The sequence below is a fragment of the Jezberella sp. genome (assembly GCF_964834465.1).
In genome coordinates this window covers 55,857-169,133 of the sequence record NZ_CBAZRM010000003.1, presented here as the reverse complement: position 1 = coordinate 169,133, position 113,277 = coordinate 55,857, and the positions used below count along the sequence as shown (strand labels likewise).

Sequence of the window (113,277 nt, the reverse complement as noted above, 5' to 3'; positions counted from 1 at the left end):
TCGAAGTCAAAGACGTCGAACAAAGACTGCTGGTTGATCGATCGATGCGGATTGGTGATGAGATTGAGACCCAGCATGAGTTATTAAGAAATCTGGCGCATGAAGTCAAAAATCCTCTAGGCGGTTTGAGAGGGGCTGCTCAATTGCTCGAGGCCGAACTGCCTGATCCAGCACTGACCGAATACACCAGAGTCATTATTTCTGAAGCTGACCGGCTGCAGGCGCTTGTTGACAGGATCGCCGCCCCTCAGCGTATGCCGGTCCAACGGCAATTGATCAACATCCACGAAATTTGTGAACGAGTGTGTGCCTTGGTACGCGCCGAGTTTCGAGACGTGGCCATCCAGCGAGACTATGATGCGTCGATGCCTGAGCTTAATGCCGACCCGGCCCGATTAATGCAGGCGCTGCTGAACGTCGTGAGAAATGCAGCGCAGATTCTGGCCCAGTCACCCGCCATTGGGTCTGCGCATATTACGATCCGCACGCGTATCGCTCGGCAAGTGCTCTTGCGACATAAGCAGCATCGGATGGCAGCGGTGGTGACCGTGATTGACAACGGGCCTGGCGTACCTGACGAACTGCATGACCGTATCTTTCATCCCCTAGTGACTGGACGAATAGGTGGGACGGGACTTGGCCTGAGTCTTGCTCAAGACTTTATGCAGCAGCACGGTGGGGTGATTGAATTTGATTCGAAACCTGGACACACCGAGTTTCGATTGTTATTACCCTTGGAGTCATGATGAGACCAGTCTGGATCGTGGACGATGATCAAGCCATCCGTTGGGTGCTTGAAAAAGCGCTGGCCAAAGCAGGTGCCATTACCCGAAGTTTTTCAAATGCCAAGGATGTGTCATACGCATTAAAAGAAGAAATCCCTGCGGCGTTAGTGTCTGATATCAGAATGCCCGGGATGGATGGGTTGACACTCTTAAAGGAAATCAAAGAGAAATATCCCACATTGCCGGTCATTATCATGACGGCGTTTAGTGATTTGAATAGCACCGTTGCCGCCTTTCAAGGCGGGGCATTCGATTATCTGGCTAAGCCATTTGATATCAACGATGCGGTCAATTTGATCAAACGTGCCGTCAATGAATCTGGCGAACCCGCAGACGAGGCCTCTGAGGTCGTCGAGGCTGGCAAGGCCAGCGATAAAGGGATGTTGACGCAATCGGCGTCCGTGTCGATGCAAGAGGTATTTCGCGCGATTGGTCGGCTGGCACAGTCTAACGTGACGGTCTTGATCACCGGCGAATCCGGCACGGGCAAAGAATTGGTTGCTCGCGCACTTCACAACCATGGGGTTCGTTCTAAAGGCCCCTTTGTCGCGTTAAATACAGCGGCTATCCCTCGTGATTTGCTTGAAGCAGAGCTGTTTGGTCATGAACGGGGTGCATTTACCGGGGCGAATACGCTCAGGCGAGGGCGGTTTGAAGAGGCTGCTGGTGGCACTTTATTTCTCGACGAAATCGGTGATATGCCCTTTGAATTGCAAACGAGATTGTTGCGAGTGTTGTCTGACGGTACATTTTACCGGGTCGGGGGAGCACAACCGGTAAAAGTCGACGTCCGCATTGTTGCAGCGACGCACCAGCCGCTTGAAGAGCGAGTATTACAAGGACGGTTTAGAGAGGATTTGTTTCACCGATTAAATGTCATTCGCTTACGCTTACCCCCTTTGCGTGAACGGATTGAGGATATCGGTGAGTTAGCCAAGCATTTTCTGGGTGTCAGCGCACGCGCCCTGGGTGTGGCACCCAAGCGCTTGTCAGAGGCTGCCATGAAAGCTTTGTCGGGTTTTGATTACCCCGGTAACGTCCGTCAGTTAGAAAACTTCTGCCATTGGTTAACGGTGATGGCCCCCGGTCAAATGATCGAGGCCGACGACTTACCACCAGAAATTCGCGTGGCTGGATTATCAAGTGGCCAGGGGATCTCTACAGCGACGGTAGCAACCAGCAAGCTGACTTGGCAGGAGCTGTTAGCGATTGATGCAACCCAACGGCTCTCTGTGTCTGAGACTGAGGTTTGGTCAACACTGTCCGACCAGTTTGAGCGTACGTTGTTGCAGTCTGCCCTGGAGGTCTGTCGTGGTCGACGGGTAGAGGCAGCGTCGCGGTTGGGGATGGGGCGCAATACCATCACCCGTAAATTGAGAGAACTTGGCATGGATCCTCAAGGCGATCTGGCAGATACGACCTCGTGATCTTGATGGGTTTTAAAAATGGCTATTGAAAGGTAAAATTCAATAGCCATCTTTTTATCTCAAGGATTTACCATGACCAAGACCGTCGTTCACACCGCTTCTGCACCTGCAGCAGTTGGCCCCTACTCACAAGCCATCATGGCGCCCGCGGGCAAGACGGTATATCTATCGGGTCAGATTGGTTTGGTTCCCGCGACAGGCGAGATGATTTCCGACCGTTTTGAGGATCAGGTCAAACAGAGTTTCGCCAATATGACGGCAGTCATCGAAGCGGCAGGTGGCTCACTGGCTCATATTGTCAAACTGACCTTGTTTTTAACGGATTTGAGCCAGTTCGGCATTGCCAACGCCATCATGGCCGAATCACTGCCACAGCCGTATCCGGCGCGTTCGACCGTCGGGGTTGCCAGTTTGCCTAAAGGTGCTCAGTTTGAAATCGAAGCTGTGATTGTCATCTAAGCTGTGATTGTCATCTAAGCGCAGAGGTCTGCTGTCGTGGTCAGCCAATCAGCCCCATCATCCAAAAAGGTGGACACGGGTGGTATATCGCTGACGGCGCAGAAGTTTGAAAAACTCGGGTTGAAGTCGCCCGAAGATTTCGTCATGCATTTGCCCATTCGCTACGAGGATGAAACCAAAATTTTGTCGATCGACGAGTTACGGCCAAACATGAGCGCTCAAATCGAAGCGACAGTTATCCGTGCTGACATCATGTATAAGCCCAGGCGGCAGTTGACAGCTGTCGTCGAAGATGACACCGGCACGCTTCAATTGCGATGGCTGACCTTCTACCCCAGTCAGCAACAGCAAATGCAAAGCGGCAAACGCTGGCGCATACGTGGTGAGGTCCGAGCGGGCTTTCATGGCTTAGAGATCATTCATCCTCGCTTGACCGTTGTTGGCAGCCCGCTATCTGCCGTTCTTACGCCAGTTTATCCAGCCACCGAAGGCCTGACCCAACCCACGATACGCAAGGCGATCACACAGGCGTTGGCTAAAGTGACGGTTGGTGACACGTTACCTGAGTCGTTGGTGGCTAGCTTGCATTTGATGCCCTTTGCTCAGGCAATCAGAGTGCTACATTCGCCAAGCCCGACTGACGATGAACAGGCGTTGCTTGAGCATACACATCCCGCCTGGATGCGGGTCAAGTTTGATGAGTTATTAGCGCAACAGTTATCTTTAGCCGCGGCACGGGATGCAAGGCGCAGTAAACGTGCCCCGTCGCTGCCGCCAAGACCTGACCGTGTCGAATCGTTGACAGAGCGATTGAGACAAGCGTTGCCGTTCGAACTCACGGCCTCGCAACACCAGGTGATCGCTGAGATTTCAGCCGATCTCGGTAAACGCTATCCGATGTATCGCCTGCTTCAAGGCGATGTCGGCAGCGGTAAAACGATTGTTGCGCTCATGGCTGCGTTGCAAGCGATTGAACATGGGGTGCAAGTGGCTGTCATGGCACCCACTGAGATTTTAGCCGAGCAACACTTTCAAAAAATGAAAGTCTGGTGCGAACCCTTGGGCGTTTCGATCTGCTGGTTGACGGGTAGTTTGACGCCTAAAGCAAAACGAGAAGCAACCCGTCAAATCAAAGCGGGCGAGGCAAGTTTGATTGTCGGTACACAGGCCTTGATTCAGGATACGGTTGAATTCCAGAACTTGGGGTTGGCCATTGTTGACGAACAACATCGGTTTGGGGTGAATCAGCGTTTGATGCTGTCGCGCAAGGGTGAGGGGCAGGGTGGTGATCAACCTGATCAGGTGCCACATCAGTTAGCCATGAGCGCGACGCCGATACCTCGAACGCTCGCGATGACGTTTTTTGCCGACCTCGAAGTGTCATCCATTATCGGCCTGCCGCCAGGGCGAAGCCCGATTGTGACTAAGTTGTTATCGAGCCGTCGGCGCGACGAAGTGATCCAACATATCGCGCGCGCAGCAGTGAACGGCCAGCAGACTTACTGGGTCTGTCCGTTGATAGAAGAGAGCGAAACGCTTGAGCTTGAAACGGCAGTCGATACGCACGCGACGTTGACAGCGGCACTGACAGGCATCACCGTTGGGTTGGTGCACGGTCGCTTAACGCCCGCCGAGAAAGCAGCCACGATGCAAGCGTTTCGTGATGGTGCGATACAAGTACTGGTTGCCACCACCGTGATCGAGGTTGGGGTAGATGTACCCACAGCGTCACTGATGGTGATCGAACACGCCGAGCGTTTTGGTCTAGCACAGTTGCACCAGTTGCGTGGCCGTGTGGGCCGGGGGCAAAGCCAGTCAGTCTGTGTCTTGCTGTATCAGACTCCTCTGTCTCAGGTGGCACGCTCAAGGTTACGCGCCATGTTTGAGACGCAAGACGGTTTCGATATCGCACAACGAGATCTGGATTTGCGAGGGCCTGGCGAGTTGTTGGGGGCCCGGCAATCTGGCGTCGCCCTGTTGAGATTCGCTGATCTAGCCGAAGATGGTGAATTAGTGACAACGGCGCGTCAGGTGGCGCAAACGCTCAGAAAAACCTCGCCGCACATTGTCGAGCAACATCTGAATCGTTGGATGCGTGGTCGTGAAGATTTTTTACGTAGCTAGTTTGGTAAGTAATTTTGTGCACATAACGCGATGAGAGAGCACAGCAAATGACACTGACAGAGCTTAAATATATTGTGGCAGTAGCTCGTGAACGACATTTTGGTCGTGCCGCTGAGGCTTGCTTTGTGAGTCAACCAACCTTGTCCGTTGCCATCAAAAAGCTCGAAGACGAATTGGGCGTCACCATCTTTGAGCGAGGTGGATCCGAAATTGGCGTGACCAACATTGGACAGCAGTTAGTTGATCAAGCACAACGGGTTCTCGAGGAAAGCGTTAACTTTAAAGAGATTGCAAGACAAGGACACGACCCTTTATCTGGTGCCTTACGTGTGGGCGTGATCCACACCATTGGGCCTTATTTGTTGCCGAAACTGGTCCCCAAGCAGATTGAGCAAACGCCGCAAATGCCGCTGATTTTGCAAGAAAACTTCACGGTCCGCTTAATTGAGTTGCTGAGGCTCGGAGAGATTGATTGTGCGATTATGGCCCTGCCATTGCCCGAGACTGGTCTGGCCATTCAACCGCTTTACGACGAACCGTTCATGGTGGCTGTCCCGGCTCATCATCCATGGGCAAATCGTCGTGCAATCCCTTCGAGTGATCTGAAGCAGCAAACCATGCTGTTGCTTGGCAGCGGTCATTGCTTCAGAGACCAAGTGCTTGAGGTTTGCCCTGAACTTTCAAGATTTTCAGCCGCCAGCGAGGGCATACAGAAGACTTTCGAAGGTTCCTCACTAGAAACGATTCGTCACATGGTTGCCTCTGGCGTCGGTATTACCGTCATGCCCAGCACGTCGATATTAGGTCACGATAAAAATAGCAAATTCATGAAATACGTTAGTTTCGAGCGACCTGTGCCAGATAGGCGTGTGGTGATGGTGTGGCGAAAAAGTTTTCCACGGACGGCGGCGATTGAGTCACTGGTCAAAGCCATTTTTGAATGTGAGCTAGAGGGTGTGAAGATGCTCTCTGAGTTACCGGTTCAAGGCTAGTCCCATGGCTATGGTGATGAATCGGTTGAGGCTGTACGCAAGACTTGTCCGACTGGATAAACCCATCGGTATTCTGTTGTTGTTATGGCCAACCCTTTGGGCTTTGTTTGTGGCTGCAGAGGGTCTGCCGTCGGTGGTCATCTTGTTCATTTTTGGTGTTGGTACGACGCTCATGCGATCAGCGGGCTGTGCGATCAATGATTATTTTGACCGTGACATTGATAAGCACGTTAAACGGACCGAGACACGGGTGTTGACAAGTGGCTTGATCAAACCTCGCGAGGCGCTGTTAGTTGCTCTGGTGTTGGCGCTAGTCTCGTTGCTGTTGATTCTGCCCCTGAACTTGCTGACGCTCAAACTTTCGGTAGCAGCCGTGGGGTTAGCCGCGACCTATCCCTTATTCAAGCGGTTCTTCGCGATCCCGCAGGCCTATTTGGGCATTGCGTTCGGGTTTGGGATTCCCATGGGCTTTGCTGCAATCACCGATGGCGTGCCTACCGTGGCATGGGTCATGTTGCTCGCTAACGTGTTTTGGGCCATCGCCTATGATACCGAGTACGCGATGGTTGATCGCGATGATGATCTCAGGCTTGGTTTAAGAACATCCGCGATTACCTTTGGTCGCTACGATATTGTGATGGTCGCGCTGTCTTACCTCGCAACCCTGATCTTGCTAGGCTATTGTGGCAAGTTGCTTGCCTACGAATGGCCTTACTGGGTTGGGTTACTCGTTGCTGCTTGTATTGCTACGGTGCATCTTTATTGGATTCGCGATCGAGAACGAGCATCGTGTTTCAAAGCTTTTTTACATAACACTTGGTTTGGTTTTGCCATCTTGTCGGGCATTGCAGCACAAACCGTTCTATTACCCAAATTTCATTGAGAAGAAAAAGATGGCAATATTTCCGAAAGTTGCGATGATTGGTGGTGGCAATATGGCTAACGCTCTTGCCTCGGGTCTCCTGGCGCAAGGCTGTCCACCGAGTCAGTTACTGGTCATCGAGATTGATGAATTACTCAGACAAAAATGGCAGGCAAGAGGGGTGACTGCCCTCGCCACGGCGGATGCCGCGTTAGCAGATTTTGATGTCTGGATGTTTGCCGTCAAGCCTCAGCAGATGCGTGAGGTCGTTCAGACAACGCGAGCTTATTTGCAATCTCATACCTTGGTGATCAGCATCGCCGCGGGTATTTCCATGGCTGCGCTGTCTGCTTGGTTGGCGCACGATGGCGTGCCGCACCAACGGGTAGTTCGTTGCATGCCGAACACGCCCGCCTTGGTCTCGGCAGGTGTCACAGGCATGGCAGCACCCGACCAACTCAGCACAAATGATCGCGACATTGCGACGCATTTGCTCGCGTCTGTTGGGCAGGTCGTCTGGGTCAAGGATGACGCTGCCATTGATGCGGTTACTGCGCTTTCGGGCAGTGGTCCCGCCTATGTATTCTTGTTTATAGAGGCGTTGATGGCTGGCGGTCAAAGCTTAGGGCTCAGTCAAGAGCAATCCAAAACCTTAGCCTTAGCGACGTTGTCTGGTGCCACCAAGCTTGCGGCTGAGTCTAGCGAGACGCCAGGCACGTTGCGTGAGCGCGTCACGTCAAAAGGGGGCACAACGGCTGCAGCGCTGAATGTGTTTGCCGAACGTGATTTTGTGCAGATCGTGCAAGAAGCGATGGTTGCTGCTGAACAAAGAGCTAAGGCTTTATCCCAAGAGTCTGGCGTGATGTGATGTCAGCCTGATAGAAGTCTGCTGCTCAACAACGCCAAGTAGCCACTACCCCTGCTAAGGGTTAAGATCGACAGCAATCACAAATTACACAGGAGAGTAGTCCATGAGTCGCCCATTTCGTATTGCTGTTCTACCAGGTGATGGTATTGGTAAAGAAGTCATGCCAGAGGGTTTGCGGGTGTTGGATGTTGCCGCTGCAAAATTTGGCCTCAAGCTCGAATACAACCATTTCGAATGGGCATCCTGCGACTATTACGCTCAAACCGGCAAAATGATGCCAGATGACTGGAAGGCGCAACTCACGGCTTGCGACGCTATTTATTTCGGTGCAGTTGGCATGCCCGATATTGTCCCAGACCACATTTCGCTGTACGGCTCGTTGATCAAGTTTCGTCGTGAGTTTGATCAGTACATCAATCTACGTCCAGTGCGCTTGTTCGAAGGGGTGCCTTGCCCACTCGCCCATCGTAAACCAGGCGATATTGATTTCTTTGTCGTTCGCGAAAATACAGAAGGCGAGTATTCAGCCGTCGGTGGCAGAATGTTCGAGGGAACAGACCGAGAGATCGTCTTGCAAGAATCTATCTTCACCCGCACGGGCGTTGACCGTGTGTTGAAATTTGCCTTCGAATTGGCGACTCGCCGTGCGCGCAAACATGTGACGATTGCCACTAAATCGAATGGGATTGCCATCAGTATGCCCTATTGGGATGAGCGGGCTGCAGAGATGAGCAAGCAATACCCAGAAATTACGACAGACAAGCAGCATATCGATATCTTGTCAGCTCGATTTGTGTTGCAACCAGATCGTTTCGACGTCGTTGTCGCCTCGAATCTATTCGGCGATATCCTGTCTGATCTTGGCCCCGCCTGCACTGGCACGATTGGCCTGGCACCATCAGCGAACCTGAATCCTGATCGCAAGTTTCCGTCACTGTTTGAACCGGTTCACGGTTCAGCCCCAGATATCTATGGCAAGAAGATCGCCAATCCAGTTGCCATGATCTGGTCGGGCGCCTTAATGCTTGAATATCTTGGTTTGGGGCTACCCGAAGCTGAACAAAAGCCTTATCTCGATGCTCACAACGCTATCGTCAAGGCCATCGAGACCGTGTTGATTCAGGGGCCACACACCCCCGATTTAGGCGGCAAATCCAATACTGCGGATATGGGTCAAGCCATTAGCAAGCTGATTGCTGAGTGATCTAATGTTGAGCGCTCTGAGGCCGTCATCTCCAGCATCATGATGACGCCTCTAAACGCTTCAAATTGTCCGTCAGCATCTCTATAAAAATCCTGACCCTCGCAGTAATCATCCGTGAGGTCGTCAGTGCATGAACTGGCACGTCAGTGGCGCGCCAATCCGGCAACACTGGCACCAATCGGCCCAGCTTCAAATCTTGCTCTGCCATGCTGGGTGGCAGTAAGCCCACGCCTAAACCGAGCTTGACCAGTTGCTGCGCAACAATCGGCCCGCCTGCAATATATTGCCCATCGATCGTGATTTTTTGACTATCTGTTGAGTGACAATGATTGAGGCGCCAAGTGGAGCCGGCGGCACCGCTCTTGATACGAATGCAATCGACTTTCATCAGATCGGCGGGCAAGTCAATGGCAGGGTTGTTTGCTAGAAATGCTTGACTTGCATACAGCGCCTGGCGCAATGATCCCATAGGGCGCGCAATGAGAGATGAATCTTGCAGCTTACCAATCCGTATCGCCAGATCAAGGTGATTGCTAACCAAGTCTTCGGCTCGAGAGCTCAATGACAATTCGACCTTTACTGCGGGGCATTTTTTCGCGTATTCAACGAGAAAGGGGGCGATGTAATAGGTTGCGAAGTCTGGCGCACACGTCAAGCGAAGGACACCTTTCGCGACATGGATAGATTGTGAAATCTCTTCATGAGCCAGATTCGCCTCTGCGACCAGATCTTTGCATCGGTTGAAGTAGGCGGATCCCTCTTCGGTGACGTCGACTTTTCGCGTCGTTCGGTTTAGCAGACGAAAACCTATCGAGCGCTCAAGTGCGGCAATTCTTCTTGATAACGTCGATGCAGGCATACTGAGGATTTCTGCCGCTTTAGTAAAACTTTTCGCATTGACGACTTCGACAAAGAGGGCGATGTCGCTGAGTAAATGAGTGTTCATGGCTTTATTATGTCATAAATGGATATATGTGTTCATTTTTTACCAATTATAAAGATAAATAAATTAGTTATAATTTATTTTCCTAGTAATTACCCTAGCAAGGATTATTTAATGAATCGTCAAGAACGCCGCAGCTTTCTCGCAAACACCGCATTCAGTGCAGCCGCTGTCGGCTCATTGGTTGCGGCTGGTGCCACTTCGCCAGCGGCGGCGGCTAATAAGTCAACCTCATCTCCTTCCAACCTTTCTGTAGAGAAAACAATGCATACCACCACCGACCACAGTACCTTTAACATTGAAAACAGCGCACTCGTCCTCGTCGATCATCAAGTCGGCACCATTGGCTGGGCTGGCGAACTGGCTTCAGCCGATGAGCGTGACCAACTGAAAATGTGGGTTCGTGTTATGGCGCGTTTTGCCAAGAGTGCAGGCATGCCCATCGTATTGACCAGCAGTCTAGAGTCTGAAGCGCAGGGCCCGTTGTTGCCTGAGTTCAAAGAGATCATGCCCCAAGAATATGAGGCACGTATTCAGCGCACGGGTGTCATTAATGCTTGGGATGATCCAGCATTTGCCAAAGCAGTTCGTGCAACGGGCAAAAAGAACATCATCATGGCAGGTTTGACAACTGACGTATGTCTGGTGCCTCCTGCCTTGTCCGCCAAAGCTGAAGGCTTTCATGTGGTTGCCTTATTGGATATTTCTGCCGCGTGTACCAAGATTGCCGCCCAAAATAGCCGCGATCTCTTGCAGAAAGCTGGCATTGAAATCATGACAGTGACGCCAATGATCACGAGTATGCTTGGCAATTACAAAAACCCAGCCTCGGGCGCATTTTTTGGTGCCTTTGAGAAAGAGGGCGTATACGGCGCGTTTGCTAAAGGCAATCTGCGCTAAGTCACTAAGCGTCGATCACGAGACTTATTTCCGGAGAAAACTGAATGAATTCCACTAGACAAGTTGTTTCGACTCACCGTGGCTCTTCGCACGGGCCCATCACACGAGTGATTAACCCCTCAGGTAATGGTGAGGCGCTCAAACCGTTTGTTTTCCTGGACTTCATTCAGGCGGATATCCCGCAAGGCTTCGGCTTCGGCATGCATCCGCACTCGGGTTTAGCCACGCTGACGTGGCAGCCCGATTGTGACATTCAATATGAAGACTCTATTGGCATGAACGGTGTATTGAAAGCCGGTGGTCTCGAGTGGATGAACGCGGGTGGCGGTGCTTGGCATAAGGGCTCGTTTGCGACAGGCGGTTTTGCGACCGGTTTTCAGCTCTGGGTGCCGATGCCACCGATCGTTGAAAATGCGCAAGCTATCGGACAATACGTTGCCCCTGAAGATGTGCCGTCCCTGCAAATCGATGCTGGCCGTATTCAATTGTTATTGGGTGAGTTGACCGTCGATGGCCATTCATTAAACAGCCCGATCAATAGTCATCAAGAGATGAATTATTTTGTGTTGACGTTGAATGCAGGCCAGTCGTGGGCCTATGACGTGCCATCGACACATGATGTTGTCTTTGCGTTTGTCTTTGAGGGTGAGGCCAAGGTGGCCGGCACCCCAAGCAAACTGGAAATTGCTGAAATTGCTGGTGCTGGTGCGGTCGTGTTTGAGAGTATGGGCAGTAAAACACGAGTGCTCATTGGCTCAGCCCGTAAACACGATCATGACTTGGTGTTAGGGCCTAGCTCGATTCATACCAGCGAGGCGACGTTGACCGAAGGTCTGCAGCGTATTCGAGAAATTGGCGCCAGGTTGCAACGCGAGGGCAGGCTAGGCAGATAAGTTGTTCTATCCTTTTGGGTTGACGGCAGGTGCCAGCTTGTTGTCGGATAAAATGCCGTCACTCCCTATAAAAGGATAGTTATGAAAATTACATGGTTTGCTTGCGGCTTGGCGCTGCTTTTGAGTGGTTGTAGTAGTTTACGGGGGATTGAATCCTCCTCGGCACTACAAGAAACTTTTCAGGTAGACGCGCCTTATGATGTTGTCATGAAACGCGCTCAAGCACAGGCCGATTACTGTTTGCGCGGCATCACACAATACCCTGTGATCGTCTCATCAGACGCAACGAAACGGCAGTCGCAATTGCGTGTGATTGATACGATTGCGGGTTCATCATGGGCTAAAATCGATGCCGTGTCGACAACGGGTCAGTCAAGCGAAGTAACGATGATCATGGCAGGGGTGAGTCTTTGGGATCAATCTGCGATGCGAGCCATGCGTGCTGCGATTGAGTTCGGCCTGCCTTCGTGCAAAGACTATATGCCTGCGGCAGAACCCAAGTCTGTTAAGAAATGAAGAATCGAACCAACCTCGCCAAACCAGGCCGGGTATCTTATTTCGGGTTTGATATCCCGTATTTAGAGATGCTTGGTGTCATTCCCGTTCTCTGTGAAAATGACACCGCAATCACTCGTCTTCCCATTAAAGAGGGTTTGCATAATAGTCGGCAACAAATACACGGTGGTGCAATTTTGAGTGTGTTTGATTTCACCCTCAGTGCGGCCGCTCGTTCGATTGATCCCGTCAATTACGGGATGGCAACCATCAGCATGTCAACAAACTTTCTTGAGCCGGGTGAGGGTGATTTAACTGTTCAAGCGCGTTGCGTTCGTCGTGGAGGCTCGATTGCCTTTTGCGAAGCGGTTGCACGGGATGACAAAGGGACAATCGTTGCTACCGCGTCAGGTGCATTTAAGATCATCAGAGTCGGTGCTTCAGCCCTCAGTGCTTCAACCTAATTTGGTTTTTACTCGGGCCGATAGCGCTGACATGTCTGCTCGACCAGCCAAGCCTTGTTTCAAAATAGCCATGACTTTACCCATCGCAGCTGGCCCAGTGACCCCTTCGGCCTGCACATGGGCAAACGCCTGATCGATGGCTGTCGCGACTTCTTCGTCGGTGGCGGCTTGTGGCAAGAATTCTTGCAACACCGCCATCTCAGCCGTCTCTTGTGCCGCGGTTTCAGTTCTGCCGGCCTGGGTGAAAGCCGCGATAGATTCGCGACGCTGTTTGATCTGTTTCTCGATGATGGCGGTGATTTCTGCATCAGTCAGCTCTTTACGTTCATCGATTTCTTTCTGCTTGACGGCCGCTTGCAAGAGTCTAAGTGTACCGAGACGCTCACTCGCTTTGGCACGCATAGCGTCTTTAACGGAATCGGCGAGGCGGGTTTTAAGTGCTGACATGAGTGACCTTGTTGAGTAAGTAAGATGGCTTGCCCATCATTATAAATGGCACGACGTTTTAAGCGAGGCCCCACGCCTCAGTCACTCGTTTAGACCTATCCGGTGCTGTGTTTTCCCTTTGATGACAAGCAAACGTGTCTCTAGTGAAAGTTTCTACTCGTCGCCTGAAGCTGCCCGAGTAAAGCGGTTTGATCTTCAAGCCGCCCCGCCAATAGGTGTCTGACCCCCTGAGTGCTTTGCCACACACCGATGACACCTAGTAAGGCTGATTGCAACAATTCACGCCGTTGACGGATTGCCAGCGTGGGTTGCACGATGATATTGACGCATCCTGTTTCGTCTTCCAGCGTCACAAAGATAACCCCTTTGGCAGTACTGGGCCGCTGTCTGACGGTGACCAACCCGCATGCCCTTGCCAATCGACCAGACGGATAGTCAGCCAGTCCACAAGCGGTGGCAAATCTAAGGGTTTGCAGGGTAGGGCGCAGTAATGCAATGGGGTGACGACCCAAGGTAAAGCCTAAATGACGATAATCAGCAACGACGCGCTGCGCTTCGCTAGGTTCGTTCAGCGCCACAGTCTCGGTCTCGACTATGACGGTATCTGCCAGTAAGTCGCGCTCTGGTTTAACGGCAGCTGCCTCCCAAGCGGCTTGATGGCGATGGCCGCTTAAGCTTTTGAGGGCATCGGCTTGAGCTAAAGTTTTTAAATCTGACGCTTCAAGTGTTGCTCGTTTGGCCAGATCCGTGAGATCAGTAAAAGGGCCATGTTCGCGCGAATGGACAATACGTTCTGCAGCCTCTTGCTTTAAACCACTGATTTGATTCAAACCGAGCAAGACACGCACACGCTGTTGACTGCTTTCTTGAGACGCCTTCGATTGAGCGTGCGTCAATGCTTCTGATGATGCAATGACTTTCGTCCTGACAAGCGTGCAATCCCAAGCACTATGCTGAACATCTACCGGGTCAATTTGAACCCCGTGACGCTTCGCATCTTGAATTAACTGAGCGGGTGCATAAAACCCCATGGGTTGCGAGTTCAGCAGGGCGGCGAGAAACGCCTCAGGTTCATGACATTTCAACCAAGCGCTGACATAAGCAAGCCAGGCAAAACTTGCCGCATGGCTCTCGGGGAATCCATACTCACCAAATCCTTCAATCTGTCTGAAAATTGCTTCTGCAAAAACATGTTCATAGCCCCGCGCAAGCAAGCCGTCGATGAGCCTTGTTCGAAACTGATCTACCCCGCCTTTGCGCTTCCAGGCGGCCATGGATCGACGCAATGCATCCGCTTCGCCAGCCGTAAACCCAGCCGCTACCATGGCAATCTTCATGACTTGCTCTTGAAAAATTGGTATCCCTAGTGTTCGCTTTAAGACTGACTCAACTGCTTTGCTCGGGTAAGTGATGGGTTCTAATCCTTGTCGACGCCTTAAGTAAGGGTGAATCATCTCGCCTTGAATAGGGCCGGGGCGAACAATGGCAACTTCAATCACTAAGTCATAGAAACAAGTGGGTTTTAATCGGGGCAACATGCTCATCTGCGCACGTGATTCAATCTGAAACACCCCCACCGTATCTGCTTTGCAAATCATGCTAAAAGTAGCCTGGTCATGATCGGGGATGTTCTGCATCGAGAAATGATCAAGGCCTCTACGCCATGCCACCCAAGTCAGTGCGCGTCTGATCACCGTCAGCATGCCAAGTGCCAGTACATCGACCTTGAGTAGCCCAACCGCATCAAGGTCGTCCTTATCCCACTGAACAACACTGCGATCCGCCATCGCCGCATTCTCGATGGGAACTAAACGCGACAAGGCACCTTTTGCCAACACAAATCCACCTGGGTGTTGCGATAAATGTCGAGGAAACCCCAGTAAAGCTTGGGCGAGCTCAGACCATTGCTGAGTCACCATTGACCCTCTATCTAGACCTGCCTCGATGAGTCGCTCAACCAGTTCTGCTTTGCCATCCCACCATTTATGGGATTTTGCAACCTTATCGATGATGTCCAGATCAATATTTAACGCACGTCCCGTATCGCGCAAGGCACTTCGCGGACGATACGAGGTCACCACGGCGGTCAACGCCGCGCGATGGCGTCCATACTTCTGATAGAGATACTGAATCACTTCTTCGCGCCGCTGATGTTCGAAATCAACATCAATGTCTGGTGGCTCATGACGTTCGCGACTGATAAAGCGCTCGAACAGTGAGTTGCCATTCGCTGGGTTCACCTCAGTGATCCCAAGGCAATAACAGACGGCTGAATTCGCTGCAGAACCACGCCCTTGGCACAGTATCTTGCGTTCTCGGGCAAACAAAATCAAATCGTAAACGGTTAAAAAATAAGCCTCATAGCGCAACTCATGAATCAGTGACAGCTCTTTTTCAAGTTGTGAACTCACGAGCGTTGGGATGCCTTCTGGGTAGCGGCGTGCTGCGCCCAACCAGGTCTGTTCTTTTAAATAAGATTCAAGCGTTTGACCCGCAGGAACGATTTCTTCTGGGTATTCATAACGCAACTCATCCAGAGAAAAGTGGCACATTTCAGCGATACGTATCGTTTCCCGCATGAGCTCTGGTGGGTACAAACCTGCCAATCTGCTACGAGTCCGCAGATGCTGCTCGGCATTCATGGCAAGTTCGTATCCGCACTGAACCACCGGTTTGCGTAAGCGGATGGCCGCCAATACATCATGTAAAGGCTTGCGTGAGCGCTTGTGCATTTCGACTTGACCGACGGCAACACAGGCGAGGCCATGTTGCTGAGCCAGTTGCAATACCTGCGCTTGATAGGCCTGTTCACGAGCACGGTGCAAACGCGTGATACCGATCCAGGCATGTGTTCTGAAATGATCTGCGAGCCAACGAATAGCGCCTTCGAGATCATGTTCATTTGCGGTAAGCGCAGGGATCAGAATCAACAAACAATCCTCGATTCCAACAATATCTTCTGGATGTAAGAGGTAGTGACCCTTATCAGCCCGTCTTCTTCCTAGGGTAATCAGATCGCATAAATTGCCATAGCCGTGACGCGTTTGTGCCAGTAAAACGATTTTGCAGTATTCGATAGATGGGTCTTCATGCCGGCGTAATAGAACTTCTGTTCCCACGATCAACGGTAGATCGTGCTTTTTGGCTTCGGTATGCGCTCGAACAACACCTGCCATCGAACATTCATCCGTGATCGCCAAGGCGTGATAGCCAAGCGCTGCTGCCTGAGCAACCAGACTTTCAGAGGAAGAGGCACCTCGTAAAAAAGAAAAATAGCTAAGACAATGCAATTCTGCGTAACCGGGCAAGATGGCTTTCATGGCACTATTCGTTCGTCAGGCAAATAAGCCGTGTAGAAACCAACGCACCGGATCAGTATCTCTTTCGCGATAAATCCAATAACGCCTCGCGTGCTTGTCTTGCGCAATAAAATAATCTCGTGCGGCCAGTGGCGCATCCCACCAACCTGACTCAATTCGCTCGGGCCCTTGTACAAGCTGTAACGGTGAACCAAAAACCGGCCTGTCTTTCAGCATAGACAGAGCGAGCGGTTTGGCGAGCAACCAAAAAGGTTGATCGGTGTTTTTAATTGATGGATGGCTTTTTTGTGTTGAGAGGCTGTGCGATTCAGAGGCGTGACTTCGGTAAGCATGCCAGCGGTTCGCCACTTCAGGGCGATAGTCACTCACCACCATCGGGTGTAAAACATTACTCGGTTCAATGCGCATTGCAATTAAATCCAGCAACCGACTAAGCTCAGCAGATTGACGACGTTTGTCGGCAAAGAGTGATCCATTGCCCGCAGGCAGAGGCGATTGTTCAATACTGACTAATTCAATGGCCACCGCCGGTGATTCGAACGCGTGTTTACTCAACTGTTCTTTGAGTAGCTTTGATAAATGCGCCATCAGCCACGCGGGTTCAGCAACAGAAAGCACGAGCTCGCTCGATGAATCTGCTTGCCGATATCGTTCGTGATAAAAAATAAACTTAAGCCGCAAAATAGCCGATTGCTTGGCTGCCAGCCACACGCATAAATTGCTCAGCATGAGGTCAATGACCCCTTGAATCGCAGCCGTGTTTTCAGCGCGATCCATCAGATCAATCTTTTGTCGAAATGACTCAGGTGCAACATAGGGCTTATATTTGAAGACAGCCTCGCCATAAGCCTGATCGAGTTCATCAAGCAACTCTGTGCTCGAGCGGCGCTTGAGCCCTGCGCGTGGCAATTGACGTAATTGTCCTAGTGTGTCGCAACCAATACTGGCAAGCCAATTTAAGTAGAGCGATGTTGCTGGCATGCTGACACAAGGCATTTGATTCAATGCACGATGCAGTTTGCTGAGGGTTAAAAATCGGCGAGGTGAGGGCGCGCTAGATTGCGCTAGTAACCAAGCGCCCATGGCACTTGGTGCCATACTTGTCGTGACCCTTAATTGCGCCGCTTTACAATCTACCTTTAGTTGCTTGAGTAAACATCGCGCGCCATTAAATAAATTCAAACTGCCTGCGACCTCGAGCAAAACCGTGTGATGCCTCTGTTGCGTGACGTTGGGTGTATAGCGCAAGGCGATCTGAGCAAGCCCATCCAATAAAGCTTGTTCAGCGGCTTGATTTCTATCGATCATGACACAATCCGGTGCGATGCCGATGGCGCTTGCGCGTCGCATGCCTTGCCGAATCCCCGCGTGGTAGGCCGCTGGCGTACACGCTTGGACAATGCCTTGTTCGATGACCGCAGCCATCTCAGGCTCGATGAGCCATCGTAGCCGCCAGCTGCTGAGGCTGGGTGCGATGAGGCGAAGACCAATCCAGTGTTCTTGCATGATTAGTTTCAATTCGAGTTTCGTCTGTGTCATACCAATTCAGGCGCACAGTTTGTTTGAGTACAGGACCACGCCGTTTGAACACCGATATTTCAAGGCCGCCCAAGATGGCATGAAGACTTAAACGCAAAGGTGCAGGCGACGCTTGATCTCTCGTCGTCATCGGACGGAAGGTTAAAAACAGACTCTCTGTGCCTTGTGCCAATAAATGCAATCGACGTAAATCAGCATGACGAATGGGATCCAACCAGCACAAAAGTGCTGCGCAATGATTGCTACGCAGAATCTGCTCGGCAATCCACGCTGAGTCTTTGGGTTTACGTGCTCTGATTTGTATGAGTTGGTCCGTAGGTAATTGCCACTTAGCCCAACACAGCGCATTGGGCTCGTAGGGGGGATTAAGCAGAATGACCGGACATGCATCGGTTTGATTCGCCAACAACTGATGCAACATGGGTCTGAGCAAACGCATCTCGCCAATACCAGGTTGCGCCAGCAGCAAATCAATCAGGGTGCCCTGAGGCCAACCACCACCGGGCAAAGACGCATCAAGATCCGAATAACCCGTACTGACGCACGGCCCGATGACGCCACCTATCTGTGAGCCGCGCCAGAGCGAGGGATGAATGGTTTCGGGTTGAATCAACATTAAAAGCCACCATTGTTATACTGTATAAATATACAGTATATAGTGACTTTTTGTTACTTCAATCAGGCCAGTCTATCCCCTGTGTCGACAACGATCTCGCCATCTTCTTTTGTAAACGGCCCAATCTTGGGCACGGGCAGCAGCGCTAACACTGCCTCAGAGGGGCGACAAAGTTTTACGCCAAGCGGCGTCACGACGATCGGACGATTGATCAAAATAGGGTGCTGCATCATGAAATCCAGCAACTGATCATCTGACCACGTGGGGTCTTCAAGCGTTAACGCTGCATAGGGCGTGCCTTTCTCGCGTAGCAACGCTCGTACTGGTATTTTCATGTCAGCCAGAAGCTCGATCAACCGTTGTTTCGTTGGTGGCGTGTTGAGATATTCAATAACGTTAGGCTCAAGCCCCGCGTGCTTGAGCAGGGCAAGCGTGTTTCTTGAAGTGCCACAGGCAGGGTTGTGGTAAATCGTGATGTTGTTCATCATGTCATGTAGAACGCGATTAATTAGCTATTGATCGGGATCACCGCAGATGGTGGGCAAATTAACTGATGGCTGACGAACTTGTGGGTGGTTTCACAGGCAATTGACCTAGCGCGCGATCTAGTCCCAACGCGACGCAACCGCCAACCAATTCAGCCAAGACGAAGCCCATGGCACTGCTTGGTGCAATGCCAGCAAAACTATCACTGAACATCCGTCCAAAGACGGCAGCTGGGTTCGCAAATGACGTTGAGGCAGTAAACCAATAGGCGGCGCCAATGTAGGCTGCGACCATGGCCGCAACGCGACTGCTTGGTGCACGCAAAATCACGAGTAACAAACCGCAGGTAGCAACGGTTTCAGCAACCCACTGGCCAGTACCAGTACGAACTTTAGTGGAAAATTGCAGAATACTCATATCAAACATGGCGTGCACAAGCCAAGCACCCAGCATCGCGCCCAGCAGTTGAGCAACCATATATGGCACCAGCAAATCGCGCCGCAGTGCACCTTTGTAAACCATCACCATGGAGACCACGGGATTGAAATGTGCCCCGCCAATCGGGCTAAAGACTTCAATCAAAATGTACAAACCACCAACGGTTGCTAGCGTGTTGGCCAGTAGTGCTAAACCATCGTTGCCACCGCACAGGCGTTGCGCCATGACCCCAGAGCCGATGACGACAGCGAGTAGCAAACAAGTACCTAACGCTTCTGATAAAAGCTGGTGAGATGTTTTGATCATGTGGTTACGCAGACTTGTCTTGGGGTTGATAAACAGGGATGACCACTGCAACAGTTTTCTGTGAGAAACGCAATGAGCTCATTCATGGCGTTGAAGTTGGCCGTATAAATCACGAAACGCCCCTCTTTACGAGCCGACACAATACCGGCATGTGCAAGTTCTTTCATGTGAAACGAAACCGACGAGGGCGCAATATTCGTTAAGTCACCGATCTTGCCCGCAGACATGCCCTCGGGTCCGACTTGAATGAGCGCTCTGAAGATCGCTAATCGTGAGTCTTGAGCAAGGGCGAGTAATGCGGTAATTGCTGATTTTGTTTCCATTATTTCAATTTTATTCGAAATATTGAATTATTGGATGAATCATTCAGTTTCTCAATGATCTTCGCCAATTGGCGGATGGTCAAAGTATCGCTGAGTTAGCTATCATCCGCCATCTACCGTCTTATGTTGCTCATGCAGCTGATTAAACCCTTGAATTGAAGTTATTTACTTTGTAAACAACAGCAACCGATTCATCATGGACTGATACCGCTAATGATCAAAAAATTCGATCAAAAAATCCCAGCACTGAATCGTGTTTGGCGGGTACGCCAAGACGGGCGCTGCGAGGTCATTGTCAAAGGTACTTGGTTAAGCCATCGGCTGATGAGTGCGGTGAGTGTTCATTCTGCGCTGCGCAATTTGACGCCCAATGAACATTACGTGCTAGCTCAAAAAGACGTTGAAGTCGGCTATGTGGTCATGGATCGTACTTGTGATCAGGGATTATTGTGCCGTCTCAACCGCTTAGATGCCGATGCGCTCAGGCAACGCGGCTACAACATCTCAACGAAGGACGAAGTCCGTTGGCATCCATTGCAAATCGGTGGGTGAATTTATTTTTCGGCGTGTGTTGTACGCCATTTGACTGTGCCAGTTGCATCACCCTCCGGATCAAAAGAACGTTCATACAGCATCACGGTGCCGTCCGTGTGAAACATGGCAACGGTTGTGCAACGCGTGCCATATGCTGAGCTGGTAATAAAGGGGCTACCTAACATTCGCTCACGTTCAATCCCGATGCCCGTGCATGGCAGTTCGTCGTCAGAGGGTGTTTGACGGTCATTCATCACCTTAAATAATATTTCAGGATCAGGGTCCGCATCAGTGACATCGATAGACTCAAGATGCGCGGCAACGGCTTGTCTGGTTTTGATAAGCTTGGGCCAAGGCGTTTGCAATTCAGCATTCGACAAACCAAACACGCCCGGCGTTAATTTTTGTGGCGATAGCGTTGATCTGTTGGAGACATACCAAAGTTCGCGCGCATCACCGATCAACAAGTTGAAACCATTGTAATGATTCATGCGGTCTTCAAGCGAACGTACATAGGATTGCGCGGAGTCCTCTGCAAGCAAAAAGGCTTCCGTTAATTGACCGCGTGACGGGGCATCAGGGATATTGCGACCAGGCTCACGGTAATTGGTCAAGAGCGCAATCTTGCCGGCCGTATTGACCCCCATCCAGGTGCCACCGCCCGTTAAGTCACGGCCAGCAATAATGGTTGGGTGATCCGTCCAACGGGCGACAGGACTTGCTTGTCTCGAATGAAACTCGTCTCGATTCGTCGCAATCACCAATGGCCAACGCGCAGAGCGCTGGTAAGCAATAACAGCGAGGCACATTATTCAGGCTGTATCCCAGCACCTTTGATCAACTCGCCCCACAGCACCAACTGATCAGCGACGAACTTAGCGAATTCTGGTTGCGGGCCGCTGAACGCGTCGAAACCAAGGTCAGCCAGCCGTGCTTTGACGTTGGGTTTACTCAGTACTTGATTAAATGCAGTGTTCAATTTGGCAACAACATCAGGTGGCATGTTGGCAGGGCCGACATACCCATTCCAGGACACCAGATCAAAATTCTTGACCCCACCTTCAAGCATCGACGCAAGATCAGGTGCCAGCGCACTGCGAGCAGCCGACGAAACCGATAGCGCTTTCAATTGTCCGCTTTTGACAAACGGTGCGCCTGACGCGAAATCGGTGAACATGAAGTCGACTTGTCCGCCGATGACATCTGTCATCGCTTGTGGTGTCCCCTTATAAGGGACATGAACCACATCGATCCCTGCGCGTGCACCAAGGGTGGCACCCGCCACGATCCCCGTACTGTTACCTGACGCATAGTTCATCTTGCCCGGACTTTTCTTGGCCAGTGCCACCAGATCTTGCACCGATTGGATAGGCAACTTTGGATTCACCACCAGCATAAACGGCAGATTGCCGCCTCGAGCAATCGGCGTGAAATCCTTGATCGGATCGTAAGAAACTGACTTCATCAACCAGGGCGCTGCCGATAAAGGCGTATTTGTTGCCACGAGCAGGGTGTAGCCATCAGGCTGGGCTCTTGCAACGAACTGGGCACCGATGGTGGCGTTGCCGCCCGCTTTATTTTCAACCACCACCGACTGTCCAAGAATGCTACTCAACTCGGTCGCAACAATTCGAGTAATCGCATCTGTCCCAGATCCAGCGGGGAAAGGTACCACCAAGGTGATCGCACGAGACGGGTAAGAAGATTGAGCGCTTTGGCTAAACGCGGGGTTAGCTGTCAATGCCATGACACCTAATAGACTTGCAACCGCCATACGCAAAAGAGATCGAGGCAAAGAAGAGATAGCAACAAGCATGATTTAATCCTTGGAAAAATGACGGATAACTCTTTCAGGAGATTCTTCGTAGGGTGGCGAATAAATCACCAGCACGCGAGCGGGCTCATCGCTGGTGACCGTAAATGAATGCGGTAAATCGGGCGGTAGAAAACAACAATCCCCGGCGACCATCCTGGCACGCTCACCGTTAACTGACACCTGCGCCGTGCCACTCAGCAGATAACATACCTGTTCAATGCCAGGATGGGCGTGGGGTAGGGCGCCTTGATTCTTCTCAATCTGACCAAGCAACACTTCGACATGTTTGGCGCCGACATTGGCTTGGCTGATCAGTCGTTTGTTCAAGGTACCCGTGTGGTTTGCAGGGTGATAGCCTACAACGTCTGCTTCTCTAACCAACCAGGGTGGAACAGGATCTGATTCGATCGTCATCACGTTGTCCTTGAAATAAATGATCCGAGTTGGGGGATTTTACATATTGTTACCTCTGATCCGACCGTCTAGTCCAAAGTGACTTGAGCCTCACTGGTAAAATTCAGTCTTGATCGTTGGAAGAGCGAACGTATCCGAATGCAACACCATGTTCCCAGTGAAGACTCATCTCTTGACGAATGGCTAACCTATCTTGAGCAACTTCACCCTAACAGCATTGACATGGGGCTCGCTCGAGTCAAACAGGTCGCAGAGCGGCTCGATTTAGAAACCTCTGCCATCAAAATTGTGGTGGGTGGTACCAATGGCAAGGGTTCTACTTGCGCCATGCTTGAGGCAATCTTGCTTGCTGCGGGTTACAAAGTAGGGCTTTATACCTCTCCCCATTTAATCAAATTCAACGAACGAGCCCGTATTAACGGCAAGATTGTTAGTGATAGTGACTTCGTCACCGAGTTTGCGCGTATTGAGGCTGCTCGGCAGGGCGTATCGCTCACTTATTTTGAATTCACGACGCTCGCGGTGCTGGCGATGTTTAACAGGGCCAAACTGGATGTCATGGTGCTTGAGGTCGGGCTAGGTGGTCGACTAGATGCAGTAAATATCGTTGATGCAGATTGTTCGATCGTCACCAGTGTCGATATTGATCATGTCGAATGGCTTGGCAACACTCGTGACACGATTGGCAAAGAGAAGGCTCACATCTACAGATCAGGTAAACCCGCTATTTGCAGCGACCCATCGCCGCCTCAGTCGCTACTCGATTATGCCGCGAGCATCGGTGCAGATCTGTGGTTATTTGGTCGCGATTTCAACTACTCTGGCGATCGGCAACAGTGGGCATTTGCGGGGCGTGCGCAACGACGCAATGCCATGGCTTATCCCGCGCTCAGAGGGGCCAACCAGTTGCTTAATGCATCTGCCGCGTTGGCGGCACTCGAGTCGCTACGAGACCGGCTATCAGTACCGCAGCAAGCAGTGAGGCTGGGCTTTCTGCAAGCATCACTTCCTGGCAGATTCCAACTATTGCCCGGGCAGCCGTTGACGATTCTGGATGTCGCTCATAACCCACATGCGGCAGCCGTCTTAGAGAAGAATCTCGGTAACATGGGCTTTCACCCCTACACCTATGCTGTGTTTGGCATGCTGTCAGATAAGGATGTCGAGGGGGTCGTCAAACACCTCGCTCATCGCATTGATTTTTGGTTCTGTGCTGGATTGCCTGGCCCCAGAGGCTTGACGGGCCAACAACTGGCGCAACGAGTGCAAGAAACCCTGGCGACAATGCCAGAGGCGCCAGCAGAAAAACCGACGATTACCTCGTTCGATACCGTTGAGCTTGCTTATGCTCAAGCGAAAGTCAATTGCAAGGTGGATGATAGAATCGTAGTATTCGGATCGTTTCTAACGGTTGCTGGTGCGATAGAGAAGGTAACGGCGTAAATATATGGGATTGTTTTCCAGAAAAGAAGGTTCTGCGAGTCGCAAGCCGGCTGCGAAACCACGACCCTCGGTATCGAGTGAGGCTCAAGCTGCTGAACTGAGGGTGCGGGCTAGGCGCAGGCTTGCAGGTGCCGTTGCGCTGGTGCTTGCGGCGGTCGTGGTTTTGCCCATGTTGTTAGATGCCGAGCCACAGTCCGGCGCAGATAAGATCACGGTCAAAATCCCCCGCCAAGATTCTCCGTTCCAACCTAACTTAAGTGATCCAGCGCCCGTCGCCTCCAACGGTGCCGCGGGAAATGTGTCTAGCCCCCAAGCCTTGCCAAGTGCTGAAATGGCGGCTGCCGCAGCGACAGCAAATGCGCCTGATGCGCCCCCCAGTACTGTGCCCGATGCCGTCGTTGTTCCTCCTGCGGCAGTTAAGCCAGAGGTCAAAAAGACCGCTGAACTAAAGCCTGTTCCAGCTACTCAAAAAGAAAAAGAGGCAAAAGAGACCAAACCAACGAAAGAAACTGCCCGTACTGATGATGGCAGCCGAGCACTCGCCTTGCTTGAGGGGCGAGCCCCGAGTACTTCGGCAACTGCGAACACAGCAGAGACCAATAAGGCAAGCGCCGTGGCGCGTGGCCCGACCAAGGCTAACTTTGTGGTTCAAGCCGTATCGCTTGACGTGCAATCCGACGCTCACGCCCAGCGCGACAAACTGGTGGCCCAAGGTGTCAGTAATGCATATGTCGATGGCCCAGCCGAGGTGTCCGGTAAACAGTATTATCGGGTGAGAGCGGGGCCGTTTGCGACAAAAGAATCTGCCCAGGCAGCGCAAACCCGCCTGCGAACGCTTGGCTTTGGTAACGCGTATATCATTCCGCAGTGACTGGCTTCGACTTCGTCCTGCTTGCTGTTCTTGGCGTTTCCGCCATTCTCGGCTTGATCCGAGGGTTATTGAAAGAAATCTTGTCTCTCGTTGCCTACGCCTTGGCCTTTCTTGCGGCGATTTGGTGGGGGCCGGCAGCAACAGATTTGCTTGAAGCATGGGTCAGTCAGAGTATCGTTAGGATGGCATTGGCCTATATTGGTATTTTTGCTTGCGTCTTGTTGCTTGTTGGGTTGGTCAACATGACATTACATGCGTTAATCAGCAAGACAGGTTTGACGCCGGCTGATCACGGTTTAGGTGCGCTGTTCGGCCTTGTTCGAGGGGCACTTTTTATATTACTGTTGGTGACGATTGCTGGTTTCACCCCATTGCCCAATGAGGTCTGGTGGAAAAACGCCATGTTTTCAACCCCAGTGGTGCATGTCGTTCAAGAAATCAAGAGACGCGTGCCGGTGACGTTTCAAAGCTGGTTGCCTTACTAATTCAGTTGCTATTCATTTTTCATCACAGGATCAACATATGTGCGGAATCGTTGGGGTCATTGGACGTGGTCCAGTCAATCAGCTGCTCTACGATAGTTTGTTGTTGTTGCAACATCGCGGCCAAGATGCAGCTGGGATTGCGACCTCAAACGGCAATCATTTCAATATGTATAAGGCCCACGGGTTAGTGAGAGATGTGTTCCGCACCCGCAATATGCGCTCTTTACCCGGTACCAGTGGTATTGGCCAAGTCCGTTATCCAACGGCCGGATCGAGCGACAGCGTAGAGGAAGCGCAACCTTTTTATGTCAACGCCCCCTTCGGTATTACTTTTGCCCATAATGGCAATTTAACGAATTGGCGCGAATTACGTGAGTCTTTATTCAGAATCGATCAGCGGCATATCAACACCAACTCTGACTCAGAAGTGTTGCTCAATGTACTTGCTCATGAATTGCAGACCGCGGCCAATGGCGTTACCTTGGATGAAGGGGCGATCTTTCGTGCAGTGAAATCCGTGAATCAACGGGTGAAGGGCGCTTACGCGGTGATCTCCCAGATTTCAGGTTACGGGCTTTTAGCGTTCAGAGATCCGAACGGTATCCGGCCGTTGTGTCTGGGTCGCTTCGACGGCCCAGATGGGGTTGAGTGGATGGTGGCGTCTGAATCGGTTGCCTTAGAGGGGACGGGGTTTGTCTTCGTTCGCGATATTCTTCCGGGCGAGGCCGTGTTTATTTCGCTCGATGGCAAAGTGTCGAGTCAGATGTGTTCCGAAGGGGCGATACACGCTCCCTGTATCTTTGAATATGTGTATTTTGCTCGCCCCGACTCGGTGTTAGAAGGTGTCTCAGTTTATGGTGCTCGACTGCGCATGGGTGAATACTTGGCCGACAAATTGGCCCGTAACCTGCGGCTTGGTGACATCGATGTGGTAATGCCCATCCCTGATTCATCCAGACCCGCAGCGATGCAGTTGGCAGCGCGGTTGAATCTGAATTATCGCGAAGGTCTCATTAAGAATCGCTATATTGGCCGTACCTTCATCATGCCTGGCCAGTCAGTTAGAAAAAAATCTGTCCGACAAAAACTCAACACTATCGGTCTAGAGTTCAAGGGCAAGAATGTTTTGCTCGTTGATGACTCGATCGTACGAGGCACGACCAGTCGCGAGATTGTTGATATGGCTCGAGCGGCGGGTGCAAACAAAGTCTACATGGCGTCTGCTGCGCCCCCAGTGCGTTATCAAAACGTGTATGGCATCGATATGCCCACCCAGAACGAGCTGATTGCAACGGGCCGGGATAATGATCAGATAGCCAAACTGATTGGTGCAGATGCGCTGGTGTATCAAGATATCGATGCCATGGAGCGATCGATCACCGACTTAAATCCAGCCTTGAGGCAATTCGACACATCCTGTTTCACGGGCGAATATATCACTGGCGATATCACCCCAGCCTACCTTGAACAGCTTGGTCAATCTCGCAAACATTCTCAAGAGGACTCGGGTGGCTTACTCTTCAATATGGGGTACGCCGCCGAAGAAAACTAGCGTTTGATCATCGGCAGGTCGTGCTAACGGATCGCTCGTTTGTTAAACGACCTGACCGTGATAACGGTCGCCAACACACCAAGCAAGCCAAAAAGTATCAAACTCCAGTCAGAATAATCCAACCCTAACACACGAACGACTGCATCCGCGCAACTGGCATAAATCCCAAAAAACCACGGAAAAACCTCGTCAAGCCCTGAGCTGCTAATGAGTTTATCGGCGAAGCCGAGACGACAAGAAAAGGTTTTTGCAGCAAAATGGGTTTGATACCAAGCAGCCGCGATGCCTGCAAAAGACAGTGCAAGGATGACAAGCCCTGCCGGCAGCGTTGACCATCTTTTGTAGGGTGTGAAAGTCAGCATGGCTGCGATGAGGCCGATGACGGAATAGATCAGTCTTTGCAAGACACACCAAGCGCACGGCAGCAGACCGAAGATATGTTGAGAAACGAGCGCCGCACTGAGCCCGGCGAGACATAACATCGAGATCAACGCGAATATTTTTTTTTCAAGCAGCATTTTTTAAAGTCTCAGAAAGTGCATCAAGCAGGGATCGTTCAAATTGTCGTTGAGTTCGCGGTTGTTGCAAGCATTCTCCACTGATAACAAAAACGTCTTCTACTCGATCGCCTAGGGTCATGACTTTTGCGGTTTGTACCGAGATCCCATACGCGACAAAACTCTCAGCAATGTTGCTCAACAGCCCCCGCCGGTCGGTGGCGGTAATCTCTAATCGCCAGCTCTGGCTTCCCTCGTCTGGATACATCTGCACCAGTGGAGGAACAGGGAACGCTCTTGAGATTCTCGACGTTCGCGCATCTAAAAGGTGTTGAGGTTTGGGCAACGTGCCGTCGTTCATCTGAAGCTGTAACGCTAGTTCATGTTCGACCATTGGTGCCAAAGTGCGCAATTCTTCAGATTCAACAGCTGGCATCACCACAAAACTGTCAAGCGCATAGCCACGACGTGTGGTGTGAATCTTTGCGTCAAGAATACTCATCGCTTTAGCACCAAAAAACAAGCAAATCCGAGCAAAAAGATCTGGCATGTCTTTGGTGTAGACCATGACTTCAAGGCCTTCATCACCCGTTGTCGGACGAGCCTTGACGATGACTTGGTCGGTTTGAGATTGGTAGTTGAGATGTCTTGTATGCCATGCGATATCGCTTGCGTCATGGCGTAAAAAATAAGCAACGTCCAGTTGATCCCAGAATCGCTCACGATTCTCGTCCGGGATACCGGCCAGATTAGTGAGACGAATGGCCTCGGCTGTGCGTCGCTTCAGCACAGAGTTCGAAGCTTGTGGTTCTGCACCGAATAACGCAAGTGTCGACTGAAAGAGGCTTTCCAGTAATTTGCCTTTCCAGGCATTCCAGACCTTCGGACTGGTGCCTCTGATATCTGCGACCGTTAAGAGGTACAACGCAGTTAAGTGCCTCGCATCTTTGACTCTCGTCGCAAACGCTTGTATGACATGAGGGTCAGACAAGTCTCTTTTTTGCGCCACTTGCGACATCTGCAGGTGCTCGGACACCAGAAAAATGACCAGTTCGGTATCGGCTTTATCGAGACCGTGCGCGCTCGCAAACCGTTTTACCTCGATTGCACCCAGTTCAGAGTGATCACCACCGCGCCCTTTTGCAATATCGTGAAAGAGTGCGGCCACGTATAACAGCCAGTGACGCTCAAAACTCGCCACGAGTCGCGACGCAAGTGGATACTCTTGAGCGTGTTCTGGCATGGTGAAGCGTCGAAGGTTACGGATAACCGCGAGGGTGTGCTGATCGACTGTGTACACATGAAACAAATCATGTTGCATCTGACCAACGATACGTCTGAAAGGCGGCAAATATCTCGGCAAGATATTCAACATGGTCATTCGGCGTAGCGCGTGTACCAGCCCTTGCGGTTGTTGAAGAATCTGCAGAAACGTCTTTTTATTTTCTGGGTCGCGTCTGAACTTGGCATCAATCCGATGTCGGTTGTGCCAAATGGCTCGCAACGCGCGGCCCGTTAAACCGTCAATCTCTGGATGTTGTTGCATCACCAAAAAGACTTTCAACAAGAGAGCGGGCGTCTGTTCGAAAATACTGTCGCGCGAAATATCAATCCGATTGTGTCTATTGACGAAATAGGCATCGATAATGCGAACATCATGCTCAGGTGTGGGGAACAGCCGTTCTTCGAGATTCTCGACCAGTAAGGTGTTGAGCTGCGTGACCAGACGGGCGGCCCAGTAATAGCGTTGCATGAGAATTTCGCTAGCGCGTCTAGTCTGGCTCGCTTCGATGCCATAGGCAAGGGCGAGCCCATGTTGCAAGTCAAAGAGCAGTCGATCTTCCCGGCGCTTGGTCAACAGATGTAACTCGATACGCAGTCTTTTGAAAGCTTGCTCGGCTCGCCGTAAATCTCGACCTTCTTTGGCTGTCAATAAACTTGCTCGGGATATCTCTTGCCAGCTTTTGCCAAAACCCGCGGCTCTCGCCATCCACATAATGACCTGAAGGTCTCTGAGGCCACCGGGTGATTCTTTGCAATTCGGCTCAAGCGAGTATGGGGTGTCTTGATAGCGAGCATGTCGCTGTTGCATTTCGGCACGTTTGGCCTGAAAGAATTTGCGTGCATCAATGCGTGCGGTCATTGCGGCAGCAAACCGTTTGACAAGCGAACGACTGCCTGCAACCCAGCGGTTCTCAAGCATTGACGTCTCGACCGTGATATCCGCACTCGCCTCGGTTAAGCACTGATCGATCGTTCGCACACTGTAACCAGGTTCTAAACCGATATCCCACATTGCCGCGACAAAAGTGCGCAATAAATCCTCTTCGGCGGGGTTTGGATCGCGTGGCAACAGGATCAAAACATCTACATCTGAATAGGGATAGAGTTCACCGCGACCGTAACCTCCGACGGCGGCCAAGGCGGCGCCTCGTGGTAACGGACAGGCTTCAAGCAGACGGCTAAGAGCTTGGTCTGCAGCACGCCGTAACGACACCAGCAATCGATCTGAAGCCGATTTTGTGCGGTATTCAGCAATGGCGAGTTCTCGTGCGCGCTGAACCTCTTTCGCAATGTCCCTGATGGCCTGTTGATCGTCCATGCGCCTTAATGTTGCTGAGCAAAGGTAGGTTGAGCGGGCATCCCCTCTGAGACGGTTAATACTTCGAAACCCGTTTCAGTCACGAGAATGGTGTGTTCCCATTGTGCTGAAAGACTGTGGTCTCTGGTGACGACAGTCCAACCATCGGCCAGCTGGCGAATTTCACGTCTTCCTGCATTGATCATGGGCTCGATGGTAAAAATCAACCCGGGCTCAAGCTTGGGGCCCGTACCAGGTTTGCCGTAGTGAAGCACTTGAGGTTCTTGGTGAAACTTTTGACCGATCCCGTGGCCACAAAACTCGCGCACGACCGAGAAGCCGGCTTTTTCCGCATGCTTTTGAATGGCATGACCAATGTCGCCCAAGGTATTGCCAGGTTTTACTTGGTTAATGCCCAACCACATGCACTCGTAAGTTGTCTCGGTTAATCGCTTGGCCAAGATGGATGGCTCTCCGATGTAGTACATCCGGCTGGTGTCACCAAACCAGCCATCTTTGATGATCGTGACGTCGATGTTCAACACATCGGTGTTTTTTAACACTCGATCGCCGGGCACCCCATGACAGACTTGATGGTTAATCGAGGTGCAAATGGCACCAGGGAAGGGCGGATAACCCGGTGGTGCGTAGCCAACTGTCGCGGAAGTGACGTGTAAGACTTCCGTTAAATATTTCAGGCAAAGTTGATCAAGTTCACCGGTTGTTACCCCTGCTTTGACATATGGGGTGATGTAATCCAGTACTTTTGCGGCGTCCTGACAGGCGGCTCTCATTTTGTCGAGATCTGCTTTATTTGTAACTAAACCCATGGCGACTTGAACATTAGTGGTGAAAGATAGTAGAATTATAGGCTTACCTAGTTTTTTTATTGGTATTTGTACGATGTTTAATCTGCTTGGCGCAGATGAATCAACGTGACAAAAACCCTAATCGCGTGTTGGGCAACCAGGGTGCTTGGCTGTTACAGATGATGTACAGACAGGTGCAAGCCCAATACCAGACACAACCCTCGGAGCAATACCTATTATGTCGTTAATGCGCGAAATGCTTGAAGCCGGTGTGCACTTTGGTCATCAGACCCGCTACTGGAATCCAAAAATGGCCCCCTTCATTTTCGGCCATCGTAACAAAATTCACATCATCAACCTCGAAAAAACGGTTGCCAACTACCAAGACGCGATCAAGTTTGTCAAGCAAACGGCTGCTAAAGGCGGCACAGTCTTGTTTGTGAGCACCAAGCGTGCGGCTCGCGAAATTATTGCTGAAGAAGCAGCCCGTGCTGGGATGCCTTTTGTTGATAGTCGTTGGCTTGGCGGCATGCTGACCAACTTCAAAACCGTCAAGAGCTCAATTAAGCGCCTGAAAGACATGGAAATCATGGCTGCTGAAGGTGGTACTGAGCGTTTGACGAAAAAAGAAGGCTTGATGTTCCAGCGTGAACTCGACAAGCTGAATAAATCAATCGGTGGCATCAAGGACATGAATGGCTTGCCAGACGTGATCTTTATTATCGACGTAGGCTATCACAAGATTGCTGTTGCTGAAGCAACGACATTGGGTATCCCAGTGGTTGCCGTCGTTGATACCAACCACTCGCCCGATGGCATCGATTTCGTGATTCCCGGTAATGATGACTCTGCCAAGGCAATTGCACTCTATGCAAAAGGTGTTGCCGATGCGGTGCTCGAAGGGCGTGCGCAAAATCTGAATGGCTTAGTTGAAGAACTGGCGGTTGATGAAGAGTTTGTTGAAGTAGACGACGAACAAGCCTAGTTGGCTGTTGTCGTACTCGCCGGTCCGTGCACCGGCTAGCAGTAACCCCTCACCCCGGCGTTTGTTCGGGGTGCTTTTTGTAAAATTCCAGGAGCAAACATGGCCGAAATTACCGCTGCAATGGTTAAAGAACTGCGCGAGAAAACAGATGCACCCATGATGGAGTGCAAAAGAGCGCTCTCCGAGGCAACCGGCGATATGACCAGGGCAGAAGAGATTCTTCGCGTCAAACTGGGTAGCAAGGCGAGCAAAGCCGCCACACGCGTGACGGCCGAAGGCCTGATTGGTTTGTTTATCTCCCCAGACGCGAAACAAGGCGCCGTGATTGAAGTGAATTGCGAAACAGATTTCGTTGCCAAAAACGATGATTTCGTGGGTTTCGTCAATGATCTGGCAAAACTGATCGCAACCTCGGATCTCGCCGATGTTGCAGCGGTTGCTGCTGCGCCGATGGGAGACGGCACCGTCGATTCCATCCGTACTGCGTTGATTGGCAAAATTGGTGAGAATATTTCTATTCGCCGTTTTCAGCGTTTTGTGACGGGTAATAAGCTGTCGAGCTACGTTCACAGTGGCAAAATCGGCGTATTGGTGGATTACTCGGGTGCTGATGAAGTCGGTAAAGACCTGGCCATGCACATTGCGGCGACCAAGCCTCGTGCGGTTGATGAGACGGGTGTTTCAGAAACAGACAAAGAGGCTGAGCGTTCAGTTGCTCGTTTGAAAGCTGCTGAATCCGGGAAGCCAGCTGAAATCGTCGAAAAAATGGTCGAAGGTTCAGTCCAGAAGTTCTTGAAAGAAGTTGCGTTGACGTCACAGCCTTTCGTCAAGAACGACAAGCAGTCGGTCGCCCAGATGCTCAAAGAGAAAAACGCTGCTGTGGCGAATTTTGCTCTGTTCATCGTTGGCGAAGGGATTGAAAAAAAGACGAGCGATTTTGCTGCTGAAGTTGCTGCGGCCGCTGCCGGGACTGCTTAACCTGTCTTGGCTGACCCCACGCTACGACAGTGGGGTCGCAATCGTCTAAACTTCATTCACCCATATTTCTCGCGAGATAGCCGCCATGACCAGCAAGCAACACAAAAGAACGTTACTTAAATTGTCTGGCGAAGCGCTCATGGGGGATGATGCCTTTGGGATCAATCGAAGCACCATTGTTCGAATGACAGAAGAGGTCGCTGAAGTGGTTGCGATGGGTGTGCAGCTTGCGATCGTGATTGGTGGCGGTAATATTTTCAGAGGCGTTGCCCCTGGTGCGCAAGGGATGGATCGCGCGACGGCCGACTATATGGGCATGATGGCAACGGTGATGAATTCGCTGGCGCTACAAGATGCCCTGAAACATCGGGGTGTCGATGCAAGGGTTCAGTCGGCGTTGAATATCGAGCAGGTCGTTGAACCCTATATTCGTCCTAAGGCTCTGCGTTATCTCGAAGAAGGAAAGGTCGTTATTTTTGCTGCCGGCACCGGCAATCCGTTTTTTACAACAGACACGGCTGCTGCACTTCGGGGCGCAGAAATCGGTGCCGAGATTGTTTTAAAAGCGACAAAAGTTGACGGGATTTACACCGCTGATCCTAAAAAGGATCCGTCCGCTACTCGCTATCATAAAATCTCGTTTGATGAGGCAATCGGTAAGCGTCTTGAAGTCATGGATGCGACCGCCTTTGCGCTCTGTCGAGATCAAAAACTCCCTATTCGCGTGTTCTCAATCAATAAGCCAGGTGCGCTCAAAAGAGCGGTGAGTGGCGAGGATGAGGGCACGTTGGTACACGTATAAAGGAAACTCCATGAGTGTCTCTGATATTCAACAATCTGCCGAATCTCGCATGGGTAAGTCGATCGACACCCTGAGAGCAAATCTTGCGAAAATTCGCACGGGCCGAGCCCACGCAGGCATTTTGGATCACATACAAGTTGAATACTACGGTTCACCGGTGCCTCTCAGCCAAGTGGCGAACGTCAACTTGCTTGATGCAAGAACGCTGAGCGTGCAGGTGTGGGAAAAGCACATGGGCTCAGTGGTTGAAAAAGCCATTCGTGATTCAGATTTGGGATTGAATCCGATCGGGATGGGGGACAACATCCGAGTTCCGATGCCTGCACTCACTGAAGAGCGTCGTCGCGACTTGGCGAAGGTAGTTAAATCCGAGGGCGAAGATGCAAAAATCGCCATTCGCAATCTTCGTCGCGATGCTAATGAAGCACTCAAAAAACTGGTGAAAGACAAAGAGATTTCTGAAGATGACGAGCGTCGATCACAAGATGTCGTTCAGAAGATTACCGACAAGTGTGTCGTCGAAGTTGATAAGTTAATCGTGCAGAAAGAAGCAGAGATCATGACGGTTTAATACCGTCCATCGATATGGCGATCAGCTCAACGCGAGAAGTACCGGTGACGTCTGAAATCCCACGACATATTGCGATCATTATGGATGGCAATGGTCGTTGGGCGACACAGCGCATGTTGCCTCGAACCGTCGGACACGCGAAAGGCGTTCAAGCCGTGACTCGCACTGTCCAAGCATGCGGCAGGCTTGGTGTTCGGTATTTAACACTATTCGCCTTCAGTTCTGAAAACTGGAGACGGCCTGTCGACGAAGTATCCATTTTGATGCGCTTGTTTATTCAAGCACTCGAAAAAGAAGTTAAAAAACTAGAAGAACAGGGCATTCGTCTGCATGTGGTGGGTGATACGTCGGCGTTCGAACCCCGATTGCAAGAACTCATCGCTCAAGCAGAGGCAGCAACAGCACACAATGACACGCTTCATCTGAGCATTGCAGCAAATTATGGCGGGCGTTGGGATATCTTAAACGCCACTAAAAAAATGATTGCCGCTGAACCAGGGCTGGCCCAGCAACCTGAGTTAATTGACGAAAGTGCGCTATCGAAACATCTGGCGATGTCTTGGGCACCCGAACCCGATTTGTTTATAAGAACGGGGGGCGAACAGCGTATTTCAAATTTTATGATTTGGCAGATGGCTTACACAGAGCTCTATTTTACGAATTGCTATTGGCCCGATTTCGGCGAAGATCAGATTCTGGAAGCGTGCGAATGGTATCGCCATCGAGAGCGTCGTTTTGGTCGAACCAGCGAGCAGTTGACGTCTTCGGTTGCACGCTGACCCATGCTGAGACAACGGGTCATCACCGCAGTTGTTCTACTTGCCATTCTTGCCGGCACATTGACGACACCCAGTGTTTGGCCGTTGTTGATTTTCTTATGCATCACCTGCGCTTGCGGTTGCTGGGAGTGGCTTCGTTTGACGATGAACCAGCCGAGCTGGTTTGCTCGACTCACCGCTTGTGTCTTATTGATTACCAGTCTTTTTCAAGCCAGCGTCTGGGTTGCCGATCCGCATGCGGATGCCGTGTTGCTAGAAGCACTGGTGTTAGCTTGTGTGATGGCGTGGGGTGCTTTGGGCGTGCCAGCCGTCGTTAAAGGCGATGTCTCTGCTTGCCCGCGGTCTGTTGGATGGACGACGTTTGGCGTGATTGCTTTAGCGGCAACTTGGTCGTGTTTAGCTGTGCTCTTTCTTGAACGAGGCGCGCTTTACCTGTTCTCGCTGTTGGTGGTGATCTGGGTGGCAGATATCGCGGCCTATTTCGGCGGCAAGGCCTTTGGACGTCGCAAGCTTGCCAGCCGAATCAGTCCGGGCAAGACGATTGAGGGGGCGTTGTTTGGTGTGATTGCCGTCGTGGCATGGGTCATCATTTCGGCACAATGGCCCCATACCTTCGGTGCTGAACTCGTTCGGGTTTGGGGGGGTGTTGCTGCGACCGGGTTCGCCGTGCTACTCGCAGCCCTGTCCATCGTTGGGGATTTATTTGAGTCATTGCTCAAACGCCGTGCGAACGTCAAGGACTCGAGTCATTTGTTACCCGGACACGGTGGGGTGCTGGATAGAATCGATGCTGTGATTGCAGTGGTTCCGCTCGCTTTCGCGTTGACCGAGTTTCTATGAAAAAAATCGCATTGGTCACTGTTCTTGGGTCGACTGGATCGGTTGGTGAAAGTACGCTCGATGTGATTGCCCGGCATCCAGATCGTTTTGGGATTTATGCGCTATCTGCCCATAGTCGGATCGAGGCACTCGCCGCTCAATGCGCCAAGACAAGGGCTAAGGTCGCTGTTGTGCCAGACGATGCAGCACGCCTCAGATTTATCGATGTCTGGCCCTCTGCGATCGAGATGCCAGAGATTCGGGTTGGTGCCAAAGCGCTCGAAGAAACGGCTGCAGATGCTGAAAGCCCGATTGTGATGGCTGCCATTGTTGGTGCGGCAGGGTTGCCATCTGCCTTGGCAGCAGCCCGTGCCGGCAAGCGAATTCTTTTGGCGAACAAAGAGGCACTCGTGGCAGCGGGGCATCTGTTCATGAATACGGTTCGCCAGCATGGGGCTGAACTGTTACCCATCGACAGTGAGCATAATGCGATCTTTCAATGTCTGCCTCAAAACACTCGAGCCAATGCGCCCAGCACGTCACCCATAGGCGTGCGCCGCCTTGTATTGACTGCCTCCGGGGGGCCGTTTCGATTGACCAAGCTCGACGCGCTTGCGTCTGTGACACCTGATCAGGCATGCGCGCACCCCAATTGGTCGATGGGTAGAAAAATTTCTGTCGACTCTGCAACCATGCTAAATAAAGGTCTTGAAGTGATCGAGGCACACTGGCTGTTTGCAATGCCTGCAGAGAAAATCAGTGTCGTCATTCATCCTCAAAGTATTGTCCATTCAATGGTTGAGTATGAAGATGGGTCTGTGGTTGCTCAACTGGGTCTACCGGATATGCGCACGCCCATCGCTTATGGTCTTGGTTTTCCCGATAGGATACCTTCTGGTGTCGGCGCGTTGGATCTTGTGGGGCACGGTCGATTAGATTTCGAGGCGCCTGATTTACGAAAATTTGAATGCTTGCAATTGGCTTTTTCGGCTTTGGCCGCTGGGCAGGGCGCTTGTATTGCATTAAATGCCGCCAATGAAGTAGCGGTTGCCGCTTTTCTGGATCGCGGGCTGAAATACTTGGATATACCGAGAGTGATACACAAAACCCTAGAGGGGTATAGTGCTCGTGACACCTCTGCGCCAAATAGCTTGGACGATGTCTTGGCACTCGATCAGCGGGCGAGGTTGGACGCTGAACATTTTGTTACCGAGTCACTGTTAACATCACATTAATCGCGCAGCGCAGACCAATGACAACGCAGGTGACAGGCTTACGTAATTTATGATGACTATCCTTGCTTTCTTTGTCACGCTGGGCGTGCTCATCACTTTCCACGAGCTGGGTCACTATTCTGTCGCTCGCGCTTGTGGCGTGAGTGTGTTGAGATTTTCTATTGGGTTTGGCAAGGTTTTATTTAAGCGAACCGATAAACACGGTACAGAGTGGGCTGTTTCGATGATCCCGCTTGGTGGCTATGTCAAGATGCTCGAAGAAACTGCCGTTAACGCCCCTGCTCAAGAATTCAAACGTGCATTCAATAATCAGCCAATTGCAGCCCGGTTCGCTATTGTTGCTGCGGGGCCTGTCTTTAATTTGGTGTTGGCGGTGGCGCTCTACGCCGGTTTGAATTTGGTCGGTGTCAAAGAGCCGTTGCCAGTACTGTCGGTGATCGAGCAAAACACGGCAGCGTCGCGAGCAGGCTTACAGATGGGCGACCGAATTACTGCAGTCAATGAGGTGGGGACGCTTTCTTGGGGCCAAGTCCGCTATCAACTGGTGCAGGCAATTTCCGACGGTGGTGAGGTTGATCTGAAGATTGACCGCCAGGGGTTAGCACTCACCAAACATATTCAACTCGAGCTCTCACGTGATTCGGTGAATAGCGATCCTTTGAGCACAGCGGGCTTGCGTCTGAGTCAGGGGAGACCTGTCATCAACGCGGTTACTGCCGGCAGTGCTGGTGAACTTGCTGGTTTGCGGGCAGGCGATAAGGTTCGGTCCGTGGGTGATTTGCATGACCCAGATGTCGCTCAGTTCATAGACTTTATTCAGGCCAAGCCAGAACAGTTAGTGCGTTTGACGATCGAACGCGACGGTAACAAAATCAATGTCGATGTTCGCCCACGACGCGAATTGCTTGAAAATGGTTCGGCTGCCGGACGCATTGGCGTTCAACTATCTGGGGATGCTGGCCACGCCTTGGTTCAATATGGTTTAGTGGACAGTATTTGGCAGGCCCTTATTCGTACACGAGAGACTGCCGTTTTTTCTGTCAAAATGATGGGTAAGATGATTATCGGCCAGGTCTCTTGGCGCAACGTGAGTGGCCCCCTGACGATTGCAGATTATGCGGGTCAAACGGCAAAACTGGGTTGGTCGCCTTACATTAGTTTTCTGGCGCTCATTAGCATCAGTTTGGGTGTTCTTAATCTGATGCCGATCCCGATGTTGGATGGCGGATATCTGCTGTACTATCTGATCGAGATTATCAAAGGCAGCCCGCCGCCAGAGAAGCTGCTGCTTCTCGCTCAAAAGGCAGGGATGGGCTTGTTGGCTTGTTTAATGGTACTCGCTCTTTTTAATGATGTTGTGCGTCTTTTAAGTTAATCCAGTTCTAGCTTAAAATCCGTACTTCCGCTTAGTCGATTTCTTCTTTAGACGTACTCAAAGGTTATCCAGGATGTTCGCCAGCCGTAAGTGTTTCAGCTCAAATTGCCTCGCCCCACTTGCCCGTTGCGGTCTTCAGCTGTTGCTCGCGCTGGTATGCACAATGCCTTTGTTAGCCTCGGCTTTTACGCCCTTTGTTCCGACGGATATCCGTGTTGAAGGGGTACAAAGAACCGATCCCGGTACAATTTTTGCACAGTTGCCTTTCAAAGTCGGTCAGAAATTCGACGATGCACTAGCAACTGAATCTATCCGTCGTCTGTATGCGATGGGTTTGTTCACTGATGTTCGGATAGAGACCGCTGGGTCTGTTGCCGTGATTGTCGTCCAAGAACGTCCGATTATCGCGTCTGTTGCCTTTACGGGCATGCGCGAGTTTGAGTCTAAGACCATCATCGATACCCTGCGCCAAGTGGGTTTCGGAGAAGGGCGTGTATTTGATAAAGCAATGCTCGAACAGGCGAAGTTTGAGCTCAAGCAACAATATTTATCGAAGGGTAAATATGGCGTTGAAGTATCTGAGACGATTACGCCTCTGCCTCGCAATCGCGTTGGCATCAACTTTGATATCTTCGAAGGCAAAGTTGCAAAGATTAACGAGATCAAAATTGTTGGCAGTAAAGCCTTTGAAGAGTCTGATTTGAAGAAGCTTTTCACGTTGACCACACCTGGTTGGTTGACTTGGTATACGGATACCGACAAGTATTCGCGTGAAAAGCTAGACAAGGATCTCGAGAGTTTGAAATCCTTTTACCTTGATCGTGGCTATCTTGAGTACAAAGCTGAACCCCCTCAAGTCACGATTTCTCCTGATCGCTTGGATATTTTCGTTACCGTGACCATCAGCGAAGGCGAGCCTTACACCATTAACAATGTCAAACTTGCTGGTAACTTGCTCGGCTTGGATCAGGAAATCGAGCAGTTGGTGCAGGTAAAAGCGGACGACGTTTTTAATGGTTCTAAAACCAACGCCACGTCCAAATCCATTACTGATTATCTGGCGAGCCTCGGTTACGCGTTTGCCAATGTGAATCCAAATCCGATTCTCAACAAAGAAAAACATACCGCTGATTTAACTTTCTACGTTGATCCTAGTCGTCGGGTTTATGTCCGACGGGTGCAGATTGCCGGTAATCAACGCACCAAAGACTCAGCGGTTCGCCGTGAAATTCGACAAGCGGAAGCCGCGTGGTACGACTCAAATAGCATCAAGTTATCCAAGGATAGGCTCGAGCGTACGGCTTACTTCAAAGAAGTGAAAGTATCGACCGAACCTGTCCCTGGGTCACCAGACCAGGTGGATGTCTTGATGGATGTAGTCGAGAAGCCAACGGGTCAGCTGAACTTGGGTGTCGGTTATGGTCAGGTGCAAGGCGTCCTCTTGACTGCCGGTATCTCTGAGCAAAACGCGTTCGGTAGCGGTACAAATCTGACGTTGCAGTTATCGACCAGTGCGAATGTGTCGACCACTGGCGGTAATTCTTCAGCCGTGTTGTCACACACCGACCCTTACTTCACCAACGATGGGATCAGCAGAACTGCTTCGATCTACTACCGGAATATGGTGCCGTATTCGAATAACCCAGGTACTTACCAAGTTCAAACGATTGGCGCTGGGCTGAGCTTTGGCGTGCCAATCACCGAGTTTGATCGTATCTTCTTGGGTGCCAACGTTGAGCAAAGTAAGATATCTTTGTATGACACGTCACCTGCGACGTATTACTCGTATGTTGCCAACTATGGCCAACAGACTAACGCTGTTATTTTGAATACTGGCTGGGCAAAAGATACTCGTGACAGTGCAGTCGCACCAACCAAGGGGTCTTTTACCCGCTTAAAGCTTGATGTTGGCACGTTGAATCTTCAATATTACCTGTTCTCAGCTCAGCAACAGTACTACATGCCCATTGGTCGCGACTATACCCTCGCATTCAATGCACTATTTGATTACGGTAAGAGTTATGGCGATAATCCATACCCGATCATCAAAGACATTTATGCAGGCGGTATTGGTACGGTTCGAGGCTATTCACCCAATACGCTTGGGCCCATCGATCCTGTAACAGGCACTTATCTGGGGGGCTCGAAGCGGGTTGTGGGTAATGCCCAGTTTTACTTCCCATTCCCAGGTAGTCAGAAAGATCGAACCCTCAGATGGTATGCCTTTGCTGACGCCGGTCAAGTCTACGGTAACAACGGCTATGGCGTGGATCAGGCCATCGATTTCAGCCAGCTGAGATATTCGATGGGGGTTGGTTTGTCTTGGGAATCCCCAATGGGTCCCTTGCAGCTTTCCTATGCTCGTCCGCTTAATGCATCCTCTACTGACATTACGCAGAACTTCCAGTTCCAAATCGGTACTGGCTTCTAAGCTGGATGACTGTAACTATTGCAAGACAATTTGGTTTTATATTTAGTGGCACAATACGTACTTAAATTCCTTTGATTTATCGAGACCTTTACAAATGTTTTCTACCGCTTATAAGTCTTTATCTACCTTAGCTCCAGTTGGCCGTGTGTTGAGTTCGGGTGTCGTTGCTTGTGTGATCGCTTTGAGCTTGTCAGGCTTACAAGCTGCGAATGCTCAGGGATCAAAGATCGGTTTTGTCAATACTGAGAAGATTCTGCGTGACTCATCGCCTGCTCGTGCCGCTCAGGCAAAGATCGAGGCTGAGTTCAAAAAGCGCGATGAAGACCTGCAAAGAATTGCTAATTCGTTGAAGGCGTCTGCGCAAAAGTTCGAGAAAGATGCGCCCGTACTGTCTGAGTCTGAACGTGGCAAACGTCAGCGTGAGCTGGCTGGCCAAGATGCTGATATTCAGCGCAAACGCCGTGAGTTTCAAGAAGATTTCAATCGTCGTCGCAACGAAGAGTTTGCGACCATCGTAGAAAAAGCAAACGTTGCCATCAAACGAATTGCTGAAGCTGAGAACTATGATGCCATTATTCAAGATGCTGTCACCGTGAATCCAAGAATTGATATCACCGACAAGGTGATCCAAGCTCTCGGTAATTAATTGGCCGCCCATGCCCGTTTTGCTGGATATTAATCGGGCGCCAAGGCTAAGCAGTTTGCTTGCAGCAATGCCTGCCGCGCTTGTGGTGGGCGTTTGCGCCGAATGCCAAGAGGATACTGATCCACAGATCGCTGGGATCGGTTCTTTGGCTGGTGCTGGCAACACCGAAATTTCGTTTATCGTTCACAGCAAGTATTTAGAACAACTTTACACAACCACCGCTCGGGTGGTGATTGTTCTTCCTGAAATCAATGACGCGTTGCTAGCAGCCGATGGCGGCAACCTTGAACACGGTTTATTGAATCAGCGCTTTATTCGCGTCGTTTCGCCCCATCCTTATTTGCTGTACGCAAGAATCGCTCAGTGGTTTGATGCGGCGAGGCAATCGTTGGTCGTACCCGGTATTCATCCAACGGCGTGTGTTGATCCGACGGCAGTTGTCTCACCCAGTGCTTGGGTCGGGCCACATGCGGTGATTGGCGCCCGATCTGTTGTGGGATCGATGGCTCGGATTTGTGCTGGCACAGTCATAGGGATCGATGTATCGATCGGTGACTCGAGCGTGTTGCATCCTAAGGTTTGCGTATATGACAGCGTGTCCATTGGCGCGCGAGCGATCGTTCATAGCGGGGCCGTCCTGGGGGCTGATGGTTTCGGATTTGCACCTGACCCAACCCTAGGTAAAGGTGCGTGGGGCAAGATCCCTCAATTAGGTAAGCTAGTGATCGGCGATGATGTAGAAATTGGTGCAAATACGACGATTGACCGTGGCGCGCTTGAAAACACCATCATTGAAAACGGGGTCAAGCTTGACAATCAAATCATGATCGCGCATAACTGCGTGATTGGCGAGCACACTGCTATTGCTGCGTGCGTTGGGATTGCTGGTTCGACCAAAGTCGGTAAGCGTTGCACGATTGGGGGCGCCTCCATGCTCTCGGGGCATTTAACGCTGGGCGATGATGTACACATCTCGGGCGGTACTGCTGTTACCGCGAACATCACTAAACCGGGTAGGTATACAGGCGTATTTCCCTTCGCTGAGCATGCTGAGTGGCAGAAAAATGCAGCAGTGATCGGGCAACTTTCGCAATTGCGTAAACGTCTGCGAACGGTTGAGCGCGACTCATAATATCTGTGGTGAAATACAGCCTGAATAGCTGATTGGATTGTTATGCAACTTGATATTAAGCAAATCATGTCGGTGTTACCACACCGATACCCTTTATTATTAATCGACCGAGTACTTGAACTGGTACCTGGAGAGCACGCCCGCACCTTAAAAAACGTATCGATCAACGAAGCTTTTTTTGCAGGGCATTTTCCTGAGCATCCAGTGATGCCCGGCGTATTAATTGTCGAAGCGTTGGCTCAGACAGCGGCGGTCCTTTCGATTGTCACAGGTAGTGGTCTTGACGCCACTGATAAAGAAAATAGTGTCTACTATCTGGCTGGTATAGACAATGCGCGGTTTAGAAAACCAGTGGTCCCAGGCGATCAGTTGATTCTCGAAGTCGTAGCTGAACGCCTTGGGCGCAGTATTTGCCGCTATCAAGGGCGTGCACTGGTCGATGATCAAGTCGTTGCCGAGGCGAAACTGATCTGTGCGATTCGTTCTGTGGAAGCCTGATGTCTGAGCTCATTCACCCCACAGCGATTATTGATCCTGCGTCTCGGATAGACCCGACGGTCAGTGTCGGTGCCTTTTCTGTGATTGGCGCGAACGTTTCAATTGGGGCTTATACAAAAATTGGCTCGCACTGTGTGATTGACGGCCATACCACTATTGGTGAGCATAATAACTTCTACCGGTTTTGTTCTATCGGTGGCATGCCTCAAGATAAAAAGTACGCAGACGAACCAACTAAGCTCACGATCGGCGACCGAAATACCGTTCGTGAATATGTCACCATCAACACGGGTACCCAACAGGACGTCGGCGTGACTCGAGTCGGATCCGACAATTGGATCATGGCGTACGTCCATATTGCCCACGATTGTCAAGTAGGCGATAACACGATCTTAGCCAACGGCGTGCAATTAGGCGGGCATGTTCATGTTGAAGATTGGGCGATTCTTGGCGGTTTGACTGCAGTGCATCAATTTTGCCGAGTCGGTGCGCATAGCATGACAGGTGGGCACAGCGCACTGCGTCTTGATGTGCCCCCTTTTGTCATGGCGGCAGGTAACCCTTGCTCTCCTGTTGGTATCAATGCCGAAGGTTTAAAACGCCGCGGTTTTTCTACGCAAGAGATCGCAGCGCTCAAAGAAGGGTACAAAATCATTTATCGTAACGGCCTTGTTTTGGCCGACGCTTGTGATGCCCTGCGGGTAAAACAGCAGGCTGAGCCAAGTGTCGCGAATGCACTGCAGGTGTTTTTGGATTTCTTTGCGATTTCAACCCGAGGCATTCTCCGACCATGAGCTTGACGCTCGGGCTCGTCGCTGGCGAGCCCTCAGGTGACATGATTGCTGCCCGCGTCTTAGAGGGCCTCAATGCCATTTCTCCAAACGTGATTGCCCAGGGGATTGGTGGCCCCGCATTAGCCTATGAAGGTCTTGATATCTGGCATCCCATGCATGCCTTGACTGTGTTTGGATATGTTGATGCGTTAAAGCGATTGCCCACGCTCATTGGTATCCATCGAGATGTTAAACAACGCTGGTTGCACAAACCACCCGACGTTTTTCTTGGTATTGATGCACCAGACTTTAATCTTAGGCTTGAAGCGCAACTCAAGGCAGCAGGCACGCCGACGGTACATCTCGTGGGGCCTTCTATTTGGGCCTGGCGCTATGAACGTATCCGCTTAATCAAGCAGGCTGTCTCGCATATGCTGGTGTTATTTCCCTTTGAAGAAGAGATTTATCAAAATGAAGGGATTCCAGTCACTTATGTGGGACATCCACTGGCGGACGCGATCCCTTTCACCCCTGATTTAGTCGCTGCCAGACAACGACTGAACCTTGAGGTGAGCGCCAGAATTGTCGCCATCTTGCCTGGTAGCCGATCCTCTGAAATCGCGGTGTTGGCACCTCGGTTTTTAGCGACGGCAGAGAGGCTCTTCAAGCGGGATTCGAGCCTGTCGTTTGTTGTGCCGATGGTCAACGAGGCTCGTCGGCAGCAATTTGAAAAGCTGGCCAAGCAGTTCAACCTACCAAGTTTGCAGGTTGTGACTCAAAGTGCTGAGCTAAGCGCTGCCAGCAAACCTATTGCCTGGGATGTCATTGAAGCCAGCAACGTTGTGCTGGTGGCCAGTGGCACCGCAACACTTGAAACAGCACTTTTCAAGAAGCCGATGGTGATTTCTTATTATCTGCCGGCGCTCATGCGTAGAATCATGGCCTGGAAGTCCAAACAAGAGCGCCCCTATCTCGATTGGGTCGGTTTGCCCAATATCTTGGCGGGAGAATTTGTCGTGCCAGAGTTATTGCAAGACGACGCAACCCCTGAAAAACTTAGTGAGGCGGTCTGGCAACTACTCACCGACGATAACAGGCAGCGAGCGATTGCTGAGCGTTTTCTTGAGATGCACCACACCTTAAAGCGCGATACGGCTACGATTGCCGCCCAAGTCATTGCCGACGTTGCTCATGCTTCTCGATGATTCGTCTTGGGTCGGCAAAGTGGTCGCTGGTGTGGATGAGGCGGGCAGAGGGCCGCTAGCAGGGGCCGTTTTTGCAGCTGCCGTGATTTTGGATCCAGTACGCCCAATCTCAGGGCTTGCCGATTCAAAAAAGCTGAGTGAAAAGCAGCGTGATTTGCTCGAACCAATCATTAAAAAGCAAGCATTCGCTTGGTGTATCGCCAGCGCTTCTGTCGAAGAAATCGATCAAATGAATATCTTGCAGGCAACGTTGTTGGCGATGCAACGGGCAGTGCACGGTTTGACTATTTATCCTCAGATTGCGTTGGTAGATGGCAATCAACCCCCCTCGCTCAGGTGTGAGGTTCAGACTATCGTTAAAGGTGATTCAAAAGTTGCTGCTATCTCAGCAGCGTCTATACTGGCCAAGACAGCGAGAGATGCAGATTTATCGCGACTTGCTGAGCGCTACCCAGGCTATGCATTTGAACAACACAAAGGGTATGGCACTGCGCTGCATTTGCAACGTTTGACGCAACTTGGGCCTTGCCCAGCGCACCGACGCAGCTTTGGGCCGGTTAGAAAATTATTGGATAACGTTTGAAACACATTGAATCCCGCGCGAACCCGCTTTTTAAACAGCTGTATAAATGGCAATCGTCGGCAGGTCGTCGTCAAGAGCCAGTTCTGTTCGATGGCATCCATCTTTGCCAATCCTGGTTGGATCACGATAAATTGCCCCGGTTGGCAATCTTTGATATCGCCAGGGTAGAACAGCCTGCTCTGGCTGCGTTGATTGACAGATTGCCGCAAGAGCTTTGTGTCACGATGCCCGCAGGCTTACTGGCCGGTTTAGCGGATGTACAAACCGATCAGGGTGTCATCTTTGTTTGCGATGTGCCTACTTGGACCATGCCCAAACGGTTTGAAGAATCGATTGTTTTATTGGATCGTATTCAAGACCCGGGTAATGTCGGTACGTTACTACGTACCTGTGCCGCTGCTGGGATCAAACGCGTACTATGCGCAAAAGGCACAGCAGCACTCTGGTCGCCTAAAGTTCTTCGCAGCGCACAAGGTGCGCATTTTGCGCTCAAACTCTATGAGCAACTGGATTTGGTAGAGATTTGTAAAACGACCAGTCTGCCTATCGTTGCAACGACGCTAGACAAATCGACTGACTTATACGACGCCAAATTACCCGACCAGTGTGCCTGGGTGTTCGGCCATGAAGGGCAGGGCGTTGATCCTGAGATCTTGTCTCAAGCAAAGCTGCGGATCAATATTCACCACGACAAAGCGGCCGTCGAATCGCTAAATGTCGGGATTGCAGCCGCCATTTGTTTATTTGAGCAACGTCGACAGCATAGAGGTCGATAGACCAGACCAATTGTTAGCCCATGCCTGCCTTCAGAGCGATTGAGGTCTAGTAAGCGGTGTGTCGATCTAAACCCACGTCCTGAAGCACCGTGGTTGAGATTTCTTCAATCGATTTGGTCGTCGTCGATAGCATCGCTATCCCATCGCGACGCATCAAGCGTTCAGCTTCTGCCACTTCATATCGACATTGTTCGATCGAACAGTATTTGCTGTCCGGGCGTCGCTCGTGTCTAACCTCTGACAAGCGATCGGGTTGGATCGTCAATCCGAAGAGTTTGGATCGGTAAGGCAGAATCGTGGCGGGCAGTGACTGACGTTCGAAATCCTCGGGGATGAGCGGGTAATTGGCAGCTTTCACACCGTACTGCATGGCCAGATACAAGCTAGTGGGCGTTTTTCCGCAACGAGAGACCCCGACAAGAATCACGTCTGCCTGTGCCAACCCGGTGACGAACTGCCCGTCGTCGTGAGCCAAACTGAAATTAATGGCGTCTATCCGGCTGCGATATTGTTTTGTGTTGACGCCACTGTGTAATTTACCCATCGAGTGGCTCGATTTCATCCCGAGATTCTGCTCAAGCGGCTCGACAAAGGCACCAAACAGATCTAAAAATAGGGCGTTTCCTGTTTTTACCCGCGCAAGTACGTCGGGGTTTACGAGTGTTGTGAAGACAATGGGGACTGTTCCCTGATCTGCCGCCACTCGATTGATGCGCTGAACGACATCATCGGCTTTGGTCACGCTGTCGATGAAAGGTACCCTGACTTGTTTAAAACTGACCGACTCAAACTGCGATAACACCGAGTGGCTAAAGGTTTCTGCCGTAATACCCGTGCCGTCCGAGATGATGAAAACGGTGCGAGCGGTAGGGGTATTTGTATGACTCATAAAAACCTTTTTTGCGGGCAGGGATAGTACAATGTTGCTTTGCAATATACATCTTGTTGTAGCGGCTTGTCTTTGCCACTGGCGTTCTTTTTTTCGAGATGCAAGGCTGGTTCGGTCAGTTTGTTTTGTTTGAGTAAATCGCAAATTGACCCAACTCGCTTTCTTATATTGTTAAAGGTGGTTTCATGTCCTACGTTATAGCTTTTGAGCAACTCCGCATGACGGATGTTGACTCAGTCGGAGGTAAGAACGCTTCTCTCGGTGAAATGATCAGTCAGCTCTCTGGTGCTGGGGTTCGGGTGCCTGGTGGTTTCGCGACCACTGCCCAAGCGTTTCGTGATTTTTTGTCTGATACTGGTCTCGACAAGCGGATCGCCGAGCGACTGACGACCCTTGATCCTGAGGATGTTCGTGAGCTGGCAGTGGCCGGCGCCGAAATCCGTGGCTGGATCGTGGGTGCGCCATTACCCGAGCGGCTCAATGCCGATATCCGCACGGCGTTTGCCGCACTCGATGTAGACGGACAAGGCTCTTTTGCCGTTCGCTCATCAGCAACGGCTGAAGATTTACCGGATGCTTCTTTTGCTGGTCAACAAGAGACGTTTCTGAACGTGGTTGGCATCGATGATGTCATCGATAAAATTCGCCACGTCTTTGCCTCGCTATACAACGATAGAGCGATTTCCTATCGCGTGCACAAAGGCTATGCACACGCCGAAGTGGCTTTGTCGGCCGGTATCCAGCGCATGGTACGTTCGGATAAAGGCAGTGCAGGCGTCATGTTTACGCTTGATACCGAGTCTGGCTTTGAAGACGTGGTGTTTGTGACGTCATCCTACGGTCTGGGTGAAACCGTTGTCCAGGGTTCTGTTAATCCTGACGAATTCTATGTGTTTAAACCCACGTTGGCGTCGGGTCACTATCCCATCGTGAATCGTCGTATCGGTTCAAAATTGATCAAAATGGAATTCGACCCCGCGCGTACCGAAGGTCGCGCCGTCCGCACGGTCGATGTGCCTGTCTCAGAACGTAACCGTTACTCGCTGACCGATGAGGAGGTCATTGAGCTATCTAAGTATGCCGTCATTATCGAAAAGCACTATCAGAGACCTATGGATATCGAATGGGGACGAGACGGTGTCGATGGCAAAATTTATATTTTGCAAGCTCGCCCAGAGACCGTTAAATCTCAACAAGCTGCGAACGATATTCAACAACGTTATCGTTTGAAAGCGACTGGCGACATCATCGTGACGGGTCGCGCCATTGGTCAGAAAATTGGCTCGGGTCCGGTCAAAATTGTCGGTGATATCTCGGAAATGGATCAGGTTCAAGCCGGAGACGTTCTCGTCACAGACATGACCGACCCCAACTGGGAGCCCGTCATGAAGCGCGCCTCAGCGATTGTGACCAATCGTGGTGGCCGTACCTGTCATGCTGCAATCATTGCGCGTGAACTTGGTATCCCCGCTGTGGTGGGATGTGGCAATGCGACTGATTTGCTCAAACAAGGGCAGCACGTCACTGTTTCTTGCGCTGAGGGGGATGAAGGACGCATCTATGACGGTCTCATTGAGACGGAAGTACAAGAAGTTCGCCGTGGTGTAATGCCCGACATCGACGTCAAGATCATGATGAACGTCGGTAATCCCCAATTGGCGTTTGATTTTTCGCAGATTCCGAACGAGGGCGTTGGGCTTGCCCGTTTAGAATTTATTATCAATAACAACATCGGCATACACCCTAAAGCGGTTTTAGACTATCCAAATATCGACCACGACTTAAAAGTAGCCGTTGAGTCAGCTGCAAGAGGTTATGCAAGTCCTCGTGCTTTCTTCGTTGAAAAGCTTGCTGATGGTATAGCGACAATCGGTTGCGCCTTTTACCCCAAACCCGTTATCGTCCGTCTGTCCGATTTCAAGTCTAACGAATATCGAAAATTAGTCGGTGGTTCGCGCTACGAACCAGAAGAAGAAAATCCGATGTTGGGTTTCCGAGGGGCATCGCGCTATATATCGGCAGACTTCGCTGAGTGCTTCAAAATGGAGTGCGAGGCACTCAAGCGTGTTCGTGATGAGATGGGATTAACCAACGTTGAAATCATGGTCCCCTTCGTCCGTACGGTCAAGCAAGCAGAGCGTGTCATTGCCCTGTTAGCCGGTCACGGCTTAGTCCGGGGTCAAAACGGTTTGAAAATTGTGATGATGTGTGAAGTCCCCTCAAACGCAATTCTGGCAGAGCAGTTTTTAGAGCATTTTGATGGTTTTTCGATTGGTTCTAACGATATGACGCAATTAACCCTTGGGCTTGATCGAGACTCAGGGATGGAGCTGCTCGCCGCCGATTTTGATGAACGCGACCTCGCGGTGAAATTCATGCTGACTCGGGCGATTCAGGCGTGTTTGAAAGCGGGCAAATATGTCGGGATATGCGGGCAAGGCCCCAGCGATCATTTGGATTTTGCCAAGTGGCTCGTGGGTGAAGGTATTTTGTCTATGTCACTTAACCCTGACACCGTGGTTGATACCTGGCAGAAGCTAGCCGCTACATAAGCAGCAAGATCGACGTATTTTGCTGTGTGAAGTGGTTACGGCGCCAGCCTTTCGAGGCTGGCGTTTTTGTTGATGTACTTAACCTATCTCGTCGCATGTTTCATGAGCCGATCTTTTTCTCTAGCCCAGTCTTTCTCTTGCGCCGCATCGCGCTTGTCATGCAGTTTCTTGCCTTTGCCAAGCCCGAAGTCGAGTTTGATTCGCCCGTTTTTATAGTGCAAGTTGATCGGGACAAGGGCAAAGCCTTTTTGTTCGACTTTACCGATTAATTTGCTGATTTCTTCTGCCTTCAAGAGCAGTTTTCTGGTGCGAGTGGCATCTGGGTGAATATGGGTCGACGCTGAGTTCAGGGGGCTAACATGCATGCCCAATAGCCACAGCTCGCCGTCCAGTACAACAACATAACTCTCTTTTAATTGAGCTCGACCGGCGCGAATTGCCTTAACCTCCCAGCCTTGAAGCACGATCCCCCCTTCGAACCGTTCCTCGATGAGATAGTCGTGAAAGGCTTTTCGATTTTCAATAATGCTCATAAATCCATTGTGCCGGTAAAATCCATGATTTTAGCCCTTTGTCGTTAGCCTATGCATTCTATTGAGCGCTCTGTCCTTGTGCCTTACAGTGTCAGCCAAATGTTTGATTTGGTTGCCGATGTATCGAGTTATCCAGATTTCATGCCTTGGTGTGGCGGGGCTAGCGTCAGAGAACAAACCGATACAGGGATGATTGCGTCTGTGACCATTGCCCTTGGCTCGATCAAACAGACGTTTACCACGCGCAATACCCATCAGTATCCAACCAATATTCACCTAGCGTTACTGGATGGTCCGTTTTCTGCCTTGACAGGCAATTGGGCCTTTCACCCTCTGGGCGATGAGGCCTGCAAGGTCGTGTTTAGTTTGCAGTATGAGTTTTCGAGTCGGACGCTGGGTGCTTTAGTTGGGCCAATATTTAACCGCATCGCGAGCAGTTTTATTGACTCTTTCACCAAGCGTGCTGAAGAGAAATACGCGTGACAACGACCGTCGACAGTAACGAAGGGCAACTCATGGAAGTGTCGGTTTGCTACGCACGATCACACGAGGTTTGGTTGGTTACGACGCTGCTGCCCTCAGGCAGTGTTGTGAGAGATGCCATTCGATCAAGTAAGTTTCGTGAACAATACCCGCTGATTGATGTGGCTAAAGCCACTGTTGGTGTGTACGGTAAACTGGTTTCCATGGATCATGTTCTCGTCTCTGGTGATCGAGTTGAAATCTATCGGCCCTTGACGTTTGATCCGAAAGTGTCACGTCGTCGTCGCGCGGTTCATCGTGAAAAAGCTCGCCACATCAAGAAAAAAATGCCAGTCGATGATTTAACCAAGCCGACCTGAGCGACGAAATACTTGGTCGTGAACAGTGGCATTAGCACAAGCATTTAAACAAGAGGGAGGAGTAGATCTTGGATACTGAGTTGAGCGATGAGCAACTGGCGTTTGCACAGGCTGCCAGAGAGTTTGCACTGGGCGAGTTCGCCCCCTATGCTGCTCAATGGGATCAGCAATCTATTTTCCCCACGGAAGCGTTTCGAAAAGCGGGCGAGCTTGGTTTTTGTAGCCTTTACGCTGCTGAGGAAATCGGTGGCTTGGGCTTGTCCCGCTTGGATGCTTCCCTGGTGTTTGAAGAGATGGCTGCCGTTGATCCCTCAACCACCGCTTTTTTAACCATTCACAATATGGTCACCTGGATGGTCGGCGAGTGGGCCACCGCGTCAGTGAAGGCAGAATGGGGGGAGGCCATGGCGAGTGGTCAGAAGTTGGGGTCGTACTGCCTAACTGAGCCTGGCTCAGGTTCAGATGCAGCCTCTCTGGTGACACGCGCCGACTTGGTCGGTGACCACTATGTGCTCAACGGCGCCAAAGCATTTATTTCTGGGGCAGGTGATACTGATGTCCTGATTGTGATGGCTCGCACAGGTGGGGACGGTGCTTCAGGTGTGTCTTCCTTTGTCGTTCCAGCCGACACTGCCGGGATTACATACGGGCGCAAAGAAAATAAGATGGGCTGGAACAGCCAAAGCACGCGTGCGATTGTGTTTGAAAATGCGAAAATCCCTCGCGCAAACTTGCTGGGACGAGAGGGGGAGGGCTTCAAATTTGCCATGCGTGGGCTGGACGGTGGTCGAATCAATATCGCGACCTGTTCCGTGGGGGCTGCGCAAGGGGCGTTGGATGCGGCTCGCACTTACATGCATGAACGCAAACAATTTGGTCACGCACTTGCTGAGTTTCAAGGTTTGCAGTTCAAGTTTGCGGATATGGCTACCAATGTGGTCGCTGCCCGTCAAATGGTACGTTTGGCGGCGTGCAAGCTAGATAGTCATTCACCTGACGCCTCGACCTATTGTGCAATGGCCAAGCGTTTTGCCACAGACTTGGGGTTTCAAGTCTGTCTTGATGGACAACAATTGCACGGTGGATATGGCTATTTAAAAGACTACCCCCTAGAGCGCTTGGTTCGCGACACACGAGTGCATCAGATCCTTGAGGGGACCAACGAAATCATGCGAGTCATCATTGCTAGACAACTTTTAGAGAAGGGTGCAGACATAAGATGAGCGATATTGTTTTATTCGAAGAGCTGGTTTGTGATAATGGCAGTAAGTTAGGTTTAGCCACACTGAATACCCCGAAAACATTGAACGGTTTATCGCTCGACATGAACCGTTTGCTGGTCAGTCAGTTCGAACAATGGGCCGATGATGCCAATGTGGTTGCCGTGTTGCTGCGCGGTGCCGGTGATAAGGCGTTTTGCGCTGGGGGTGATTTGCACTCGCTCTACCAGGCCATGACTGAACATCCTGACCAGTCTGCTACGGTGCAAGGCTATCCGGGGACGTTTTTTTCTGAAGAATATGCGTTTGACTATCGACTACATACATTTCCCAAGCCTATTATCGTGTGGGGCGACGGGATTGTGATGGGTGGAGGACTTGGGTTAATGATGGGTGCTAGCCACCGTGTCGTTACCGAGACATCGCGCTTGGCTTTTCCAGAAATCACCATTGGTTTGTTTCCTGATGTCGGCGGCACCTGGCTGCTCAACCGCTTGCCAGGTAAAACGGGATTGTTTTTGGGGCTCACTGGTGCTCAGATCGGTGCTTCAGATGCGCTTTATACAGGGATGGCGGATTATCACCTACCGAGGGCCACTTGGGATAGCTTGATTGCTCAGCTTAAACAGCAGGTGTGGGCCCAAGGGGCGACAGGCCAGCAGGCAAGCTCAGCTGAAGCGGCACAGGCGATCCGAGTAGCCAATGACAGTTTGATTCATGCCATTCTCGATCAACTGAGCGTGGATCCAACCCCAATGATGGGTACTTTGCAACAACATGCGCCTTTCATTCAGAAACTATGCAGCGGCTCTGACTTGAATCGAATTGTGGCAAACCTGCTCGCGCTAGCCGACCATGCCGACCCTTGGCTGCAGAGGGCTGCTAAGACGCTGGCCGCTGGTTCACCGGGATCAGCGCGGTTGACCTTTGAACTGCTCAAACGCACGAAACATGTTTCGCTTGCTGAGGCCTTCAGAATCGAAATGGTTGCAGGGATGGGTTGTGCTGTTCATGGTGATTTCGCTGAGGGAATTCGCGCCTTGTTAATCGATAAGGATAAACAACCGAAATGGAATCCAGCGACGCTTGATGGGGCGACCGCTGAGTGGGTCAGCAAGTTTTTTAAGGCGCCCTACACGGCAGAGCAAGACCCCTTAAGGGGTCTTGGCAGACAGTAGTCAGGCTAGCCAGCCTTACTAATCGAATAGGGCAACGCGAGTTGCTCTATTTTTAATGCTGGATACGCGGCAAGTGCCAGGCTATCAGTTTCCATCACGGCAAACGGTGACTCAAATAAGAGATAGGTTTTGTCATCAGTATTGACGGCGTTAATCACTCGGCCACACGGTTGGTTATCGTCACGTGTATTGATGACATCGTCACCCCCGTTGACGCTGAGCCGATCTGTGCCCGCGTTGGGCCAATTGATCCTGCCCATCGTCATCCGGCGCTTGAGTGTGCCGCGATAATGGCTGCGAGCAACAATCTCTTGACCGGGGTAACACCCTTTGGTGAAGCTGACCCCTCCGATCAGATCGAGATTGATGGTTTGGGGGATGAATAAATCTTGTGTTGACGCCTCAATCCAAGGTAAACCGGCCGTGAGATCGGCCAAAGGCCAAGCGAAAGACGAATCGTCTTGAAGTAATGCGGTGAACATCGGGTTTGCTTGCGTGGTCTGATCTGTTCGCGTGGCATCCGTCATCCACCACCAGCGCAGGCTGTTTGGTGTGGACGCAGGGGCATTGACAAAGTAACCAAGCGCTGAATGGATCAGGTCATACGGCTTGACGGGTAAAACCATGCCCAACGCGTCATTCAGCGCAGGCAAACGCGTGGCCGCACAACTGATCCCGTAGATGGTCATCGCAGGCTTGATCACCTTTACTTTTGCTCGCAAGACGAACATCGACAGCCGTTTAATGACGCTGTCAGCAATATCGGACCGAATCATGGCTAGCACAGCGGGCTCGTCTTGCTGGACTAAACCTGTGTTGATAAAGACGCCTGAGCCAAGCAAACGACCCTGAGCTGTGCAGTAGCCGGCCAGTCTCGCCTCGTCGGCAGCAGCACCAGCGATGTCATTAGTCAGCTGTCCCTGCAAGAAAGACAGGGAATCAGCCCCTGTAAAACCCACGACCGTGAGTGCTGACAGCGAGTAAATCGCGCCCAAACTGCCAGCCTCATCGGGCATGGCGGTATCGGTTAAACGTGTTGAAAGAGGGTGCATAGACTTCACTTCCTAAAAAAGACATCCATCATCGCCTATAGCTTGATCATACCAATCTGGTGACGGGTTGCTTAAAAATCACAACCTTATTGGGGTCGTCTCCTGTTGGCCGATCAAATTCCCCCACCTGATCCCTCCGTATCCGGGCCAAGGGCGATGCCGGCCAGCGGCGTCACTCCTAATGACGTGGCCAAATGACGTGACGAAGATGGATGAAGACATTCCGAGTCGAGGTATTCCATTAAACTAATGCCCATGAATTCTTTGCTTAAATTATTTGCCTATTTGTTGGCGCTGATCGTGATCGTCATCGCCTCGATCTTCGGCTTGGCTTATCATTGGGCGACAGAAAAATTTGTTTTGCAGACGGCTTACGTCGATCTGCTTGTTCCTAGCGGCAGCAACCCTGCTGGGATTGCGCGCATCATGAATCAGGCAGGGATTGAGCTTGAACCTTCGTTGTTTTCCTGGTTAGCGCGCTTGTCTCAGTTAGATAAAAAAATAAAGGCAGGCGGCTATCAGATAAGACAAGGGGATACCCCCTGGACAGTCTTGCAGCGCATGGCGCAAGGCGACGTCAGTTCGCGTCAAATCACCTTGATTGAGGGTTGGACGCTTAAACAAATATTGACAGCGCTTGATGCGCAACCAGACCTGGCACATCTTCTCAAAGGCGATCGTCATGAGCAGATCGTACAGGCGATCGGGATTCAACATCCCTATGCTGAAGGCTTGTTCTTTCCTGATACGTATATTTATTTTGCTGGGACGTCAGATGCCGAATTGCTGGCGAGAGCCTACAAAGCTCAGCAGCAAATTCTCGATCGAGCTTGGGAATCCAGAGATGCAGACTTGCCGCTACGCAGCCCCTACGAAGCATTGATTCTGGCGTCCATTATCGAGAAAGAGACGGGCTCGGCAAGCGATCGAGCCCGTATCGCCAGTGTCTTTGTGAACCGCCTGAAAGCTGGCATGCCTTTGCAAACAGACCCTACCGTGATTTACGGGCTAGGCGACAGTTATGACGGCAAAATCCGGAAAAAAGATTTACAAACAGATACCCCCTGGAACACTTACACGAGAACTGGGCTTCCGCCCAGCCCCATCGCCAGTGTCGGAAGAGGGGCGCTGTACGCCAGCTTGCATCCAGAAAAGAGCAATTATCTTTACTTTGTCGCACGAGGCGATGGTAGCAGTGCGTTTGCGAGCACACTCTCAGACCACAATAGAAACGTTGCAGCCTATATACTGAGTAGAAAGCCGTGAATTTACAGAAAGATACGCGTTTTTCGAGGGTCATATGACGAAGTTAGGTGGTGGTCAGTTCTTGACGCTCGAAGGTGTTGATGGGGCAGGCAAAAGCACTCATGTGGATTGGATCGTTGACCGTTTACGGCACGCTGGCCTTGACGTGATTTCAACGCGTGAGCCGGGTGGTACGAGTATCGGTGAGCAATTGCGTGAGTTATTGCTGCATCGATCGATGCATCTAGAAACAGAGACTTTGCTGATGTTTGCCTCTCGATGCGAGCTTGTGCGCACGGTCATCGAACCAGCATTACAGGCGGGTAAATGGGTCGTGTGCGACCGCTTTACTGATGCGACTTTTGCGTATCAAGGCGGTGGACGTCAGTTGTCCGCTTCGCGTATTGAAGCGCTTGCTCAATGGGTTCATCCCACGCTTAATCCTGATCGTACCTGGGTGTTCGATGTACCGTTGGCCCTCGCTCGAGAGAGACTTAATCGTCACGGCAATCAAGATCGCTTCGAGCGTGAAGCCGATGCTTTTTTTGAAAGAACCCGGTCTGTTTACCGACAACGAGCCCATGATGACCCTGCACGTATGCTTTTGGTTGACTCGTCACGCAGCATTGAAGAGATTCGACAAACCTTAGGCGTTGATATTGATTCGCTCATTGAGCGACATCAACGAAAGTGATGACCTACGCCACATTTTTACCTTGGCAAACAGCCGTCGCAACGCAGTGGCTTGGTCAGCGAGAGAGATTTGCCCACGCCTGGCTCATCCATGGGTTAGCGGGGATTGGTAAGCGTGAGTTTGCATTGGCAGCTGCAGCCTCATTGCTATGTGAATCACCGGTAAAAGGGCTCGCCTGTGGGAAATGCCTCGCCTGTGGTTGGGTTGCCATGGGTCATCATCCTGATTTCAAGCGGATTCGTCCTGAGGCGCTTGCCGCTGAAGAAGGGGCCGCGAATGCGGGCGATGCGGATGCGGTCGGCAGCGAGTCGGGCGAAGCCTCGGCAGGGTCGAAACGAGCACCTTCCAAGGAGATTCGAGTTGAACAAATCAGGGGCTTAGAAACTTGGTTTAACACAGGCACTCATCGATCAGGCTATCGTGTGGTGTTAATTTATCCGGCTGAATCGTTAAATGCGATTTCAGCTAACACCTTGCTTAAAGTGCTTGAAGAGCCCGCGCCACAGACAATTTTTTTATTGGTTGCAGATGCACCCGACCGGTTGCTGGCGACCTTGCTATCGCGTTGTCGTCGCTTGCCACTGGCAACGCCCAGCCGAGAATCCTCCATCAATTGGCTGTCTAGTCAAGGGGTGCAATCCCCCGACCAATGGTTGGCAGCTGCTGGGGGAGCTCCCGTTTTAGCCAAGCAACTCGCTGGACAGCAACCAGAGCCTTGTCCCCAGTGGTTGAGTGGCTTGATGGATGGGATTGCGACCCAACGTCAGTTCGACCTTGGACAGCTGGTCGACCTACTCGCAAAGCTGCCAACCAACCAGTGGATCGACAGTTTGCAGCGAGTCTGCGTCGATTTGCTCATGGCGGCCAATCACTTGCCCTTGAGATACTTCCCAACATTGAGTCCAAGTCTGGCGGCAATTGCATTAAAAGCTGACCGCAAAGTGCTCAGCGACCTATCTCAGTGGATAGATCAGCAAATGCGTTTAGCCAACCATCCACTGAACAGCAAACTATTTGCGCAAAGCATGCTTCAACGCCTTGTGTCTTCGTGTAGATCCAGTCCATCAAATAAGAGTTCTCATGTACGTTGATTCACATTGCCATGTTGACTTCCCTGCGCTGGCAACTCAGATGCCGGATATTTTGCTGCGAATGCAGGCTAATCGCGTGAGCACAGCGCTTTGCGTGAGCGTCAACTTACCAGACTGGCCGAATCTGCTGGCTCTCGTCGAGCAACACCCCGAACTCTGGGCTTCAGTTGGTGTACACCCCGATTACGAGGATACGATTGAACCGACGGTTGATGACCTCGTCTCTCGAGCAACCCATCCTAAGGTCGTCGCGATTGGCGAAACTGGGTTGGATTATTTTCGTTTGACGGGCGATCTCGATTGGCAACGTAACCGCTTCCGTCAACATATCAGAGCGGCCAAAGCGTGTGGTTTGCCCTTGATTATTCACACACGCTCATCCTCTGAGGACACGCTTGCAATTATGCGTGAGGAGGGCGCCGCTCAGGCACGCGGTGTCATGCATTGTTTTACCGAGTCATGGGATGTGGCACAACAGTCGATGGATATGAATTTCTACATTTCGTTTTCAGGGATTGTGACGTTCAAAAATGCAACGTCTTTGCAAGACGTCGCCACTAAAATGCCACTAGATCGCCTTTTGATAGAAACAGATTCGCCCTACCTGGCCCCGGTACCGCATCGCGGCAAACTCAATGACCCTTCTAAAGTCATCCATGTGGCAGAAAAAATTGCTGAGCTTCGCAGCGTACCCGTGAGTTTAATCGAAGAGGCTTCTACCGATAATTTCTACACTTTATTCAACAAGATAAACCACTGAGGTACGTTTTTATGAAAGTTGCATATCGCTTTTTTAAGCGTTTGTTGGTGGGATTACTGGCCTCTGTAGCGTTGCTGTTGACCTTCGCGTTGCCTGCAGTGGCTGCCGACAAAGCCGATGTTTGGGTCTACATCACCAACGATCACGTTGAAGATTTACGTAGCATCCTGGCGCAAGGGTTGGATCCCAATATCAAAAACCCGAAGGGTGACATGCCTGCGATCATGCTGGCCGTCAAAGAGAGTTCGTGGAAGTGTTTTGACCTCTTGCTCAATCAGCCAAAAATCGATCTGAATGTGCATAATGGCTTTAACGAAACGCCGATTATGTACGTTGCCTTTGTGGGCGATTTGGCGAGAACCAAAAAAATGTTGGATAAAGGGGCCGAGGTCAACAATCTTGGATGGACCGCGCTGCACTATGCCGCGATGAAGGGCTACCCAGACATCGTTAATCTGCTTCTGTCCAAAGGTGCTTTGCCCAATGCACCTGCCCCAGACGGGAGCAGTCCCTTAATGATGGGCGTAAAAGGCAACAATTTTAAAGTCGTTCAAGCCCTCATTAATGCCGGCGCAGAGCCAACAGCCCGTAATTTGGCAGGCGAAGACGCGATTGATTTTGCCAACAAGTTCGGTCATGTCGATTGGGCCAAACAAATGACCAAGATTGCCGCAGATCGCAAGGCGAAGGCCATTGCCAAGGCCAAGAATGAGCCTCCAGAGGCAGAACCAGAACCTGAAGCAGCATCGGACCCAGCCGCTGAATCGGTGGCAGGCGTGGTAGCTGGATCAACCACACCACACTAGCTTGTCACGCCATCCACTTCAACCTCGATCTCACCAACCTTGGTCATGTCAGCCGTGACATGTTCTGCAGAATCCAAGGTCATGATGTCAGCGTAATGTGCCCCCATCACGAAATCTGCAGGGGTGTACATTCTGGTGTCGTGTACTGACGCGCCGAGGTTATTGTCCAGTGCGCGCACGTGCAATAAGACCCAAATAGGGAGTTCGGCGATGGCTTGAGCCCCCTGATCCAGCAAAATTTTCAGTGGGCTCTCTTCAGTAATCGCGTGTGTCAACGTCCACGTCAACGAGAAATATGATAATTCGTTCCTGAGTAGGGGCAGATCTCGAGAAACGGCTACCTTCTTGGCAAACAGTATTTTAGCTTTGGCCTTGGAAAATCGAACAAAAATTAGCCCTGTGGTCGTTGCTGTCAATAGCAAGCTGATGAAGAGCTCGACGGTGACGAGCGTATGTCCATAAGTCGTGTGCGGTGCCATCGCGCCATAGCCAACCGTTGTCAACGTTTCTACGCTGAAAAAAAACGCGTACAGAAACGATCCTGGTGGTAGGTTGGAAATCGCTTCGGGTGAGGCAAAGTAAAGGCTGGCAAACAGAATATTCACGAGCAGGTAGATGCCCGTTAGCCCGATGAAAAACTGTGGCCAACTTAAATCCATCGCAACGTGGTATGGATCGCTCAAGTCGAAACGCAAAATGCCTATTTTTGTTGAACGAATCAGGTGTTCACTGTCACGAGCAAAATAAAGCGAAGATTTATTTTTTTGTGCTTCGTCTTTCAAGTGCTATGTCCTCATTTTTTAATGACCGTGCTGGGTAGCAACTCTGGTCTCAACATATTCGTCAATTGATCATAAGGGATCACCCAAGATAGGCTGCCAAACTTGTCGGGTGCTAAGACAACGGGGTCATAGCTTATTTGTAGACCATTGCTGAGCAGCGCAACATTGTCGGTTGCGACAAACGGCCAGATTTTTTTGAACTCATCCAAATCGCCGATGACATCAGCACGGTCTTGCAACCATTGCTCATGTTCACGCCTGACAAGTTGCTCGAAGTCTTTTGATTTATTGGGCAATAACATGCCATCCAGTGTCACCAGTTGATCTGCCAGCGGTAGCCAGTTTAAGTATTGCGTGGTAGAAACAACGTGCTTGGTGTCTGTGAAGATAGCACTATTTAATTGGATAGCCACCAACGCTTTGGTGTTGTGCAACACCGATGATTCGAGTACGACACTTTGACCTGGTTTAGCCATGCTAAAAAAATAAGCCTTGAATGCTGCAATTGAGCGGTGAGGTGGCTTTGACGAACTGTCTATCTCACCCAGCGCGGCGAGAGATTGATCTAAAAAAGCGTTAATTTTGGCGTTTCGGTCAAATACCACCAGTTTGACGGTCACTGTCGGACAGTTACTCACCTTGCAGGTCGGGGCAGTTGCACTGCTTGTCACCACACGATAAGGATAATTCTGCACGGTTGCTGTTTGCGCGACGACAGACGGCAGTCTTAACGGCCCCGAAGCAGCCTTGTCGACAATCGCCACCTCTGCCGTTGACGAGGGCTTATCGACAAGCGTGTCTGCGTGGTCAACCCGCTCTTTGGAGAGGGGCGTAGCAAGTGTGATGTTATCGCTCGGTTTGTTAAACCACTGCCACTGGCTGCAACCAACAAGTGAGGAAAGTATGCAAGAAGCGAAGACAAAGAGCCTGCAGCTCACCAACTTAAACGGTGTATTCATCATTAAAAAAGTTTAATTCATTGAGGCGACTAGCTTATCAGGCTGCCTTCAAGGCTCTTGCGATGTCTTCGCGGATAGAGCTGGGGGTGTCATTGGGCGCATAGCGCTTCATCACATGCCCGTCACGATCAATCAAAAATTTTGTGAAATTCCATTTCACTGCCTCGGTACCAAGCAACCCAGGTTTGCTCGACTTTAACCACTGATAGAGAGGATGCGCATGTTCACCATTCACGTCGATTTTGGCAAACATCGGAAACTCAACCCCGTAATGAGTACGACAAAAGCTCAAAATGGATGCCTCATCACCTGGCTCCTGATGGCCGAACTGATCGCAAGGAAACCCAAGCACGACAAACCCTTGAGAATGAAACTCACGGTAAAGTGCCTGCAATCCATCGTATTGCCCAGTAAAACCGCATTGAGAGGCGACATTGACAATGAGGCAGAGGTATCCCTGGTACTGAGAGAGCGCAGTGTCATGGCCTTCAATGTCTTTAGCAGAGAAATCTTCGAGTTTCATGGGCAGTCCTTGTTTAAGTGTTCAGCGCAGAGAAAGCCTCAATCGCTCGAACGCGGCTACTCTTTAAATCCACGATAGCCAAAGGATAACCTGCGCTGGCACGCGCAAGCGGGCTCGGGTCATGTATTTCTTTAGCGTTTAGGTGAGCGAGCTCAGGCAACCACGTACGGATAAACTCGCCTTTAGGATCAAATTTTTCAGACTGACTCACAGGATTAAACACGCGAAAGTAGGGCGCCGAATCAGCCCCCGTTGATGCACTCCATTGCCAACCGCCATTATTGGCTGCTAATTCACCATCAATCAAATGGCGCATGAAAAACGCTTCGCCCTGACGCCAGTCAATCAGTAAATTCTTGGTCAAAAACATGGCAACGATCATCCGTAAACGATTGTGCATCCAGGCTGTACTGAGCAGTTGTCTCATGGCAGCGTCCACAATCGGGATGCCCGTTCTGGCTTCACACCACGCCTGAAAATCTTCTGTTGATTGTCGCCATTGCACTGCGACGGTTTCAGGTCGCATGGGTTGATGCTTGGATAACGCAGGGAAACCAAACATCAAATGCAAATAAAATTCACGCCATAGCAATTCAGTGATCCATGTCGTTACGCCTTTGTCACCTGTATCGCTCTCACCGTTATTCGTGCTCAATGCCGCGTGTAAGCACTGTTTGACAGAAACGAGACCTGCAGCGAGGTAGGCAGAAATGCTTGAAGTCCCGTTAATAGACGGGTAATTTCGGTCGGTTTCGTAGTTCTTGATGCGATTATCTAAAAACGATTCGATCCGTGCTTCAATGGCGTCGTCATCCACCGGCCAATTTTGTTGAATTGAACTCGGTACAAGAGCAAAGCCTTCAACCTGTTGAGGGATCTCGTCCCCGCAGGGCAGCGTTGCCTGATTCTGACGAGCCGGGCAGGGGATCAATCGATAGGGATGTTGACGCAAAGCGGCTCTGCAGGCCCGCGCAAAGGGCGTAAACACTTTGTAATAAGTGCCAGCCCCCGTTTTTATATCGCCCGGTGTCAATAGTGTGCCACCGTGATGACCTGTGAGGGTGATGTGATTAGCGGCGAGCGTTTGATAAACGGTTCGATCTCTTGTTCGCTCGTTTAATCCAAATTCACGATTGCAGTGAACCTCGTCGATGCGGTGTTCTTGGCAAAACGCCAACAACGCTTGGGGTAGATCGGGCCACCTGGGCACGTACAGCAGCTTTAACGGGATATTCAGTTCACCCAGCTTGCGACTGAGTTCGCGCAGGCTGCGCATCCAAAAGTCAACTTTCGCGGGTGAATCGTGGTGGGATAACCATTGATCTGCTGACACCACAAACAGCCCAATCGTCAATCCAGCTTGTGTTGCCTCAAACAACGCTGGATTGTCGTGCGTCCGAAGATCGGTTCTGAACCAACAAAGCTTATTTTTTTCCGTCATGCTGCCATTTTTCGATCGCTGCGAGGGTATTGCTCACGTGCTGGTCTGGACTCATGCTGTTATAGGTGTAGAGCACTTTGTCGTCAGGGGTAATGACGTAGGAGATCCGGTCGGCAACCCCAGGCATCATTGTCATCGTTGCATCGTAGGATTTCATAATCTTTTTATCTGCATCTGACGCGACGGCGAACTTACCACCGCATGGACCCTTAGAAAACTCTTTGAGCTCTGCCATCCCATCACCAGATACACCAATGACCGTCGCATTCATCGATTTAAACTTATCTGCTGCCTCAGCAAACAGATTGGCTTCAATCGTGCAGCCGTGCGTAAAGGCTTTGGGATAAAAATAGACAACCACTGGGCCTTTTTTTAGCGCCTCTGCCAGTGAGAATTCAAATGACTGACCCGCTAATGCAGCAGGTGCAGAAAACATCGGCCCGGCGGCACCGGGTTTAAGCTCGGCCCAGGCCATTTGACTCAGCAACATAAGACCTGAGGCTGCCAATTGAACAGATAGTCGCAAAGATGTTGAGTTCATGATCAAATCCTAGTAGTTGAGCGTGACGACAGCATGGTTGAACCCTAGGGTATAAGGGTAGCAAGTTTTGATGAATAAAGGTGATTTCATGACCACGTGGCAAAAACGTTTTTTGACTTTATGTTGGCTCGCGTTGAGCTGGCCTTGTGCGAGTGCGCCACTCACCGTTGCCGATGAAGGGGATCCCGCACGTTGGACCCAAGAAGACACGACAGTCGCTCAGCAATATGCCACAGCGAGAAAGGAATTAGCTGCCGCCTACCAAATCAGTCTGGTTGAATGCGCCCGGTTGGAATCTGTTGAAAAACAGCCTTGCCTTGAACAAGCCAAACGCGAATACGAGCAAGAACTCAGTCTATTGGGCTTTCGGCTGGGTCCGGCTCGTTAGTTCATGATGCCTCTAGAGCCACCAAGACTAAATTTGCCGGCACCCAATAGCATCACGGCCAGAGCGGTAAACAAATACATCGCTTGAAGTTCAATCTTCCAGCCACCAACGTCATTGAGTTGCATGAATTGATGGCTGTGGCGAAGATAAATCGCGACCGCCATATTGACGGCGATGATAAACCCACCTAAGCGGGTGAATACACCGATGATAATCAGTGCTGGCGCAATGGCTTCACCAACGAAAACACCGTAAGCAATCCAGGCAGGCCATCCGATATCAGTCACCATCGCGACTATACCTGTGGCGCCTGTCATGAGTTTGGCAAGACCGTGCAGAAAAATGAGCGAACCCAGCATCAGCCTCAGGATCAGTTTGCCAATATCTTCCGTGTTTTGCATGTGGTGGGCTCCGTTGGGCTAGCTTGATTCGTTGCTGGTTTCAACGAGATGCCGCCATGTTAGCAGAGGGAAAATACCATCTGATATCAGGATTAACAAAGTTTTGTCCGGCCCATGTATTAAATTGCGCAATTCGTGTAGCGACGATTTATCCATGCGTAATAACCGCATAATGTATATTATGTAAAGTATTGTATTGAAGTGAAAATGATTGATAATGCGCTACACATGAATCCCTCCCTAACACTCTGTCAATCGCGATGTGGCGTGGTCAGCTAACCAACCTATTCGCTCAACGAACCTTATTCGTCGCTGCACTCATTGGTGCATTGGCGGCTTTGGCCACGATTGGTTTTCGCGAAGGTATCTTTTTGGTCGAACGCGTGATCTTCGGCCCGAATGACGGTTTGGTGGGGATTGCGACTCGGCTGGTGTGGTGGCAACGATTGGTGTCGCCTGCAATCGGTGGCGTCGTTGCTGGATTGATTCTCGAATACGCCCGCAGGCAGCCTGACTTTCGTACAGGCGGCGATTACATGGAAGCCGTCGTGCTGGGCAATGGCGAGTTAGGGGTTAAACCATCCGTGTTAAGGGCAATCTCAGCGACAGCCACCATCGCCTCTGGTGGCGCCATCGGACGCGAAGGCCCCATGGTTCAGCTCGCTGCACTTGCTGGATCGCTGATCGGACGTTGGACAAAAATGCCCATCCCCAGGCGCCGTCTTTATATTGCCTGCGGTGCTGCTGCTGGTTTGGCGACTGCTTATAACGCCCCAATCGCCGGTGCCATATTTATCGCTGAAATTGTGCTTCAGTCAGTGTTAGTCGAGAGCTTGGGGCCATTATTGGTCGCTTCTTTTGTTGCCAACATTGTCGTGCAAGAAATCTTTGGCTATGCGCCTGTGTATGACATGCCTGCTTTCACCCTGAGTTCTGGGGGTGCGAGCCTTGTATTGGCCGCCATTGGATTGTCGGCCGGCATTGTTGCCCCTGTGTATTTGTTTGTGCTGAAAACATCACGCGAGTCGTTTAAACAACTCGCCGCCCCACCCTGGGTCAAACTTGGATTGGGCGGTTTGATTGTTGGGGCAATATCGGTGTTGGCGCCTGGCGTTTGGGGCAATGGTTACAGCGTGGTCAACTCTATTTTGCAGGGCAACTGGCTGTGGCAAAGCTTATTACTGATTTTGGTGATGAAGTTGCTGGCTGTGGCCGCGACCACGGGTTCAGGGGCGATCGGTGGCATCTTCACCCCTACACTGTTCGTCGGGGCCATTTTGGGTGCCTTGTTTGGCGGAGCGAGTCATTTGCTTTGGCCAGATCTTATCCCTATCCCGGCTGCCATTGCCGTGGGGATGGGCGCTTTTTTGGCTGCCTGCACCCATGCCCCGCTGATGTCGGTCCTGATGCTCTTCGAAATGACGGGAAACTACGGCGTTGTTGTACCTCTCATGGCCGCTTGCATTGTGGCGTATTCGATTTCCCGAGCGTTACGCGTGAACTCAATTTATCCCGTCATCCACCAGGGTAGTCAGCACGCTGCCCCGCTGGCGATAGCAACTGATCTATTGCGTAGTAACCCACCCAGCGTATTCCTCCAACAAAGCGTTCGGGACGTTGAGGCAGTGTTTACCAAGTGGCGCTGGCAGCACATTTATGTGGTTGACGAAAACAGACTCTTTCTAGGCGCAATTTCACTGCATGACTTTACGATTACCCTGAAAGATATCAAAGATCTTGATACCCCATGGCCTGCCAGTTTGCTTAAAACTGACTATCCCCGGGTCGTAGAGCAAGCCCCTGTCTGGACGATGATGGAAGTTTTTATCAAACATCCGGGCGAAAGGCTGCCTGTTTTGAACTCAGCATCCATGCTAATGGGTTACATCACCAAGACAGATGTTGTCATGCTTTTTCGTGATATTGCCTCGACAACTTAACCTCGGTATGGCAATCGGCTTAGCTTAGAACGTTCGGGGACAACACCTCTAGAAAGAGGATCCAGGTGTTTGTAAAAAAGCCTGCTCCTCGGGTGTAGACTCACGGCCAATCAGCACATTGCGATGGGGATAACGACCAAACCGATCAATGATGGCTTTATGTCTTAGCTCAGACCGCATGCTGTCGGCCATTTCAGGGCTATCGAACAAGGTCAAGGCCATGCGATGAATAACAGGTGATTCACTGTGCATAAAGGGCATGTAAAGAAAAGCACGCTGGTTAAACGGTAAGGCTAAGTCAGCGCCAAGGGCGATCGCTGATTGAGACAAGGCTAACGCCAGTGGGTCGCAAGCAAATGCCTGAGCCTGATCTCGAAAGATATTCCGGGAAAACTGATCCAGCACAATGATCTCTGCTAGTCGACCTTCTGGCGTTTGACGCCAAGCAAACAGCTCACATTGCGCTGCTGCTGCGTGCAGCTTTCCAAAGCGCTGCTGGATCTGGCGGTCAAATTCAGCAGACTTTTCCCACCATTGTTTGGTGGAAATCTCTTCGAACCAGAACGACAGCACAGTAGCAGCAGAAAAATCCATGGGGTTCCTTTTTTGACGCACTGGCTTTTATAACATCTTGACCTCAATCGCTTGTATCGTAATCAGTCGATTTCTGTGCCTTCGCGTTTGCCGACCGCCCATTCTGGCGCCAGAAGAAAACACCGATCAGTGCCAATAAACCTACAAGCGTTACCATTGTTGCGGGTTTGTGTTGACTGACGTAGTGCCTCGTCTGAAACCAGACATACCAGATTGGAAACCGCGCAGCCGCATCAAAGTCCGGATCAGGACACTGGGTTCCAAATCCGCCCTCAGTATTGAGCAGAGCCCCCTCTTTCACATATCGCTGATAAAACTGCTGTGCTCTGGTGAAATCGTAGACATTCATCCAACCCGTCGCGTGACAAAGCACAGCAGAAAAAGCTTGCGATCGGCTAGGTAGTTCGTCGGCGGCATGGGTTGCAAAATCGGCGGCGAGTTCACGATAGTGAAAGCGCTTCAGCGGCTGGCTTTCGCTGAGCGCGTAGCGACGTTTCTCTTCTTGCGTGACGTGGTTGCCTGGCAAATCCAATGCTGCGCGTTCAAGGGCAGTCAGAGGGGGCTGCACCTCTTTTTCCTTAAGAGACCACGGTTGGTTCTGATATGCCCGACCAGTGCCCCACTCAAAGTTGCCATCTACGTCACGGTAATCCGGGGCTTGCTCGTAACCGATCAACTCCATTCCCCAGCGTTTGGCGAGCGTTGCTGCGGTGAACCAAGCTTTAGCACGCGCCGCACTTGTCCAAGCATGCTTTGCGTCTTCTAGTGCGTCGCCATAGGCTCTGGCAAGCTGACGCGTGGGGACCGTGACGAAGAGGTATTCTCCCTTGCCACCATCAGCGCCCTCATCCCAAACCGTTTGTCCATAGCGAGGGTCGTTATCCTCTGGAAAGTACGGCAACGCCTCAACCACTCTCCCCTCGCGTAAAAGGCGTCTGGCGAGCAAGTAACGCAGTGTGCTTGATACGCTTTTGCCCGAGAAATACTCGACCTCAGGCTTGGGCATCGGTGGCGCAGGCGATGATGGCACGCTGGCGTCGACAAACTGCTTGAGTTCATCGGAGGTCAGTACCCGTTCTGCGACATAGGCCATGTCAGCGTCATAACCTATCCAGGGCTTGTCAAGCGAGGCATTGAGGGTATTTTCGCGATCATCCTGGGACGAGTTTAGTGCGTCGTCTGTCGCCCTTAACGATTGACTTTCAGCCATGACGGCTGCTCGGTAGAAATGCCCCAGGGCGTCAATATATTGGCCGCGTGATAGGGTTAACACACCGATTTCACCTGTGATTAAAGCGGAGTTGCTCGGTTCGATACTGGCGTCTAGCGCAGGGAACCCTTTGACAGCGTTGGCATATGCCTGCGTTGCCGCCTCGATATCTCCACGCTGCAATGCAAGTTTCGCTTTGACCCAAGAGGCCAACACACTTTCGCTTTGAGCCACCAAGATAGCTGCAAAATCGTAGCGACCTGCCCGATAGGCAAGCGCTGCCAAACGATCAGCACCGACCACGTGCGTCACCCCTTGATCTTGAATCGCCTCGATCAGCGCGACTAATAACGGATTCGCTTTGGCATGCTGATCGTCGCCCTCATCATCGAGGCGTGCAAGCGCATATGCCACCAACAACCTCTGCCCAAGACTGTCATCAATCAACTTTGCAACACGACGTTTATCTTTAACGGCCCATTGCGCAATAGCACGTAAGGATTGAACCCCACTGTTGCTGTTGGTGGCCGCTTGAATCGCATACAAGGCGACTGCCGTCTTTAGTTTGCCTGCAGGTATCCGTGCTGCACAAGAGGTGTTGTTGATAAAACTAGCGTAATCGCACAGTTGCTCGGGATTCTCTGCAATCAAATAGTTCAGGGCTTCGTCGCCGATCTCAGCAACGGTGGGAGGGGTCTGGTCTGCCTGTGTTTCATCTTTGGCAAGATGGCCGGTCTGCGTCTGAGCAGAAGTTTCGTCTTGTCCAGCATGCTTGAGCCGCAGCTGGCGATAGGCAACCAGATATCCTTGGTCAAGCGTGATCAGATGACTGGCTTCATACTCAAATGAGTTACTCGGGATCTGGCGCAGCGAGCTCTCTCGGTTGTCGAGCAATTGCATTGGGAAAAAAGGTCCGCAAGCTTCGACGAGGAGTGCAACCAAGACAAAGATGAGGCCGACCAAGGCGACCATGTATTTATTTCGTTGCATACACTGAGATTTCCTTTTTGTCTGCATGAGTACAACGCAGCCAACCAATGCGGCGGCTATTGCCTGCTCGCAACATCCCTGGTTGACGCCGTCTGAGCAGCATGCCCTGCGTATCGTATTCGAGCGCATACCCGTTAATACCGTCGGCGGCCTCGCATTGCGAATCAAACCGGACCGCACTGGGCAGTGCCGCGTCAGTGTTGCCCATGCTCACCACTGACACCTCATACATCCCTGTTTGCTCGGTCGCTCGAGCATCAATCAATATTGCGTCATGGATCGTTTGCCTCTTAAGAATTGCCTGCCAGGTGGTGAAGCCCCAGACGCGTTCATCTGCGTGCGTCGGCAATCTAAACCACGCAATTGCGCTCAGCCCCGCTGGAGGATGACTGTCTAGGTGCTGAGCGAAATCACTGATCTGGCGAGGAGACGCAACAAGCTCTTGCGAAGCAAGTTGACCAGACCCGCTCGCTAATAGCAAAGGTCTCTCGCTCTCAACACCAGCTATCCGGCCCTGTTGATCCCAAGCCACGCGCATGCCGTATGTGGGCAAGGCGACGCGCCAAGGATGTTTGGTGCGTCGCGAGTAGTCGCGCACCCACTGTTCTGCTTTGTCGCTGTTGAAAAGACCATGAACTGGATCCAACACGGCATGAACCTGCAACACGGATTCATCGGCAACGTCAAGCAATTGATCTAGCGCGTTGCTCTCAAGCCAAGTCGGTAAGGCAGTGATCGATAGTCTGATCTGCGGTGCAAGTCGTTGTCGAATGGTTCGCAATGTTTGCGCATATTGCTCAAGTCTGGCGCTCGCACAGTCGTGATCAATTTCAAGGGCGACCAGGTTGATATGACGCGCTTGCCAGTCATGCGCAAGGTGAACTACCCGTTCTACGCCAGTATCATCGAGCTCGCCAAGTTGTCCGTCAATACGAATGACGGCAGTCACCGGTCGCTGCGTGTTTGTTAACACAGACCAGTCGGGTGAAACGATGGACCATTTCGTCCGGTTGTCTTGTTCGGCGGCAAGGACCCGCCAAGTGTGTACGAACGTGTTGCTCGACTGGATGGCCTCGATGAGCGCTGGGGTCCACTTACGTTGCCAAACGTAGGCATCATTCGCTAAAACGACCTGCTGTCGCCGGACATCATTGATGAAAAACCCAAGCGTTAGAAGCAAGATGAAGCCTGCTATTGCCATCGATACAACACGTTTCATTCTCGTTTTTTAACAATCAACGCCAGAGGGACAAGGGAAAAATAGGGATTGCATTGCGCCTCAACATGATACGCTCACCGTGATCATTAGGCGGCTGAGAGGGACACGTATGTTTGGATTATTGAATGTTTGGCGGGTGATTGGCGCCTTGTTTGCAACGACAGCGGTGATGCTTGGGGCCTATGCAGCGCACGCGATCACGGATCCGCTCGCTGCGATGGCGGTCGATAAAGCGGCTAACTATCAACTCATTCATGCCATTGCGCTGATTGTTGCCACGTTTTTACAGGGCCGGATTGCGCTCATCAGTCGCCTTTGTTTTACTGTGGGTATGGTGTTGTTTTGCGGTAGCATTGAGGTCAAGTATTTGTTGCATCTCAATGATTTGAGCAAGTTTGCACCGACGGGCGGCGTTTTGCTCATGGTCGCCTGGCTTGCGCTGGGTCTATGCGGCGCCACAAAATACCCTAAGTAGTTTCCACTTACCCTTAACTAGCTTATACAAATGACTATTCGAGACAAAGCATACATCGTGGGTGCCTATGAGCACCCCACCCGTAAGGCCCCTGATAAATCCGTTGCTCAGATCCATGCCGAGTCAGCGCGTGGCGCACTTGAGGATGCAGGCCTGAAACTGTCAGACATTGATGCCTATTTCTGCGCCGGTGATGCACCCGGTTTAGGCATGTTGTCGATGGCTGATTACATGGGTTTGACCAACCTTCGCCATGTCGACTCGACCGAGACTGGTGGGTGTTCTTACCTGATTCATGTCTCCCACGCAGCGCAAGCCATTGCTGCAGGTAAGTGCGACATTGCCCTGATCACGCTGGCGGGTCGTCCTCGTTCTGCAGGAGCCTCTGGTTTACAACCACGAGCCTGGGGTGCTGACATTCCTGATGTGCCTTTTGAGGCGCCGTTTGGCCCCGTGACAGTGAATAGCTACGCCATGGTCGCGGCTCGCCATATGTATGAGTTCGGCACCACAGCCGAGCAATTAGCCTGGATCAAGGTGGCCGCGTCTCACCACGCTCAACATAACCCGCATGCGATGCTTCGCGACGTTGTCACGGTTGAAGATGTGCTGAACTCGCCTTACGTCGCAACCCCGCTCCACCGCTTAGACTGCTGTGTCGTGAGTGACGGTGGCGGTGCGTTGATCGTCGCGCGTCCTGAAATTGCCAAACAATTAAATCGCCCTCTCGTGAAACTGCGCGGTGCTGGTGAGGCTGTCAAAGGCCAGTTGGGTGGCATGGTCGATTTGACCTATTCGGGTGCAAGAAAGTCGGGGGCCGACGCCTTTGCAGAAGCTGGCGTCTCGCATCAAGACATCAAATACGCCTCTATTTATGACAGTTTTACGATTACCGTGTTGATGCAACTCGAAGATTTGGGTTTTTGCAAAAAAGGCGAAGGCGGCAAATTCGTGGCTGATGGCAATCTCATCTCGGGTGTCGGCAAGCTGCCTTTCAATACCGACGGCGGCGGGTTGTGTAACAACCATCCGGCGAATCGCGGCGGCATCACCAAAGTCATTGAAGCGGTAAGGCAACTCAGAGGTGAAGCCCATCCTGCCGTCCAAGTTAAAAATTGCGATATCGCACTAGCCCACGGCACCGGCGGCCTCCTTGGCTCGCGTCACGGCAGTGCAACCTTGATTCTTGAGCGAGAATAACCATGTCAACAATGTTTCAAGCCAACCCCTTACCTGCCCCTGTCATTGAGCCAGGCACCGAACCTTACTTTGACGCAGCGCGCGCGGGTAAGTTGATGATCAAATACTGCAAAGTGTGCAGCAAACCACATTTTTATCCTCGCACGCTCTGCCCTTTCTGTTTCGGTGATACCGAATGGAAGGAGGCCTCAGGCACTGGCACAATCTATAGCTTTAGTTTGATGCCCAAAGCCACGCCGAATCCCTACTGTATTGCATACGTGACATTGGATGAAGGCGTCACGATGATGACGCAAATCGCCGATTGCGATCTCGCGACAGTGAAAATTGGTCAAAAAGTGTCGGTGGTGTTTAAACCAACCACCGAGCAAGGGGCACCAGTGCCCATGTTCAAGCCAGTTTAGTGTTTGCCTGAGCAAATCAGTGGTCTGAGGTTATCCCGATTGGCCGCTGGTTAAATAAAACGGGTTCAGCTAAAAACTGAACCCGTTTTTTATGAAAGGCTTATGAATAGGCAATCTTATATCAAGGTTCATGCAACAGCATTCACTTCCCAGAAGTCTTTGATGCCGTCAGCAAATGTAGCGGTAATACTTCTTTAGAGCGACGTTTGTCCTCAGTGAGCGAAATCGTCTTGCCATCAAGATAAGCCTCGATCGTGGACCAAGAATTGCCATAGGGTTGACGTACGCTCATGATGTTTTTCCCATTTCGCTGGTAGTCGATACCAGTACCGCCATGGACGGCGTGGTATTTGAATGTTTTACCATCGATGCCAGCATTGAAAGCGTTTGCACCACTTATTTTTAGCAACACATCATACAAACCCTCTTTGTTTTTGACCTTGAATTGTGCCATTTCGACTTCTACACCGTCACCCTCCAAAAACGTACCGTAGGGGTTAACAATGGTCGGGTCTTCTGCCAATGCCGTACCAGCGACTGAAATTAACAGCACAGCCAAAAATGCTTTAAATTTCTCAATCGAAACATCGTTTAAACAATGGAAATGAAAGAAATAGTTTGATCTGTTCGAAACTTGATGGCGATTCATTTGATGGGTATATGTCATCTAATTAGGTTGAGCGACGCTTAGAGGGATCTTTACCATCCAAGTTTAAGAAAGGCTTATGATCAACGGGCATTCATTGTCAAGCCAATTCTCACCAGAAGGATCCCGCGGCCTATGTCAGTTTGGCTGGGCTGACATCTGCATGGCCGTAAACGCAATAAAATTGAACGCATGCACAACATACTCATCATTGAAGACGAACTCGAAATGGCCGACTACCTCAAAGCGGGTCTGTCTGAGGTCGGGTATGCGCCTACGCACATTGCAGATGGTCAAGACGGGTTAAACGCGGCGCTAAGCGGCAATTGGGATTTGATTATTGTGGATCGAATGCTGCCGGGTCACTTCGAAGGCCTCTCTATCGTCACACGAATCCGCGAGAAAGGCTTGACGACACCCGTGCTTGCGCTAAGCGCTATGGCTAGTTTGGGCGAAAAAGTCCGTGGTTTGCGTGATGGTTGTGATGATTATTTAACCAAACCCTTTGCTATGCCAGAGCTTTTGGCAAGGGTCGACGCGCTGATTCGCCGCGCTAGCGCATCCGAAAACGCCCAAATACTGAAATTGGCTGACCTCACGCTCGATTTGCGAACACGTGAGGCGCAAAGAAATGGGCAAAGCATTGCACTGCAGCCGCGTGAGTTTCGCTTGTTAATGTACCTCTTTAACAATCAAGACAAAATTGTTACACGCAGTATGCTGTTGAGCGCGGTATGGGACATTAATTTCGACCCAGGCACCAATGTGATTGATGTCCAGATTAGTCGGTTGCGCAATAAGTTAGATCGCGGCTTCGATCCGCCTCTGCTGCACACTGTTAGAGGCGCGGGTTACCGGTTCAGTATCGATGGGTAGTATCCGCTACTCTGTCGCGTTTCGACTTGCGCTGATTTGCGGCGGGCTCGTTGTGGGCTCGGTGGTGTTGCTCTGTGCTACCTTTTATTGGGGCACAGTCACCGTGATGTCACGAAATGCAGATGTCCGCTTACTTGACATTAAAGATAGGCTTCAACACGATGCAGACGAGAGAGGGCTCATTTCTCTTGCAAATCGCATAGGACAATCACTCACCGATGGTGTCGATTCAGACACCGAAATTTTGCTGCTGCTCGGGCCAGACCGAAAAAAAATCGCTGGCAATTTAGATGGTTGGTCTGATACCGCCCTGCCCGTTGACCGACTGCTGGATATCCAAATTGTTCGAAATGGACGCACTTCAAACAGTCGAATACTGATTCATCGATTTACTGACGGTGCATTATTAATCGTTGGTCGTGATATGAAAGATCTCGCTGCGATTAGCAATTTGATTGGGCGTGCCGTATTGATTGGCGGGGCACTCGCCCTCCTGTTAGCTGTCGTGGGGACGCTATTGTTTCGTCGGCAGATTGAACGCCGCATTGGTGCGATACGGCTTGCAACGGCTGATATAGAGTCTGGCAACTTAGATAGACGCATCTATGTATCAGCGAATCCTGACGAGTTCGGACGTTTAGGGGCCGACATCAACCGAATGCTCGACACCATTCAGACGTTGATGGAAGGTGTCAAGCACGTGTCGAATACCATTGCCCATAATCTGCGTACGCCACTGGGGTTGATTCGAGGTCGTCTTGAACAGGCGCTGAATTCGGCAAGAGGTGAGCAAACTTTGTCTGATTCTGCTCAATTTGCGATTGAAGAAATCGACAATTTAATTATTGTCTTAGAAAAGTTGTTGCAACTTGCTGAAACCGAGTCAGGGACAAGACGGCAGCCGTTTGGTTCTGTCAATGTAGAAGAACTTTTGGTAGATTTGACCGAACTATACGATGCTGCTGCCGAAGCCCAAGGGGCTGAAATTCTTCTTTCAATGGAAGGTGATCAACATATCCATGGCGACAAAGATTTAATTTCCACGATGCTCGCTAACTTACTTGATAATGCCCTGAAATATGGTGGCCACGGTGTCACCATTCGAGTGAGCGTTAAGTCTTTCGAACATGTTGTCGAAATCAACATTCAAGACAATGGGCCAGGCATTCCCCTTGATGCACACGCGAGAGTGCTATTGCCATTTCAACGAGTGGATCGCACAACAAAAGGTAGCGGTCTTGGCTTATCGATTGTTGCTGCAATCACGACATTGCATCGCGGTCAGTTGCGGTTAAGCGAAGCCAATCCAGGCTTGTGTGTTTCTATTGGTTTACCAACCGTCAACGCTCAGCGATTGTTGGACACCGTGACATAAACCGATCACCAGGAGTCTTCATGTTGTTTCTCGTCATTAGTACCCCTCGCCCTGAGCAACCGAGCACGCAAGTCAACGCCCGCAACAAGTACTGGGACTGGATGAATGCATTGCTTGGCAAGGGTCTCGCAAAGTCTGCCTATGCACGGGTTGGTCGTGGCGTTGCTGTTGTTTTTGAAGTGGACAGCAACGAAACCTTGCATCGGTTGATGAACGAATGGGCGGATATTATCCCCGCGCATTTTGAGGTTTACCCCCTACTCGATCAAACAGCAGCAAAGCATTTTCTGAAGCAGCAAGAGCCTCTTTAACTGACGACTCGTGACGAACCATAGTAACGGTAAAAAAAATGGGCTAGCCGGTGTTGAAGGCTAACCCATTGATTTATTTGGTCGGAACGGAAGGATTCGAACCTTCGACCCCTTGCACCCCATGCAAGTGCGCTACCAGGCTGCGCTACGCCCCGAGAAGAGCAAGAGTATAGCAGAGCTTAGACCGCTGAAGTCTCGATCAGCTTAATTTAGATCAAGCTGACCCTTGCCAGCGACCGTTTCAAGCGCGGCGGCCAGCACTTCAGAAATATCATTCAACTCTTGTCGTAACGCTTGTAACTCTTGCCCGCTGAGTCGCACGGCAGCATCAGGATCGACCAAAGTAGCCGTCTTTCCTTCTCCTAACTTATTTCTCGCACCACTGATCGTGAACCCTTGCTCATAAAGCAGTTCTCGGATCTTACGGATCAAAAGCACTTCGTGATGTTGATAATAGCGACGGTTACCACGACGTTTGACGGGCTTTAATTGCGTAAACTCTTGCTCCCAGTAGCGGAGCACGTGCGGCTTTACACCGCACAAATCACTGACTTCACCGATGGTGAAGTATCGTTTAGCGGGGATGGCGGGTAAAAGAACAGACTTGTCTGACGTGATCATGAATGTAGCGGTCGAACTGTCATGTTTTTATAAAATTACACATAGGTTACACATACTCGCCAATATAGGCAATGGCCGATTGATCTAGATGAACTTCAATATTATCAAGCCTTAGTATCAATAGCTTCTACTTCCGCTTTAAGCTTTTGGCTCGCATGAAACGTCACGACACGGCGCGCAGCAATTGGGATTGTTTCGCCAGTTTTCGGGTTTCTACCTGGTCGTGCGGGTTTTTTCCGCACTTGAAAGTTACCAAATCCAGACAACTTGACAGCATCACCACTGGCGAGTGCGTCCCGGATCTCTTCAAAAAAAGTATCAACAATATCCTTGGCTTCTCGTTTATTGAGCCCAACGCGCTCAAAAAGCAAATCGGCCATTTCTGCTTTTGTCAGGGTACGTGTTTCAGTCATGTTGAGTCTGTTCCCATTTAACGTTGGCGAGCGCCGTGCTGCAAGATCAGCTCGTCGCGGATTTTCAGCATGCAAGCATCGACCTGTGCATCATCGAGCGTTGCGTTGACATCTTGCAAGAAAAATCGAAAGGCCAGGCTCTTTTCTGAAGCATCCGTTTCGGCTTTATCTTTCCAGACATCGAACAGGTTAACTTGTTTGACGATGGATAAGTCTGCATGCGCTGCAATCAAGGTATGAATCGTCGTTAGCAAGGCACCGACTGCGATGTTCGTGTTAACCCAAACTGCCAAGTCTCTTTGCACAACCGGTTGTCGTGAGAGCTCTTGCGGGCGTGGCATGTCTAATGTTGAGAGGCTGTCCAAGCTCAACTCAAACACCACAGGGGCGCTAGATAACTCTTGCTGTTGAACCCATTTAGGGTGCAACTCACCGATCCAACCGACAAATTTTCCGTCGAAATCGATACGAGCGCTACGGCCAGGATGAAGTGCCGCATGAGCATCGACCACAAACGTTAAACGATCTGCTCGGTAGCCAAATAGTGATTCAATATCGCGTTTGACGTCAAAAAAATCAACCAGACGGTCTGCTGAACCCCACTGGGTGTCAAGCGCCCCACCCCATGCTGCACCCGCCAAGTGCACTGGTTGCTCAACTAGGGCGACCGCCAGAGGGCCATCAACCGAGTGCTCGTTGCGTGCGAACACCCTGCCCAATTCAAAAACACGAACACGGCTCTGCTTGCGATTTACGTTGTACTTGATATTGGCGATGAGCCCCGGAATCAAACTTGAGCGCATCACAGCCAATTGGCTGGCAATTGGATTGAGCAATTTAATGGGATCTGGTTGACCGACCATCTCGGTCTCCCAAGATTGGTCAACAAATGAGAAATTGATCACTTCCTGATAATCAAGTGCTGCTACCTGATGACGCACGGTGTGTGGTAGCCGCGTGGTTTCGCGGATAGCCTGCATTTTCGCTCGTGCCATGGGAGGAACGGCCGGAATATTCTCAAAACCCACGATCCGCGCAACTTCTTCAATTAGGTCTTCTTCAATCCGAATGTCGAACCGATGTGAAGGTGGCGAGATGACGAAATCGTCACCTTGTTGAGTAAAACTCAAGCCCAAACGAGTGAAAACGGCTGAAACGGTATCCGCACTCAATTCAATCCCGAGGACGCGTCGACACCGAGACAAGCGCATGGTGACAGGCTCGCGGCTGGGAATGTTGACAATCTGATCATCCAACGGGCCAGCAGCACCACCACAAATATCCAACACCAATCGCGATATCAGCTCGAGGTCTTCGCGGTTGCTCGTGAAATCAACACCGCGTTCGAATCGATGACTGGCTTCTGAGCTCAGTTTGAGCTTTCTAGCACGGCCAGCGATGGCATCTGGCCACCAAAAAGCCGCTTCCAAGTAGATATTTTTCGTGTCCAGGCTAACCGCAGTCGCATCCCCACCCATGATGCCAGCCAAGCTTTCGACTTGGTCCCCGGACACGATCACCCCCATGCTTGGATCTAGGTCGATGGTTTTACCGTTCAACAACGTCAGAGACTCACCGTTTCTTGCCCACCGAACGCAAAGCGAATCGCCATGCATCTTATCCAGATCGAAGACATGGGTAGGACGGCCACACTCAAGCATCACATAGTTTGAGATATCAACGAGCGCGCTGACAGAGCGCTGACCAGAGCGCTCAAGTCTCGCAACCATCCAAGCGGGCGTTTTTGCATGGGCATTGACACCACGAATCACTCGACCAACAAAGCGGCCGCAAAGATCGGTCGCCTCAATCTTGGTGGATACCGTCTCGCTGATGGTAACGTCAACAGGCTTAGCTGAGGGAGGAGTTAGCTGAGCCCCAGTTAACGCAGCTACCTCACGTGCGACACCGAGGATGGACAAACAATCAGCGCGATTCGGGGTGAGTTTTAACGTAAACAGCACATCGTTCAGTTGCAAAGCCTGCCGAACATCCTCACCCAAGGGTGTGTCATCAGGCAATATTAAGAGACCTGCGTGATCTTGGGATAAACCCAGTTCGCGCGCTGAGCACAACATGCCCGAGGATTCAACCCCTCTCATGGTGGCGATGCCGATTGTCATGCCGTCAGGCATCACAGCACCGACAGTCGCCAGAGGTACTTTGAGCCCAGCAGCAGCGTTGGGTGCGCCGCACACAATCTGCAGCATTCGACCGCTTCCATCATTTACCTCGCAGACTTTCAATTTATCTGCATTGGGATGGGGAGTCGTACTTTCGATGCGAGCAACGATGATGCCGGAAGACATCGGCGCCACTGGATTGAGCTCTTCGACTTCAAGACCCGCCATTGTCAATTTGTGTGACAGCTCTTCGGTCGAAATCGCCGGGTCAACCAGCGTGCGTAGCCACGATTCAGGAAATTGCATAGTTAACCGTTTGAAACCTAAGTCTGATTAATTGTTGAACTGTCGCAAAAAACGCAGATCGCCCTCGAAGAATTGCCGCAAATCATTGACGCCGTAGCGCAGCATCGTTAGACGTTCAAGCCCAGAGCCAAACGCAAAGCCAATATAGCGTTCGGGGTCTAGACCAAAATTTCGAATGACATCAGGATGAACCTGACCGGAGCCTGAGATTTCGAGCCAACGCCCCTTGTTCGGCCCCGTGGTGAACATCATGTCAATTTCAGCTGAAGGTTCTGTAAAGGGAAAGAAAGACGGTCTAAATCGCAATTGGAGGTCTTCCGTTTCGAAAAAACACCGCAGAAAGTCGGTGTATACACCTTTCAAGTCTGCAAAGGAGATGTTTTCATCAATCCATAAGCCTTCAACTTGGTGAAACATGGGCGAATGAGTCGCGTCACTGTCCACTCGATAGGTGCGACCCGGAGCAATCACCTTGATGGGTGGTTGATGCATTTTTGCATAACGGACTTGCATCGGACTCGTGTGAGTGCGCAATAACAAGGGAAGCCCATCGGTGCCATTCATATCCACGTAAAAAGTATCCTGCATCGATCTGGCAGGATGATTTTCGGGATTATTTAAAGCGGTGAAGTTGGTCCAGTCATTTTCGATTTCAGGCCCATCGGCGACGTCAAAACCGATTGATTTGAAGATGCTTTCAACGCGCTCCCACGTACGAGATACGGGGTGAACACCACCCACACCTCTTCCTCGACCAGGCAGGGTGACATCAATGGTTTCTAGGGCTAATCGAGCCGCTAATTGCGCATCGGCTAGCTCGCGCCGACGGTCATTTAACAGCGCTTCGACCTCTTGTTTAATGACGTTAATGCGCGCACCTTCGATGCGCTTTTGTTCAGGATCGAGCTTTGCTAATCCCTTGAGAAGCTCTGTCAGCGAACCTTGTTTACCTAGAAAGATTGCTTTTGCGTTTTCAAGAGACGCGGCATCACTGGCTTGTGCAAAACTTGCGCGTGCGCGCGAAATTAGATCGTTGGCGATATCAGTCATCGTATCCACAGCTTCCTTAAACGACATGTAGCGCTGGCTCAAATGCAAACGGAGCCCAGGGGGCCCCGTTTATCTTGACAGTCCTGGTTGCTTAAGCAGCCAGTGCCAGTTTGACTTGATTGACAACTGCTGCAAAACCAGCCTTGTCACGCACAGCCATATCGGCCAAGACTTTACGATCCAGTTCGATGGCGGCTTTCTTGAGACCAGCAACGAACACACTGTACGTCACGCCGTGTTCACGCACTGCGGCGTTGATACGGGTAATCCAAAGTGCGCGGAAAGTACGCTTTTTGTTACGACGATCACGGTAAGCGTACTGACCTGCACGCATGACCGCCTGTTTAGCGATACGAAAGACATTACCGCGACGACCACGGTAGCCTTTGGCTGCTGAAATGACTTTTTTGTGACGGGCTCTGGCCGTTACACCACGTTTTACGCGAGGCATGTTCTAGTCTCCTGTCAGGCGAAAGGCATCATGGCTTTTACTGAAGCCAGATTGGTTTCATGAACCGCTGCAGAACCGCGCAATTGACGCTTGGTCTTCGTGGTCTTTTTGGTCAGGATATGGCGTTTGAACGCATGACCCCGCTTGATTGATCCGCTACCGCGGACCTGAAAGCGCTTTGCAGCACTTTTCTTGGTTTTCATCTTAGGCATGATGAATGATCCTTGCTTAATAAACGCGTGTCCCACAGGTGCTTTGCCTAAGGCAAATCTTGGTAACCTGAAGCGCATGCGACTTCTAACCCCACCGCCTTGTGGTCACTCGAAAGAGCCGATTCACAAGAGACAAAAATCATCACTGATGTCAACATTGACGTCAATTATTGACTTCATGTACTTAAGCTCATGTACTTAAGCTCATGTACTTAAGCTCATATACTTAAGCGGGAAAGCCTTTGATTATAATATGGTTTTTGGGTTTTACGCAAGTTTCGCCTTCAAGTTACTGTGTAAAGTGACTCAGATTCTCTATTCGATATTTAAACGCCTCGGCGAGATGCACGGTTGAAATTTCTGTTGCCGCATCCAAGTCTGCGCAGGTTCGAGCCACCCGCTGTAGACGGGCAACAGAGCGATTGGATAAGCGATAGCGTAGGGTTAGCATCTGGATTAGCGCTTGCGCAGCGGTGTCCAAAATACAGTATCGGTTGAGTGACGTGCCTGTTAAACGAGCATTAGCAACGCCCTGACGCTGTGTGGCTCGGGCGTGCGCGCACTGCACTCTTGGCCGAATGACCGCTGATTTCTCAGCGGGTGTCTGTCTATTCTGCTCACGACAGGCAGACGGTAACCACACAACAATATCAATGCGATCCAGCAACGGCCCAGATAATTTGGCTTGGTAGCGTCGAATGTCTTGAGCTGAGCACCGGCAACGCCCGCCGGAATCACCGCGATAACCACAGGGACACGGATTCATGGTTGCAATCAGCTGAAAGTTTGCTGGAAAGGTGATTTTGTGGTTTGCACGGGCAATTGAAATTTGCTGATTTTCCAGGGGCTCTCGAAGGGCTTCAAGGGTGCGGCGATCAAATTCAGGGATTTCGTCTAAAAAAAGAACGCCGTGATGCGCCAGCGTAATTTCACCTGGTTGCGGGATACGCCCGCCGCCAACGATCGCAGCGGGTGAGGCGCTATGATGAGGCGCTCTAAATGGTCGATCCGCTAGGTTAAGGTCGGTTGACTCAGCATATGAGGCAATGGCCGCCACTTCGACTTGCTCAGTCGTCAGTAGCGGCGGCAAAATGCCAGGCAAACAATTCGCCAGCATGCTTTTACCAACCCCTGGTGGACCAATCAACAACATGCTGTGAAACCCGGTTGCAGCGACTTCGAGCGCTCGCCGAGCAGTCGCTTGCCCTTGCACTTCCCCCATACAGGGGCGACCATGATGTTGCTTATTTGGCAACGCTTTCAAAGCAATAGACGACAATTCGCAACGGTCACACAGAAAATCAACCACTTGTTTGAGTGTGTCTGCAGCAAATACCTTGTCCAACAACGCTCGACTGGCGTGCTCGGCGCTCAGTCTGGGCACGATCAAGCCACGAATCTGGGGATGACGCGACACTTCCATGGCGATCGTGATTGCCCCGCGAATCGGCATCAACGCGCCTGTCAGCGACAGCTCACCGGCAAAGACGAATTGGCTCAGTCGAGAGACGAAATTGTCTTTCGACGAGGTGACGGATAGTTCAGGCAGATCAATTTGGCCAGAGATCAGCAATACGCCCAAGGCGATGGGTAGGTCGAAACGACCCGACTCCTTTGGCAAATCCGCGGGCGCCAAATTAACGGTGATCCGCCCGTTCGGGAACTCAAAGCCGCTACTTTGAATAGCTGCTCGTACTCGTTCCCGACTTTCTTTAACTTCTGCATCTGCGAGCCCGACGACGGTGAAGCTTGGTAAACCAGTACCAAGGTGCACCTCTACATTGACAGGCAGTGCAACCATGCCGACCAGCGCTCGGCTATTTAATACGGCTAGTGTCATACGTCAGCCTAAAAAGGCCGAAGTGTATGGTTGTCTAAAACAAAGATAAAGATCGTCAGGATAGAAACGTCTGCGCAAAAAAATGCCTAAATAGCACCTGCTTCAAGCGCTGCGATGCGAGCCTCAAGCGCACGCACTTGGGTCTCGAGCACAGTTACTCGCTCTGTTGTCAGGCGCAGAAGGCTTGATTGAGCATCAAAATCTTCTCGTGTGACTAGATCCATCTTATTGAAAGCGCTACCCATCATGGCACGGACGTTACGCTCAATATCTGCCGCTGGGCTCTTGGCAACCAGTTCAGACAAGTTCTGTTGCACCTGTTCAATCCAAACGTTCGGTTTCATGGCGAATCCTTGCAAAAAGTGAAACGACGATCTGGTCATAGTTTACAACTAGACCATTCGTTGTAACGAATCGACGTCTAACCATACTTGGTAAAAAAATACCAATTTGGGGCGTGCGACTCGAAAATGCACTGTTATGGAGCGATTTTGTATGCGCTGTCATGATTTTGTCAAAATCACGCAAAAACCTTCAAGGTTTAAGGGTAGGCATGAACCCGCATCTAGCCATTTATTGGCATGAAATTTGCTTTATCTCAACCGTTACAACAATAGACTTAGGGATAGATCCATGAAGCTGATTATTGCAATCATTAAACCGTTCAAGCTCGATGAAGTCAGGGTCGCGTTATCGACCTTAGGAGTTCAAGGTCTGACTGTTACAGAGGTTAAAGGCTTTGGTCGGCAAAAAGGTCACACCGAACTCTACCGTGGTGCCGAATATGCCGTCGATTTTTTACCAAAATTAAGGGTTGAAGCAGCCGTGGCCGACAACTTGGTCGATCAAGCGATAGAGACCATCGAACAAGCAGCTAGAACCGGGAAGATTGGCGACGGTAAGATTTTTGTCGCAGCACTTGAACAAGTGGTACGAATCAGAACCGGTGAAACAGGCGAAGCGGCCCTTTAATCCTGTGAGTTCAAAAAATCGGGGTCAATGGGTTGACCTCGATTAAGAATCGTTGCGACCTCAGTCCTTAGGGCATTTGAATGAGCCCGACGTATTTCCCGTTTAACGTCCAACAACTGCTGGGGATGCATCGAGAATTCAGTCAAGCCTAATCCAAGAAGCAGTCGGGTAAGCTTTGAGTCACCTGCCATTTCGCCACAAACCGACACGGGCTTGCCTGCTCTTTCTCCCGCATTAATCGTATTGGCAATGAGTCTCAGGACAGCTGGGTGAAGCGGATCGTAAAGAGAGGCTACTTCTGAATCGGTTCTGTCAATGGCCAATGTGTATTGGATGAGGTCGTTCGTGCCGATCGAAAGAAAGTCTAAAACTTGTACAAATGGCTCGATCGCGATGGCAATGGCCGGAACTTCTACCATGGCACCGAGTTCAACGTTTAGGTCGTATGGCTCACCGCGCTCATCGAGTTCTTGCATCGCAGCGCGGACTGCCGCTTTGGTGGCTTGTATCTCATGCAGGTGCGCGATCATCGGAATCAGGATTTTGACCTTGCCGTGGGCAGACGCACGTAAAATCGCCCGCAATTGAGTGGCGAATAACTCTGGCCGAGCCAAGCAGTACCTGATAGCCCGTTGACCGAGAGCTGGGTTCATGGTGACCGCTAACTCGCCATCTAATGTCTTATCGGCACCAATATCAAGCGTACGAATCGTGACAGGTCGACCTTCCATGGTTTTAACAACCGTCGCATAAGCTTGATATTGCTCTTCTTCATTGGGCAGGTCAGTCTTACCAATGAAGAGGAACTCACTGCGAAACAAACCGATCCCATCGGCGCCATTTGCCACAGCGAGGGCGGCCTCTTCGGGCAACTCGATATTGGCCAGCATACCGATACGGTGGCCATCCAAGGTCACCGCAGGCACGTTTTTAAGGAGGGCGAGTTCTTCTCGATAACGACGAAACTCTGCCTGCATCTGTCGATATTCTTGCAGTGCAAAATCTGGCGGATTGACGATCACTGTGCCCGACGCGCCATCCAAAACCACCACGTCGCCATCAGCAACGAGCGAACGGACATGACCTAAACCCACGACCGCAGGTACCGCCATACTTCTAGCAACAATGGCCGTATGGGATGTGGGGCCACCAAGGTCTGTCGCAAAACCCGCGAAGCTCGCGCCACGCAATCGCACCATGTCGGCCGGAGAGATATCGTGAGCGACGACGATCAGCGACTCGTCTGTATGCTGAACATTTGTCAACGTGAACGCAGAAGGCGAGCCTGACATGGCGTCAATGACGCGCTCAATGACTTGCCTGACGTCTGACCCGCGCTCTCGAAGATATTCATCTTCCATGGCAGCAAATTGTTCACCAAGTACTTGGCCTTGCGCGGTTAAAGCCCACTCGGCGTTGTAATGCCGTTCTTCGATAAGCGCCAACGCTTGATGGGCTAGCAAGGGATCATCCAACAGCATACTGTGCACGTTCAGCAACGCAGCAAGCTCTTTCGGCGCATCGTCCGACAAGGTGTCCGCCAATTCACGCATTTCGTCTTGCGCAGACTTTAGCGCCACGGTCAGACGATTTTTTTCTTTCTCGACATCATCCGCACTGATTCGATAGTGAGCGACCTCCAGTGCTGTCGCCCCGAGTACTACCGCTCGACCAATGGCGTAGCCTCGAGCGACACCCTTGCCGTAAAGGCACATCATGGCCTGTGGCGGATGGGGTATTTGCAATCTATTGTCCTTCGCCGAATTTGTCATCAAAAAGTGCTTTGATGTCGATCAATGCGCGATCAGCATCATCACCAATGGCCTCAATGATGACCGTGGTACCAAGCCCCGCGGCGAGCATCATCACGCCCATGATGCTTTTGGCATTGACGCGCTGAGCCCCTTTCGTGATGAATACCTCACCCACAAATTGTGATGCAAGTTGGGTTAGTTTCGCTGCGGCGCGAGCATGCAAGCCGAGCTTATTGGAAATGACGATATCTACTTGAGCCATAATGAATATAAAGTGTGGGTTCAGATGATGCGAATGCTAACGCAAACTCAATTATCGTTAGTCTACACGCATCAAGGTATGCATAGCGCCAGAGAGTGCACCTGCGGCGACATCTTCTAGATTACTTTGCCGATAGTTGATCGCGCGAATCAGCATCGAGGCGTTGACCCCACCAAGGACGCAGCACGGAACACCCGCCTCTTGTGCCAAGTGGCTGGCAGACACGGAAATGTTTGACGGGGTAGCGCCTGGCAAATCTGTCAAAACCAAGACGCCCTGCCCTTGATCTGCAGCAATAATACGCTTAGATAAAAAGGGGGCAGAGTCGACCGCGCACTCATCTGGAAAAACATCGACCGAGATCACTTCCGGATCATGACCAATGACATGCCGAGCGCAATCAACCAACGCAGACGCAAGCGGCACATGCGCAACAATCATTATCGAAATCATTGACGGCAACCTCAAGTGAGCGCGGATTCAAGCGCATCCACAAATCTAGCAGCAACGTCAAAACCGGTTTGCTCGGTGATCTCAACAAAACAAGTGGGACTCGTCACGTTGATCTCAGTCACATACTCGCCGATCACGTCAAGCCCGACCAATAACAACCCGCGCGCAGCTAATCGAGGCGCAATTGCCCTGGCGATGGCCCAATCCTTTTCAGACAAAGGTTGAGCAACACCACGCCCACCCGCGGCCAGATTGCCTCTGGTTTCCCCTGCCAACGGAATGCGAGCCAGACAGAACGGCACCGGTTCACCCCCGATTAACAAAATCCGTTTGTCGCCGTCCTTAATTTCAGGGATGTAACGCTGTGCCATGATGCTTCTGGTGCCGTCATGGGTGAGCGACTCAAGAATCGCGTTTAAGTTGGGTTCGTTGGGCGACAGTCTGAAAATCCCAGTCCCACCCATGCCATCGAGTGGCTTGACGATAACATCTTGATGCTCATCTCGAAACGCCTTGATTCTCGCCATATCGCGTGTCACCAGCGTGGGCGTCGTGAACTCAGGGAATTCCGTAATGGCAAGCTTTTCTGGGTGATTGCGAATTGCGTCGCCACGATTAAACACCCGTGCGCCTTGTAGCTGCGCATATTCGAGCATGTGGGTCGTGTAGACGTACTCCATGTCAAACGGGGGGTCTTTGCGCATAATGACAGCATCGAACTCAGACAGGTCACGCTCTGAAGCGGTCTCAGTGATCGAGTACCAAGTCTTGCCGTGCAGATCCGCCGTGGGGTGCAAATGGATGCCCTGAGACACCGCATGAACACGCCCGGTCAGAATAAACAAATCACCCTGCATTGCCACACTGACTTGATGCCCGCGCTTATGCAGCGCAAACATCATGGCGACTGAACTGTCCTTGTAAGCTTTTAAGCCCTCAAGCGGATCGAGTACAAAAAGCACCTGCATGACAGTCCCTTTTTTTAAGCAACAGCATCGGCTTTCGTCGGTGCCTTTTTACGAGGTGCTAACACCATCACCATCTGCCGACCTTCGAGTTTTGGCATCGCTTCAACGACGGCCATATCTGTCAAATCGTCACGAACTCTTTCGAGCACTTTCATACCAAGTTCTTGGTGGGCCATTTCACGACCACGAAAGCGCAACGTCACCTTGGCTTTGTCACCTTCGTCAAGAAAGCGCTTCAAATTGCGTAGTTTGACTTGATAGTCACCCTCGTCCGTCGCCGGGCGAAACTTGACCTCTTTAACCTGAATAATTTTCTGCTTGGATTTGGCTTCTGCCGCACGTTTCTGTTCTTGATATTTGAACTTGCCGTAATCCATCAAGCGGCAGACTGGTGGGTCTGCATTGGGTGCTATTTCTACAAGGTCTACCTCAGCCTCTTCAGCCATCCGAACTGCATCAAACGTTTTGACTACGCCAAGCTGTTCGCCCTCAAGACCGATCAAACGAACTTCTGGTACACGGATATCGCCGTTGATGCGATGGGTTTTTTCTGTTGCGATGTTGACAACTCCTAGTGGTTAATCTGCTTTAGGCGCAAACGAGCCTGAATTGCGGCGGGACGCCACGTCTTCTGAAATAAGTTCGGTAAAAGCAGCGATTGGCATGACACCAAGCTCAACGCCGCCGCGACCACGAACCGCAACGGTACCCGCTGCACGCTCTTTGTCGCCAACTACAAGCATGTACGGTACTTTCTGCATGCTGTGCTCACGGATTTTACGCGTGATTTTTTCACTACGTAAATCAGATTCTACTCTAAAGCCTTGTTTTATCAGGGTTTGTGTGATTTGTGCCGCATATTCAGCTGAGGGGTCAGAAATACAACACACCACTGCCTGAACCGGAGCAAGCCAAGCGGGCAGCGCCCCAGCGTAGTTTTCAATCAACATCCCGATGAACCGCTCTAACGAGCCTAAGATGGCCCGATGCAACATCACAGGCGCCACCCGCTGATCGGAGGAATCAACAAACTCTGCCCCAAGGCGAACCGGCATCGAGAAATCAACTTGCATCGTGCCACATTGCCAGTGACGACCAATCGCGTCTTTTAACGTATATTCAATTTTAGGGCCGTAAAACGCACCCTCCCCGGGTGAAATTTCAAACTCACACCCGGTTCTTCGCAAGCTTTCGATCAAGGCTGACTCTGCCTTATCCCAAATATCGTCGCTACCGATGCGCTTTTCTGGTCGAGTGGCAACCTTGTACAAAACATCGGTAAAACCAAAATCAGCGTAGACCTTTTGCAACAGCAACGTGTAAGCGGTACATTCGTCTTGCAACTGTGCTTCAGTGCAGAAAATATGGCCATCGTCCTGAGTGAATCCGCGCACTCGCATCATGCCGTGCAATGAGCCAGATGGCTCATTGCGGTGACATTGACCGAACTCGCCATAGCGCAACGGCAAGTCACGATAAGAACGCAGACCGGCGTTGAATATTTGCACGTGTCCGGGGCAGTTCATGGGTTTTAAGCCGTAAACGCGGTTCTCAGACTCGGTCGTAAACATGTTTTCACGATAATTATCCCAATGTCCGGTTTTTTTCCAGAGAGAGATATCAAGAATTTGAGGCGCCTTTACCTCTTGATAGCCGTTGTCTCGATACACGGCACGCATGTACTGCTCAACTTGCTGCCAAATTGCCCAGCCCTTGGGATGCCAAAAAATTAAACCAGGGCCTTCTTCTTGAAAGTGGAAGAGATCGAGATCCTTGCCTATCTTTCGATGATCGCGCCGTTCTGCCTCTTCAAGCATCAATAGATAGGCGTCTTGTTCTTCTTTCGTCGCCCAAGCCGTGCCATACACTCGGGTAAGCATTTCATTCTTGCTGTCACCACGCCAGTAGGCACCCGCCACTTTCATCAGTTTGAAAACTTTTAACTTACCCGTATTGGGCACATGGGGGCCTCTGCACAGATCAACGAAATCGCCTTCGCGATACAAACTGATGGTTTGGTTACCGGGTATCGCCGCAATAATTTCAGCTTTGTAGTGTTCGCCCAGATCGGTGAAAAATTTAACCGCATCGTCACGTGACCATTCTTCTCGAGTGACGACCTCATCTTTTTTGACCAGTTCAGCCATCTTTTTCTCAATAGCTTCGAGATCCTCAAGGGTGAACGGCCTTTTATAGGAGAAATCATAATAGAAACCGTTTTCTATCACTGGCCCAATCGTCACTTGGGCGTCCGGGTATAAAGACTTGACCGCGTAAGCCAATAAATGCGCCGTCGAATGGCGGATCAGATCCAGACCATCGGCATCCTTAGGGGTGAGGATAGCCAGCGTGGTGTCATCAGTAATCTGGTAGGAAGTATCAACGAGTTTTGTTTCCCCGGCTGCAGTGATCCGACCACCTAGGGCAACACGCGCAAGGCCTGCCCCGATAGATTGAGCAACCTCAGCGACGGTAACTGGGCCGGGGTATTGTCGTTGAGAGCCGTCTGGCAGTGTGATTGCGATCATTCGTTGAGGGTATTCATCTAAGGATTAGCCCACGATTTTATCATTGCGTGTCACAGGTGGCGCATCGCCATTACCTAAATCCCAATAGAGCCCAGTCATGATGCCAAGCCCCTCGCGCATCAGTTGACTTGGCAGGTGCTCATTTGGCGCATGTTGAGAGCAGCCAGCAAAGGAGTGCGGAACCCAGACAGTCGGTAGTTCGAGGACATCCATGAAAATGTCATTGGGTAGCCCGCCTCCAATATTAGGTAAGATCGCTGTCTTTTTTTGTGTGGATTCTGACAACGATTTTGCGGCCCACTGCACCCACGGATTATCGGGATCCGTGCGAGATGCGTTAAAAAAGGATTCGCGCGCATTCGTCACTTTGACCATGTCGAACCCGTGCTGCTTCAAGTGCCGTTCAAGCGCGGGGATAATGTCATAGGGATCTATACCGACAACAAATCTCAGCTGGCAACGCGCCCAGGCCTTCGGCGGGATTGCGTTGACAGGTGTCTCTGGGTTGCCCGTTTTAAACGCGAGCACTTCAAAGGAACACCAACCATATACCTGTTCAGCAGGGGATAGATCAGGCTCGCCCCAATCTGGCTCAATGACCGGACCTTCTGCACCGCCACTAACTTCGCAGTCTGCCAGTGCTCTTCGAACGGATGCGGGGATAGCGTCAGGCACCCACGCTTTGATTTTTATTTGGCCAGAGGGCGAAGTAATTGACGCAATCGCATGCGCGAGTTGAATTCCCGGATTGGAGATCAGGCCTCCCCAGTTACCAGAATGATGACCACCAGATCTTGCCTCGATGGTGAGGTCAAAATTCGCGCCTCCTCGTGATCCAAGAAAAATAGTGGGACGCTCGGCCTGTAGGCGCGGACCGTCTGAAGCAATTAAAAGATCAGCACTTAATAATGATCGATACTGTTCGCAGACCTCTCTAAGCCCAGGTGATCCCATCTCTTCACCCATCTCGATCAAGTACTTCGAGTTAAAGCCGAGCTTGCCACGCGTTGTCAAAACATGTTTGAGCGCCTCCATGTTGATGGTGTGTTGCCCCTTGTTATCAGCGATTCCTCGACCAAACCAGACGCCATCGACATCCGTCAACACCCAGGGCGACAGATTGGGTTTCCATTCAGGTTCAAGTCCGCGAATCACATCCCCATGACCATAGCCCAACACCGTGGGTAGCGCTTCATCTTCAAACCGCTCGGCAAACAAAAACGCTGCCTTGGCTTTTGGATGGGTCAGCAACTGACAGGTAAATCCCATGGCTTCGAAGGCGGGCACCATCTCTAGGGTCAAATATTGCATCAGCACGTCTGCGCGGGCAGGATTTTGACTCTCTGTGGGGATAGCGACTCTGCGCGCAATGGTCGAAAAGAAATCACCCGAATCAAAAGATTCGTGCGCGCGTGCAATAGCTTGATCACGGGTCATGGGGGATTAACCAATCAAAGTAAGTGTTCAGATGCCGAGCGTAATACTCGCCTACGCTGTCGACTTCAGGAAGTGTCCGCCCAAGTATAGAATGTGCGCAAAGCCAATGGCAATCAAGTGTCTCAGGGCTGAAAACGAAAGACGCAAGGGTCAAAATGAAACAAGATGCGCTTCAAACTGCGGTTCAATTTGCAATTGATCATGAAACCCCTTGGGATCGGAGCGTTCACGGCGTTTTCGGCGTTCACCCTGGGGATCCGGCGCCGTGGAATCGTCTCTTCGGGCCCGTTCACGACCGGGGGTCAGTGTCTGGCACGATTTATTCTGGCGGACGCTATTTGACCTCGTGGGGTGAACCTCACCGCGCCGATTTGACCTTTAGCATTGCAAAAACATACTTGGCATTACTCGCAGGTGTCGCTCACGACCGGGGCTTGTTGCCTGATGTTGATGAACCGATTGTGAACCGAGTAAAAAACATCGGTTTTGAATCGGGTCAAAACGCAGAAATCACTTGGGCCCAGATGTTGCAACAGACCAGCGAATGGGCCGGTGAGTGTTTTGGCATCCCCGATCAAGTCGATCACTATCGGCATGTTAATTTTGCGCCCGCTCCCAACGGCAAAAAAGGTGATTTGCGACCAAGAAATCGCCCTGGTACCTACTGGGAATACAACGACGTGCGTATCAACCAATTGTCGCTTGCACTCATGCATCTTTTTCAGCGTCCGTTACCTCAGGTATTTAGCGACGCGATTATGCACCCTGTCGGTGCCAGCAATAATTGGCAATGGGTGGGGTATGACAACTCTTGGACCCGCATCGCGGGCAAAGAGGTTCAATCGGTTCCGGGCGGCACCCATTGGGGGGGTGGTCTGTCCATCTGCAGTGAAGATCAAGCAAAAATTGGTCAAATGATCCTTGACGGTGGCCGCGCTGCTGGTCAACAAGTGATTTCAACCGATTGGATCAATCGTATGCGAACCCCCTGCCCTGTGGCTCCTAACTATGGCTATTTAGTGTGTTTGAATGCCAACCGACGTGTTTTTCCGAGCGTGTCAGAGAGCAGTTTTTTTGCCATCGGCGCGGGGACTTCGTATACATGGATGGATCCCGACAAAAATCTGGTCGTTGTGGTGCGATGGATTGATGCCAAGCATGCGGATGAATTTTTTTCGCTCGTGTATAAGGCCATCGACTAACATAAGCCATGACCCATGAAACCTACATCCCCGGCAAGGACGCCTCGTTAGAGTCCACCATCCAAACGATGCGAGATAAGCTTGCCTTGCGCGGCTTTCATTTGAACGAATCTTCATTACTCCACCCCGTGGACAGCATTTGGTCCGTTCACGTGCGTGATCGCGACTGTCCCATGCTCTTTGCTAACGGTAAAGGTGCAACGGAACTCGCCGCACGAGCGAGCGCCTTTGGTGAATTCTTTGAGCGTTTGGGTACGCATTATTTTTGGACGCATTTTTATTTGGGTGAAACGCGGGCGAATGCAGCGTTTGTGCACTACCCTCAAGAACGCTGGTTCGCGCACACAGAAGATGGCCACTGGTCAGACGAAATGCTGAACCCCGCGCTGCGGGCGTTCTACGACCCTGATGGCGAAATCGAGACCGAAGTGCTGGTCGACTTAAATTCAGGCAATGTGAACCGAGGTGTCTGTGCGCTGCCGTATTCGCGACTAAGCGATGGCGCCTTGACCTGGTTTCCCGTCAATATCATCGGCAACTTATATGTCAGTAATGGTATGGCAGCCGGCAACACCATGATAGAAGCACGCAGCCAGGCCTTGTCAGAAATTTTCGAACGCCACATCAAGTATCGGATTATCAGCGAAGGCTTATGTCTGCCTGATGTCCCCGAACACGTGCTTGCCCGTTATCCAAAAATCGAGGCAGGCATCAAAGGACTCAGAGAGGCAGGGTTCGGTATCTTGATCAAAGACGCCTCGCTTGGCGGTGAATACCCCGTGATGAACGTGACATTGCTTCACCCAAAAGATCAAGGTTGTTTCGCGAGTTTCGGTGCACATCCTCGTTTTGAAATTGCGCTCGAGCGTGCACTGACCGAACTTTTGCAAGGCCGGTCGCTGGACTCTCTCGAGGGGTTCCCAGAACCGGGTTTTGACATGGAAGAAATTAATTCGGTTGCCAACCTAGAGATCCATTTTGTCGATTCGAGCGGTGTGGTCTCTTGGGATTTCGTCAGCAACAAGCCAGACTATCCCTTTCACGATTGGAACTTCAGTACAACCACCCAAGAGGATTATGACTGGCTATGCAATCGCATCGCCAAGGACAATTTTGAAATTTACGTTTCCGATTTTGCCGAACAAGGTGCCTATGCCTGCCGGATCATCGTGCCTGGCATGTCAGAAATTTATCCGGTCGACGACCTTGAGTTCGAGAACAACAGCGCAGGCAATTTGATTCGGCCCGCGATGACTCGTCTTTCTACATTGGATGAGCACGCATTGATTGAACTTCAGGCGGATTTAGCCTCAATTAATGCCTCCGATGAGCGACCACTCTGGGAGATCCTCGGACTAGCAGTGCCTGTGGGCACCGCTTGGAAAGAACTGAGAATGGGTGAGCTAAAAACCCTGGTTGCCTTAGCCTTAGGCGATCGAGAGGCTGTGCTCGATGGTTGCCAGTGGCTCAGGGGATATCAGCAGATGAACCCAGCCCGGTTGGCGGTTTATCAATGTCTAGAAAATATCATCAAGCTCGAAGACCCCTCGCCTTATTTAGCTGCACTTGAGCTGATGTATGGACGAGATACCGTCCAGATGGCACAACGTGCCTTGAATAAAACGGACGTGTTCTTTGGTTTGAACGATCTCGGCCCTAATTTTGAATTCAGTGACATGCATCAAACGCTGTTAGCGGCATACGATAAATTATTTCAATAATGCAACATAAAAGGGAGACAACGTGAGAGAAAACACGATTTTGACGAAGTTGCGTGCTGGTCAAACGATTATCAATGGCTGGTTATCAAGCAATGGATCATTCACAGCAGAGGCAATGGGTTACGTTGGATTCGATTGCGTCACCATTGATCTGCAACATGGCCTGATTGGTATTGATACTGCCCTGCCCCTGTTCCAGGCGCTATCCATTACCAATACCATCCCGATCGCTCGACCCATGTGGAACGACCCCGCGCAGATCATGCGGTTGCTAGACTCTGGCGCTTACGGGATCATTAGCCCGCTGATTTCCACCGTGGATGATGCTGCAAAACTGGTATCCGCATGTCTCTATCCCCCTCGCGGCACCCGTTCTTATGGGCCCGCCAGAGCCATCATGTATGCAGGGGCTGACAATTATTATCCCGAAGTAGATTCACAAATTTTAAAACTTGCCATGATTGAAACGCTGGCAGGGCTTGAGAATCTCGATCAAATTCTGCAAGTCGAAGGCCTGGATGGTGTTTATATTGGCCCGAATGATTTGTCGCTGGCGATGGGCTATTTGCCAAAGACCGAACCGACAGATAAAGAGGTGCTTGACATGGTTGCTCACATCTGCGAACGGGCTCATCAGCATGGCAAATACGCCGGCATGCACGGTACCTCAGGCGCCTCTGCAGCGGCCAGCGCAAAAAAGGGGTTTGATTTTGTCACAGCGGGTAGCGATATCGGGTTGTTATCAACAGCTGGCAAAGCTGCTGTGGCAGCCGTTCGCCAAGCTTAAATGAAACTATCTTGAACCAGCGAGCGAGCAGGGAGTCAACATGCAGATCAATTTGAACGGCAAACGGGCGTTAATTGCAGGCGGTAGCCGTGGTATCGGCTTATCAATTGCCAAAGCTTTCGCCGCAGCCGGTGCGGATGTTGCTATCTGTGCACGTCAGATGGCCCCGTTACAAGAGGCCGCGAATTCACTTCGTGCCTACGGGCACAAGGTAAGCGCGCTTGCCTGCGATTTAGCCGATGAAGCAGCGATCAGGGGTTGGGTAGAACAGGCAGCAACCGATCTAGGCGGGATAGACATTCTGGTCAACAACGCTTCGGGTTTCGGGCGTAGCGACGACGAGGCTGGTTGGGCACTGAGTTTGCAAATTGATGTCATGGCTGGCGTGAGGTGTTGCGCCGCAGCTATACCCTATTTGCTTGACGGTGGTGGCAGCATCATTCACATCGCCTCGATCTCGGGGCTAAGTGCGAGCACTCGAACGCCGCCCTATGGGGCAGCAAAAGCCGCCACGATTCACTACACAAGAACACAAGCATTGACGCTTGCGCCCAAAGGTATTCGGGTGAACTGCATCTCTCCCGGCTCCATCTATTTCGAGGGAGGGGTTTGGGATAACGCTAGGCAAAACAACCCGACGCTCTACGATAGTATTAAACAAAGCATCCCAGCTGGGCGCTTCGGCACACCGGAGGAAGTAGCCAATGTTGCCGCGTTTCTGGCCAGTGATCTTGCCTCTTGGGTGACGGGTCAGAATATCTCTGTGGACGGTGCTCAGGCCTTGGCTTGAGAGTTCATTTGCGTTTAAGTGGTTATTTCTTCGCGATTAACTAGAGCGTTTGGGCTTATCCGAGCGCTCCACATTCATTAGGCAGATCATGGGTATCAATGAGGATTATTCCGCTTTGCAGAAAGTGATGCTTGACTACTCCGACTGGGTAGTCAGCTCGGCCTTGAAAATCCTGCCTCGCTTGGCGCTTGAACACAAATCGATCGTTGATTTTGGATGCGGCCGCGGAGACTGGCTCAGAGCAGCAAAGCAACTGGGGGCTTCGGCCGTGCTGGGGCTTGATACCTTTTCGCTTGAAGGATTTGCATCAGACATACCCGTGGAGTACGTCAATCTGACAGAGGACATTGCTCTGCCCTTTCGCTACGACGTGGCGATGTGCTTAGAGGTCGCCGAACATCTACCTGCAAGTGCAGCAAAGACCTTGGTGGGTTCGCTGGTTCGGGCATCGCCGGTTGTACTTTTCTCTGCGGCAATCCCTGGCCAAGGGGGTATCCATCATCTCAATGAACAGCCTCCTCAATACTGGTTTGATTTGTTTCAGACTCACGGGTATGTCTGTCTCGATTTTCGTGATGATATTTGGTTGGATAACGAGATCGAACCTTGGTACCGGATGAATGTCTTGGTGTTTGCTCATCCAGAGGCGATCCCCGACAGCCTGATGACCCATCGAGTCGAACGAGCACGACATTTAGTTCATCCTGACATTTTCCAGGCCTATGCGCCTGTCGGTCGAAATATCATTCTGCATTTCGATCAAGCTAAAAAACAGTGGTTTCCCGAATTCACCGAATAAACCAAAGAGGGATACGGTATGTCTGATCTGCCGACACACGTTCGAATTCTTGAAGAAGGCCCACGCGAGGGGTTTCAAATTGAAAAAGGTCCGATTTCTACAGCGCGAAAGATCGAGCTGATTGATAGCCTTTCAGAGACCGGGGTAGAACAAATCCAGATTACCTCATTCGTCAGTCCCAAAGCGGTGCCATCCATGGCTGATGCCGAAGCGGTTGCCACGGGTTTTCGACGTAAGCCGGGCGTTAGATACACAGCGCTCTGGCTAAACGACAAAGGGCTTGAGCGTGCAATCGCCACCCAACGATTAGACATCAAAGGCTCGTTATCACTCACGGCATCTGAAGCTTTTTTAAAACGCAATCAAAACCGCACCCATGCAGAGAACGTCGCCGCGGTGCGATCCATTATCGATACCTACAAACACCACGGCATTGCCGTTCAGCGGGCGAGCATTATGGCTGCCTTTGGTTGTAACTTTGAAGGCGATATCTCAGTTCAACGGGTGTTGGATCTGATTCAGCAACTGCTCGATCTCGCCGCCGAAGGCGGATTAACGCTGGATCTCATCTCATTGGCTGACACCATGGCATGGGCAACACCGGCATCTATTTACAAGGTTGTTGGTGCTGTCCGCAATAAATACCCGTCACTTAATTTGTCCTTACACCTGCATGACACCCGCGGCATGGGCATTGCGAATGCCTTCGCAGGTCTGCAGCTAGGCGTCGCTACGTTTGATGCTGCGGTGGCCGGATTAGGGGGCTGCCCTTTTGCCATGCATGCAGGGGCATCCGGCAATGTCTGTACGGAAGAACTCGTATTCATGTGTCATGAGATGGGGATCGAGACAGGCATCGACCTCGAGAAAATGATCGCGTCTGCGTTGTTGGCGGAAGACATCGTGGGTCACCCGCTTCCTGGATCCGTGATGAAAGGTGGATCTTTGGCGATGTTGAGACGCAAGGTCAGCGATGACACGAAAAAGATCACTGCTTCACGCACTAACTAAGCAAGCCTTTGTTGTCATAAACGCACAACATCCGTACAGTATGGTTAGCTTTCTTACTGAATGGATGCACAGCGCAGAATGCCAAATAGCCAAGTCGATCGCAAAGTTCGTGTCGTTATGCTGGGTAGTTTTTACCGCGGATACTATTTGTTAAATGAATTGCTCTTTGGCGACATCGGGTCATCGGTTGAGGTGGTTGGCGTAGCGACCGATGATCCGAGCAACACTTTTATCAGCCCGGGCAAGCGCGTTTGGCAATACCCTCACACCATCGCAGAAGCGGAAATGGTCGAGAAGCTTGCCCTTCAAAGCGGCCTGGACGTCTACAAAGATAGAGTCAATAGCCAACCGTTTTACGATTTACTTGACCGTAACTGGAAACCTTGGTCAGCGAAGGCAAACCGAAGCTCAGAGCGCGTATTGGTATTCATTCTGACGCCGTGCTTGTCGGCAACATCGGCTCGACTGAGCGGTTAAGTTACACGGTGATGGGTGATGGGGTAAATATCGCGTCGCGACTGGAAGGGGTTAATAAAGGGTATGCAACCGGCATCTGCATCAGCCATGCTGTTTACAAAGAAGCCGGCGAAAAATTATGGGTGCGCCCGATCGATCAAATTGTTGTTAAAGGTCGTAAGGCCGAAATCACGATCTACGAACTGGTGGGCATCCGCGACGACGACCCTGAGACGAGCCCTACCGAAAGCCAGATAGCGCTATGCCTCGATACTCAGAAAGCATTTAATTATTTCGTCAATGGAGAATACGGGAAGGCTGCCGAAGAATATGCAGCGAATGCGGATCGGTATAGCGATCAAGTCTCTGTTGTCATGGCTGAGACATGCAGACGTTTGGATGTGACGGTCATCACGCAGTCAATTGCCTACGATGCAGAGTCTTAACTCTTTGACGTTGAAAACATCGCTGGTTAGCGAATGGCACAGAGGTAACTGACGCAAAAAAGCCCCGACGCCGGGGCTTAGTATTATGCAAGTGGTAGGCGGTATTGGAATCGAACCAACGACCTCCACGATGTCAACGTGGCGCTCTAACCAGCTGAGCTAACCGCCTGCAAAGACCAACAGTATAGCGGTTATTTGATCGACCTGTCAATGCGACTGCGCTTGGGCTGCGTCAATTTTGCGAACGACGATCACGCTTGAGAACTGTCTGAATAAACGCTTTCATCTTCACCGGTGATTTGATCCCGGGGGTATCTTCGACCCCGCTGCTGATATCGACTGCCCAGGCATCGAATTGATCCAGTGCTTTCTCAACGGTAGTGGCGGTAAGCCCACCAGAGAGGATAAAAGGTCGAGCCTCACGCTCAAGCGATTTCAGGCCACTGAGCAAGTTGTAATCGAATGACTCGCCGCTGCCGCCATAGGCAGGGGTATAGGTATCAAATAACCATCCAGCTGCATAAGGGTGTTCTAAACAAGTATCAACCAAAGCGTCAGCGGTATGACAACCAGGCCCTCCGACCCTGAAGGCTCGAATATAGGGCAACCCATATGAGGCACATTGCTCTGATGTCTCATCACCATGAAACTGCAAAACACTGGGGGCCACGATATCAATGACCGCTTCAACCTCTTCGTCACTTGGATTGACGAAAAGTGCCACGGTATTAAGAAACACAGGGGCTTTACCGCTTAACTTTGCGGCTTGAGTGGGTGACACATATCTTTTGCTCTTGGGATAGAACACAAAACCCACCGCATCAGCCCCTAATACAGCGGCTTGCTGTAAATCTTCAGCACGAGTGATGCCACAGATCTTTATTCGCGTTCGATTAGCGCCAGCGTAGTTAACGTTCAAAAGGTAATTTCCCAGGTTGAGGTAAATCTATATCGGGATAATGTACACCGGTTAAATAGAGCCCGTCAGGCGCAAACGTGGGCGCTGCCAAGGTTCGATCCCGAGCCATCAGTATTTCTGCCATATAGCTGACTGGTTGACGGCCTTGACCAATTTGGAGAAAGGCGCCAACGATATTTCTCACCATATGGTGCAAAAAAGCATTGGCTTGTAGCTGAAAACGAATCAAATCACCATCTTGCACAATATTCAAAACGGTCATTGTTCGCACCGGCGATGCTGCCTGACACTGTGAAGAACGAAAGCTCGAGAAATCATGTTCTCCAAGCAAAGCTTGCGCTGCCTGCTGCATGAGCGATACAGAGAGAGGTTGAAACACCCATCCTGCTCGGCCCACCCAAAGCGGTTGCCGCACGCGACTATTGATCACCGCGTAGGTATAAGACCTTGCTCGAGCTGAAAATCGCGCATGGAAACTATCCGGTACCATTTGAGCCCACTGAACAGAGACAGACTCAGGGAGTTTGGCGTTTAAGCCCCTAACCCAAGACTCTGGTGGCCTGTCGATCAAGGTGTCTAAGTGCACAACTTGAGCAGTTGCATGAACGCCAGTGTCGGTCCTTCCTGCACAAATGGTTTTGTGATGTTGACCAGTAAACGAGGCAATGGCTGTCTCAAGTGCATCTTGCACGGTAAGACCGTGAGGCTGAGTTTGCCAACCCTGCCAAGGGCGACCATCATAGGCAACGCCGAGTGCAATACGGCTGGTCACATCACTCGGCATCAACGAACGAAACCCACTTGCGGGTTATTTTGTTGTCCTGATTTGCGCCTTATCCGCTGGCACATTCAACGTGACTGCGCCATCATGTTCAGATACCTTCAGATCTAAATCGATTTTGCTTAATTTATCAGTCACAGCGGCTTTGGTTGCAGCTTCGCGGGCACTATCAACGACTGGGGCACCTCCACCGCCGTCAGGCGGTGTGTGTCCACCGGCAACGGTGCTATGCCCACCACGCTCGCCGTGTTTGAAATAAGAAGCAACAGCGTATTCGACCTGACTTGAAACTTCGTCATCTTCCGCATCAAGATCGTTGCGCATGCCTGCGGCTCGCATTGCCCAAGCGATGATAATGGCGATCAACCCCAACACGCCTGCGATGGTCAGTATTAAATTACCCAAAACCCAAGCAGATAAAGCTTGATAATCAAAACTATTCTTAGTTTGCTCTTCTTTTGCCGGTGCTGTATCCGCGACCTTTGCAGTCGCTTCAACAGGCTTGGCCGCTTCACCAGCCGCGAGTGGGGTTGACTCACCGGTTGAAGGCACCGGCGCCGCTGGCGCCGCTGCTTCTTTTAATTGCTTGATGTTTTGCTGCAGTGCATCCAGTCGAGCTTGCTCTTCTTGGCGCTGTCTCTCTGCGGCAGCACGCGCATCGGCGGCGGCATCTTCTTTGGTTTGGTTACTCAGACTGACCTTGTCTTCGCCTTTGGGGGCTGGCGGCTGAACAGTCTCAGGCGCCTGCACTGAACCACTCTGGGTATTACTGGGGGTCAATTTTTGAGGTTTGGCCGCAGTCGGGCGCCCGCGCATGGTGTTGAAGGCACGTACCTGCTCTGCAAAGGTGTTACGCGCAAGCTGAGGATCAATCGACTTTACCGCCGCAGCATCAGGGATCTCAAGCGTGACACCTGCCTTGAGCAGGTTCATGTTTTGATCAATGAAAGCGTTTGGGTTGGCTTGAAACAACGCCAGCAACATCTGATAAATCGAGGTGCCAGGAACGGCATTGTTCTGCGCAATCGCAAACAACGTGTCGCCTTGCTTCACGCTGGCAGATCCGCTTGCTGGCGAGCTTAGCTTGGGCGCGCTGTTCGTGGTTTGAACGTCATCAACCTTAGGCAGCGTAGGCGCTTTCATCACACCGCCCACGATGAAGCTTAGCTGTATGACTTGATTGCTAGAAGCTGTCGTCACCTCAAGTAGCAAATCGACAGCAGCAGTGTCAATTGCCTCAGGGGACGTAATCTGAATATCACGTTTTGGATTACCGCGACCTGGGCCCAGACGAACCGTCATAGAGCCAATGCCAACTGGCGGCTTTAACCCAACGCTGTCCCACTGACTTTGATCGGCAATCTTGACTTTCAGCGCAGTTGAGTCTTCGGGGGTCAAGGACGAAATGACGGCATTGACCAACAACGGCTGGCCAGCCGAAGAGGCCAAACGAGGCTGGCTTATCGTCTGAGCTGTCGTCATACTCGGAAAAACACTCGCCAGTGCTAATGCGGCAACCCCAAGAGCTGCTTTGGCCTTAACGTACTGCAAAGATGTTTTTGTTGTGTTGGCTAGCACGACGTTCTCCAAAATATTTTCAAACCAATTTAAAAAAATTGGTCTATTACAGCTCACCTAAACTGATACGAAGCATACGACGCAACGGTTCAGCCGCGCCCCACAAGAGCTGATCTCCCACCGTAAAAGCACTTAAAAAGCTTGGGCCCATCGACAGTTTACGCAGACGACCTACCGGTATATCGAGCGTCCCGGTGACCGATACCGGGGATAGTGCTGCGACCGTGGCTTCCTTGGTGTTGTCGATCACCTTTGCCCAAGGCGTACCTTGTGACAAGATATCTGCAACCTCATCCAGCGGGATATCTTTTTTAAGCTTGATGGTGAGCGCCTGACTATGGCAACGCATTGCCCCTACCCTGACACATAACCCATCAATGGGGGTTGACGTTCTATCGAACCCAGGGCCTCTACCCAATATCTTGTTGGTTTCGGCTTCTGCTTTCCATTCTTCACGGGACATCCCATTCCCCAAGTCTTTATCGATCCAGGGGATGAGATTGCCTGCCAAGGGAATGCCAAAATGCGCTTGTGGCAGGTCGGCTGAATGCTGGCGTGCCAAAACACCACGATCAATCTCTAAAATGGCTGAGGCTGGATCATCAAGCAAGCTTTTCACAGATTCGTTAAGTAAACCAAATTGCACCAACAACTCACGCATGTGCTGTGCACCGCCACCAGACGCCGCTTGGTAGGTCATGCTGGTCATCCAGTCAACCAAGTCATGTTTGAACAAGCCAGCTAAACCCATCAGCATGCAACTGACGGTGCAATTGCCACCGATAAAATCTTTGATGCCCTTGCTCATCGCCGTGTCAATCACGTTGCGGTTGACGGGATCAAGAACAATGATGGCATCATCTTTCATGCGTAAAGTGCTTGCCGCGTCAATCCAGATGCCAGACCATCCCGCTGCACGAAGCTTGGGATACACCTCTGTGGTGTAATCGCCACCCTGAGCCGTGACGATAATGGGTAGCTTTTTTAGTGCCTCGATATCGAAGGCATTGAGCAGTGCAGTCGAACCTGCCCACTCAGGGGCGCGACCACCTGCGTTACTCGTTGAGAAAAAGACGGGATCAATGAGCTCAAAATCACCCTCGTCACGCATGCGTTGCATGAGTACCGACCCTACCATCCCGCGCCAACCCACTAAGCCAACTGATTGCTTCATCTGAACTTATAGAAACCTTATAAAATTTGCTCTAGTTTACAATTACTTAGAGAAAAAAGATGATAAAAGGGTCGAAATAGCCCCAAATTGGGGCTAGAAAGCTTGCAAATCTGCTACGAAGCTCAATTTGCAGGCTATCGAAGGGCGTCGATGACTGCTTTACCCATCGCCTCAGTGCCGACACGCGTCGTGCCAGCCTCATAAATATCTGCAGTTCTCAGCCCCTGAGACAACACCTTCTGGACTGCTTTTTCAATTTGATCAGCAGCACCGGCATTGTCCAATGAGTAGCGCAGCATCATGGCGGCCGACAAAATGGTAGCCAACGGGTTGGCAACATCTTGACCGGCGATGTCTGGCGCCGAACCGTGGCTCGGTTCATATAAGCCCTGACCGGATGAATTGAGCGACGCAGAAGGTAGCATTCCGATAGAGCCCGTCAGCATCGCTGCTTCGTCAGACAGAATGTCACCGAACATGTTTCCGGTGACGATGACATCGAACTCGCGTGGCGCGCGCACGAGTTGCATCGCTGCATTATCGACGTACATATGTGACAGCGCCACATCGGGATATTCGGCCGCAACTTCGGTGACAACATCGCGCCATAGTTGTGACGTTTCAAGCACATTCGCTTTATCGACACTGCACAATTTCTTGCTACGTTTTTGGGCAGCTTGAAAACCGATGTGAGCGATTCTGCGAATTTCTGGTTCAGCATATCGCATGGTGTCAAAGCCCTCACGCGCACCCGCAAAAGCGCCATCTGGTGCCGAGCGAACCCCTCTGGGGCTACCGAAGTAGATATCACCGGTTAATTCACGCAAAATTAAGATATCGAGACCTGACACGATTTCAGGTTTGAGCGAGGAGGCGTTAGCGAGCTCAGGATACAAAATGGCGGGACGTAAATTCGCAAATAGCCCCAGTGCCTTGCGTAAACCTAACAGTGCTTGCTCGGGACGATGCTCACGCGGAAGTTTGTCGTACTTCCAGTCACCCACCGCGCCGAACAAAACAGCGTTCGACGCTTGGGCAAGTGCGAGTGTTGATGGCGGCAAGGGATGACCATGCAAATCAAAGGCCTTGCCACCCACTGGTGCCATGTTCATCTCTAGTGGGAGGTCCAACGCCTGCAGCACCTTAACGGCTTGTTCAATAATCTCGGGACCAATCCCGTCACCTGGTAATACTGCAATTTTTTGTATCATGGGTTTCTCAATAAAGTGAGGCCGGATTTAACCGGCCTTTTAATCGTCAGATCGTTTTGTGAATAAACACTAGCTACCCAGTACTGGCCTCACATCCAACCAGGGATGCCTTGCCAGACGCTCAGCTTCAAACGCTTTGATCTTGTCAGCATGCACCAGCGTTAGCCCGATTTCGTCCAAGCCATTGACCATGCAATACTTGCGGTGTGCGTCAATGTCGAACCCCATCGCTCTGCCGTCTGGCGCGACCACGACTTGGTTTTCAAGATCAATGGTGAGTTTGTAACCAACAAAGCCCCTGACCTCGTCAAACAATCTTGCGACCTGCAATTCTGGCAGCACGATGGGCAAAAATCCGTTTTTGTAGCTGTTGTTATAAAAGATGTCGGCGAAAGACGGGGCAATGACGGCCTTAAAACCATACTGTTGCAAAGCCCATGGGGCGTGCTCACGGCTCGAACCGCATCCGAAGTTCTTGCGCCCAAGCAGTATCGACGCCCCTTGATAACGCGAATGATTCAAGACAAAGTCCGGATTGAGTGGCCGTTTGCTGTTGTCCATGCCGGGTTCGCCATGGTCAAGATAACGCAGCTCATCGAACAGATTGGGCCCAAATCCCGACCTTTTGATCGACTTCAAAAACTGTTTTGGAATAATTAAATCCGTATCGACGTTTTCACGATCCAGCGGGGCAACAAGGCCCTCATGTGTAATAAATTTGTCCATGTTGTTTTACCGGAAATTGCGAATATCAACGAAGTGACCTGCGCAGGCAGCCGCCGCCGCCATTGCTGGGCTGACCAAATGCGTTCTACCGCCATGACCTTGCCTGCCTTCGAAATTACGATTAGACGTCGATGCACAGCGTTCACCAGGCTCAAGACGATCAGCATTCATCGCAAGGCACATTGAGCAACCTGGTTCACGCCATTCAAAACCAGCTTCGACAAAAATTTTGTCTAATCCCTCGCGTTCTGCCTGTAACTTGACCAGACCTGAGCCAGCTACCACCAAGGCTTGACGCACATTACTTGACACGCGTTTGCCTCTGACCACGGAGGCCGCGGCACGCAAATCTTCAATTCTTGAGTTGGTACAAGAACCAATAAACACGCGATCGATTTTGATATCGGTCAGAGGTGTGTTGGGCTTTAAGCCCATGTACTCAAGTGCGCGTTCCATCCCACTGCGGCGCACCGAGTCTTTCTCTTTGTCAGGATCTGGGACTCTATCCGTCACGGGCAAGACCATTTCTGGTGACGTACCCCAAGTCACTTGAGGCTGAATATCACGGGCATCCACGTCGATAATCGTGTCGAATTGAGCGCCTTCATCAGAGTGCAAAGTCTTCCAATAAGAGACCGCCGCATCCCAAAGCGCCCCAGTGGGCGCGAATGGCCGGTGACGGAAGTACTCGATGGTTTTCTCATCAACGGCGACCATCCCAGAGCGGGCGCCACCTTCGATGGACATGTTACAGACAGTCATGCGCCCTTCTACGGACAATCCTCGAATAGCGCTACCTGCAAATTCAATGGCGTGACCTGTTCCGCCCGCCGTGCCAATCTTGCCAATGACGTGCAAAATGAGATCTTTAGCGGTGACGCCAACGCCGAGATTGCCTTCAACTCGAACCAGCATGTTTTTGTTCTTTTTGACCTGCAAGGTCTGCGTTGCCATGGCGTGTTCAACTTCAGATGTGCCAATACCGAAAGCAAGCGCAGCGACGGCGCCATGAGTACTCGTGTGAGAATCACCACAGACCACGGTCATGCCAGGCAAAACGGCCCCTTGCTCGGGGCCAATCACATGGACAATACCCTGACGCACGTCATTCATTTTGAATTCAGTCACGCCATGTCGATCGCAATTGGCGTCTAGCGTATCAACTTGCAGACGAGACACCGGATCCGCAATGCCTTGCGCTCGATCAGCGGCGACAGTGGGCACGTTGTGGTCAGCAACGGCCAGATTCGCGTTTAACCGCCATAACTTCCGACCAGCCAACTCAAGCCCTTCAAAAGCCTGTGGGCTGGTGACCTCGTGCAACAAATGTCTGTCGATGTATAGGATCGCTGTCCCGTCCGATTCTTCGTGAACCACATGGGCATCCCAGAGCTTGTCGTAAAGTGTTTTTTTCATATGATTTTCTTACCAACCAATAATTCTGATGGGCTGATTTCAACGAATCAGTCGGATGATAGGCCTCATCGCTTTGGCAGACAAAACGGCCTCCTTTAACGAGCGCTCGATTATGCCACAGGGATCTTGGTTCATCAGCCGCAGCGATGCGTTTGCGCTGGATTGCATCCAGTTAACCGCATTGCGCGCGATGCCTTAAGGCATGATCCATCAAAACGATCGCTAACAGTGACTCTGCGATCGGTGTTGCCCGGATGCCAACGCAGGGGTCGTGACGACCCAGTGTTTGCACCATCACAGGCTCGCCAACGCTATTGATGGATCGTCGTTCAATTCTGATACTCGACGTAGGTTTAATGGCAAGGCTGACGGTGATCGGCTGACCCGTAGAAATGCCACCAAGCACACCGCCAGCGTTATTCGTTAAAAATCCGTCTGGGGTAATTTCATCGCCGTGCTCTGAACCACGTTGAGCAATACTGGCGAACCCAGCGCCGATTTCAACGCCTTTGACCGCATTGAGCCCCATCATCGCGAAGGCGATGTCCGCGTCCAGTCGATCATATATGGGTTCTCCCCAGCCTGCCGGTAGCCCTTGCGCGACTACTTCTATTTTTGCACCGACCGAGTCGCCGTCTTTACGCAACTGATCCATGTAAGCCTCTAACTCTGGCACGACAGCTTGATCGGCGGCATAGAAAGGATTGCTGGGCACATCATCCCACTGTTTGAATGGGATCGAAATCGGGCCTAACTGGCTCATATACCCTCGAACAGTAATGCCATAGGTCTCAAACAACCATTTCTTGGCAACCGCGCCTGCACCAACGGTGGGTGCAGTAAGACGCGCAGAAGACCTGCCACCGCCCCGAGGATCTCTGACGCCGTATTTTTTGGTGTAACTGAAATCTGCGTGACCTGGCCGAAACGTGTCGGTAATCGCTTTGTAATCCTTACTGCGTTGATCCATATTGCGAATCAACAGAGCAATGGGGGTACCCGTTGTTCGTCCCTCAAAGACACCTGAAAGAATTTCGACTTTATCTTCCTCTTGACGCTGGGTGACGTGGCGAGAAGTACCGGGGCGGCGGCGGTCGAGCTCAGCCTGAATGTGCCCTTCGTTGAGCAACATGCCTGGTGGGCAACCGTCAATGACACAGCCAATAGCTGGCCCGTGAGATTCGCCAAAATTAGTGACGCAAAAAAGATTACCGATCGTGTTACCAGACATGTTGCTTGTATGAGTGGGTTGAAGGCATGGATGCCTTATTTTTGTTGATGAATAGATTATCGCACTCAGCGCATTATGATGAGCAACTGACTTCCAAACTGCTCGCCCAGTGCGGGGGCAAGGCAGCGTAGGACGCCATGCCGGGAATAGACTGAAAAGGATTTTTTAGCATTAGCATGACCCGTTCAATTTCAGTTGAATCCCCCCGCTGCGCCGCTTCGATTGCCTGCTGGGCAATATGATTACGAAGAACATACAGTGGATTGACCGACAACATGCCGGAAATTCTTGCTTGATCGGTACCGTCTTGTTGTGCGATTCTCACGTGGTAGCGATCAAGCCAGGCCTGTGCTGCTTCTCGATCTGCAAATAAGTCGATGAAAGGCTTGATAGAGGTATCGGTGGTGCCGCCGAGATCTTCCGCAATTTGAGCCGGACTCGCAGGTGTCATGCCAGGCGCGTGTGCCAATTGTCTGAAAGCTAAGGTAAAGTCTGCTCTGTTGTGATGCATCAGGCTCCAGAGACTGTCAATCAGTTCCTCGTCACCCAACCGCCAGTCTTTTAACCCAAGCTTGGCCATCATTTTGGCTTGCATCGACGATAAAAAGACAGTCTCAAACTCGGCGAGTGACCCCTGCAGCCGCTCTGCATCGGGGACTAGCTCGTACAGACTATTGGCCAGTTGAAAGAGATTCCAATTGGCGACCGCCGGCTGAGCATGCCATGCGTAGCGTCCGTTGGTATCGGTATGGTTACAAATATGTTTTGCGTTGAACCCATCCATAAAGCCAAAGGGGCCATAATCAAGCGTCAATCCTAAAACAGACATGTTGTCGGTGTTCATGACACCATGACAAAACCCGACAACTTGCCAAGCCGCCATCAATTGAGCGGTTTTAATGGCAACACATCGAAGCAACTCCACGTAGACTTGACCCGGTTTTGCGCTTTCTTGATTGTCACGGCACTCTGGATAGAATCGATCAATCACGTAATCTGCCAGTATCTTGAGCTCTTCAGGCTTTTTACGAGCAGACCAGTGCTCAAAAGAACCAAAACGTATGAAACTGGGGGCCACCCGCGCGACGACCGCTGCGGTTTCGATGGTCTCCCGGATGACTGGCTGACTTGAAGATATCAACGAAAGTGCCCGAGTGGTGGGGATACCCAAACCATGCATTGCCTCACTGGCTAAATACTCCCGTATCGAAGATCGCAAGACGGCGCGTCCGTCGCCCATACGTGAGTATGGCGTTGAACCCGCCCCTTTCAGTTGAATCTCCCATTCTTGGTCAGGATGCCCTACCCCAGCAAGCAAATGCGCACGACCGTCGCCAAGCTGACCTGCCCACACCCCAAATTGATGTCCACTGTAGACCGACGATAGTGTTGCCCCCCCGTCCATCGGGTTCGAACCACTCACGACGGATAAAAACTCTGTCGTTTTTAAGGCCGCTTGTGATAAACCAATCAAATCAGCGACTTCGTGATTGACGTGCAGCAGTGCAGCATCACTCAAGCCCTGCGTCTCTAATCTTGTATAGAACGCCGTGGGCAAGGACGCAAATGAATTCGTTTTGGGTAAAGCGGCGAAGCTATCGAATCGACTCATGAGCGCTGCTTCGCCAGTTTGGTTGTGGCTTTTGCCTGTTTCTTAGCTGGATACACATACAAAATCGCACAAACAAAAAAGATACCTGATAGGCCAATCTCGATCATGGGAAACAGCATTGAATGGCCTGGAGGATCAGACATTAATCGGACCACACCTTCCATCAAGTAGAGCAACACCAGCATTGACGACCACTGTACCGTGTAGAGACGTCCTGCCAGCAACCCTGGGACCGCAAATGCCAGGGGCAATGCCTTAAGAAACAAGAGGCTACCACCGGGTTTGATCGGTGCAAGCCACGTCTCCCAGAGGACGCAATGCAGAATCAAGCCCAATAAACATACCCAACACAGACGTAACAATAAGCGACTTAAAACGAGCTCAAGGGTCTGATCTTGGATATGCCCTGTTTCTGTCTTCATTTTTTGAACCAATCATTGAATCGATACGCTATTATCGCTTGGCAATCACCGCGAGGCGAGCTTGAAAGATATCAACCTTTATGACGCGCCCGAAAGCCCAGACGTCTCGATTAGTCACGCATGCCATGTATGAGATCTTAGGCTTTCTGTATCGGCGTGCGCAACAAGACCGTATTCTTGAAAGTGCCTCGAGCTTGACACTGTCGACCGTCATGGCCCTGGTGCCTCTGCTGGCCGTTGTTCTGTCACTTTTTACATCCTTTCCCCTGTTTCAAGAATTCAGCGATGCGCTGCAAACTTTTCTAATTCAAAACCTGCTGCCAGACGACATTTCTGAGACCATCATGCAGCATTTAAATGAGTTCGCCACCCAAGCGTCCAGACTCACGGCTATTGGTAGCTCATTTTTGATCCTAACCTCGGTACTGTTAGTGATGTCAGTTGATTCGGTGCTAAACCAAATCTGGCATGTGAACCGAGCAAGATCATTCACACAGCGAGTCATTGTTTACTGGGGTGTCATCTCACTGGGCCCGATTATCGTCGGCGCAAGCCTCTGGCTTTCCGCTTACATAGCGCAAAAATCGATTGGTCTCTTTGGCGAAATACCTAACCTCTTTGGCATGAGCCTTTCGCTGTTGCCTTTCGCACTGACTTGCGTAGGCTTCACGCTTTTGTTCATGATTGTTCCTCACCGACACGTGAGCTTGAGTAACGCCATCATCGGAGGGGTGATCACCACGGTGATTTTAGAGGCCGTCAAGTTGGGGCTTGCCTACTACATCAAACAGTTTCCGACTTATAAAATTATTTACGGTGCCTTCTCTACGCTACCGGTTTTTTTAATTTGGCTTTACACGTCATGGCTCGGTGTATTGATCGGGGCTACCGTCGCGGCCAACCTGCCGGTCATCCTGTCAAAAAAATACCAATCGCAGACCGTGACCGGCTCAGTTTTCATCGATTCGCTGCAGATTCTTGACGCACTGCAGCACTGCCAACAGCAGCAACCTGCGGGAGCGACCATTCGCTCGCTATTGCGCACGACTCGTGTTGATAGTGAAAGGCTGGATGAAATTTTGCAACTTCTCGAAACGCTGAATTACGTCACCCACCAGCAACAGGCTTCAGGCGAACGGTGGTTTTTAGTTTGTGACCCTAAAGTAACCCCCATCGGCCCGGTTTTTGATCGATTGGTCATCGATCGACGCAGAAATGATCTGGATCAGTCCCCTCAATTGCGGACAGCCCTGGCTCAGATGCTGGCCGGTGCCAATGAGCCAACCCTCGCGGATGTGCAGTTGCGGCATGACAATCAGAGCGACGACCCACTACAATCTGGATATTCGTCAATGGTCGAGGAGAACCAGCATGCTAAAAGTCAGTGAAATCCTTCGTGTCAAAGGAGATACCCTTTACACGGCGAGCCCTGACGCAACCGTAGCGCAAGCGGTGCAAACCATGAGCGAACACGATATCGGGTCTCTCGTTATCATGGATCATGGTGAACTTGCGGGCATGCTGACTTTTCGCGAGATCATTAGCCATCTGTACAACAACAAGGGCGATATTGGTCAAACGCGGATACGCAGTATTATGGATGATGCACCGGTTAGCGTATCCCCGAGCACCAGTGCTGACGAGTTGCAGCGTTTAATGTTGAACAACCACGCACGCTATATCCCTGTCATGGATGGCCCAGTCTTAATGGGTGTCATCTCGTTTTACGACATGGCGCAAGCACTGGTCGCCGCGCAAAAATTTGAAAACTCTATGCTGAAGGCCTATATCAAAGATTGGCCCAATGAGTCGTCAGATCAGGAAAACACCTCACAAGTTTGATGCACATGTCGCCACGCCTGCTCAATGACTTGGGCAGACGAAGCATTCAAAAGCTTATTATCAGACAACATCCGCCGCCAGTAGCGAGAGCCATGTCGACCCGCGAATAAACCTAGCAATGGTCGCACTAATACGCGAAGTGGGACATCAAGGCTCATCTGCTCGTCCGCATAAGTGACTAATTTTGCGATCAGCTCACCCTCACTCAGTCGGCTTGTTTGCCACCAATTAACGCTTATCTCAGCCAAAACCTCTGGGGTTTGCCATGCAGCGCGACCCAACATGACACCATCAAAATCCGGTTTAACGTCTTCACATTGCTCAAAGGTGGTGAGGCCACCATTGAGAACCACCGTTGCCTCTGGAAAATCTTTTTTCAGCTGAGCGGCGTCGTGGTAGCGCAGTGGGGGCACTTCACGATTGTCTCTTGGAGACAGGCCTTTCAACACCGCATTACGCGCGTGAACAATAAATACGCGACAACCATTTTCATACAGCGTGCCCACGAAATCCCGAACAAATCCATAACTCTCATCACGGTCGAGGCCTAAACGGTGCTTAACGGTAACCGGTTGACACTGCGCATCCTGCATGGCTTTAATGCAATCCGCAACAAGTTGCGGCTCAGCCATCAAACACGCACCAAAAGAACCTTTTTGTACTCGCTCTGAAGGGCAACCGCAGTTGAGGTTAATCTCGTCGTACCCCCACTGCTCGCCCAAGCGGGCCGCCACTGCTAACTCTGCAGGATCACTGCCCCCAAGTTGCAAGGCAATGGGATGCTCTTCACAAGAAAAATCCAAATGCCTCGGAATATCGCCGTGACGCAACGCACCGGTCGTAATCATCTCAGTGTAGAGTCGAGCTTGAGGTGAAAGCAGTCGATGAAAGTATCGACAGTGCCTGTCAGTGACGTCGATCATGGGGGCAACACACAAACGCCACCCTTCTTTGTCAAGTGACTGTTTTTGATGTGAAGTCGTCTGGGCGCAAGTGTGCTGCTGTGGCATAAAAGGAAATAGTAGAGACAGTGCCCGTATTTTAACGGTTTGACATGAAACATCAGACAACACTTCAATGTTGTTAGAATCTCGGTGTTGACACTATCGCATCCGCAACGCCGAACATGGCCGTTTTCACCCCAATTTCAGATCAAGACGCCCAAGATTTACTCACTCATTACGAACTGGGCGAGCTTGTTTCCTTGCAGGGCATTGCCGCTGGCATCGAAAACACCAATCACTTTTTGACCACGACCGCAGGAGAATTTGTTCTCACGACGTTCGAGGTGCTCACGTTTGAACAGCTGCCTTTTTACATTGAGCTGATGCACCATTTAGCAAAGCGCGGCATTGCAGTGCCTGAACCGCAAACTCGTAAAGATGGATCGCGGATATCAACGTTGCACAAGAAGCCAGCCTCGATCGTGACAAAGTTACCCGGTAGCTATACCGTTGATCCGACCGCAGAACATTGTGCGCAGAGCGCGGACACGCTAGCCCGTATGCACCTCGCTGCAAGTGATTTTTCAATTAAACAAGAAAACCTTAGAGGGTTGAGCTGGTGGACATCAACAGCACCTCGTGTGCAGCCTTTTTTAACGGCAGAGCAAAGCTATCTGTTGAGTAGCAGCCTAGCTGAACAACAAGCAATGGCTGCAACACCAGCTTGGGCACATTTGCCCGAAGGCCCATCTCATTGCGATTTATTTCGCGACAACGTCTTGTTTGCGGGCACGCCCGGTGAGCCTGTACTTGGAGGCTTTATTGATTTCTATTTTGCAGGGTGCGATAAGTGGCTATTTGATGTTGCTGTTTGTGTCAACGACTGGTGCATTGAACGATCCACCGGCCAGTTGATCCCTGCCCTGGCTTCAGCATGGCTTGAAGCCTATGCCAAAGTGAGAGAGTTCACCAACGATGAGCGTCGCGCGTGGCCAATGATGCTGAGAGCCGCTGCTTTGCGTTTTTGGCTCTCTCGGCTATACGACTTTTATATTCCTCGAGCGGCAGAGATGCTTAAACCACATGATCCGACCCACTTTGAGCGAGTACTATTGGCTCGAACAAACGACGCCATCGTGACACTTCCCTAGGACGTTCAATGCAAGCAGCAGCCTTACCCGCCATCGCAGGCTTGAATTGG

General features: G+C 51.1%; 117 protein-coding genes and 2 tRNA genes (2 of these 119 running past the window's edge). 64 read left to right on the top strand and 55 right to left on the bottom strand.

The genetic code is table 11. From position 1 onward, the window contains the following. The 8 genes from glnL to AC1W8Y_RS03465 form a co-directional block, all read left to right on the top strand. Nucleotides 1-746, top strand: the 3' portion of a protein-coding gene (gene glnL / locus AC1W8Y_RS03500) for a nitrogen regulation protein NR(II) (protein ID WP_482013078.1). 304 nt of this gene lie to the left of the window's left edge; only the last 746 of its 1,050 coding nucleotides appear in the window; its start codon lies off the left edge, out of view; its stop codon occupies nt 744-746. Beyond that, nucleotides 743-2,212 carry a nitrogen regulation protein NR(I) gene (gene ntrC, locus AC1W8Y_RS03495; RefSeq protein WP_482013077.1) on the top strand — a complete coding sequence of 490 codons (1,470 nt, stop codon included), beginning with the start codon at nt 743-745 and terminating at the stop codon, nt 2,210-2,212. Before glnL ends, ntrC begins: the two co-directional genes overlap by 4 nt. A 72-nt stretch (nt 2,213-2,284) precedes the next feature. Further along, nucleotides 2,285-2,671: a Rid family detoxifying hydrolase gene (locus tag AC1W8Y_RS03490; protein ID WP_482013076.1), complete on the top strand. Its 387-nt coding sequence runs from the start codon at nt 2,285-2,287 to the stop codon at nt 2,669-2,671. An 84-nt stretch (nt 2,672-2,755) separates the two neighbouring features. Further along, the gene (recG, locus tag AC1W8Y_RS03485) at nt 2,756-4,795 is read left to right on the top strand and encodes an ATP-dependent DNA helicase RecG (protein ID WP_482013125.1); all 2,040 of its coding nucleotides are present in this window, start codon (nt 2,756-2,758) and stop codon (nt 4,793-4,795) included. 47 nt (nt 4,796-4,842) lie between these two features. Beyond that, nucleotides 4,843-5,787 carry a LysR substrate-binding domain-containing protein gene (locus AC1W8Y_RS03480; RefSeq protein WP_482013075.1) on the top strand — a complete coding sequence of 315 codons (945 nt, stop codon included), beginning with the start codon at nt 4,843-4,845 and terminating at the stop codon, nt 5,785-5,787. A 4-nt stretch (nt 5,788-5,791) separates the two neighbouring features. Next, nucleotides 5,792-6,670, top strand: a complete 879-nt coding sequence (gene ubiA / locus AC1W8Y_RS03475; protein WP_482013074.1) for a 4-hydroxybenzoate octaprenyltransferase — start codon at nt 5,792-5,794, stop codon at nt 6,668-6,670. A gap of 10 nt (nt 6,671-6,680) precedes the next feature. Further along, a complete protein-coding gene (gene proC / locus AC1W8Y_RS03470; RefSeq protein WP_482013073.1) occupies nt 6,681-7,517 on the top strand; it encodes a pyrroline-5-carboxylate reductase in 837 nt (278 codons plus the stop codon). 103 nt (nt 7,518-7,620) lie between these two features. After that, the gene (locus tag AC1W8Y_RS03465) at nt 7,621-8,721 is read left to right on the top strand and encodes a tartrate dehydrogenase (RefSeq protein ID WP_482013072.1); all 1,101 of its coding nucleotides are present in this window, start codon (nt 7,621-7,623) and stop codon (nt 8,719-8,721) included. A gap of 37 nt (nt 8,722-8,758) precedes the next feature. Here the strand turns inward: AC1W8Y_RS03465 and AC1W8Y_RS03460 are convergent, their stop codons facing one another. Then, the gene (locus tag AC1W8Y_RS03460) at nt 8,759-9,667 is read right to left on the bottom strand and encodes a LysR family transcriptional regulator (RefSeq protein ID WP_482013071.1); all 909 of its coding nucleotides are present in this window, start codon (nt 9,665-9,667) and stop codon (nt 8,759-8,761) included. A gap of 111 nt (nt 9,668-9,778) precedes the next feature. Here AC1W8Y_RS03460 and AC1W8Y_RS03455 point away from each other — a divergent pair, with 111 nt between their 5' ends. The 4 genes from AC1W8Y_RS03455 (at nt 9,779) to AC1W8Y_RS03440 (ending at nt 12,416) form a co-directional block, all read left to right on the top strand. Next, nucleotides 9,779-10,564: an isochorismatase family protein gene (locus tag AC1W8Y_RS03455; RefSeq protein WP_482013070.1), complete on the top strand. Its 786-nt coding sequence runs from the start codon at nt 9,779-9,781 to the stop codon at nt 10,562-10,564. A gap of 44 nt (nt 10,565-10,608) precedes the next feature. Continuing rightward, nucleotides 10,609-11,457 carry a pirin family protein gene (locus AC1W8Y_RS03450; protein WP_482013069.1) on the top strand — a complete coding sequence of 283 codons (849 nt, stop codon included), beginning with the start codon at nt 10,609-10,611 and terminating at the stop codon, nt 11,455-11,457. 81 nt (nt 11,458-11,538) lie between these two features. Further along, nucleotides 11,539-11,973, top strand: coding sequence for a BPTD_2524 family lipoprotein (locus tag AC1W8Y_RS03445; protein WP_482013068.1), 435 nt, complete (start codon nt 11,539-11,541; stop codon nt 11,971-11,973). Next, entirely contained in the window at nt 11,970-12,416 is a 447-nt protein-coding gene (locus tag AC1W8Y_RS03440) for a PaaI family thioesterase (protein ID WP_482013067.1), read from the top strand. Before AC1W8Y_RS03445 ends, AC1W8Y_RS03440 begins: the two co-directional genes overlap by 4 nt. On the opposite strand, the gene AC1W8Y_RS03435 is transcribed toward AC1W8Y_RS03440, so the two are convergent. The 7 genes from AC1W8Y_RS03435 to AC1W8Y_RS03405 form a co-directional block, all read right to left on the bottom strand. Further along, nucleotides 12,408-12,863: a GatB/YqeY domain-containing protein gene (locus tag AC1W8Y_RS03435; RefSeq protein WP_482013066.1), complete on the bottom strand. Its 456-nt coding sequence runs from the start codon at nt 12,861-12,863 to the stop codon at nt 12,408-12,410. The genes AC1W8Y_RS03440 and AC1W8Y_RS03435 overlap by 9 nt on opposite strands. Nucleotides 12,864-13,003: 140 nt before the next feature. Further along, entirely contained in the window at nt 13,004-16,183 is a 3,180-nt protein-coding gene (locus AC1W8Y_RS03430; protein ID WP_482013065.1) for an error-prone DNA polymerase, read from the bottom strand. Between the two features lie 15 nt (nt 16,184-16,198). After that, on the bottom strand, nt 16,199-17,689 hold the full coding sequence (locus AC1W8Y_RS03425; RefSeq protein WP_482013064.1) for a Y-family DNA polymerase: 1,491 nt from the start codon (nt 17,687-17,689) through the stop codon (nt 16,199-16,201). Further along, complete coding sequence (imuA, locus tag AC1W8Y_RS03420) at nt 17,610-18,338, bottom strand: translesion DNA synthesis-associated protein ImuA (protein ID WP_482013063.1); 729 nt, start codon at nt 18,336-18,338, stop codon at nt 17,610-17,612. The genes AC1W8Y_RS03425 and imuA overlap by 80 nt, the downstream gene beginning before the upstream one ends. A 62-nt stretch (nt 18,339-18,400) precedes the next feature. Continuing rightward, the gene (arsC, locus tag AC1W8Y_RS03415; protein ID WP_482013124.1) at nt 18,401-18,823 is read right to left on the bottom strand and encodes an arsenate reductase (glutaredoxin); all 423 of its coding nucleotides are present in this window, start codon (nt 18,821-18,823) and stop codon (nt 18,401-18,403) included. A gap of 61 nt (nt 18,824-18,884) precedes the next feature. Next, complete coding sequence (locus AC1W8Y_RS03410) at nt 18,885-19,568, bottom strand: aquaporin (protein ID WP_482013062.1); 684 nt, start codon at nt 19,566-19,568, stop codon at nt 18,885-18,887. Next, a complete protein-coding gene (locus tag AC1W8Y_RS03405; protein ID WP_482013061.1) occupies nt 19,565-19,891 on the bottom strand; it encodes an ArsR/SmtB family transcription factor in 327 nt (108 codons plus the stop codon). The genes AC1W8Y_RS03410 and AC1W8Y_RS03405 overlap by 4 nt, the downstream gene beginning before the upstream one ends. Before the next feature lie 213 nt (nt 19,892-20,104). On the opposite strand from AC1W8Y_RS03405, the gene AC1W8Y_RS03400 reads away from it, so the two are divergent. Then, nucleotides 20,105-20,443 (top strand): hypothetical protein, encoded by a 339-nt coding sequence (locus tag AC1W8Y_RS03400; protein WP_482013060.1) that lies wholly within the window; start codon nt 20,105-20,107, stop codon nt 20,441-20,443. Between the two features lie 2 nt (nt 20,444-20,445). Here AC1W8Y_RS03400 and AC1W8Y_RS03395 read toward each other — a convergent pair whose 3' ends face one another. The 3 genes from AC1W8Y_RS03395 to AC1W8Y_RS03385 are packed head-to-tail and all read right to left on the bottom strand — an operon-like array spanning nt 20,446 to nt 22,655. Beyond that, nucleotides 20,446-21,234, bottom strand: a complete 789-nt coding sequence (locus AC1W8Y_RS03395) for an NRDE family protein (RefSeq protein ID WP_482013059.1) — start codon at nt 21,232-21,234, stop codon at nt 20,446-20,448. Continuing rightward, entirely contained in the window at nt 21,234-22,241 is a 1,008-nt protein-coding gene (locus AC1W8Y_RS03390) for a Bug family tripartite tricarboxylate transporter substrate binding protein (protein ID WP_482013058.1), read from the bottom strand. Before AC1W8Y_RS03390 ends, AC1W8Y_RS03395 begins: the two co-directional genes overlap by 1 nt. Nucleotides 22,242-22,244: 3 nt before the next feature. Continuing rightward, the gene (locus tag AC1W8Y_RS03385; protein ID WP_482013057.1) at nt 22,245-22,655 is read right to left on the bottom strand and encodes a cupin domain-containing protein; all 411 of its coding nucleotides are present in this window, start codon (nt 22,653-22,655) and stop codon (nt 22,245-22,247) included. A gap of 138 nt (nt 22,656-22,793) precedes the next feature. Here AC1W8Y_RS03385 and folC point away from each other — a divergent pair, with 138 nt between their 5' ends. From folC to purF, 4 genes are read left to right on the top strand one after another with little or no spacing between them, the layout of a single operon-like run. After that, nucleotides 22,794-24,098, top strand: coding sequence for a bifunctional tetrahydrofolate synthase/dihydrofolate synthase (folC, locus tag AC1W8Y_RS03380; RefSeq protein ID WP_482013056.1), 1,305 nt, complete (start codon nt 22,794-22,796; stop codon nt 24,096-24,098). Between the two features lie 4 nt (nt 24,099-24,102). Next, nucleotides 24,103-24,969: an SPOR domain-containing protein gene (locus AC1W8Y_RS03375; protein ID WP_482013055.1), complete on the top strand. Its 867-nt coding sequence runs from the start codon at nt 24,103-24,105 to the stop codon at nt 24,967-24,969. Next, complete coding sequence (locus tag AC1W8Y_RS03370; protein ID WP_482013054.1) at nt 24,966-25,454, top strand: CvpA family protein; 489 nt, start codon at nt 24,966-24,968, stop codon at nt 25,452-25,454. Before AC1W8Y_RS03375 ends, AC1W8Y_RS03370 begins: the two co-directional genes overlap by 4 nt. A gap of 37 nt (nt 25,455-25,491) precedes the next feature. After that, the gene (gene purF, locus AC1W8Y_RS03365) at nt 25,492-27,006 is read left to right on the top strand and encodes an amidophosphoribosyltransferase (RefSeq protein ID WP_482013053.1); all 1,515 of its coding nucleotides are present in this window, start codon (nt 25,492-25,494) and stop codon (nt 27,004-27,006) included. Between the two features lie 23 nt (nt 27,007-27,029). Here purF and AC1W8Y_RS03360 read toward each other — a convergent pair whose 3' ends face one another. Genes AC1W8Y_RS03360 through map form a run of 3 tightly spaced genes read right to left on the bottom strand, consistent with a single transcriptional unit; the run spans nt 27,030 to nt 30,914 of the window. Beyond that, the gene (locus AC1W8Y_RS03360; protein ID WP_482013052.1) at nt 27,030-27,524 is read right to left on the bottom strand and encodes a disulfide bond formation protein B; all 495 of its coding nucleotides are present in this window, start codon (nt 27,522-27,524) and stop codon (nt 27,030-27,032) included. Beyond that, nucleotides 27,514-30,105, bottom strand: a complete 2,592-nt coding sequence (locus tag AC1W8Y_RS03355; protein ID WP_482013051.1) for a [protein-PII] uridylyltransferase — start codon at nt 30,103-30,105, stop codon at nt 27,514-27,516. The genes AC1W8Y_RS03360 and AC1W8Y_RS03355 overlap by 11 nt, the downstream gene beginning before the upstream one ends. Before the next feature lie 5 nt (nt 30,106-30,110). Beyond that, nucleotides 30,111-30,914, bottom strand: a complete 804-nt coding sequence (gene map, locus AC1W8Y_RS03350; protein ID WP_482013050.1) for a type I methionyl aminopeptidase — start codon at nt 30,912-30,914, stop codon at nt 30,111-30,113. A 217-nt stretch (nt 30,915-31,131) separates the two neighbouring features. Between map and rpsB the strand changes: the two genes are divergently transcribed. The 16 genes from rpsB to AC1W8Y_RS03270 all read left to right on the top strand — a co-directional run bounded on the left by rpsB (nt 31,132) and on the right by AC1W8Y_RS03270 (nt 46,481). Further along, nucleotides 31,132-31,878, top strand: coding sequence for a 30S ribosomal protein S2 (rpsB, locus tag AC1W8Y_RS03345; RefSeq protein WP_482013049.1), 747 nt, complete (start codon nt 31,132-31,134; stop codon nt 31,876-31,878). A gap of 99 nt (nt 31,879-31,977) precedes the next feature. Beyond that, the gene (gene tsf / locus AC1W8Y_RS03340) at nt 31,978-32,856 is read left to right on the top strand and encodes a translation elongation factor Ts (protein ID WP_482013048.1); all 879 of its coding nucleotides are present in this window, start codon (nt 31,978-31,980) and stop codon (nt 32,854-32,856) included. A gap of 85 nt (nt 32,857-32,941) precedes the next feature. Beyond that, nucleotides 32,942-33,658: a UMP kinase gene (pyrH, locus tag AC1W8Y_RS03335; protein ID WP_482013047.1), complete on the top strand. Its 717-nt coding sequence runs from the start codon at nt 32,942-32,944 to the stop codon at nt 33,656-33,658. A gap of 10 nt (nt 33,659-33,668) precedes the next feature. Beyond that, complete coding sequence (gene frr / locus AC1W8Y_RS03330; protein ID WP_482013046.1) at nt 33,669-34,229, top strand: ribosome recycling factor; 561 nt, start codon at nt 33,669-33,671, stop codon at nt 34,227-34,229. A 14-nt stretch (nt 34,230-34,243) separates the two neighbouring features. Then, nucleotides 34,244-35,008 carry a polyprenyl diphosphate synthase gene (gene uppS, locus AC1W8Y_RS03325; RefSeq protein ID WP_482013045.1) on the top strand — a complete coding sequence of 255 codons (765 nt, stop codon included), beginning with the start codon at nt 34,244-34,246 and terminating at the stop codon, nt 35,006-35,008. Between the two features lie 3 nt (nt 35,009-35,011). Further along, nucleotides 35,012-35,848: a phosphatidate cytidylyltransferase gene (locus AC1W8Y_RS03320; protein ID WP_482013044.1), complete on the top strand. Its 837-nt coding sequence runs from the start codon at nt 35,012-35,014 to the stop codon at nt 35,846-35,848. Further along, nucleotides 35,845-37,062, top strand: a complete 1,218-nt coding sequence (locus AC1W8Y_RS03315; protein WP_482013043.1) for a 1-deoxy-D-xylulose-5-phosphate reductoisomerase — start codon at nt 35,845-35,847, stop codon at nt 37,060-37,062. The genes AC1W8Y_RS03320 and AC1W8Y_RS03315 overlap by 4 nt, the downstream gene beginning before the upstream one ends. 49 nt (nt 37,063-37,111) lie before the next feature. After that, a complete protein-coding gene (rseP, locus tag AC1W8Y_RS03310) occupies nt 37,112-38,437 on the top strand; it encodes an RIP metalloprotease RseP (RefSeq protein ID WP_482013042.1) in 1,326 nt (441 codons plus the stop codon). A gap of 163 nt (nt 38,438-38,600) precedes the next feature. Continuing rightward, nucleotides 38,601-40,868 carry an outer membrane protein assembly factor BamA gene (gene bamA, locus AC1W8Y_RS03305; protein ID WP_482013041.1) on the top strand — a complete coding sequence of 756 codons (2,268 nt, stop codon included), beginning with the start codon at nt 38,601-38,603 and terminating at the stop codon, nt 40,866-40,868. 94 nt (nt 40,869-40,962) lie between these two features. Beyond that, nucleotides 40,963-41,514 carry an OmpH/Skp family outer membrane protein gene (locus AC1W8Y_RS03300; protein ID WP_482013040.1) on the top strand — a complete coding sequence of 184 codons (552 nt, stop codon included), beginning with the start codon at nt 40,963-40,965 and terminating at the stop codon, nt 41,512-41,514. 10 nt (nt 41,515-41,524) lie between these two features. Continuing rightward, nucleotides 41,525-42,646 (top strand): UDP-3-O-(3-hydroxymyristoyl)glucosamine N-acyltransferase, encoded by a 1,122-nt coding sequence (gene lpxD, locus AC1W8Y_RS03295; protein WP_482013039.1) that lies wholly within the window; start codon nt 41,525-41,527, stop codon nt 42,644-42,646. 42 nt (nt 42,647-42,688) lie between these two features. After that, nucleotides 42,689-43,144 (top strand): 3-hydroxyacyl-ACP dehydratase FabZ, encoded by a 456-nt coding sequence (gene fabZ, locus AC1W8Y_RS03290; RefSeq protein ID WP_482013038.1) that lies wholly within the window; start codon nt 42,689-42,691, stop codon nt 43,142-43,144. Then, nucleotides 43,144-43,938: an acyl-ACP--UDP-N-acetylglucosamine O-acyltransferase gene (gene lpxA, locus AC1W8Y_RS03285; protein ID WP_482013037.1), complete on the top strand. Its 795-nt coding sequence runs from the start codon at nt 43,144-43,146 to the stop codon at nt 43,936-43,938. Before fabZ ends, lpxA begins: the two co-directional genes overlap by 1 nt. After that, the gene (lpxB, locus tag AC1W8Y_RS03280; protein ID WP_482013036.1) at nt 43,935-45,122 is read left to right on the top strand and encodes a lipid-A-disaccharide synthase; all 1,188 of its coding nucleotides are present in this window, start codon (nt 43,935-43,937) and stop codon (nt 45,120-45,122) included. Before lpxA ends, lpxB begins: the two co-directional genes overlap by 4 nt. Beyond that, nucleotides 45,109-45,705: a ribonuclease HII gene (gene rnhB / locus AC1W8Y_RS03275; RefSeq protein WP_482013035.1), complete on the top strand. Its 597-nt coding sequence runs from the start codon at nt 45,109-45,111 to the stop codon at nt 45,703-45,705. The genes lpxB and rnhB overlap by 14 nt, the downstream gene beginning before the upstream one ends. After that, entirely contained in the window at nt 45,702-46,481 is a 780-nt protein-coding gene (locus AC1W8Y_RS03270; protein WP_482013034.1) for a TrmH family RNA methyltransferase, read from the top strand. Before rnhB ends, AC1W8Y_RS03270 begins: the two co-directional genes overlap by 4 nt. Nucleotides 46,482-46,527: 46 nt before the next feature. Here the strand turns inward: AC1W8Y_RS03270 and ppsR are convergent, their stop codons facing one another. Next, entirely contained in the window at nt 46,528-47,370 is an 843-nt protein-coding gene (gene ppsR / locus AC1W8Y_RS03265) for a posphoenolpyruvate synthetase regulatory kinase/phosphorylase PpsR (RefSeq protein ID WP_482013033.1), read from the bottom strand. Between the two features lie 185 nt (nt 47,371-47,555). On the opposite strand from ppsR, the gene ppsA reads away from it, so the two are divergent. Continuing rightward, nucleotides 47,556-49,922: a phosphoenolpyruvate synthase gene (gene ppsA / locus AC1W8Y_RS03260; protein ID WP_482013032.1), complete on the top strand. Its 2,367-nt coding sequence runs from the start codon at nt 47,556-47,558 to the stop codon at nt 49,920-49,922. A gap of 83 nt (nt 49,923-50,005) precedes the next feature. Here the strand turns inward: ppsA and smpB are convergent, their stop codons facing one another. Next, nucleotides 50,006-50,455, bottom strand: a complete 450-nt coding sequence (smpB, locus tag AC1W8Y_RS03255) for an SsrA-binding protein SmpB (RefSeq protein ID WP_482013031.1) — start codon at nt 50,453-50,455, stop codon at nt 50,006-50,008. A gap of 51 nt (nt 50,456-50,506) precedes the next feature. Between smpB and AC1W8Y_RS03250 the strand changes: the two genes are divergently transcribed. The 4 genes from AC1W8Y_RS03250 (at nt 50,507) to AC1W8Y_RS03235 (ending at nt 53,695) form a co-directional block, all read left to right on the top strand. Beyond that, nucleotides 50,507-50,938 carry a type II toxin-antitoxin system RatA family toxin gene (locus AC1W8Y_RS03250; protein WP_482013030.1) on the top strand — a complete coding sequence of 144 codons (432 nt, stop codon included), beginning with the start codon at nt 50,507-50,509 and terminating at the stop codon, nt 50,936-50,938. After that, nucleotides 50,935-51,297, top strand: coding sequence for an RnfH family protein (locus tag AC1W8Y_RS03245; protein ID WP_482013029.1), 363 nt, complete (start codon nt 50,935-50,937; stop codon nt 51,295-51,297). Before AC1W8Y_RS03250 ends, AC1W8Y_RS03245 begins: the two co-directional genes overlap by 4 nt. Nucleotides 51,298-51,365: 68 nt before the next feature. Continuing rightward, nucleotides 51,366-52,520 (top strand): acyl-CoA dehydrogenase family protein, encoded by a 1,155-nt coding sequence (locus tag AC1W8Y_RS03240; protein WP_482013028.1) that lies wholly within the window; start codon nt 51,366-51,368, stop codon nt 52,518-52,520. Then, entirely contained in the window at nt 52,517-53,695 is a 1,179-nt protein-coding gene (locus AC1W8Y_RS03235) for an enoyl-CoA hydratase/isomerase family protein (RefSeq protein ID WP_482013027.1), read from the top strand. Before AC1W8Y_RS03240 ends, AC1W8Y_RS03235 begins: the two co-directional genes overlap by 4 nt. A 5-nt stretch (nt 53,696-53,700) precedes the next feature. Here AC1W8Y_RS03235 and ygfZ read toward each other — a convergent pair whose 3' ends face one another. Further along, on the bottom strand, nt 53,701-54,747 hold the full coding sequence (ygfZ, locus tag AC1W8Y_RS03230) for a CAF17-like 4Fe-4S cluster assembly/insertion protein YgfZ (protein ID WP_482013026.1): 1,047 nt from the start codon (nt 54,745-54,747) through the stop codon (nt 53,701-53,703). Nucleotides 54,748-55,002: 255 nt separating this feature from the next. On the opposite strand from ygfZ, the gene mltG reads away from it, so the two are divergent. From mltG to AC1W8Y_RS03205, 5 genes are read left to right on the top strand one after another with little or no spacing between them, the layout of a single operon-like run. Beyond that, nucleotides 55,003-56,013, top strand: a complete 1,011-nt coding sequence (mltG, locus tag AC1W8Y_RS03225; protein ID WP_482013025.1) for an endolytic transglycosylase MltG — start codon at nt 55,003-55,005, stop codon at nt 56,011-56,013. Between the two features lie 34 nt (nt 56,014-56,047). Next, the gene (gene tmk / locus AC1W8Y_RS03220; protein WP_482013024.1) at nt 56,048-56,686 is read left to right on the top strand and encodes a dTMP kinase; all 639 of its coding nucleotides are present in this window, start codon (nt 56,048-56,050) and stop codon (nt 56,684-56,686) included. Continuing rightward, on the top strand, nt 56,686-57,777 hold the full coding sequence (gene holB / locus AC1W8Y_RS03215) for a DNA polymerase III subunit delta' (RefSeq protein WP_482013023.1): 1,092 nt from the start codon (nt 56,686-56,688) through the stop codon (nt 57,775-57,777). Before tmk ends, holB begins: the two co-directional genes overlap by 1 nt. Then, on the top strand, nt 57,767-58,537 hold the full coding sequence (locus tag AC1W8Y_RS03210; RefSeq protein ID WP_482013022.1) for a TatD family hydrolase: 771 nt from the start codon (nt 57,767-57,769) through the stop codon (nt 58,535-58,537). Before holB ends, AC1W8Y_RS03210 begins: the two co-directional genes overlap by 11 nt. Nucleotides 58,538-58,548: 11 nt before the next feature. Continuing rightward, nucleotides 58,549-59,343 (top strand): ankyrin repeat domain-containing protein, encoded by a 795-nt coding sequence (locus AC1W8Y_RS03205; RefSeq protein ID WP_482013021.1) that lies wholly within the window; start codon nt 58,549-58,551, stop codon nt 59,341-59,343. Here AC1W8Y_RS03205 and AC1W8Y_RS03200 read toward each other — a convergent pair. Genes AC1W8Y_RS03200 through AC1W8Y_RS03180 form a run of 5 tightly spaced genes read right to left on the bottom strand, consistent with a single transcriptional unit; the run spans nt 59,340 to nt 63,589 of the window. After that, entirely contained in the window at nt 59,340-60,125 is a 786-nt protein-coding gene (locus AC1W8Y_RS03200) for a potassium channel family protein (protein WP_482013020.1), read from the bottom strand. The genes AC1W8Y_RS03205 and AC1W8Y_RS03200 overlap by 4 nt on opposite strands. Nucleotides 60,126-60,136: 11 nt before the next feature. After that, nucleotides 60,137-61,087, bottom strand: coding sequence for a DUF3298 domain-containing protein (locus tag AC1W8Y_RS03195; RefSeq protein ID WP_482013019.1), 951 nt, complete (start codon nt 61,085-61,087; stop codon nt 60,137-60,139). 34 nt (nt 61,088-61,121) lie between these two features. Next, entirely contained in the window at nt 61,122-61,607 is a 486-nt protein-coding gene (locus AC1W8Y_RS03190; protein WP_482013018.1) for a glutathione peroxidase, read from the bottom strand. A 13-nt stretch (nt 61,608-61,620) separates the two neighbouring features. Next, complete coding sequence (locus AC1W8Y_RS03185; protein WP_482013017.1) at nt 61,621-63,048, bottom strand: cryptochrome/photolyase family protein; 1,428 nt, start codon at nt 63,046-63,048, stop codon at nt 61,621-61,623. Next, complete coding sequence (locus AC1W8Y_RS03180) at nt 63,032-63,589, bottom strand: peroxiredoxin (protein ID WP_482013016.1); 558 nt, start codon at nt 63,587-63,589, stop codon at nt 63,032-63,034. The genes AC1W8Y_RS03185 and AC1W8Y_RS03180 overlap by 17 nt, the downstream gene beginning before the upstream one ends. 88 nt (nt 63,590-63,677) lie before the next feature. On the opposite strand from AC1W8Y_RS03180, the gene AC1W8Y_RS03175 reads away from it, so the two are divergent. Next, the gene (locus tag AC1W8Y_RS03175) at nt 63,678-63,977 is read left to right on the top strand and encodes a hypothetical protein (RefSeq protein WP_482013015.1); all 300 of its coding nucleotides are present in this window, start codon (nt 63,678-63,680) and stop codon (nt 63,975-63,977) included. Here AC1W8Y_RS03175 and AC1W8Y_RS03170 read toward each other — a convergent pair. Beyond that, nucleotides 63,974-64,378, bottom strand: coding sequence for a DoxX family protein (locus tag AC1W8Y_RS03170; RefSeq protein WP_482013014.1), 405 nt, complete (start codon nt 64,376-64,378; stop codon nt 63,974-63,976). The two genes, AC1W8Y_RS03175 and AC1W8Y_RS03170, sit on opposite strands and share 4 nt — an antisense overlap. 260 nt (nt 64,379-64,638) lie before the next feature. On the opposite strand from AC1W8Y_RS03170, the gene AC1W8Y_RS03165 reads away from it, so the two are divergent. Next, a complete protein-coding gene (locus tag AC1W8Y_RS03165) occupies nt 64,639-66,318 on the top strand; it encodes a ClcB-like voltage-gated chloride channel protein (protein WP_482013013.1) in 1,680 nt (559 codons plus the stop codon). A 48-nt stretch (nt 66,319-66,366) separates the two neighbouring features. On the opposite strand, the gene AC1W8Y_RS03160 is transcribed toward AC1W8Y_RS03165, so the two are convergent. From AC1W8Y_RS03160 to AC1W8Y_RS03150, 3 genes are read right to left on the bottom strand one after another with little or no spacing between them, the layout of a single operon-like run. Beyond that, nucleotides 66,367-66,912: a DUF924 family protein gene (locus AC1W8Y_RS03160; RefSeq protein ID WP_482013012.1), complete on the bottom strand. Its 546-nt coding sequence runs from the start codon at nt 66,910-66,912 to the stop codon at nt 66,367-66,369. A gap of 43 nt (nt 66,913-66,955) precedes the next feature. Beyond that, nucleotides 66,956-69,112, bottom strand: a complete 2,157-nt coding sequence (locus tag AC1W8Y_RS03155) for a hypothetical protein (RefSeq protein ID WP_482013011.1) — start codon at nt 69,110-69,112, stop codon at nt 66,956-66,958. Then, nucleotides 69,099-70,331, bottom strand: a complete 1,233-nt coding sequence (locus AC1W8Y_RS03150; RefSeq protein WP_482013010.1) for a DUF3142 domain-containing protein — start codon at nt 70,329-70,331, stop codon at nt 69,099-69,101. Before AC1W8Y_RS03150 ends, AC1W8Y_RS03155 begins: the two co-directional genes overlap by 14 nt. A gap of 109 nt (nt 70,332-70,440) precedes the next feature. Here AC1W8Y_RS03150 and AC1W8Y_RS03145 point away from each other — a divergent pair, with 109 nt between their 5' ends. The 3 genes from AC1W8Y_RS03145 to AC1W8Y_RS03135 are packed head-to-tail and all read left to right on the top strand — an operon-like array spanning nt 70,441 to nt 72,410. Beyond that, a complete protein-coding gene (locus tag AC1W8Y_RS03145) occupies nt 70,441-70,806 on the top strand; it encodes a DUF423 domain-containing protein (RefSeq protein WP_482013009.1) in 366 nt (121 codons plus the stop codon). Between the two features lie 30 nt (nt 70,807-70,836). Further along, nucleotides 70,837-72,006: a thiolase domain-containing protein gene (locus AC1W8Y_RS03140; RefSeq protein ID WP_482013008.1), complete on the top strand. Its 1,170-nt coding sequence runs from the start codon at nt 70,837-70,839 to the stop codon at nt 72,004-72,006. A 2-nt stretch (nt 72,007-72,008) separates the two neighbouring features. Continuing rightward, nucleotides 72,009-72,410: a Zn-ribbon domain-containing OB-fold protein gene (locus AC1W8Y_RS03135; RefSeq protein ID WP_482013007.1), complete on the top strand. Its 402-nt coding sequence runs from the start codon at nt 72,009-72,011 to the stop codon at nt 72,408-72,410. 142 nt (nt 72,411-72,552) lie between these two features. Here the strand turns inward: AC1W8Y_RS03135 and AC1W8Y_RS03130 are convergent, their stop codons facing one another. Continuing rightward, nucleotides 72,553-73,059 carry a hypothetical protein gene (locus AC1W8Y_RS03130; RefSeq protein ID WP_482013006.1) on the bottom strand — a complete coding sequence of 169 codons (507 nt, stop codon included), beginning with the start codon at nt 73,057-73,059 and terminating at the stop codon, nt 72,553-72,555. Between the two features lie 189 nt (nt 73,060-73,248). Between AC1W8Y_RS03130 and AC1W8Y_RS03125 the strand changes: the two genes are divergently transcribed. The 3 genes from AC1W8Y_RS03125 to AC1W8Y_RS03115 are packed head-to-tail and all read left to right on the top strand — an operon-like array spanning nt 73,249 to nt 75,618. Next, nucleotides 73,249-73,932 (top strand): winged helix-turn-helix domain-containing protein, encoded by a 684-nt coding sequence (locus tag AC1W8Y_RS03125; RefSeq protein WP_482013005.1) that lies wholly within the window; start codon nt 73,249-73,251, stop codon nt 73,930-73,932. Continuing rightward, nucleotides 73,925-75,307, top strand: a complete 1,383-nt coding sequence (locus AC1W8Y_RS03120) for a sensor histidine kinase (RefSeq protein WP_482013004.1) — start codon at nt 73,925-73,927, stop codon at nt 75,305-75,307. The genes AC1W8Y_RS03125 and AC1W8Y_RS03120 overlap by 8 nt, the downstream gene beginning before the upstream one ends. 20 nt (nt 75,308-75,327) lie before the next feature. Then, entirely contained in the window at nt 75,328-75,618 is a 291-nt protein-coding gene (locus AC1W8Y_RS03115; protein ID WP_482013003.1) for a DUF3303 domain-containing protein, read from the top strand. Nucleotides 75,619-75,696: 78 nt separating this feature from the next. On the opposite strand, the gene AC1W8Y_RS03110 is transcribed toward AC1W8Y_RS03115, so the two are convergent. The 9 genes from AC1W8Y_RS03110 to AC1W8Y_RS03070 form a co-directional block, all read right to left on the bottom strand. After that, nucleotides 75,697-75,773: transfer RNA gene (locus AC1W8Y_RS03110), tRNA-Pro, on the bottom strand. A 49-nt stretch (nt 75,774-75,822) separates the two neighbouring features. Then, nucleotides 75,823-76,239, bottom strand: coding sequence for a MerR family transcriptional regulator (locus tag AC1W8Y_RS03105; RefSeq protein ID WP_482013002.1), 417 nt, complete (start codon nt 76,237-76,239; stop codon nt 75,823-75,825). 104 nt (nt 76,240-76,343) lie between these two features. Beyond that, nucleotides 76,344-76,652 carry an integration host factor subunit alpha gene (locus AC1W8Y_RS03100; RefSeq protein ID WP_482013001.1) on the bottom strand — a complete coding sequence of 103 codons (309 nt, stop codon included), beginning with the start codon at nt 76,650-76,652 and terminating at the stop codon, nt 76,344-76,346. 17 nt (nt 76,653-76,669) lie between these two features. After that, nucleotides 76,670-79,081 carry a phenylalanine--tRNA ligase subunit beta gene (gene pheT, locus AC1W8Y_RS03095; RefSeq protein WP_482013000.1) on the bottom strand — a complete coding sequence of 804 codons (2,412 nt, stop codon included), beginning with the start codon at nt 79,079-79,081 and terminating at the stop codon, nt 76,670-76,672. A gap of 27 nt (nt 79,082-79,108) precedes the next feature. After that, nucleotides 79,109-80,131, bottom strand: coding sequence for a phenylalanine--tRNA ligase subunit alpha (gene pheS, locus AC1W8Y_RS03090; protein ID WP_482013123.1), 1,023 nt, complete (start codon nt 80,129-80,131; stop codon nt 79,109-79,111). A gap of 91 nt (nt 80,132-80,222) precedes the next feature. Further along, entirely contained in the window at nt 80,223-80,582 is a 360-nt protein-coding gene (rplT, locus tag AC1W8Y_RS03085) for a 50S ribosomal protein L20 (RefSeq protein WP_482012999.1), read from the bottom strand. A gap of 14 nt (nt 80,583-80,596) precedes the next feature. Continuing rightward, on the bottom strand, nt 80,597-80,794 hold the full coding sequence (rpmI, locus tag AC1W8Y_RS03080) for a 50S ribosomal protein L35 (protein WP_482012998.1): 198 nt from the start codon (nt 80,792-80,794) through the stop codon (nt 80,597-80,599). A gap of 289 nt (nt 80,795-81,083) precedes the next feature. Next, nucleotides 81,084-82,634 (bottom strand): YifB family Mg chelatase-like AAA ATPase, encoded by a 1,551-nt coding sequence (locus AC1W8Y_RS03075; protein WP_482012997.1) that lies wholly within the window; start codon nt 82,632-82,634, stop codon nt 81,084-81,086. A gap of 86 nt (nt 82,635-82,720) precedes the next feature. Next, nucleotides 82,721-82,978, bottom strand: coding sequence for an accessory factor UbiK family protein (locus AC1W8Y_RS03070; protein WP_482012996.1), 258 nt, complete (start codon nt 82,976-82,978; stop codon nt 82,721-82,723). Between the two features lie 289 nt (nt 82,979-83,267). On the opposite strand from AC1W8Y_RS03070, the gene AC1W8Y_RS03065 reads away from it, so the two are divergent. Beyond that, nucleotides 83,268-83,606: a P-II family nitrogen regulator gene (locus AC1W8Y_RS03065; protein WP_482012995.1), complete on the top strand. Its 339-nt coding sequence runs from the start codon at nt 83,268-83,270 to the stop codon at nt 83,604-83,606. Here AC1W8Y_RS03065 and ptsP read toward each other — a convergent pair. Genes ptsP through AC1W8Y_RS03030 form a run of 7 tightly spaced genes read right to left on the bottom strand, consistent with a single transcriptional unit; the run spans nt 83,603 to nt 91,008 of the window. Beyond that, nucleotides 83,603-85,321: a phosphoenolpyruvate--protein phosphotransferase gene (gene ptsP, locus AC1W8Y_RS03060; protein WP_482013122.1), complete on the bottom strand. Its 1,719-nt coding sequence runs from the start codon at nt 85,319-85,321 to the stop codon at nt 83,603-83,605. The two genes, AC1W8Y_RS03065 and ptsP, sit on opposite strands and share 4 nt — an antisense overlap. Before the next feature lie 31 nt (nt 85,322-85,352). After that, nucleotides 85,353-85,622, bottom strand: a complete 270-nt coding sequence (locus AC1W8Y_RS03055) for an HPr family phosphocarrier protein (RefSeq protein ID WP_482012994.1) — start codon at nt 85,620-85,622, stop codon at nt 85,353-85,355. 57 nt (nt 85,623-85,679) lie between these two features. Next, complete coding sequence (locus tag AC1W8Y_RS03050) at nt 85,680-86,075, bottom strand: PTS sugar transporter subunit IIA (RefSeq protein ID WP_482012993.1); 396 nt, start codon at nt 86,073-86,075, stop codon at nt 85,680-85,682. 11 nt (nt 86,076-86,086) lie between these two features. Then, on the bottom strand, nt 86,087-87,043 hold the full coding sequence (gene gshB / locus AC1W8Y_RS03045; protein ID WP_482012992.1) for a glutathione synthase: 957 nt from the start codon (nt 87,041-87,043) through the stop codon (nt 86,087-86,089). 14 nt (nt 87,044-87,057) lie between these two features. Then, entirely contained in the window at nt 87,058-87,603 is a 546-nt protein-coding gene (gene infC / locus AC1W8Y_RS03040) for a translation initiation factor IF-3 (RefSeq protein WP_482013121.1), read from the bottom strand. Nucleotides 87,604-87,621: 18 nt separating this feature from the next. After that, nucleotides 87,622-89,571, bottom strand: coding sequence for a threonine--tRNA ligase (thrS, locus tag AC1W8Y_RS03035; protein WP_482012991.1), 1,950 nt, complete (start codon nt 89,569-89,571; stop codon nt 87,622-87,624). Between the two features lie 24 nt (nt 89,572-89,595). Continuing rightward, nucleotides 89,596-91,008, bottom strand: a complete 1,413-nt coding sequence (locus AC1W8Y_RS03030; protein WP_482012990.1) for a M20 family metallopeptidase — start codon at nt 91,006-91,008, stop codon at nt 89,596-89,598. A gap of 155 nt (nt 91,009-91,163) precedes the next feature. Here AC1W8Y_RS03030 and AC1W8Y_RS03025 point away from each other — a divergent pair, with 155 nt between their 5' ends. The 8 genes from AC1W8Y_RS03025 to AC1W8Y_RS02990 all read left to right on the top strand — a co-directional run bounded on the left by AC1W8Y_RS03025 (nt 91,164) and on the right by AC1W8Y_RS02990 (nt 98,220). Then, complete coding sequence (locus AC1W8Y_RS03025) at nt 91,164-92,210, top strand: serine hydrolase domain-containing protein (RefSeq protein ID WP_482012989.1); 1,047 nt, start codon at nt 91,164-91,166, stop codon at nt 92,208-92,210. An 8-nt stretch (nt 92,211-92,218) separates the two neighbouring features. Further along, a complete protein-coding gene (ycaO, locus tag AC1W8Y_RS03020; RefSeq protein ID WP_482012988.1) occupies nt 92,219-93,931 on the top strand; it encodes a 30S ribosomal protein S12 methylthiotransferase accessory factor YcaO in 1,713 nt (570 codons plus the stop codon). A gap of 22 nt (nt 93,932-93,953) precedes the next feature. After that, nucleotides 93,954-94,718: an HpcH/HpaI aldolase family protein gene (locus tag AC1W8Y_RS03015; RefSeq protein WP_482012987.1), complete on the top strand. Its 765-nt coding sequence runs from the start codon at nt 93,954-93,956 to the stop codon at nt 94,716-94,718. Nucleotides 94,719-94,758: 40 nt separating this feature from the next. Continuing rightward, nucleotides 94,759-95,508: an SDR family NAD(P)-dependent oxidoreductase gene (locus AC1W8Y_RS03010; RefSeq protein ID WP_482012986.1), complete on the top strand. Its 750-nt coding sequence runs from the start codon at nt 94,759-94,761 to the stop codon at nt 95,506-95,508. Between the two features lie 127 nt (nt 95,509-95,635). Continuing rightward, entirely contained in the window at nt 95,636-96,307 is a 672-nt protein-coding gene (locus AC1W8Y_RS03005; RefSeq protein WP_482012985.1) for a class I SAM-dependent methyltransferase, read from the top strand. Nucleotides 96,308-96,325: 18 nt separating this feature from the next. Continuing rightward, on the top strand, nt 96,326-97,318 hold the full coding sequence (locus AC1W8Y_RS03000; RefSeq protein ID WP_482012984.1) for a hydroxymethylglutaryl-CoA lyase: 993 nt from the start codon (nt 96,326-96,328) through the stop codon (nt 97,316-97,318). 78 nt (nt 97,319-97,396) lie between these two features. Then, nucleotides 97,397-97,795 (top strand): hypothetical protein, encoded by a 399-nt coding sequence (locus tag AC1W8Y_RS02995; protein ID WP_482012983.1) that lies wholly within the window; start codon nt 97,397-97,399, stop codon nt 97,793-97,795. Continuing rightward, nucleotides 97,759-98,220, top strand: coding sequence for an adenylate/guanylate cyclase domain-containing protein (locus AC1W8Y_RS02990; protein ID WP_482012982.1), 462 nt, complete (start codon nt 97,759-97,761; stop codon nt 98,218-98,220). The genes AC1W8Y_RS02995 and AC1W8Y_RS02990 overlap by 37 nt, the downstream gene beginning before the upstream one ends. Before the next feature lie 92 nt (nt 98,221-98,312). Here the strand turns inward: AC1W8Y_RS02990 and AC1W8Y_RS02985 are convergent. From AC1W8Y_RS02985 to AC1W8Y_RS02935, 11 genes are all read right to left on the bottom strand, one after another. Then, nucleotides 98,313-98,389 (bottom strand) — tRNA-Val (locus tag AC1W8Y_RS02985). A 63-nt stretch (nt 98,390-98,452) separates the two neighbouring features. After that, nucleotides 98,453-99,139 (bottom strand): phosphoribosylanthranilate isomerase, encoded by a 687-nt coding sequence (locus tag AC1W8Y_RS02980; protein WP_482012981.1) that lies wholly within the window; start codon nt 99,137-99,139, stop codon nt 98,453-98,455. Further along, a complete protein-coding gene (gene truA / locus AC1W8Y_RS02975; RefSeq protein WP_482012980.1) occupies nt 99,129-99,923 on the bottom strand; it encodes a tRNA pseudouridine(38-40) synthase TruA in 795 nt (264 codons plus the stop codon). The genes AC1W8Y_RS02980 and truA overlap by 11 nt, the downstream gene beginning before the upstream one ends. A 24-nt stretch (nt 99,924-99,947) precedes the next feature. Beyond that, nucleotides 99,948-101,498 (bottom strand): type IV pilus assembly protein FimV, encoded by a 1,551-nt coding sequence (locus tag AC1W8Y_RS02970; protein WP_482012979.1) that lies wholly within the window; start codon nt 101,496-101,498, stop codon nt 99,948-99,950. A 46-nt stretch (nt 101,499-101,544) separates the two neighbouring features. After that, nucleotides 101,545-102,672, bottom strand: a complete 1,128-nt coding sequence (asd, locus tag AC1W8Y_RS02965) for an aspartate-semialdehyde dehydrogenase (RefSeq protein WP_482012978.1) — start codon at nt 102,670-102,672, stop codon at nt 101,545-101,547. 134 nt (nt 102,673-102,806) lie between these two features. After that, a complete protein-coding gene (leuB, locus tag AC1W8Y_RS02960) occupies nt 102,807-103,883 on the bottom strand; it encodes a 3-isopropylmalate dehydrogenase (protein WP_482012977.1) in 1,077 nt (358 codons plus the stop codon). A gap of 69 nt (nt 103,884-103,952) precedes the next feature. Then, nucleotides 103,953-104,609, bottom strand: coding sequence for a 3-isopropylmalate dehydratase small subunit (gene leuD / locus AC1W8Y_RS02955; protein ID WP_482012976.1), 657 nt, complete (start codon nt 104,607-104,609; stop codon nt 103,953-103,955). A 6-nt stretch (nt 104,610-104,615) separates the two neighbouring features. Then, nucleotides 104,616-106,025 carry a 3-isopropylmalate dehydratase large subunit gene (gene leuC, locus AC1W8Y_RS02950; protein ID WP_482012975.1) on the bottom strand — a complete coding sequence of 470 codons (1,410 nt, stop codon included), beginning with the start codon at nt 106,023-106,025 and terminating at the stop codon, nt 104,616-104,618. A gap of 172 nt (nt 106,026-106,197) precedes the next feature. Beyond that, a complete protein-coding gene (gene aroC, locus AC1W8Y_RS02945) occupies nt 106,198-107,256 on the bottom strand; it encodes a chorismate synthase (protein WP_482012974.1) in 1,059 nt (352 codons plus the stop codon). Nucleotides 107,257-107,329: 73 nt separating this feature from the next. Next, on the bottom strand, nt 107,330-108,868 hold the full coding sequence (locus AC1W8Y_RS02940) for a protein adenylyltransferase SelO (protein ID WP_482012973.1): 1,539 nt from the start codon (nt 108,866-108,868) through the stop codon (nt 107,330-107,332). Then, nucleotides 108,865-109,290 carry a DUF2069 domain-containing protein gene (locus AC1W8Y_RS02935; protein ID WP_482012972.1) on the bottom strand — a complete coding sequence of 142 codons (426 nt, stop codon included), beginning with the start codon at nt 109,288-109,290 and terminating at the stop codon, nt 108,865-108,867. Before AC1W8Y_RS02935 ends, AC1W8Y_RS02940 begins: the two co-directional genes overlap by 4 nt. Before the next feature lie 80 nt (nt 109,291-109,370). On the opposite strand from AC1W8Y_RS02935, the gene AC1W8Y_RS02930 reads away from it, so the two are divergent. Together AC1W8Y_RS02930 and AC1W8Y_RS02925 are read left to right on the top strand one after the other, a co-directional pair. Beyond that, on the top strand, nt 109,371-110,678 hold the full coding sequence (locus AC1W8Y_RS02930; RefSeq protein WP_482012971.1) for a YihY family inner membrane protein: 1,308 nt from the start codon (nt 109,371-109,373) through the stop codon (nt 110,676-110,678). Then, the gene (locus tag AC1W8Y_RS02925) at nt 110,662-111,132 is read left to right on the top strand and encodes a CBS domain-containing protein (RefSeq protein WP_482012970.1); all 471 of its coding nucleotides are present in this window, start codon (nt 110,662-110,664) and stop codon (nt 111,130-111,132) included. Before AC1W8Y_RS02930 ends, AC1W8Y_RS02925 begins: the two co-directional genes overlap by 17 nt. Here the strand turns inward: AC1W8Y_RS02925 and dusA are convergent. Then, nucleotides 111,108-112,055, bottom strand: coding sequence for a tRNA dihydrouridine(20/20a) synthase DusA (gene dusA / locus AC1W8Y_RS02920; protein WP_482012969.1), 948 nt, complete (start codon nt 112,053-112,055; stop codon nt 111,108-111,110). The two genes, AC1W8Y_RS02925 and dusA, sit on opposite strands and share 25 nt — an antisense overlap. A 203-nt stretch (nt 112,056-112,258) precedes the next feature. On the opposite strand from dusA, the gene AC1W8Y_RS02915 reads away from it, so the two are divergent. Both AC1W8Y_RS02915 and AC1W8Y_RS02910 read left to right on the top strand, forming a co-directional pair. Beyond that, the gene (locus AC1W8Y_RS02915; RefSeq protein WP_482012968.1) at nt 112,259-113,227 is read left to right on the top strand and encodes a homoserine kinase; all 969 of its coding nucleotides are present in this window, start codon (nt 112,259-112,261) and stop codon (nt 113,225-113,227) included. 8 nt (nt 113,228-113,235) lie between these two features. Beyond that, on the top strand, nt 113,236-113,277 hold the start of the coding sequence (locus tag AC1W8Y_RS02910) for a BPSS1780 family membrane protein (protein WP_482012967.1). The gene runs 726 nt beyond the window's last position; the window shows 42 of its 768 coding nt (coding positions 1-42); its start codon is at nt 113,236-113,238; its stop codon lies off the right edge, out of view.

Coding starts and splice junctions, on each gene's coding strand:
- AC1W8Y_RS03105 (WP_482013002.1), bottom strand. CDS start 76,239: ATGATCACGTCAGACAAGTCTGTTCTTTTACCCGCCATCCCCGCTAAA.
- tsf (WP_482013048.1), top strand. CDS start 31,978: ATGGCCGAAATTACCGCTGCAATGGTTAAAGAACTGCGCGAGAAAACA.
- truA (WP_482012980.1), bottom strand. CDS start 99,923: ATGCCGAGTGATGTGACCAGCCGTATTGCACTCGGCGTTGCCTATGAT.
- AC1W8Y_RS03075 (WP_482012997.1), bottom strand. CDS start 82,634: ATGACACTAGCCGTATTAAATAGCCGAGCGCTGGTCGGCATGGTTGCA.
- AC1W8Y_RS03445 (WP_482013068.1), top strand. CDS start 11,539: ATGAAAATTACATGGTTTGCTTGCGGCTTGGCGCTGCTTTTGAGTGGT.
- folC (WP_482013056.1), top strand. CDS start 22,794: ATGCAACACCATGTTCCCAGTGAAGACTCATCTCTTGACGAATGGCTA.
- AC1W8Y_RS03320 (WP_482013044.1), top strand. CDS start 35,012: ATGCTGAGACAACGGGTCATCACCGCAGTTGTTCTACTTGCCATTCTT.
- AC1W8Y_RS03165 (WP_482013013.1), top strand. CDS start 64,639: ATGTGGCGTGGTCAGCTAACCAACCTATTCGCTCAACGAACCTTATTC.
- AC1W8Y_RS03010 (WP_482012986.1), top strand. CDS start 94,759: ATGCAGATCAATTTGAACGGCAAACGGGCGTTAATTGCAGGCGGTAGC.
- AC1W8Y_RS03130 (WP_482013006.1), bottom strand. CDS start 73,059: ATGAATCGCCATCAAGTTTCGAACAGATCAAACTATTTCTTTCATTTC.
- AC1W8Y_RS03180 (WP_482013016.1), bottom strand. CDS start 63,589: ATGAACTCAACATCTTTGCGACTATCTGTTCAATTGGCAGCCTCAGGT.
- AC1W8Y_RS03385 (WP_482013057.1), bottom strand. CDS start 22,655: ATGACGATCGAATCAGATCCTGTTCCACCCTGGTTGGTTAGAGAAGCA.
- lpxB (WP_482013036.1), top strand. CDS start 43,935: ATGAGCTTGACGCTCGGGCTCGTCGCTGGCGAGCCCTCAGGTGACATG.
- imuA (WP_482013063.1), bottom strand. CDS start 18,338: ATGTTGATTCAACCCGAAACCATTCATCCCTCGCTCTGGCGCGGCTCA.
- purF (WP_482013053.1), top strand. CDS start 25,492: ATGTGCGGAATCGTTGGGGTCATTGGACGTGGTCCAGTCAATCAGCTG.
- AC1W8Y_RS03150 (WP_482013010.1), bottom strand. CDS start 70,331: ATGAAACGTGTTGTATCGATGGCAATAGCAGGCTTCATCTTGCTTCTA.
- AC1W8Y_RS03205 (WP_482013021.1), top strand. CDS start 58,549: ATGAAAGTTGCATATCGCTTTTTTAAGCGTTTGTTGGTGGGATTACTG.
- rnhB (WP_482013035.1), top strand. CDS start 45,109: ATGCTTCTCGATGATTCGTCTTGGGTCGGCAAAGTGGTCGCTGGTGTG.
- bamA (WP_482013041.1), top strand. CDS start 38,601: ATGCCTTTGTTAGCCTCGGCTTTTACGCCCTTTGTTCCGACGGATATC.
- ycaO (WP_482012988.1), top strand. CDS start 92,219: ATGACCCATGAAACCTACATCCCCGGCAAGGACGCCTCGTTAGAGTCC.
- AC1W8Y_RS03450 (WP_482013069.1), top strand. CDS start 10,609: ATGAATTCCACTAGACAAGTTGTTTCGACTCACCGTGGCTCTTCGCAC.
- leuC (WP_482012975.1), bottom strand. CDS start 106,025: ATGAAAAAAACACTTTACGACAAGCTCTGGGATGCCCATGTGGTTCAC.
- aroC (WP_482012974.1), bottom strand. CDS start 107,256: ATGTCTGGTAACACGATCGGTAATCTTTTTTGCGTCACTAATTTTGGC.
- AC1W8Y_RS03070 (WP_482012996.1), bottom strand. CDS start 82,978: ATGAAACCGAACGTTTGGATTGAACAGGTGCAACAGAACTTGTCTGAA.
- AC1W8Y_RS03135 (WP_482013007.1), top strand. CDS start 72,009: ATGTCAACAATGTTTCAAGCCAACCCCTTACCTGCCCCTGTCATTGAG.
- AC1W8Y_RS02940 (WP_482012973.1), bottom strand. CDS start 108,868: ATGAGTCGATTCGATAGCTTCGCCGCTTTACCCAAAACGAATTCATTT.
- AC1W8Y_RS03030 (WP_482012990.1), bottom strand. CDS start 91,008: ATGACCCGTGATCAAGCTATTGCACGCGCGCACGAATCTTTTGATTCG.
- AC1W8Y_RS03480 (WP_482013075.1), top strand. CDS start 4,843: ATGACACTGACAGAGCTTAAATATATTGTGGCAGTAGCTCGTGAACGA.
- AC1W8Y_RS03250 (WP_482013030.1), top strand. CDS start 50,507: ATGCATTCTATTGAGCGCTCTGTCCTTGTGCCTTACAGTGTCAGCCAA.
- AC1W8Y_RS03140 (WP_482013008.1), top strand. CDS start 70,837: ATGACTATTCGAGACAAAGCATACATCGTGGGTGCCTATGAGCACCCC.
- AC1W8Y_RS03175 (WP_482013015.1), top strand. CDS start 63,678: ATGACCACGTGGCAAAAACGTTTTTTGACTTTATGTTGGCTCGCGTTG.
- AC1W8Y_RS03460 (WP_482013071.1), bottom strand. CDS start 9,667: ATGAACACTCATTTACTCAGCGACATCGCCCTCTTTGTCGAAGTCGTC.
- AC1W8Y_RS03315 (WP_482013043.1), top strand. CDS start 35,845: ATGAAAAAAATCGCATTGGTCACTGTTCTTGGGTCGACTGGATCGGTT.
- AC1W8Y_RS03190 (WP_482013018.1), bottom strand. CDS start 61,607: ATGAAACTCGAAGATTTCTCTGCTAAAGACATTGAAGGCCATGACACT.
- AC1W8Y_RS03065 (WP_482012995.1), top strand. CDS start 83,268: ATGAAGCTGATTATTGCAATCATTAAACCGTTCAAGCTCGATGAAGTC.
- ntrC (WP_482013077.1), top strand. CDS start 743: ATGATGAGACCAGTCTGGATCGTGGACGATGATCAAGCCATCCGTTGG.
- AC1W8Y_RS03155 (WP_482013011.1), bottom strand. CDS start 69,112: ATGCAACGAAATAAATACATGGTCGCCTTGGTCGGCCTCATCTTTGTC.
- uppS (WP_482013045.1), top strand. CDS start 34,244: ATGGCGATCAGCTCAACGCGAGAAGTACCGGTGACGTCTGAAATCCCA.
- AC1W8Y_RS03160 (WP_482013012.1), bottom strand. CDS start 66,912: ATGGATTTTTCTGCTGCTACTGTGCTGTCGTTCTGGTTCGAAGAGATT.
- AC1W8Y_RS03025 (WP_482012989.1), top strand. CDS start 91,164: ATGAAACAAGATGCGCTTCAAACTGCGGTTCAATTTGCAATTGATCAT.
- AC1W8Y_RS03195 (WP_482013019.1), bottom strand. CDS start 61,087: ATGATGAATACACCGTTTAAGTTGGTGAGCTGCAGGCTCTTTGTCTTC.
- pheS (WP_482013123.1), bottom strand. CDS start 80,131: ATGACTGATATCGCCAACGATCTAATTTCGCGCGCACGCGCAAGTTTT.
- AC1W8Y_RS03210 (WP_482013022.1), top strand. CDS start 57,767: ATGTACGTTGATTCACATTGCCATGTTGACTTCCCTGCGCTGGCAACT.
- AC1W8Y_RS03235 (WP_482013027.1), top strand. CDS start 52,517: ATGAGCGATATTGTTTTATTCGAAGAGCTGGTTTGTGATAATGGCAGT.
- AC1W8Y_RS03300 (WP_482013040.1), top strand. CDS start 40,963: ATGTTTTCTACCGCTTATAAGTCTTTATCTACCTTAGCTCCAGTTGGC.
- leuB (WP_482012977.1), bottom strand. CDS start 103,883: ATGATACAAAAAATTGCAGTATTACCAGGTGACGGGATTGGTCCCGAG.
- AC1W8Y_RS03360 (WP_482013052.1), bottom strand. CDS start 27,524: ATGCTGCTTGAAAAAAAAATATTCGCGTTGATCTCGATGTTATGTCTC.
- AC1W8Y_RS03125 (WP_482013005.1), top strand. CDS start 73,249: ATGCACAACATACTCATCATTGAAGACGAACTCGAAATGGCCGACTAC.
- AC1W8Y_RS03440 (WP_482013067.1), top strand. CDS start 11,970: ATGAAGAATCGAACCAACCTCGCCAAACCAGGCCGGGTATCTTATTTC.
- proC (WP_482013073.1), top strand. CDS start 6,681: ATGGCAATATTTCCGAAAGTTGCGATGATTGGTGGTGGCAATATGGCT.
- thrS (WP_482012991.1), bottom strand. CDS start 89,571: ATGATCGCAATCACACTGCCAGACGGCTCTCAACGACAATACCCCGGC.
- arsC (WP_482013124.1), bottom strand. CDS start 18,823: ATGAACAACATCACGATTTACCACAACCCTGCCTGTGGCACTTCAAGA.
- AC1W8Y_RS02935 (WP_482012972.1), bottom strand. CDS start 109,290: ATGAAGACAGAAACAGGGCATATCCAAGATCAGACCCTTGAGCTCGTT.
- fabZ (WP_482013038.1), top strand. CDS start 42,689: ATGCAACTTGATATTAAGCAAATCATGTCGGTGTTACCACACCGATAC.
- rpmI (WP_482012998.1), bottom strand. CDS start 80,794: ATGCCTAAGATGAAAACCAAGAAAAGTGCTGCAAAGCGCTTTCAGGTC.
- gshB (WP_482012992.1), bottom strand. CDS start 87,043: ATGCAGGTGCTTTTTGTACTCGATCCGCTTGAGGGCTTAAAAGCTTAC.
- AC1W8Y_RS03375 (WP_482013055.1), top strand. CDS start 24,103: ATGGGATTGTTTTCCAGAAAAGAAGGTTCTGCGAGTCGCAAGCCGGCT.
- map (WP_482013050.1), bottom strand. CDS start 30,914: ATGGGTTTAGTTACAAATAAAGCAGATCTCGACAAAATGAGAGCCGCC.
- AC1W8Y_RS03100 (WP_482013001.1), bottom strand. CDS start 76,652: ATGACTGAAACACGTACCCTGACAAAAGCAGAAATGGCCGATTTGCTT.
- rseP (WP_482013042.1), top strand. CDS start 37,112: ATGATGACTATCCTTGCTTTCTTTGTCACGCTGGGCGTGCTCATCACT.
- AC1W8Y_RS03115 (WP_482013003.1), top strand. CDS start 75,328: ATGTTGTTTCTCGTCATTAGTACCCCTCGCCCTGAGCAACCGAGCACG.
- ppsA (WP_482013032.1), top strand. CDS start 47,556: ATGTCCTACGTTATAGCTTTTGAGCAACTCCGCATGACGGATGTTGAC.
- dusA (WP_482012969.1), bottom strand. CDS start 112,055: ATGATCGACGTCACTGACAGGCACTGTCGATACTTTCATCGACTGCTT.
- AC1W8Y_RS03050 (WP_482012993.1), bottom strand. CDS start 86,075: ATGATTTCGATAATGATTGTTGCGCATGTGCCGCTTGCGTCTGCGTTG.
- AC1W8Y_RS03120 (WP_482013004.1), top strand. CDS start 73,925: ATGGGTAGTATCCGCTACTCTGTCGCGTTTCGACTTGCGCTGATTTGC.
- AC1W8Y_RS03435 (WP_482013066.1), bottom strand. CDS start 12,863: ATGTCAGCACTTAAAACCCGCCTCGCCGATTCCGTTAAAGACGCTATG.
- AC1W8Y_RS03455 (WP_482013070.1), top strand. CDS start 9,779: ATGAATCGTCAAGAACGCCGCAGCTTTCTCGCAAACACCGCATTCAGT.
- holB (WP_482013023.1), top strand. CDS start 56,686: ATGACCTACGCCACATTTTTACCTTGGCAAACAGCCGTCGCAACGCAG.
- AC1W8Y_RS03055 (WP_482012994.1), bottom strand. CDS start 85,622: ATGGCTCAAGTAGATATCGTCATTTCCAATAAGCTCGGCTTGCATGCT.
- AC1W8Y_RS02925 (WP_482012970.1), top strand. CDS start 110,662: ATGCTAAAAGTCAGTGAAATCCTTCGTGTCAAAGGAGATACCCTTTAC.
- AC1W8Y_RS03185 (WP_482013017.1), bottom strand. CDS start 63,048: ATGACGGAAAAAAATAAGCTTTGTTGGTTCAGAACCGATCTTCGGACG.
- ubiA (WP_482013074.1), top strand. CDS start 5,792: ATGGCTATGGTGATGAATCGGTTGAGGCTGTACGCAAGACTTGTCCGA.
- AC1W8Y_RS03145 (WP_482013009.1), top strand. CDS start 70,441: ATGTTTGGATTATTGAATGTTTGGCGGGTGATTGGCGCCTTGTTTGCA.
- leuD (WP_482012976.1), bottom strand. CDS start 104,609: ATGGACAAATTTATTACACATGAGGGCCTTGTTGCCCCGCTGGATCGT.
- AC1W8Y_RS03355 (WP_482013051.1), bottom strand. CDS start 30,105: ATGGACGATCAACAGGCCATCAGGGACATTGCGAAAGAGGTTCAGCGC.
- asd (WP_482012978.1), bottom strand. CDS start 102,672: ATGAAGCAATCAGTTGGCTTAGTGGGTTGGCGCGGGATGGTAGGGTCG.
- AC1W8Y_RS03395 (WP_482013059.1), bottom strand. CDS start 21,234: ATGTGCCTCGCTGTTATTGCTTACCAGCGCTCTGCGCGTTGGCCATTG.
- frr (WP_482013046.1), top strand. CDS start 33,669: ATGAGTGTCTCTGATATTCAACAATCTGCCGAATCTCGCATGGGTAAG.
- AC1W8Y_RS03005 (WP_482012985.1), top strand. CDS start 95,636: ATGCTTGACTACTCCGACTGGGTAGTCAGCTCGGCCTTGAAAATCCTG.
- mltG (WP_482013025.1), top strand. CDS start 55,003: ATGAATTCTTTGCTTAAATTATTTGCCTATTTGTTGGCGCTGATCGTG.
- AC1W8Y_RS03405 (WP_482013061.1), bottom strand. CDS start 19,891: ATGGAAACAAAATCAGCAATTACCGCATTACTCGCCCTTGCTCAAGAC.
- tmk (WP_482013024.1), top strand. CDS start 56,048: ATGACGAAGTTAGGTGGTGGTCAGTTCTTGACGCTCGAAGGTGTTGAT.
- ygfZ (WP_482013026.1), bottom strand. CDS start 54,747: ATGCACCCTCTTTCAACACGTTTAACCGATACCGCCATGCCCGATGAG.
- AC1W8Y_RS03425 (WP_482013064.1), bottom strand. CDS start 17,689: ATGCAAGAACACTGGATTGGTCTTCGCCTCATCGCACCCAGCCTCAGC.
- AC1W8Y_RS03390 (WP_482013058.1), bottom strand. CDS start 22,241: ATGCTTGTTGCTATCTCTTCTTTGCCTCGATCTCTTTTGCGTATGGCG.
- AC1W8Y_RS03170 (WP_482013014.1), bottom strand. CDS start 64,378: ATGCAAAACACGGAAGATATTGGCAAACTGATCCTGAGGCTGATGCTG.
- rplT (WP_482012999.1), bottom strand. CDS start 80,582: ATGCCTCGCGTAAAACGTGGTGTAACGGCCAGAGCCCGTCACAAAAAA.
- AC1W8Y_RS03490 (WP_482013076.1), top strand. CDS start 2,285: ATGACCAAGACCGTCGTTCACACCGCTTCTGCACCTGCAGCAGTTGGC.
- AC1W8Y_RS03000 (WP_482012984.1), top strand. CDS start 96,326: ATGTCTGATCTGCCGACACACGTTCGAATTCTTGAAGAAGGCCCACGC.
- AC1W8Y_RS02995 (WP_482012983.1), top strand. CDS start 97,397: ATGCCAAATAGCCAAGTCGATCGCAAAGTTCGTGTCGTTATGCTGGGT.
- lpxD (WP_482013039.1), top strand. CDS start 41,525: ATGCCCGTTTTGCTGGATATTAATCGGGCGCCAAGGCTAAGCAGTTTG.
- AC1W8Y_RS03400 (WP_482013060.1), top strand. CDS start 20,105: ATGATCAAAAAATTCGATCAAAAAATCCCAGCACTGAATCGTGTTTGG.
- AC1W8Y_RS03410 (WP_482013062.1), bottom strand. CDS start 19,568: ATGATCAAAACATCTCACCAGCTTTTATCAGAAGCGTTAGGTACTTGT.
- lpxA (WP_482013037.1), top strand. CDS start 43,144: ATGTCTGAGCTCATTCACCCCACAGCGATTATTGATCCTGCGTCTCGG.
- pyrH (WP_482013047.1), top strand. CDS start 32,942: ATGACCAGCAAGCAACACAAAAGAACGTTACTTAAATTGTCTGGCGAA.
- AC1W8Y_RS02915 (WP_482012968.1), top strand. CDS start 112,259: ATGGCCGTTTTCACCCCAATTTCAGATCAAGACGCCCAAGATTTACTC.
- pheT (WP_482013000.1), bottom strand. CDS start 79,081: ATGCAATTTCCTGAATCGTGGCTACGCACGCTGGTTGACCCGGCGATT.
- ppsR (WP_482013033.1), bottom strand. CDS start 47,370: ATGAGTCATACAAATACCCCTACCGCTCGCACCGTTTTCATCATCTCG.
- rpsB (WP_482013049.1), top strand. CDS start 31,132: ATGTCGTTAATGCGCGAAATGCTTGAAGCCGGTGTGCACTTTGGTCAT.
- ptsP (WP_482013122.1), bottom strand. CDS start 85,321: ATGTGCCTTTACGGCAAGGGTGTCGCTCGAGGCTACGCCATTGGTCGA.
- AC1W8Y_RS02930 (WP_482012971.1), top strand. CDS start 109,371: ATGACGCGCCCGAAAGCCCAGACGTCTCGATTAGTCACGCATGCCATG.
- AC1W8Y_RS03465 (WP_482013072.1), top strand. CDS start 7,621: ATGAGTCGCCCATTTCGTATTGCTGTTCTACCAGGTGATGGTATTGGT.
- AC1W8Y_RS03430 (WP_482013065.1), bottom strand. CDS start 16,183: ATGAAAGCCATCTTGCCCGGTTACGCAGAATTGCATTGTCTTAGCTAT.
- smpB (WP_482013031.1), bottom strand. CDS start 50,455: ATGAGCATTATTGAAAATCGAAAAGCCTTTCACGACTATCTCATCGAG.